At 53.8% G+C, this 114986-nt stretch carries 108 protein-coding genes and 1 tRNA gene (2 of these 109 only partly in view); 53 read left to right on the forward strand and 56 right to left on the reverse strand.

Annotation, left to right across the window (positions count from 1 at the left end; all coding sequences use genetic code 11):
- From ACFIOZ_RS10890 to ACFIOZ_RS10940, 11 genes are all read right to left on the reverse strand, one after another.
- Nucleotides 1-988: the 5' portion of an ABC transporter substrate-binding protein gene (locus ACFIOZ_RS10890; protein WP_386083912.1), read on the reverse strand. Its footprint begins 794 nt before the window's first position; the window shows 988 of its 1782 coding nt (coding positions 1-988); its start codon is at nt 986-988; its stop codon lies beyond the left edge, outside the window.
- Nucleotides 989-1026: 38 nt separating this feature from the next.
- Nucleotides 1027-1764 carry a sulfite exporter TauE/SafE family protein gene (locus tag ACFIOZ_RS10895; protein ID WP_386083914.1) on the reverse strand — a complete coding sequence of 246 codons (738 nt, stop codon included), beginning with the start codon at nt 1762-1764 and terminating at the stop codon, nt 1027-1029.
- A gap of 118 nt (nt 1765-1882) precedes the next feature.
- Nucleotides 1883-2473, reverse strand: coding sequence for a malonic semialdehyde reductase (locus ACFIOZ_RS10900; RefSeq protein ID WP_035579375.1), 591 nt, complete (start codon nt 2471-2473; stop codon nt 1883-1885).
- Nucleotides 2474-2532: 59 nt separating this feature from the next.
- Nucleotides 2533-3396: an intradiol ring-cleavage dioxygenase gene (locus ACFIOZ_RS10905; protein ID WP_386083917.1), complete on the reverse strand. Its 864-nt coding sequence runs from the start codon at nt 3394-3396 to the stop codon at nt 2533-2535.
- Nucleotide 3397: 1 nt separating this feature from the next.
- Entirely contained in the window at nt 3398-4336 is a 939-nt protein-coding gene (locus tag ACFIOZ_RS10910) for an NAD(P)-dependent oxidoreductase (protein ID WP_386083919.1), read from the reverse strand.
- Nucleotides 4333-5718: an amidohydrolase family protein gene (locus ACFIOZ_RS10915; RefSeq protein WP_386083922.1), complete on the reverse strand. Its 1386-nt coding sequence runs from the start codon at nt 5716-5718 to the stop codon at nt 4333-4335. The genes ACFIOZ_RS10910 and ACFIOZ_RS10915 overlap by 4 nt, the downstream gene beginning before the upstream one ends.
- Nucleotides 5715-6794 carry a maleylacetate reductase gene (locus tag ACFIOZ_RS10920; RefSeq protein ID WP_386083923.1) on the reverse strand — a complete coding sequence of 360 codons (1080 nt, stop codon included), beginning with the start codon at nt 6792-6794 and terminating at the stop codon, nt 5715-5717. Before ACFIOZ_RS10920 ends, ACFIOZ_RS10915 begins: the two co-directional genes overlap by 4 nt.
- 71 nt (nt 6795-6865) lie before the next feature.
- Nucleotides 6866-8446: a sugar ABC transporter ATP-binding protein gene (locus ACFIOZ_RS10925; protein ID WP_386083924.1), complete on the reverse strand. Its 1581-nt coding sequence runs from the start codon at nt 8444-8446 to the stop codon at nt 6866-6868.
- Nucleotides 8443-9402: an ABC transporter permease gene (locus ACFIOZ_RS10930; RefSeq protein ID WP_386083925.1), complete on the reverse strand. Its 960-nt coding sequence runs from the start codon at nt 9400-9402 to the stop codon at nt 8443-8445. Before ACFIOZ_RS10930 ends, ACFIOZ_RS10925 begins: the two co-directional genes overlap by 4 nt.
- A gap of 16 nt (nt 9403-9418) precedes the next feature.
- Nucleotides 9419-10366, reverse strand: a complete 948-nt coding sequence (locus tag ACFIOZ_RS10935) for an ABC transporter permease (RefSeq protein WP_386083927.1) — start codon at nt 10364-10366, stop codon at nt 9419-9421.
- A gap of 234 nt (nt 10367-10600) precedes the next feature.
- On the reverse strand, nt 10601-11539 hold the full coding sequence (locus ACFIOZ_RS10940) for a sugar ABC transporter substrate-binding protein (RefSeq protein ID WP_386083930.1): 939 nt from the start codon (nt 11537-11539) through the stop codon (nt 10601-10603).
- A gap of 284 nt (nt 11540-11823) precedes the next feature.
- Here ACFIOZ_RS10940 and ACFIOZ_RS10945 point away from each other — a divergent pair, with 284 nt between their 5' ends.
- Complete coding sequence (locus ACFIOZ_RS10945) at nt 11824-11931, forward strand: JAB domain-containing protein (RefSeq protein WP_386083933.1); 108 nt, start codon at nt 11824-11826, stop codon at nt 11929-11931.
- Between the two features lie 233 nt (nt 11932-12164).
- Here ACFIOZ_RS10945 and ACFIOZ_RS10950 read toward each other — a convergent pair whose 3' ends face one another.
- Together ACFIOZ_RS10950 and ACFIOZ_RS10955 are read right to left on the reverse strand one after the other, a co-directional pair.
- Nucleotides 12165-14147, reverse strand: coding sequence for a UvrD-helicase domain-containing protein (locus ACFIOZ_RS10950; RefSeq protein ID WP_386083935.1), 1983 nt, complete (start codon nt 14145-14147; stop codon nt 12165-12167).
- On the reverse strand, nt 14144-16207 hold the full coding sequence (locus tag ACFIOZ_RS10955) for an ATP-dependent nuclease (protein ID WP_386083937.1): 2064 nt from the start codon (nt 16205-16207) through the stop codon (nt 14144-14146). Before ACFIOZ_RS10955 ends, ACFIOZ_RS10950 begins: the two co-directional genes overlap by 4 nt.
- A gap of 267 nt (nt 16208-16474) precedes the next feature.
- Between ACFIOZ_RS10955 and ACFIOZ_RS10960 the strand changes: the two genes are divergently transcribed.
- Nucleotides 16475-16672 (forward strand): helix-turn-helix domain-containing protein, encoded by a 198-nt coding sequence (locus tag ACFIOZ_RS10960; protein WP_386083940.1) that lies wholly within the window; start codon nt 16475-16477, stop codon nt 16670-16672.
- Nucleotides 16673-17019: 347 nt separating this feature from the next.
- On the forward strand, nt 17020-18204 hold the full coding sequence (locus tag ACFIOZ_RS10965) for a tyrosine-type recombinase/integrase (RefSeq protein ID WP_386083943.1): 1185 nt from the start codon (nt 17020-17022) through the stop codon (nt 18202-18204).
- Nucleotides 18205-18328: 124 nt separating this feature from the next.
- Here the strand turns inward: ACFIOZ_RS10965 and ACFIOZ_RS10970 are convergent, their stop codons facing one another.
- Together ACFIOZ_RS10970 and ACFIOZ_RS10975 are read right to left on the reverse strand one after the other, a co-directional pair.
- Nucleotides 18329-18898: a TetR/AcrR family transcriptional regulator gene (locus tag ACFIOZ_RS10970; protein ID WP_386083946.1), complete on the reverse strand. Its 570-nt coding sequence runs from the start codon at nt 18896-18898 to the stop codon at nt 18329-18331.
- Between the two features lie 152 nt (nt 18899-19050).
- Nucleotides 19051-20007, reverse strand: coding sequence for a sulfurtransferase (locus ACFIOZ_RS10975; protein WP_386083948.1), 957 nt, complete (start codon nt 20005-20007; stop codon nt 19051-19053).
- Nucleotides 20008-20198: 191 nt separating this feature from the next.
- Between ACFIOZ_RS10975 and ACFIOZ_RS10980 the strand changes: the two genes are divergently transcribed.
- From ACFIOZ_RS10980 to ACFIOZ_RS11005, 6 genes are all read left to right on the forward strand, one after another.
- A complete protein-coding gene (locus ACFIOZ_RS10980; protein WP_386083950.1) occupies nt 20199-22502 on the forward strand; it encodes a PqqD family peptide modification chaperone in 2304 nt (767 codons plus the stop codon).
- Between the two features lie 57 nt (nt 22503-22559).
- Nucleotides 22560-22802, forward strand: a complete 243-nt coding sequence (locus ACFIOZ_RS10985; protein ID WP_386083952.1) for a hypothetical protein — start codon at nt 22560-22562, stop codon at nt 22800-22802.
- Nucleotides 22803-22884: 82 nt separating this feature from the next.
- Nucleotides 22885-23442, forward strand: coding sequence for a hypothetical protein (locus tag ACFIOZ_RS10990; protein ID WP_386083954.1), 558 nt, complete (start codon nt 22885-22887; stop codon nt 23440-23442).
- 28 nt (nt 23443-23470) lie between these two features.
- Nucleotides 23471-23983 (forward strand): DUF302 domain-containing protein, encoded by a 513-nt coding sequence (locus ACFIOZ_RS10995; protein WP_386083956.1) that lies wholly within the window; start codon nt 23471-23473, stop codon nt 23981-23983.
- Nucleotides 23984-24152: 169 nt separating this feature from the next.
- Complete coding sequence (locus ACFIOZ_RS11000; RefSeq protein ID WP_386083958.1) at nt 24153-25595, forward strand: dihydrolipoyl dehydrogenase; 1443 nt, start codon at nt 24153-24155, stop codon at nt 25593-25595.
- Nucleotides 25596-25728: 133 nt separating this feature from the next.
- Nucleotides 25729-26247 (forward strand): peroxiredoxin-like family protein, encoded by a 519-nt coding sequence (locus ACFIOZ_RS11005; RefSeq protein ID WP_386083960.1) that lies wholly within the window; start codon nt 25729-25731, stop codon nt 26245-26247.
- A gap of 336 nt (nt 26248-26583) precedes the next feature.
- On the opposite strand, the gene ACFIOZ_RS11010 is transcribed toward ACFIOZ_RS11005, so the two are convergent.
- The gene (locus ACFIOZ_RS11010) at nt 26584-27279 is read right to left on the reverse strand and encodes a haloacid dehalogenase type II (protein WP_386083962.1); all 696 of its coding nucleotides are present in this window, start codon (nt 27277-27279) and stop codon (nt 26584-26586) included.
- Nucleotides 27280-27701: 422 nt separating this feature from the next.
- Nucleotides 27702-28412, reverse strand: a complete 711-nt coding sequence (locus ACFIOZ_RS11015; protein ID WP_386083964.1) for a cysteine hydrolase family protein — start codon at nt 28410-28412, stop codon at nt 27702-27704.
- A gap of 236 nt (nt 28413-28648) precedes the next feature.
- Here ACFIOZ_RS11015 and ACFIOZ_RS11020 point away from each other — a divergent pair, with 236 nt between their 5' ends.
- Nucleotides 28649-29569, forward strand: a complete 921-nt coding sequence (locus ACFIOZ_RS11020; protein WP_342583532.1) for an AraC family transcriptional regulator — start codon at nt 28649-28651, stop codon at nt 29567-29569.
- Between the two features lie 152 nt (nt 29570-29721).
- On the opposite strand, the gene merR is transcribed toward ACFIOZ_RS11020, so the two are convergent.
- Nucleotides 29722-30153, reverse strand: coding sequence for an Hg(II)-responsive transcriptional regulator (merR, locus tag ACFIOZ_RS11025; RefSeq protein ID WP_386077442.1), 432 nt, complete (start codon nt 30151-30153; stop codon nt 29722-29724).
- Nucleotides 30154-30226: 73 nt separating this feature from the next.
- On the opposite strand from merR, the gene merT reads away from it, so the two are divergent.
- From merT to merA, 4 genes are read left to right on the forward strand one after another with little or no spacing between them, the layout of a single operon-like run.
- Nucleotides 30227-30601 (forward strand): mercuric ion transporter MerT, encoded by a 375-nt coding sequence (gene merT, locus ACFIOZ_RS11030; RefSeq protein ID WP_386077445.1) that lies wholly within the window; start codon nt 30227-30229, stop codon nt 30599-30601.
- A 14-nt stretch (nt 30602-30615) separates the two neighbouring features.
- Entirely contained in the window at nt 30616-30912 is a 297-nt protein-coding gene (merP, locus tag ACFIOZ_RS11035; protein WP_386077448.1) for a mercury resistance system periplasmic binding protein MerP, read from the forward strand.
- A 2-nt stretch (nt 30913-30914) separates the two neighbouring features.
- Nucleotides 30915-31172, forward strand: coding sequence for a mercury resistance system transport protein MerF (gene merF, locus ACFIOZ_RS11040; RefSeq protein WP_342583536.1), 258 nt, complete (start codon nt 30915-30917; stop codon nt 31170-31172).
- Entirely contained in the window at nt 31165-32571 is a 1407-nt protein-coding gene (gene merA, locus ACFIOZ_RS11045) for a mercury(II) reductase (protein WP_386077452.1), read from the forward strand. Before merF ends, merA begins: the two co-directional genes overlap by 8 nt.
- A gap of 126 nt (nt 32572-32697) precedes the next feature.
- Here merA and ACFIOZ_RS11050 read toward each other — a convergent pair whose 3' ends face one another.
- Entirely contained in the window at nt 32698-33819 is a 1122-nt protein-coding gene (locus ACFIOZ_RS11050) for a methyl-accepting chemotaxis protein (RefSeq protein ID WP_386077454.1), read from the reverse strand.
- Between the two features lie 410 nt (nt 33820-34229).
- Here ACFIOZ_RS11050 and ACFIOZ_RS11055 point away from each other — a divergent pair, with 410 nt between their 5' ends.
- Nucleotides 34230-34694: a DoxX family membrane protein gene (locus ACFIOZ_RS11055; RefSeq protein ID WP_386077457.1), complete on the forward strand. Its 465-nt coding sequence runs from the start codon at nt 34230-34232 to the stop codon at nt 34692-34694.
- A gap of 95 nt (nt 34695-34789) precedes the next feature.
- Here the strand turns inward: ACFIOZ_RS11055 and ACFIOZ_RS11060 are convergent, their stop codons facing one another.
- From ACFIOZ_RS11060 to ACFIOZ_RS11075, 4 genes are all read right to left on the reverse strand, one after another.
- On the reverse strand, nt 34790-35860 hold the full coding sequence (locus tag ACFIOZ_RS11060; RefSeq protein ID WP_386084058.1) for a L,D-transpeptidase family protein: 1071 nt from the start codon (nt 35858-35860) through the stop codon (nt 34790-34792).
- Nucleotides 35860-36651 (reverse strand): prolipoprotein diacylglyceryl transferase, encoded by a 792-nt coding sequence (gene lgt / locus ACFIOZ_RS11065; protein ID WP_386077460.1) that lies wholly within the window; start codon nt 36649-36651, stop codon nt 35860-35862. The genes ACFIOZ_RS11060 and lgt overlap by 1 nt, the downstream gene beginning before the upstream one ends.
- Before the next feature lie 570 nt (nt 36652-37221).
- Nucleotides 37222-37947: a c-type cytochrome gene (locus ACFIOZ_RS11070; RefSeq protein WP_386077463.1), complete on the reverse strand. Its 726-nt coding sequence runs from the start codon at nt 37945-37947 to the stop codon at nt 37222-37224.
- A 132-nt stretch (nt 37948-38079) separates the two neighbouring features.
- Nucleotides 38080-38856 (reverse strand): YiiX/YebB-like N1pC/P60 family cysteine hydrolase, encoded by a 777-nt coding sequence (locus ACFIOZ_RS11075; RefSeq protein WP_386077466.1) that lies wholly within the window; start codon nt 38854-38856, stop codon nt 38080-38082.
- A 244-nt stretch (nt 38857-39100) separates the two neighbouring features.
- Here ACFIOZ_RS11075 and ACFIOZ_RS11080 point away from each other — a divergent pair, with 244 nt between their 5' ends.
- The 6 genes from ACFIOZ_RS11080 (at nt 39101) to ACFIOZ_RS11105 (ending at nt 42136) form a co-directional block, all read left to right on the forward strand.
- Nucleotides 39101-39658 carry a carboxymuconolactone decarboxylase family protein gene (locus ACFIOZ_RS11080; RefSeq protein WP_342583544.1) on the forward strand — a complete coding sequence of 186 codons (558 nt, stop codon included), beginning with the start codon at nt 39101-39103 and terminating at the stop codon, nt 39656-39658.
- A gap of 61 nt (nt 39659-39719) precedes the next feature.
- Nucleotides 39720-40028: an EthD family reductase gene (locus ACFIOZ_RS11085; protein WP_386077469.1), complete on the forward strand. Its 309-nt coding sequence runs from the start codon at nt 39720-39722 to the stop codon at nt 40026-40028.
- A gap of 61 nt (nt 40029-40089) precedes the next feature.
- Complete coding sequence (locus tag ACFIOZ_RS11090; RefSeq protein ID WP_342583546.1) at nt 40090-40656, forward strand: sigma-70 family RNA polymerase sigma factor; 567 nt, start codon at nt 40090-40092, stop codon at nt 40654-40656.
- Nucleotides 40656-41126: a thioredoxin domain-containing protein gene (locus ACFIOZ_RS11095; protein WP_386077471.1), complete on the forward strand. Its 471-nt coding sequence runs from the start codon at nt 40656-40658 to the stop codon at nt 41124-41126. Before ACFIOZ_RS11090 ends, ACFIOZ_RS11095 begins: the two co-directional genes overlap by 1 nt.
- Before the next feature lie 130 nt (nt 41127-41256).
- On the forward strand, nt 41257-41466 hold the full coding sequence (locus ACFIOZ_RS11100) for a zf-HC2 domain-containing protein (RefSeq protein WP_386084060.1): 210 nt from the start codon (nt 41257-41259) through the stop codon (nt 41464-41466).
- A complete protein-coding gene (locus ACFIOZ_RS11105; protein ID WP_386077474.1) occupies nt 41453-42136 on the forward strand; it encodes a DUF3047 domain-containing protein in 684 nt (227 codons plus the stop codon). Before ACFIOZ_RS11100 ends, ACFIOZ_RS11105 begins: the two co-directional genes overlap by 14 nt.
- A gap of 146 nt (nt 42137-42282) precedes the next feature.
- Here ACFIOZ_RS11105 and ACFIOZ_RS11110 read toward each other — a convergent pair whose 3' ends face one another.
- The gene (locus ACFIOZ_RS11110; protein ID WP_342583549.1) at nt 42283-42600 is read right to left on the reverse strand and encodes a hypothetical protein; all 318 of its coding nucleotides are present in this window, start codon (nt 42598-42600) and stop codon (nt 42283-42285) included.
- A 348-nt stretch (nt 42601-42948) separates the two neighbouring features.
- On the opposite strand from ACFIOZ_RS11110, the gene ACFIOZ_RS11115 reads away from it, so the two are divergent.
- From ACFIOZ_RS11115 to ACFIOZ_RS11135, 5 genes are all read left to right on the forward strand, one after another.
- On the forward strand, nt 42949-43260 hold the full coding sequence (locus ACFIOZ_RS11115) for a hypothetical protein (RefSeq protein WP_386077476.1): 312 nt from the start codon (nt 42949-42951) through the stop codon (nt 43258-43260).
- A gap of 122 nt (nt 43261-43382) precedes the next feature.
- Nucleotides 43383-44351: a DUF932 domain-containing protein gene (locus ACFIOZ_RS11120; RefSeq protein ID WP_386077478.1), complete on the forward strand. Its 969-nt coding sequence runs from the start codon at nt 43383-43385 to the stop codon at nt 44349-44351.
- A 120-nt stretch (nt 44352-44471) separates the two neighbouring features.
- A complete protein-coding gene (locus tag ACFIOZ_RS11125; protein ID WP_386077480.1) occupies nt 44472-44642 on the forward strand; it encodes a hypothetical protein in 171 nt (56 codons plus the stop codon).
- A gap of 23 nt (nt 44643-44665) precedes the next feature.
- Nucleotides 44666-45421 carry an ERF family protein gene (locus ACFIOZ_RS11130; protein WP_386077482.1) on the forward strand — a complete coding sequence of 252 codons (756 nt, stop codon included), beginning with the start codon at nt 44666-44668 and terminating at the stop codon, nt 45419-45421.
- 33 nt (nt 45422-45454) lie between these two features.
- Nucleotides 45455-46066: a lambda exonuclease family protein gene (locus ACFIOZ_RS11135; protein WP_386077485.1), complete on the forward strand. Its 612-nt coding sequence runs from the start codon at nt 45455-45457 to the stop codon at nt 46064-46066.
- A gap of 139 nt (nt 46067-46205) precedes the next feature.
- On the opposite strand, the gene ACFIOZ_RS11140 is transcribed toward ACFIOZ_RS11135, so the two are convergent.
- The 12 genes from ACFIOZ_RS11140 to ACFIOZ_RS11195 form a co-directional block, all read right to left on the reverse strand.
- The gene (locus ACFIOZ_RS11140) at nt 46206-47870 is read right to left on the reverse strand and encodes a UvrD-helicase domain-containing protein (RefSeq protein ID WP_386077488.1); all 1665 of its coding nucleotides are present in this window, start codon (nt 47868-47870) and stop codon (nt 46206-46208) included.
- A complete protein-coding gene (locus tag ACFIOZ_RS11145; RefSeq protein WP_386077491.1) occupies nt 47867-49792 on the reverse strand; it encodes an ATP-dependent nuclease in 1926 nt (641 codons plus the stop codon). Before ACFIOZ_RS11145 ends, ACFIOZ_RS11140 begins: the two co-directional genes overlap by 4 nt.
- Nucleotides 49793-50015: 223 nt before the next feature.
- A complete protein-coding gene (locus ACFIOZ_RS11150; RefSeq protein ID WP_386077493.1) occupies nt 50016-50660 on the reverse strand; it encodes a hypothetical protein in 645 nt (214 codons plus the stop codon).
- Nucleotides 50661-50855: 195 nt separating this feature from the next.
- Nucleotides 50856-51575 carry a M48 family metallopeptidase gene (locus tag ACFIOZ_RS11155; protein WP_386077496.1) on the reverse strand — a complete coding sequence of 240 codons (720 nt, stop codon included), beginning with the start codon at nt 51573-51575 and terminating at the stop codon, nt 50856-50858.
- Entirely contained in the window at nt 51572-54721 is a 3150-nt protein-coding gene (locus ACFIOZ_RS11160) for a type I restriction endonuclease subunit R (RefSeq protein WP_386077499.1), read from the reverse strand. The genes ACFIOZ_RS11155 and ACFIOZ_RS11160 overlap by 4 nt, the downstream gene beginning before the upstream one ends.
- Nucleotides 54722-54762: 41 nt before the next feature.
- Nucleotides 54763-55251, reverse strand: coding sequence for a hypothetical protein (locus ACFIOZ_RS11165; protein ID WP_386077502.1), 489 nt, complete (start codon nt 55249-55251; stop codon nt 54763-54765).
- Nucleotides 55226-56317 (reverse strand): helix-turn-helix domain-containing protein, encoded by a 1092-nt coding sequence (locus ACFIOZ_RS11170; protein ID WP_386077505.1) that lies wholly within the window; start codon nt 56315-56317, stop codon nt 55226-55228. Before ACFIOZ_RS11170 ends, ACFIOZ_RS11165 begins: the two co-directional genes overlap by 26 nt.
- Before the next feature lie 92 nt (nt 56318-56409).
- Nucleotides 56410-57699, reverse strand: a complete 1290-nt coding sequence (locus ACFIOZ_RS11175; protein WP_386077508.1) for a restriction endonuclease subunit S — start codon at nt 57697-57699, stop codon at nt 56410-56412.
- Nucleotides 57692-59434 carry a type I restriction-modification system subunit M gene (locus ACFIOZ_RS11180; RefSeq protein WP_386077511.1) on the reverse strand — a complete coding sequence of 581 codons (1743 nt, stop codon included), beginning with the start codon at nt 59432-59434 and terminating at the stop codon, nt 57692-57694. Before ACFIOZ_RS11180 ends, ACFIOZ_RS11175 begins: the two co-directional genes overlap by 8 nt.
- Before the next feature lie 168 nt (nt 59435-59602).
- Entirely contained in the window at nt 59603-60262 is a 660-nt protein-coding gene (locus tag ACFIOZ_RS11185) for an inovirus Gp2 family protein (protein WP_386077514.1), read from the reverse strand.
- A gap of 306 nt (nt 60263-60568) precedes the next feature.
- The gene (locus ACFIOZ_RS11190; RefSeq protein ID WP_386077517.1) at nt 60569-60766 is read right to left on the reverse strand and encodes a helix-turn-helix transcriptional regulator; all 198 of its coding nucleotides are present in this window, start codon (nt 60764-60766) and stop codon (nt 60569-60571) included.
- Between the two features lie 81 nt (nt 60767-60847).
- Complete coding sequence (locus ACFIOZ_RS11195) at nt 60848-62506, reverse strand: MarR family transcriptional regulator (protein WP_386077520.1); 1659 nt, start codon at nt 62504-62506, stop codon at nt 60848-60850.
- Between the two features lie 204 nt (nt 62507-62710).
- Between ACFIOZ_RS11195 and ACFIOZ_RS11200 the strand changes: the two genes are divergently transcribed.
- Nucleotides 62711-63451, forward strand: coding sequence for a hypothetical protein (locus tag ACFIOZ_RS11200; protein WP_386077523.1), 741 nt, complete (start codon nt 62711-62713; stop codon nt 63449-63451).
- Between the two features lie 365 nt (nt 63452-63816).
- On the opposite strand, the gene ACFIOZ_RS11205 is transcribed toward ACFIOZ_RS11200, so the two are convergent.
- Together ACFIOZ_RS11205 and ACFIOZ_RS11210 are read right to left on the reverse strand one after the other, a co-directional pair.
- A tRNA-Ser gene (locus ACFIOZ_RS11205) sits at nt 63817-63907 on the reverse strand.
- A 49-nt stretch (nt 63908-63956) separates the two neighbouring features.
- Nucleotides 63957-65663: a potassium/proton antiporter gene (locus ACFIOZ_RS11210; protein WP_386077525.1), complete on the reverse strand. Its 1707-nt coding sequence runs from the start codon at nt 65661-65663 to the stop codon at nt 63957-63959.
- Between the two features lie 152 nt (nt 65664-65815).
- On the opposite strand from ACFIOZ_RS11210, the gene ACFIOZ_RS11215 reads away from it, so the two are divergent.
- Nucleotides 65816-67003, forward strand: coding sequence for an ABC transporter substrate-binding protein (locus ACFIOZ_RS11215; protein WP_386077528.1), 1188 nt, complete (start codon nt 65816-65818; stop codon nt 67001-67003).
- Nucleotides 67004-67043: 40 nt separating this feature from the next.
- Nucleotides 67044-68441 carry a 3'-5' exonuclease family protein gene (locus ACFIOZ_RS11220; RefSeq protein WP_386077531.1) on the forward strand — a complete coding sequence of 466 codons (1398 nt, stop codon included), beginning with the start codon at nt 67044-67046 and terminating at the stop codon, nt 68439-68441.
- Between the two features lie 40 nt (nt 68442-68481).
- On the opposite strand, the gene ACFIOZ_RS11225 is transcribed toward ACFIOZ_RS11220, so the two are convergent.
- The 3 genes from ACFIOZ_RS11225 to ACFIOZ_RS11235 all read right to left on the reverse strand — a co-directional run bounded on the left by ACFIOZ_RS11225 (nt 68482) and on the right by ACFIOZ_RS11235 (nt 72111).
- Nucleotides 68482-69285, reverse strand: coding sequence for an alpha/beta fold hydrolase (locus tag ACFIOZ_RS11225; RefSeq protein ID WP_386077534.1), 804 nt, complete (start codon nt 69283-69285; stop codon nt 68482-68484).
- 41 nt (nt 69286-69326) lie between these two features.
- A complete protein-coding gene (locus tag ACFIOZ_RS11230; protein WP_386077536.1) occupies nt 69327-69995 on the reverse strand; it encodes a 7-cyano-7-deazaguanine/7-aminomethyl-7-deazaguanine transporter in 669 nt (222 codons plus the stop codon).
- Between the two features lie 142 nt (nt 69996-70137).
- Entirely contained in the window at nt 70138-72111 is a 1974-nt protein-coding gene (locus tag ACFIOZ_RS11235) for a propionyl-CoA synthetase (RefSeq protein WP_386077539.1), read from the reverse strand.
- Between the two features lie 307 nt (nt 72112-72418).
- Here ACFIOZ_RS11235 and ACFIOZ_RS11240 point away from each other — a divergent pair, with 307 nt between their 5' ends.
- Nucleotides 72419-72739 carry an ArsR/SmtB family transcription factor gene (locus ACFIOZ_RS11240; protein ID WP_386077541.1) on the forward strand — a complete coding sequence of 107 codons (321 nt, stop codon included), beginning with the start codon at nt 72419-72421 and terminating at the stop codon, nt 72737-72739.
- A 17-nt stretch (nt 72740-72756) separates the two neighbouring features.
- On the opposite strand, the gene sohB is transcribed toward ACFIOZ_RS11240, so the two are convergent.
- Nucleotides 72757-73800: a protease SohB gene (sohB, locus tag ACFIOZ_RS11245; protein ID WP_386077544.1), complete on the reverse strand. Its 1044-nt coding sequence runs from the start codon at nt 73798-73800 to the stop codon at nt 72757-72759.
- 198 nt (nt 73801-73998) lie between these two features.
- Between sohB and ACFIOZ_RS11250 the strand changes: the two genes are divergently transcribed.
- Entirely contained in the window at nt 73999-74310 is a 312-nt protein-coding gene (locus ACFIOZ_RS11250) for an SCP2 sterol-binding domain-containing protein (RefSeq protein WP_064232695.1), read from the forward strand.
- Nucleotides 74311-74335: 25 nt separating this feature from the next.
- Here ACFIOZ_RS11250 and nudC read toward each other — a convergent pair whose 3' ends face one another.
- Genes nudC through ACFIOZ_RS11270 form a run of 4 tightly spaced genes read right to left on the reverse strand, consistent with a single transcriptional unit; the run spans nt 74336 to nt 77195 of the window.
- Nucleotides 74336-75121: an NAD(+) diphosphatase gene (nudC, locus tag ACFIOZ_RS11255; RefSeq protein ID WP_386077548.1), complete on the reverse strand. Its 786-nt coding sequence runs from the start codon at nt 75119-75121 to the stop codon at nt 74336-74338.
- Nucleotides 75114-75851 (reverse strand): DNA polymerase III subunit epsilon, encoded by a 738-nt coding sequence (gene dnaQ / locus ACFIOZ_RS11260; RefSeq protein ID WP_386077551.1) that lies wholly within the window; start codon nt 75849-75851, stop codon nt 75114-75116. Before dnaQ ends, nudC begins: the two co-directional genes overlap by 8 nt.
- On the reverse strand, nt 75851-76321 hold the full coding sequence (rnhA, locus tag ACFIOZ_RS11265) for a ribonuclease HI (RefSeq protein ID WP_088701389.1): 471 nt from the start codon (nt 76319-76321) through the stop codon (nt 75851-75853). Before rnhA ends, dnaQ begins: the two co-directional genes overlap by 1 nt.
- Nucleotides 76314-77195 carry a class I SAM-dependent methyltransferase gene (locus ACFIOZ_RS11270; RefSeq protein ID WP_386077555.1) on the reverse strand — a complete coding sequence of 294 codons (882 nt, stop codon included), beginning with the start codon at nt 77193-77195 and terminating at the stop codon, nt 76314-76316. The genes rnhA and ACFIOZ_RS11270 overlap by 8 nt, the downstream gene beginning before the upstream one ends.
- A 111-nt stretch (nt 77196-77306) precedes the next feature.
- Between ACFIOZ_RS11270 and gloB the strand changes: the two genes are divergently transcribed.
- From gloB to ACFIOZ_RS11300, 6 genes are all read left to right on the forward strand, one after another.
- Entirely contained in the window at nt 77307-78074 is a 768-nt protein-coding gene (gloB, locus tag ACFIOZ_RS11275) for a hydroxyacylglutathione hydrolase (protein ID WP_386077557.1), read from the forward strand.
- Nucleotides 78075-78104: 30 nt separating this feature from the next.
- A complete protein-coding gene (locus ACFIOZ_RS11280; RefSeq protein ID WP_386077560.1) occupies nt 78105-79328 on the forward strand; it encodes a transglycosylase SLT domain-containing protein in 1224 nt (407 codons plus the stop codon).
- Nucleotides 79329-79370: 42 nt separating this feature from the next.
- Entirely contained in the window at nt 79371-81323 is a 1953-nt protein-coding gene (locus ACFIOZ_RS11285) for an extracellular solute-binding protein (protein WP_386077562.1), read from the forward strand.
- Nucleotides 81324-81400: 77 nt separating this feature from the next.
- Nucleotides 81401-82474, forward strand: a complete 1074-nt coding sequence (locus tag ACFIOZ_RS11290) for a microcin C ABC transporter permease YejB (protein ID WP_386077564.1) — start codon at nt 81401-81403, stop codon at nt 82472-82474.
- A 2-nt stretch (nt 82475-82476) separates the two neighbouring features.
- Nucleotides 82477-83553 (forward strand): ABC transporter permease, encoded by a 1077-nt coding sequence (locus tag ACFIOZ_RS11295; RefSeq protein ID WP_190373171.1) that lies wholly within the window; start codon nt 82477-82479, stop codon nt 83551-83553.
- Nucleotides 83546-85129: an ABC transporter ATP-binding protein gene (locus tag ACFIOZ_RS11300; protein WP_386077566.1), complete on the forward strand. Its 1584-nt coding sequence runs from the start codon at nt 83546-83548 to the stop codon at nt 85127-85129. Before ACFIOZ_RS11295 ends, ACFIOZ_RS11300 begins: the two co-directional genes overlap by 8 nt.
- A gap of 182 nt (nt 85130-85311) precedes the next feature.
- Here the strand turns inward: ACFIOZ_RS11300 and ACFIOZ_RS11305 are convergent, their stop codons facing one another.
- Together ACFIOZ_RS11305 and ACFIOZ_RS11310 are read right to left on the reverse strand one after the other, a co-directional pair.
- Entirely contained in the window at nt 85312-86016 is a 705-nt protein-coding gene (locus ACFIOZ_RS11305; RefSeq protein WP_386084062.1) for a pseudouridine synthase, read from the reverse strand.
- Nucleotides 86017-86018: 2 nt separating this feature from the next.
- Complete coding sequence (locus tag ACFIOZ_RS11310; protein ID WP_386077568.1) at nt 86019-86831, reverse strand: amidohydrolase; 813 nt, start codon at nt 86829-86831, stop codon at nt 86019-86021.
- 72 nt (nt 86832-86903) lie between these two features.
- On the opposite strand from ACFIOZ_RS11310, the gene rarD reads away from it, so the two are divergent.
- Nucleotides 86904-87812, forward strand: a complete 909-nt coding sequence (rarD, locus tag ACFIOZ_RS11315; RefSeq protein WP_386077571.1) for an EamA family transporter RarD — start codon at nt 86904-86906, stop codon at nt 87810-87812.
- On the opposite strand, the gene ACFIOZ_RS11320 is transcribed toward rarD, so the two are convergent.
- Nucleotides 87783-89450, reverse strand: coding sequence for a methyl-accepting chemotaxis protein (locus ACFIOZ_RS11320; RefSeq protein WP_386077573.1), 1668 nt, complete (start codon nt 89448-89450; stop codon nt 87783-87785). The genes rarD and ACFIOZ_RS11320 overlap by 30 nt on opposite strands.
- Nucleotides 89451-89717: 267 nt before the next feature.
- On the opposite strand from ACFIOZ_RS11320, the gene ACFIOZ_RS11325 reads away from it, so the two are divergent.
- The 7 genes from ACFIOZ_RS11325 (at nt 89718) to ACFIOZ_RS11355 (ending at nt 99474) form a co-directional block, all read left to right on the forward strand.
- Entirely contained in the window at nt 89718-91418 is a 1701-nt protein-coding gene (locus ACFIOZ_RS11325) for a SulP family inorganic anion transporter (protein WP_386077576.1), read from the forward strand.
- Nucleotides 91419-91642: 224 nt separating this feature from the next.
- Nucleotides 91643-92803: a TAXI family TRAP transporter solute-binding subunit gene (locus ACFIOZ_RS11330; protein WP_386077579.1), complete on the forward strand. Its 1161-nt coding sequence runs from the start codon at nt 91643-91645 to the stop codon at nt 92801-92803.
- A gap of 50 nt (nt 92804-92853) precedes the next feature.
- Nucleotides 92854-94863, forward strand: coding sequence for a TRAP transporter permease (locus ACFIOZ_RS11335; RefSeq protein ID WP_386077582.1), 2010 nt, complete (start codon nt 92854-92856; stop codon nt 94861-94863).
- A 60-nt stretch (nt 94864-94923) separates the two neighbouring features.
- Nucleotides 94924-96330, forward strand: coding sequence for an enoyl-CoA hydratase/isomerase family protein (locus ACFIOZ_RS11340; protein ID WP_386077585.1), 1407 nt, complete (start codon nt 94924-94926; stop codon nt 96328-96330).
- The gene (locus ACFIOZ_RS11345; protein WP_386077587.1) at nt 96327-97520 is read left to right on the forward strand and encodes an acyl-CoA dehydrogenase family protein; all 1194 of its coding nucleotides are present in this window, start codon (nt 96327-96329) and stop codon (nt 97518-97520) included. The genes ACFIOZ_RS11340 and ACFIOZ_RS11345 overlap by 4 nt, the downstream gene beginning before the upstream one ends.
- Before the next feature lie 7 nt (nt 97521-97527).
- Nucleotides 97528-98646 (forward strand): acyl-CoA dehydrogenase family protein, encoded by a 1119-nt coding sequence (locus tag ACFIOZ_RS11350; RefSeq protein WP_386077590.1) that lies wholly within the window; start codon nt 97528-97530, stop codon nt 98644-98646.
- A 48-nt stretch (nt 98647-98694) separates the two neighbouring features.
- Nucleotides 98695-99474, forward strand: a complete 780-nt coding sequence (locus tag ACFIOZ_RS11355; RefSeq protein WP_386077593.1) for an enoyl-CoA hydratase/isomerase family protein — start codon at nt 98695-98697, stop codon at nt 99472-99474.
- On the opposite strand, the gene ACFIOZ_RS11360 is transcribed toward ACFIOZ_RS11355, so the two are convergent.
- The 7 genes from ACFIOZ_RS11360 to ACFIOZ_RS11390 form a co-directional block, all read right to left on the reverse strand.
- On the reverse strand, nt 99456-100415 hold the full coding sequence (locus ACFIOZ_RS11360) for an NAD(P)H-dependent flavin oxidoreductase (RefSeq protein ID WP_386077596.1): 960 nt from the start codon (nt 100413-100415) through the stop codon (nt 99456-99458). The genes ACFIOZ_RS11355 and ACFIOZ_RS11360 overlap by 19 nt on opposite strands.
- Nucleotides 100416-100670: 255 nt before the next feature.
- On the reverse strand, nt 100671-101597 hold the full coding sequence (locus ACFIOZ_RS11365; protein ID WP_386077599.1) for an electron transfer flavoprotein subunit alpha/FixB family protein: 927 nt from the start codon (nt 101595-101597) through the stop codon (nt 100671-100673).
- Nucleotides 101598-101639: 42 nt separating this feature from the next.
- Nucleotides 101640-102389 carry an electron transfer flavoprotein subunit beta/FixA family protein gene (locus tag ACFIOZ_RS11370; RefSeq protein WP_386077601.1) on the reverse strand — a complete coding sequence of 250 codons (750 nt, stop codon included), beginning with the start codon at nt 102387-102389 and terminating at the stop codon, nt 101640-101642.
- A 162-nt stretch (nt 102390-102551) separates the two neighbouring features.
- Nucleotides 102552-103940: a hypothetical protein gene (locus tag ACFIOZ_RS11375; RefSeq protein ID WP_386077603.1), complete on the reverse strand. Its 1389-nt coding sequence runs from the start codon at nt 103938-103940 to the stop codon at nt 102552-102554.
- Complete coding sequence (locus ACFIOZ_RS11380; RefSeq protein ID WP_386077606.1) at nt 103937-104392, reverse strand: PaaI family thioesterase; 456 nt, start codon at nt 104390-104392, stop codon at nt 103937-103939. Before ACFIOZ_RS11380 ends, ACFIOZ_RS11375 begins: the two co-directional genes overlap by 4 nt.
- A complete protein-coding gene (locus ACFIOZ_RS11385; RefSeq protein WP_386077608.1) occupies nt 104389-105990 on the reverse strand; it encodes a class I adenylate-forming enzyme family protein in 1602 nt (533 codons plus the stop codon). The genes ACFIOZ_RS11380 and ACFIOZ_RS11385 overlap by 4 nt, the downstream gene beginning before the upstream one ends.
- The gene (locus ACFIOZ_RS11390; protein WP_386077610.1) at nt 105990-107141 is read right to left on the reverse strand and encodes an acyl-CoA dehydrogenase family protein; all 1152 of its coding nucleotides are present in this window, start codon (nt 107139-107141) and stop codon (nt 105990-105992) included. Before ACFIOZ_RS11390 ends, ACFIOZ_RS11385 begins: the two co-directional genes overlap by 1 nt.
- A gap of 216 nt (nt 107142-107357) precedes the next feature.
- Between ACFIOZ_RS11390 and ACFIOZ_RS11395 the strand changes: the two genes are divergently transcribed.
- The 8 genes from ACFIOZ_RS11395 to ACFIOZ_RS11430 all read left to right on the forward strand — a co-directional run.
- Nucleotides 107358-108881 carry a 3-hydroxyacyl-CoA dehydrogenase gene (locus ACFIOZ_RS11395; protein WP_386077613.1) on the forward strand — a complete coding sequence of 508 codons (1524 nt, stop codon included), beginning with the start codon at nt 107358-107360 and terminating at the stop codon, nt 108879-108881.
- Nucleotides 108882-108922: 41 nt separating this feature from the next.
- Complete coding sequence (locus ACFIOZ_RS11400) at nt 108923-110131, forward strand: 3-oxoadipyl-CoA thiolase (protein WP_386077615.1); 1209 nt, start codon at nt 108923-108925, stop codon at nt 110129-110131.
- Nucleotides 110132-110236: 105 nt separating this feature from the next.
- Nucleotides 110237-111058, forward strand: a complete 822-nt coding sequence (locus ACFIOZ_RS11405) for an IclR family transcriptional regulator (RefSeq protein ID WP_386077618.1) — start codon at nt 110237-110239, stop codon at nt 111056-111058.
- A gap of 104 nt (nt 111059-111162) precedes the next feature.
- Complete coding sequence (locus tag ACFIOZ_RS11410; protein ID WP_386077621.1) at nt 111163-112296, forward strand: MlaE family ABC transporter permease; 1134 nt, start codon at nt 111163-111165, stop codon at nt 112294-112296.
- Entirely contained in the window at nt 112296-113123 is an 828-nt protein-coding gene (locus tag ACFIOZ_RS11415) for an ABC transporter ATP-binding protein (protein ID WP_386077624.1), read from the forward strand. The genes ACFIOZ_RS11410 and ACFIOZ_RS11415 overlap by 1 nt, the downstream gene beginning before the upstream one ends.
- Nucleotides 113124-113129: 6 nt before the next feature.
- Complete coding sequence (locus tag ACFIOZ_RS11420; RefSeq protein WP_386077626.1) at nt 113130-114071, forward strand: MlaD family protein; 942 nt, start codon at nt 113130-113132, stop codon at nt 114069-114071.
- Nucleotides 114068-114697, forward strand: a complete 630-nt coding sequence (locus ACFIOZ_RS11425; protein WP_386077629.1) for an ABC-type transport auxiliary lipoprotein family protein — start codon at nt 114068-114070, stop codon at nt 114695-114697. The genes ACFIOZ_RS11420 and ACFIOZ_RS11425 overlap by 4 nt, the downstream gene beginning before the upstream one ends.
- 196 nt (nt 114698-114893) lie before the next feature.
- Nucleotides 114894-114986 carry the start of a glycosyltransferase family 2 protein gene (locus ACFIOZ_RS11430; protein WP_386077632.1) on the forward strand. The gene runs 912 nt beyond the window's last position, so the window shows 93 of its 1005 coding nt (coding positions 1-93); its start codon is at nt 114894-114896; its stop codon lies beyond the right edge, outside the window.

Consider the following 114986-nt stretch of genomic DNA (forward strand, 5'->3'; position numbering starts at 1 on the left):
CGGGGTTATGTAACTGCCTAGCCACTTTAACCAGCGCTTCTGTTGTGGTGGGAGGCGTTAACTGTGCCGCCTCGAAAATATCCTGGCGATAGCAAAGCAATTCAGGCGTTGTTTGAACCGGTATTCCGTACTGACTGCCTGCGTACCTGGAGCTCTGAATAGCCATTGGATGGAAATCAGAGAGATCATAATCATCGCGTTTGATTAACGCCTCGAGTGGCATAAGCACCCCACTCGCCGCTAGCTCACCAAACCAGGGTAGGTCACAGGCCACGATGTCATAGCGCGACTTAGCCAAACGAGCGTTGTCTAGAATCTCATCTAGCAAATTATCGATGGATTTTGCCTTGTTACGAATTTCCAGTCCAAAAATCGATTCCAACTGACGCTTCAGGTTGTGCATAGCCATAAAGGTTGGGTCAGCGTGCGCTAGCACACGTAACCCGCCCTTCAGCTCCAGCCTTGCAGATAGCACGGCAGGGGTTGATATCACTCGTTCTGTTGATGAGGTACCAAGAAATATCTTATTGGCGGTGTCGGATGACGGGTCTATCCCGAACAACGGCCCAAGAAACCCTTTGATTCGCTCAGCGTAGCTTTCCCACTCCTGGATCATTTGGGCGGAAGGGTGCAACGAAACCGTTTTACCTGACTTAGTGCGTGGGCGTGAGATCAGCAAACCGCGCTGCATGATGCTTTCGATACCGCGCTTTGCCGTCCCATAGGTAAGGCCAGAGGCATCTGCCAATGATGTTGGGGTGGTTAATCTTCCCGCAAGATGATTGCGCATGACGTGCAGCAACATACGCATCTCGCGATAGCCCAGCGACATGGAAAGCGTGCTTTCAGTTTCGTCTTCGAATTTTTCAATGAAATCGATGAAGCGTGCAAACTCTGTATTAGAAATTTTTGAGGCGGGCATTTGCGACAGCTTATCGTAAGGCCCTTCTGGTTTAGCCTCATTGATCTCAACGTGACCGTCTCTCATGACGACTCCAAAACATCACATAGCCATAAGGCTGACCATCAGTCTATGCCGTCCATGATTAGCCGGATACCCAGCAAAATCAGTAAACACAGAATCACTCGGAAAAAAAGCTCACCATTGATGCGCTTCTGAATAACCAGCCCCAACCGAACCCCCAACCACGCAACAGGCATCAACAGCAGCGCTATCGTCAGGTTATCGATATTCACCAAGCCCAACAGGGTATAGGGAACCAGCTTCACCAAGTTAGTAATCGCTAGAAAGACAACGGCTGTAGCCAAAAATTGCTGCTTGGTTAATGGGCACTGTAGTAAGTAAAAGTTAAGCGGAGGACCGCCAGCATGGGCGATAAAACTGGTAAACCCTGCCACCCCACCACACAAGCGCCCAACCCAGCCAGGCAGCCGCCTTCCGCGCAGCGGTTTGAACAATCCCCACAGGCCAAACAGCACTGAAAAAACACCCAGCACTAGTTTCAGTAGCGCCTCGTCAAACCAGCCATAGGTGAAATAGCCTATCGCCACCCCCAGCACCGCAGGTGGAAACATAAGCCACAATAAACGATCAACCCGCTGCCGCCACCACGCCTTTAGACTAAACACATCCATCACTATCAACAGCGGCAGCATCACCGCCACTGCAAAGGTCGGGCTCGCTTTTAGTGAGATTAGCGGCACAGCCACCACGCCAACCCCACCGGCAAAACCCGACTTGGAAATCCCCGTGAGCAGCACCGCAATAATCATTAGCGCCACGAACACCCAGTCAATAATCATTTGAAAGCCTTTTTAATGTTAAGCCGCGGCTCCACTCGTTAGGAGCGAAAAAGGGGCCATGACAGTCACGGCCCCCCTTCTCGCTTAGGCAAACAATTAAGCGTAGCGATGCGAATGTTTACAGCACTGTACACACTTCATCAAAGGAGAAGCGGTCGCCACGCGGGAACAGCGCGCTGGCATCACCATAGCCTAAGTTACAAAGGAAATTGCTCTTCACTTTGCCATCGGGGAAGAACTCTTCATCCACCGCGGCATTGTTGAAGCCGGACATGGGGCCCGCATCCAACCCTAGCGCACGCGCCGCCAAGATCAGGTAGCCCCCCTGGATAGCGCTATTGCGGAAGGCCGTGGAGTGGATAAAGTCAGGCTTACCCTCGAACAGCGACTTGGCATCCTTATTGTGGGCAAACATACGCGGCAGATGCTCATAAAATTCAGTGTCAAAGCCAATGACAGCCACCACAGGCGCCTTCATGGTTTTTTCTTGATTCCCCGGTAACAGAGCAGGCTTTAGGCGCTCCTTTGCTTCATCGGTGGTCAGAAAAATAATGCGCGAGGGTTGGCAGTTCATAGAGGTTGGCCCAAAGTGCATCAGGTTATACAGTTCGCGCAGGGTCTCCTCGCTGACCTCACGATCCTGCCAAACGTTGTGGGTGCGTGCTTCCGTAAACAGGGTTGCGATAGCGGTTTGATCAATCGTTGTCATGTTATTTCCTCTTTCGATTTAGCCAGCTCAGTACGAGCTGGACGTTCAGGGTGAAAGGTTCAGGCCGTCTTCAAGCCGAAGTCGTAGTGAAAGTAGCGGTAAGACGTTTCCATCTGTCGGCCATCTGGCGCCTGCCCCGCCGGCTGTTGAGCAAACGCCTTAACCAGTGAATCTTTGACGCCAAACACCGCATCAGAATCAAGGTAAGGATCATCCTCAGCAAAAATTTGAGTCACCAAGGTTTCATACCCCGGCGCCATCAACATGAAATGCACATGGGCAGGTCGATATGGGTGACGCCCGGTGATGTCGAGCATTTTGCCGACCGGCCCGTCAGTGGGAATTGGATAAGGTGAGGGAGTCACCGTCCAGAAGGCATAATGACCCTGGCTGTCGGTATGAAAGCGCGCGCGTAATGAGGCGTTTTCCAGCTCAGGCTTTTGGACGTCATAAAAACCTTCACTGTCGGACTGCCACACATCAATGGTGACATTCGCCAACGGTTTACCCTGGGCATCGTGCACGTTGCCCTCGACGAATAGCGGCTCGCCTTCAACGCCCCAATTTATGGCATCACCTTGGTTCGCCTGGGGAGGGTCAGCGACGTAAAAAGGGCCCAACACAGTACTTTCGGTAATATTAGGATCACTGCTCGAATGGTTAATCGCATCGACCAGCATCGTCACGCCAAGGGTGTCAGACAGCAGGATGAACTCCTGGCGTTCGTCGTCACACATCTGCCCGGCACGGGTGAGAAACTCAATTGCCTGAGTCCACTCTTTCTCACTAGGCTGCACCTCGCGCAGGTAGGCATGCAGGTGCTTAACCAAGCCATTAAGCAGCGTTTTAAGCCGTTCATCATCACAGCTAGAAAACTCATCAATCACCGCTGCGGTAATATTGTCGGCTGTTAAGTTACGCATCTTATTGCCCTCCATGCGTTGCTGGCATCGGCTCACCCAGCCCTGAAAGGCGCTCGGTGTGGTGTACGGTGGCGATATAGTCATCACCGCCATGCCCCGTGGCGATAAGAGCGGTATAGGCTTCGCGCATTTGCGCTGCCAGCGGCGTCGACACCCCAGAGCCGTGGGCACAATCGAGTATCAGATCAAGATCTTTGGCCATTTGGGCGGCAGAAAACGTCGAGGTAAAATCGCGTTCTAAAAGTGGTGGTACCTTGTACTTCACCATGGGCGAACCCACCGCGCTGTCAGAGATAAGCTCTAGCATGGCGTCCCATTCAATGTTGCCTTTGCGCGCCAGGGTCAGGGCTTCACTCATCATCCCGGCGCTCACCGCAATCATTAGGTTGATCGCCAGTTTGGCCACCCGGGCCTGCTCTTCATCGCCCAGCCAGTATTGCGCCTTGGTAAAAGCGTCAAACACAGGCTTAGCCGTTGCCAACGCATCCCGTGGGCCAGAGACCATCGCTGACAGCGTGCCCGCCTCTGCCGCTACCGGGTTCCCTGACACAGGGCTGCGCAAATAGGCAATGCCATGGGCCTTCGCCGCCTCGGCCACTCGTGCAGAGGCTTCAACACTTACCGTGCTGGTCTCAATCAAAACAGTGCCGGGCATCATGTGACGAACAAGCTCACCCGACTCAATGCAAAGACCGATCAGCGCGCGGTCATCGGGGATCGAGACAAACACCAGGGTACAATCGGCAACGGCACTAGCCAGGCTCTGGTGTGGGGTAATACCGATATCCTTTGCTAAAGCCAGCCGCTCAGCGGAAAGATCAAATCCTTCTACCGCGGTGCCGGATTGAATAATTCTGGCGGCCATCGGTAAGCCCAGCTTACCCAAGCCTATCCAAGCCACTTTAGCGGGCGAAGGGGACGTTGTGGAAACCGTTGTCATGGGGTTGCCTCCTGTGTCGATTGCGCTTCACGCGCCAGCAGTTCGGCGTGAATACGGTGGCCAGATTTGGCAAGCTCAGCGATACCCTGCTTAGTCTCGATTAACAGACGGCCGCCACGTTTTTTGAACTGCCCAGCCACCATCACACTGTCGACATTGGCAAGGCTTGTTTGCATTACCACCGTAGAAATAGGGTCGTTGACCGGCTGCATATTGAGTTGGTTACTATCCAGCAGTACCAGGTCGGCCTGCTTGCCTGGGGTCAGGCTACCAATGCGGTTATCAAGACCGAGGGCTTTCGCCCCATCCAGCGTGATCCAGCCCAGCGCTTCCCGGGTGGTAATCGTTGAAGTATCAGGAATCTTGCCTTGCTCACGACGCGATGCATCGTTATCAAGGGCGCGCTGCATCCCCAGTGCCATGCGGGCGACGCTGAACATGTCACCCGACAACACAGACTCAAGATCAACCCCCAGCGACACCACGCCTTGGTGCCGACGCACCAGCCCCGTTACCGGAAAGCCATGGCCTTGGGTCATCTCGTTTTCCGGTGCAATCGAGAACGTTACACCGCTGGCGCAGAACCGCGACATCTGGCCATCATCCAGGCTTTGACCATGCACAATGTTGATGTCGGAGCCAAGCAAACCACGCGCTTCTACTTCGTCCCAGGCGCCGGGCGCCACTGCCTCGCCACCGCCCTGATGCATTGAAGCGACGAGACCAAACTCTTTGGCCAGGGCAAAGTCCTGCAGGGTCACCTCTAAGGTGGAGTAGTGAGGGCCAAGAATAGCCATGCCTAAGGTGACAAGCCCTTCCGGGTTTGCCAGTTCGCCACTGAGCAGTCGTTCGATTTCATGGCGCGGGTGGGGAATCTCACTAAAGTGCGGCTGACCAGGTTTTGGGTCGGGTTTGGGCGAGCCGTGCATAAACAGCGCACGAATGCCGGACTCCTTTAACCCTTTTACCGCCGCGTCAGTATGCGCTGGGGTCGGGTTGTTGTGGCACCAGTCACCCAGCGTTGTGGTACCGCAGTTAAGCTGATTAATCGCCCCCATGCGGGTGGCAATGTAGATATCTTCTGGTGTGAATAGCGCGGCAAGCCCCCGGTGTACGTGGCGAAAATACTCAAGCAGCGTCCAGTTGGCGGCAACGCCACGCAGGCCGGTCTGCCAGGTATGCATATGGGCATTGACCAACCCGGGAATGAGGATACCGCCGCCACAGTCAATCACCTCGGCGTCTTGTGCCTTGGGGTCGGCGGTCAGGTCATGACCCACGGCGGCAATACGATCATCCTCAACCAGAAGCTGGCCATCGCTCAGCTCACCCAGCTGCGGATCCATAGTGACAAGGGTGGCGTTAATAAACAGCGTGTTCATTGAGCCCCCCCACTACCTGCCTGGGGTCGAAGCCCCGACTGGGCATCGCTTAACAAACGGTGAATACCACTGGCTTCGACCTCACGTGGATTCCAGTAAGGGTTGCGGGTAGCAATCTCGGTGGCCCGCTCAACGTCTTCCACGCTAAAGCCTAATTCCGAGAGCGCGCTGGGCGCACCGACCGCACGCCCCAGGTCGTAAAGGCCAGCGGCCGCATCGTCACAGCCTAGCGCACGACTGATACGCACCATTGCATCAGGCACCGCAGGCGCGTTATAAGCCAGCGCATAAGGCAGCACTATGGTGTGCGTTTCCGCATGGGGCAGATTGAAAGAACCGCCCAGGGTATGACAAAGCTTGTGGTGCAACGACATACCCACCGAGCCAAGGCAAATGCCACACAGCCATGCGCCGTAAAGCGCATCCGAGCGCGCCTCAGCATGGGTAGGGTCGTTGGCAATCACGGGTAGGCTTCTTGCCAGCGCCGCGATGCCCTCCTCTGCCATCAGCGCAATTACCGGATTGCAGTCGCGGGCATAAAGCGCCTCTACCGCATGGGCAATGGCGTTAATACCGCTAGTCCCCGACATCACAGCGGGTAACGTTAAGGTAAGGTCAACGTCATAAATCACCGTTTCCGGCAGTACTTCCAAGGTGCGCTGAGTGGTCTTGAGACCATCGCGGGTTTCACCCAGGATCGGCGTCATCTCTGAACCGGCATAGGTAGTGGGAATCGCGATCTGAGGTAAGCCCGTACGCAGCGCAATCGCTTTGCCCAAGCCAATGGTCGAGCCACCACCGATAGCAATGGTGCAATCTGCGTTCAGTACTTTCACCACCTGCAAGGCACTCTCAGTCACCTCTACCGGCGTATGCATGGCGGCTTCTGCGTAAACGCCAACGCCCTTCTCACCCAACTGCGCTAGCACGCCACTTGCCTGTTCATGCTGTTGGGGCGTTGCCAGCACCAGCGCGCGTGTGCAGCCGAGATGCTCAAGCTCTTCACTTAGCCGTGACAGGGTTCCTTGGCCAAACACCACGCGGGATGGCAGGCCATCATAAACAAAGGGTTGCATGAAACATTCCTTATACGTTTGATGTGGTATGTGTGCGCGATTGACAGAGCGCACCCGTCGCAACAGGCGAGCTAGCTCGCCTGTGCCTGCTTGCCCATCCCGGTAATCGCCTGTACCAGCTCATCCTCACTGACGTTGTCGCCATCAAACTCAGCGGTCACGCGGCCGTCATACATGGCGATAATGCGATTGCTCAAACCAAGGACTTCCGGCATCTCTGAGGAGATCACCAACACCGCATAGCCGGATTTGGCCAGGTCTTTCACCAGGGTGTGGATTTCCGACTTGGAACCCACATCAATACCGCGGGTAGGCTCATCGAGAATGAGTAATTTAGGGTGGGTATGTAGCCACTTGCCGATAACAATCTTCTGCTGATTACCACCGCTTAGATTGCCCACCTTCTGGCGCCAACTGGGCGTTTTGATTTTCATCGCCTGCTGATACTTGTCGTAGACTTGGCGCTCTTTTGCACTCGTCATAAAGCCCAACGACGACACACTGGAGAGGCTTGCCAGGGTCATGTTATCGCGACAGTTCATACCCAGAATCAGCCCCTGATCCTTACGGTCTTCCGGCACTAACGCGACACCGCTGACCACCGCATCGTGGGAGTTACGAAACGCCACCACTTTGCCGTCCAACACCACTTCACCGGCTGAGGGCGTGCGCAGTCCGAAGATCGTCTCTGCAACTTCAGAGCGCCCCGCCCCCACCAGCCCGTACATGCCCACAATCTCGCCCTTGCGAACATTAAAACTGACGTTCTCGAATACTCTCTTCACCGAGAGATTTCGCACTTCCAGCATGTTGTCGCCGAAATCGCTCGGTTTGCTGGCATGATCGAGCTCCAAGCTGCGACCGATCATCATTCGGGTGATTTCATCCTCGTTGGTATCCGCCGTATTGACGGTGCCGGTGTACTCACCGTCCCGCAGTACCGAGATGCGGTGCGAGAGGTGAAAAATCTCATCCATGCGGTGGGAGATATAAACAATCCCTACACCTTGCTCACATAGCGAATTAATCACGTCATAAAGTACGGGCTTTTCGTAGTCGGTGAGCGATGCCGTCGGCTCATCAAACACCACTACACGCGGGGTAAACGCCAGCGCACGGCCAATTTCAACCATCTGCTTCTTGGCAATCGAGAGCGACCCTACTAGGTCGTCATGTTGAAAACTGCATTTGAGAGTCGCCAGAATAGCGTTGGTATCTTCACGCAGTTTGCGCCAATCAACGCGATTGAATGGCTTTCTTGGCAAGCTACCGAGAAAGATGTTCTCGGCGACCGTCATCTCGGAAACCAGCGACTGCTCCTGGTGGATCAACACTACCCCTGCGCGCTTAGCATGCTTGGGATTTTCGAAAGCCATCTCCTGGCCACCAAGAATGATCTTGCCTTCGTTGGCTTGGTGCTTACCCGCCAGAACCTTCATTAACGTCGACTTGCCTGCACCGTTCTCACCCAGCAGCGCATGCACTTCTCCGGGCCGCACATCAAAATCCACGTTATTTAAAGCAACCACACCAGGAAAACGCTTGGTAATCCCTTCTAGTCGAAGTATCGGATCCGCGTTGATCGGCTGACGCTTTAAAGCACTGACTTGCTCATGCGCATTTTGAGACAGGTTTTCTTGTGAAGGGCTCATATCCGCACCTCCTTAGCCGAGGGTACATTGAGCTTCTTGTCGATAATCAGTACGGAAATAAGGATGGCGCCGAGGATGACCAGCACATAAAAAGCGGGCACCTGCATCAAGTTCATGCCGTTACGCAGAATGCCAATGGCGAGTACCCCACCCAAGGTGCCGACGATGCTTCCGTAGCCACCGGTCAACTTGGTACCGCCTAGCACCACGGCCGTAATCACCCAGAGCTCATAGTCACGGCCCAAATTGGGCGTTGCCGCGCCCATTTGGCTGGCGAGTAGCACGCCAGCTAATGCAGCGAAGAAGCCAACAATAATGAAATTGATCATCATGTGGCGCCCCAAGCGAATCCCCGCATCAATCGAGGCTTCTGGGTTGCCACCCACCGCAAAGGTATTACGGCCATGGCCCGTTCGCGTAAGCACCAAGTGCATGATCAGTGTGCAAATCAGGAAGATAATCGCCAGTACTGGAAAAGGCCCAATGGTGCTGGCACCGAAGTCAGAGAAGGCAAAATTCAGTGCATAAAACGACTGCTCACCGGTGTACAAGAAGATCAGGCCCCGCACCCCGAGCATGGCCCCCAGCGTGACGATGAAAGCGTTAACGCCCGTTTTCCATACGATGAAGCCATTAATGGCGCCCAGCAGAATGCCTGAGCCGAGTGCTGCGAGGATTGCCAGTATCATGCTGGTTTCCTGCAAACCCACCGCCAGTGAAGCAGCCAGCCCTAAGGTTGCCCCAACCGACAAATCGATGTTGCCGTTGATCATCACTAAGGTCATGCCTAGTGCGATTAGGCCGATAGTGGACGTCTGCACCAAAATATTAGAAATGTTGCCAAACGACAGAAAGTACTCTGACGTGAAGCTGAAAAAAATGAAGATGGCGAGGACGAAGATCCATATCGGTTGGATAGCCGTTTTGCCACGGAAGAACCCTTTTAAAAAAGTCATCTGTCACTCCTCCGCGTTATGAGTGGGTCGTCAACAAGCGCTTACGCTTGTTAGCGAGGTCCAGCCATACGGCCAGGATGATAATTACCCAGGTCACGATCCACTGGATGTAATAGGGGTAGCCCATCAGTAGCAGTCCGTTCTGGATAAAGCCCAGGATCAGTACACCAATCACTGTTTTCCAAATGCTGCCTGAACCACCCAGCAAGCTGGTGCCACCGAGGATGATGCCCGCCAACACCAGCAGCTCGTATCCCTGGCCAACGTTGTTTTGGGAACCCATAACACGAGAGCCAAGCACCAGTGCCGCACATGCCACGCAAAAGGCTGAAATCAGATAGGTACTGAAGACGCACCAGTTCTTGCGAATCCCCGAGTAAACGGCAGCCATCGGGTTACCACCGACAGCAAAAATACGTCGCCCGTAGCCGGTGTAGGACATCACTACTTGAACCAGAATGGCCAACAACCCAAATAGCAGGATGGGGACAGCAATTCCCGCGATATAGCCACGCCCAAAGAAGGCGAACCAAGTGCCATCTTGGTTAGCAATGTCAACGTTCTGGCCACCGCTATAGATCAGCACAAAGCCCTGGATCGCCGACAGCATGGCAAGCGTCACAATGAGCGAGTTAAGGCGCAGAAAACCGATTAAAAAGCCATTGACGGCCCCGATCATGAGCGTCAGCGCAAACATCATGAGGATGGCATTAGTTGGGCCAATCTTGTCGTGTAAATCCACAACGAGCACCGTCGAGAATGACAGCATCGATCCCACCGAAAGATCCAGGTTTCCACCGATGATCACCACGGTGACGCCTACCGCGATAATGCCAATAATCGAGGCTTGGCGAATCACCGTCATAATGTTCGACTGGGAGAGAAACTGCTCAGAAAAGAAAGAGAAAACGAACATACCGAGCAGGAAAAAAATGAGAATTCCCTGGGCTGATAGAAAGCTCATTACGCTAGCCTTACTAAGCTTTCCTGTCGGCAGCCTGGATTTAGATTGTTCAGCGGAAGCCATGCTTATCACCTGTTATGAAATCACTTGGAAAGACCGGTTAGCGCAATGGGCACACATATTTCCATTGCTGCTTTCCGCGCACTCCATGCGCAGGAACCCCTGCTTTCAGGCACATGCTGTATCCCGGAAACTGCACACTACACGCAGTCACTCCGGGCAGCATGCCTTACCTTAAAAAACGGGACGGTCGAACTCGCTGAGATTTTCAGCGGTGATTTTGGGGGTATCGAAGAAATTCATCTTCGGCAGGTCTTCTTCCGCCAGAACATCCAGTGCTGTTTGCAGAGCCGCCTCAGCATCATCCACGGGAGACTGATAAATAGAGCCGTAATACTCACCACGCTCAATCGCGTCGTAGCCAACGGCGAAGTTAGTGGCGCCAATGAAAATAATCTCATCAGCTCGGTCAGCGCCTTTAGCCGCATTCAGAGCGCCAACACCCATGTTGTCATCGCCCGAATAAACGCCGTCGATACGGTCGTATTTGGTCAAAAAATCTTCCATAACACGCTGAGCACGTTCACGGTTCCAGTTGCCTGGTTGCGTTTCCATCAGTTCAACACCCGGGCACGCTTCAGCTAGACGATCCTCAAATCCCTTTGCACGCTCCATTGCAGTGGTATAGCCGGGCTGGCCAGCAATTTGTACGATCTGCCCTTCTCCACCTAAGGCGTCACACATCATCTCGGCTGAGGAAATGCCTTGCTGGACGTTATCCGGCCCAGAGAAGGCAGCGATGTACTCTAGCCCCGCTTCAGCAATTTTAGAATTGGTCACGATCACAGGTATGCCTGCATTATGCGCCTGACGAATCGCCGGAATAACGGCCTGACCATTGGTCGGCCAGATAATGATGGCATCAACTCGCTGCTGAATGAGATCCTGCATCTGCCCAATCTGACGAGCGACATCACCACCGGCATCTAACACCACGATATCGACATTGCCTTCACGCTCGGCGGCCTCTTCAAAAGCACTTTCATAGGTGGTTTGGTAGCTATCAACACCTACATTATTTTGGGTTATACCGATGCGGTAAGGGCCTTCAGCCTGAGCAGCCGTGCCCGATATCATGATGACTGATGCGGCAAGAACGGTTTTCTTGAACATTGCGTTTCTCCTAGCGTTATTAATTGTTTTTATCTTGCAGACTATGTAAGCCTGGGTAAGGAGCTTACTGCTGGGCTCTGTTTCGACACAACGCGACCGGAGTAGAGAAATGACCAAATTGGTTTTTTTAATAAATTTCCTTGCGTAGCAAGGTAATGCTAGGAGGCGACACCAGTAGAATGTGTTAGCACAAAGTTGTTCAGCGTGCTCTTTTTGACAGCCAGTATTCGCGTTGAGGAGCTATTCCGAGGCAGCATTGATGCGGCTAGAGCTTACTAAAGGACGTGCTCAATGCCTCACTCCCCTACAGCGCTGCCGCCATTATCCTAGATCACAATCACGGGAGTGCTGATCCTGAACCCAGCAATGTAGTCCAGCGTATTGTCGTGTGACTGAAGGTAGCGCTGGGGTCGATGGGTATACGGATGATTGATCGTGTGGTGGGAAGTGATTGTTTAGGTCGTTTGAGGGATGGGAGTATTTTGGGGTAAATATTAGAAAAAATGGAGTTGCCCAGCGAGGCAGATCCTATAACGAGGCAAGCTTTCATTTTTCGCTAAGACGGTAAACGGCCAAAAGCGGTCGTTGGGTGTTTAGGAAACTAGGGGCGAACCACGTGGCCGTATCAAATGTCGATAATTGCCCAACCTGCCTGCTGCAGTGCTGTCCTCCTCTTGGTCTCGGCCTTACCCTCACCCATCGAGCTTTTGCGCATGGCCAGACAAAGCATATGAGTTGGCCTGGTCATCGCCACGTACATGAGCATCATGCTCTTCTTCGCCGTCTCGTTCGGACGCTGCGCAGCTGAGGCTTTGCCTTCAAGCCACGGCAAGAGCTTTTTGACGAAGTGAGTGCGGTTGTACGTTTCCAGAATCAGGGTGGCAGCATGCGTTTTACCCTTCTCGGCGTGAATCGAAGACAAGCGGATGTTCACGTGCTCAGAACCGGTCTCAAACCTGTATGTGTTGAGCAGCGCACCAACGTTGTCGCCTGGGTCTTCTACTTGAGGAGCAGGTGACCAGGCAAGGTAGGCTTCAGCATCCGTTGCTGCCATCCGTTGATCAGAAAACACCAACTCCGCCGCAAGATCCATTAAGCCTGAGGCAACCGTTGCATCCCATTCCGCCTGAGGAAAACCAGTGGGGCTAAACAACAGCCGTTCGAGCCATCCACGATATGCAGCGGCCACTCCAGGACGCCCGGCAAGATGCTGTTCGACGCATTGATGACTGCGAGACCTCGCCACAATCGCGTCACGGGGAAACGCCAGGCGCACAAGGGTCAACAAGCAGGACGCAATCAGTTCCACGCCTGAAGCCGCAGTTGCATCCTTAGCAACATATCGACGAGCGATGTGTACACCCTCTGCAAATGTACGTGGCTTAAAGGAAGGCTTATTAACCTCTGACTGATATGGTGCCCAGTAATGCTCAACCGCTTTGGGGTAATGCTCTGGCTTGTCATTGTCCAGCCGATGTACCGCTCCAACCGCATAGACACCTGACCTCCGCACACCTGCAGGTAGGTGCTGGATCAATAGCTGCCCATAGGTATCTAGCACGTTGCTCACATCGCCATCAGGGAAGACGATGATGGTATTAGGAGCAGGCAGGCAGGCACCACTCTGCCTTAACCCTACCAAACCACCAGTGATCGGCAGGTAAGCAAAGGGATTGGCGATTGACGCGATCGACTGATTGAAACGGAAGCTACTGGCGATCTCCATGGTGCTCGACTGATCGGGAAACGGCTCCGGCAGCTCCATCTTCTCTTCAAAAATTTCCTGGTTGGGATCCCCAACCCTGATGACACAAACATCTGGATCCTGGCGCGGAAAGACCTTGCTCAGAATGTCGGCCTGCTCGTACCGCGTATCTTGGATCTCATCGACCATAACGCAAGGAAAACGTGCTCGCAAAGCGCTAGCTACCGCAGGCTCTTGAGCCAGCAGCGCATCAGCCAACACGAACACTTCATCAAAGCAAAAATGCCCCGTCTTCGCTGCATGAGACATCGCTTTGCAGACCCTTTTGTAGGTGTCTGTGTGGGCCCCGAACTTGAAACTGGAACCTGTGAGCGGGTTGTCGAAATCGACAGTGCGCAAGCGCAACTTTTCGAGTTTGAGGTGTGCCGATTCAAAAGCGGTCTTGATGCCCGCGTATTCCCAGGGCTTCAGTGCTTTCCTACGAGCAGCATGTGTGAGTTCATCGTCGATGGCCGTGAGGGTAATGCCTTCCGATCGAAGCCATGGTGAAGCAAGGAATCGCCCAGTGAAGCCATGGATAGTGTCGATGTAATGCGGGTAGCGAAGCAGACGTTGCCCAATCTCCGAGCCTCCCAAGCGATGTTCAATTTCCTCCCGCGCTGCGTTGGTATGTGAAAGGACACAGATACCCTGAGTTCGACTCTTCCAATGGCGAGCGAGGATCGCCAGTTTGGCCACCACTAATGTGGTCTTGCCGCTGCCAGGGCAAGCGGAGACGTCCAGTGAGCTCATGGACTGCAGGAAGCTGCGCCTAGGCTCGTCTAATGCCTCCAATTTCATGAGATTGGTGACCCACTCCACATCGTCGTCGGTTATCGGATCAATGAGCTGGGTCAGGTTCATTCCTCGTTCTCCTCAACAGCTGCTGAAGTGCCGGCTACAGTGCCCGTGGCAACCGGCGTGACCGTAGACCCCGTCGGCGGCACTGCTGAGCCACTGGTGGCGTATTCGATCGCGTGAATCACAGACTTTGATAGCGAGTCACGCAGAGTTGTCGCATCCAGCGTCTTAGCCTCGAAACGGTCTTCTATCAGGTCGATCAGGTGCTGGGCAGTAATGGTTTTGGAGGCCTTCTTGACCAGCTTGTAGACAGCCGAACACCTGGCCTCCTTGGTGGAGTGGGCTGCCTCAATCGCCTTGAATGCGGTTTCAGCCTCAACCAAAAGAGCTGCTCTAGTCACCTTCCCCTGATCAACCTTTTCCTCGTTGATCGCTAGGTAAGCTGCCGCGTGCACTTCAAGCGCAAGACCGGAAAAGGCTAGGTCATATTCGAGTGTCCAGTGGTCTGCTACGAAGGTTCGAACGCACTGTCCGTCGCTCACCATCCGCTTCTGACGATGCTCAGCCATACCGGCTTCTTGCTCTGCAATATTCGCGCCGAAATCACGCACAGCCTTCCAGCGGCGGCTAGTACTGCTCCACTTGGGATCAGTCGGCCCCGTTACCAATTCGTGAATCTCAGGCGCGCAGTCAGGCATGACATCCATATCGGTAATACACGCCGTAGGAATGGAGATCTCACCCTTGCTCGTATCTCGACGCTGCATGATCTTGGAGTAGCGCCGCAACCCTACGCCGCCCACATTGATCACCGACACACCATGCTTGGTCAGGTCTTTTCCAAGCATACGCGCAAGGGCTGGCAGAAGGATCGCTTCAGCATCGCCCTCCACCACCAACAGCCCTTTGGCGAAGAACAATCCTGCTTTCGTGACATCTAGGAATCGACTCAGGAACCGATAGTCATCGGCGCCCAAGCAGGTCTGATCTTCAGCCAGGGAGAACGCGTGCCCTCGATGCATGAGCACAAGATTCTGGATCGGAATCTTTGAGCTTAAATTCGGGCTGTGTGTGGTCAGAACCACCTGTACCGGTCTCAAACCATCCTCAGGTTTCGCGGCCTTCTCAAGAAAATCCATAAGCTGCAGTTGCCGCTGCGGGTGCAGGTGAGCCTCAGGCTCTTCAATCAATAGCAGCGGCAGGCCGTCCGGCTCTTTTCCAAGCAGGAGGAGCTCGCAGGCCATAAATAGTACGTTGTTCGAGCCCAGGCCATACACGCCCCGAGACTCCCTCGAAGCGTGATTAAGCAGTCCGAGCTCTAGGCGCTCAAGGATCTGTTTCAGCCTCGCATCCTCGGTACCCCCCTCGCCGAAACTGATACGGCTTGTCAGGGGCCGTCCCGCAAGAGAAAGCGGGGCCAGGTAGTTTTGGTTGATAGCATGTTCAGCGCTGACGATAGCGCTGTGCTTGTTCACCAGATACCGCATGTAGTCGCCCATACCAGCAATGCTCAACGCTTCTGCATCAACGGGGCTAGCAGGCGGGGTGGCGGTATCGAAAGCGTTTCCGACATCGATGTTTGGGAAGCTGCTCAAGACCTGAGAGAGCCGAGAATTGCGGCCTGGCGACATCTCGCGCTCCGCATCACGTAATGGTTTCAAGTACGCAGTGGCGAGCAGAAGACGGGCCCCTGCATCCAGGGACGGCCCTTCCCCGTTCTCTCCGGAACGCACTGAAATATCCACCCATCTGCGGGTGAGCGTTGAGCCTTGGACGCGCGTGGCTGACCAATGGATGTGCAGCCGACCTACGCTGTTCTTGTAAGTAACATACTCAGCGAACGCACCCAGTTCGGCCTTACTCAAACCATCTAATGTGCACCTCAGCGTAATGGTGCTGGCCTGAGCTCCGCTGTTATCGATATGGAAATCTTCTAGTTGCAGCTTCAGGTATTCGGCATCACGGGTTTGCAGTACGTACCGGATCGCATCGATGACTGCCGTTTTACCTGCATCATTTTCTCCAACCAGCGCGGTGACACCTGGGTTGAAGGCGACCTCCAAGCCATGGTTGGCCTGGCCAAACTGGCGGAAATTTTCTAGTTTCAAAACAGATAGGTACACAGCGACGCTCCCTGTTACTCATGACGAGGCAGGGACGCCTATCTTGGCCATTTCTGCCAACCCAGTGCTGATCCCTGATGACTGGTAGATTTATGACATGATCTATCGGGCGAAACCAATCTCTTGGGATGACTGTCTGCTCCTGGCCGTTAGCCGCCCTCCACCAACTTCCGCTTTGGGCCGTTTCCAGCCAAATCCAAGCACTCATAATTCTTAAGATAACAGTATCTGAAGGAATAGCGGCTGTCACCACTCATGTGCATAGGCTTGAAAAATCCATTGAAAAAGGCGGCTGAAAATCTTCATCGCGTGGGCCTCTCTCAAGGTGAGTTTGCCAAGCTGCTGAGCGTAAGTTTTTGCACGCTTCACGGTTGGGAACACGGCCGTCGCGTGCCCACCGGCACTGCACGGACACTGCTGCGAGTCGCTGAAAAACACCCTGAAGCACTGACTGATCTCTCTTAATGAGATAAGGAAATCGAGGTATGTACCACGCCCAGGCAGAGGTAATTCAGAATTCCCAGACACATTCTGAACACAGTGAAAGACCGGAGCATTCTATGGAAGGGCTATTAGGCAGCAATCGTATGGCCTAAAAACTAAAAAAGCCCCTGACGAATCAGGGGCTGTTCAAGATAAGGTGGCGGAGGGACAGTCCGTTACTTTAACCTCCCCCAGCATCTCTCAAAGTCCATGACTATCAATAAAATCATAAGGTTGAATTGCCATTATGTCCACCGGAGTCTATGGTAATCCATAACATATGGGGGACTAACTGGGGGACTGCTCCCATTTTTTTGGAGAGGTAAACCATGGCAATACACAAACTTAGCCCACGTAAAGTAGCTTCTGCAGGGCCTGGAAAGCATGAAGATGGTGGTGGTTTACGTTTAGTGGTTTCCGAAGGTGGAGCTAAGAAATGGGTACTAAGGTTTACCTTCAATAGAAAACGTAGAGAAATGGGGCTTGGTAGTTTTCCAGATACTGGACTGGCCGAGGCCCGTCGCAAAGCAGAGAACTTCAGAAAGCTGGCCAAAGACGGTGTTGACCCTATCAACGCCCGAGACCTTGAAAAGCAGCAGCATTCTACACCTACGTTTACAAGTTGTGCTGCGCGTTACATCAAGTCTCATCGGCACAGTTGGCGTAATGCAAAACATGCTAGGCAATGGGTTAGTACATTAAAGACATATGCAAGACCCGTTATTGGTGAAATGCCAGTTGATGAAATCGATACTCATCACCTACTAAGAATACTTGAGCCAATCTGGAAGACCAAAACTGAGACCGCTAAGCGCGTGCAAGGTCGAATTGAGAATGTGCTAGATTTTGCGTCAGCACACAAGTATCGAGATGAAGCCAATCCTGCAAGATGGCGTGGCCACTTGGATAAGTTGCTCCCCAAACCTTCGCGGGTTAAAGAGGTTTCTCATCTTCCAGCTATGCCCTACGAAGAAGTAGGCTTATTTATTGCCGAGCTGCATGGGCACACCAGTATTTCATCTAAAGCTTTGCAATTTCTCATCCTGACCGCAACGAGAACATCCGAAGTTCTTAATGCAGAATGGCAAGAGATTGATCTAGGTAAGAAGACATGGACGGTTCCTGCTGAAAGGATGAAAGCACGAAGGGAGCACAGGGTGCCTTTATCCACCCAAGCAGTAGAGCTACTCTCTAGTCTTCCCCGAATCCAGGGTAATCTATTTATCTTTCCAGGCGCTCGACATGGACGCCCTCTGTCAAATATGGCAATGCTTCAGCTTATGCGAGGTATGGAATATGGTGTTGGTGGCACACGGGGTAACTTCGTCCCCCATGGTTTTCGCTCTAGCTTCAGAGACTGGTCGGGTGAAGTCTCCAGTTACCCTAGGGACGTAGCAGAAATGGCGCTTGCTCACACTATCGAAAACAAAGTCGAAGCCGCCTATCGGCGTGGTGATCTCTTTGAAAAACGTCGGGAAATGATGCAGGACTGGGCAAATTATGTAAAACCATAAAGAATCATCTGAAAATGACATTATCAGATGATTTATGTAATGGCACATAAAAGCATTTAACTGTCACTGCACAACAACATTTTTGGTATAAAACGCAATAAAACAAATACTTACTTAATAAAAGTCAAACTAAACCGCGCAAAATATGAGACACCTGAAGCGTTGCCTGCTGCTGTGTAGCGCCACTTTTTAGTAACATCCGTAGCCCTGATATTGAAAGCGTTAAGAAATATGCTGAGCTTTGAGGGTCGCGCTGAGCGGGAATGGAGCCTTCGACTTGCGCTTGCTCAATAACCGTTACAAAAAATGAAGTTATAGCCTGAACGCTTTGTGCAGCGGCCTCGGCTTCAGATGAGCCTTGGCTGCCAAGCTCAGTGGCAGAGTTAAAAATCAAGCAGCCCAAGGCGGCTTGCTCGCTTTCTGCCTGCTCGGCAGTGCGCATCAGAAGGCGCTCTATAAAACACCAAGCACTCTCTTCTTGTGCCAGTGAGGAAGTCAATTGAGCTAGCAGCTGTTCACGATAGCGTGCAAGCGCCTTCGTAAAAAGCGTCTCTTTATTACCATAGAGATGGTAAAGACTACTGCGCGAAATGTTCATGGCCTCTAAGAGATCACGCAGTGATGTATGGTGATATCCAGAACGCCAAAACGAATGCATGGCAGCGCTTAACGCCGCCTCCGGTTGATGCTGCATCGGCCTTCCAACGCTCATGTGTCTACCTCACTGCCTGTCTAACTGATTAGCTGCCTAATGTACCATATTGACGGTGCTACTGACTGTACGCGCTTTTTTATTCACCCATAAAAAAAGCCCGCATTGATCCTGCGGGCATAGGAAAAAAAGGCTTAATTAAGCAGTTCACGCACCTGTTTAATGCCTTCACGGGCGAGCTGCACCGGGCGGGAGTCGCTGATGGTCCAGGCTGCCATGGAGCCATCGTACATGGCGATATTCTCAAACCCAGCGACTTCGCTGAGCACAAACCAGTCGGTCGCTGCCCAATGGCCGGTATTGCAAAAAGCAATGGTGCGCTCACGGCTGTCCAGGTCAGCGTCATTAATGCGTGACTGCAGACCATCGACATCCAGGTAGTAAGCACCGTTTTGAACATTTAAGTGGCTTTGGTGCGGTAGGCTTCGTGCGCCTGGTATCGTTCCTGCCACTCGCGCAGCGGGTGATTTATTCTCACCAGAAAAATAGTCAGAGGGTCGTGCGTCTACCAACTGCGCCTGCTCTTCTCGCGCCGCCTCTACCTCTTCCGTACTTGCCACTAACTGCTCACGTAAAGACGCTTCGAAGTTTGTCGAATCAAAGGCATAAGGATCGCCCGTGGCAACGTCATAGCCCTGCTGCTGCCAGCCTGCAAAGCCACCGTTCAAAATCGAAACGTCATCGTGACCTAATACTTTCAAGGTCCAATAGATCCTTGCCGCGCTGCCAAAGTCCGTCGGCCCTGTCCCTGCTGGCACGATCACCACGTCGCTGTCGTTGCTGATCCCCAGGCTACCGATCAGTGCTTCCAAATCGTCGACCTCGGGCATCAACCCCGCCACGCTGTCACGGTTTTCGCGCCAACCATCATCGGTATAACTGGTATAGCGGCTACCAGGAATGCGCGCTTCTCGAAAGCTATCTTCATCTCCGCCGTTATCGATGGAGGAGCGAACGTCCAAAATCACCAGTGACGACTGCTCTTTGTGGGTATCCAACCACTGTGCATCCACCAGGGGCGGCATTTCCAACGCTTGAGCTTGGGTAATCACACTGAAGACACCAACGACACTGATAACGATGCGTTTCATGGAAACAACTCCTCTAACGGGAAGGAACGATTGGTACAATACCCTTATCATGCGCTATAAAAAGAGAAGTTGACAATAGCGTTTGACTATATGGCACTCTCCAAGAGCACAGGAAAATAATCTACGTGACGATGTAAGTATTTTGAAAATGGCCTCACTGAACATGAGAACAATGCATCAGGAGCACTGTTATGCCCCCTTTCACACCACGCTCATCTGCGTCACCGCCCACCTTCTGGCTAAGCGGTAAGCGCCATGCCGAGCAGGATCTTTTTTTTCGCCAGACGCTGCAAGCCAAGGGGTGGAAAGAGGGAAATGAACAGGACTGGCAGGCGGCCTGGGTCACCGGAATGCCGCCCAGGGCAGCGTTCAAGACGACGTCTGCCAGCCGTGTGATGAACCATATTCCCGGCAACGCCGCGCTCACGGTCAAAAGCCGCCTGCATGCGGGGTTGAGCGCGCTGCGCGAATGTACCCGGCGCCACTACGGTGAGGCGCATCCCAACACTAAGCGGCTGAATTTCTTCCCGCGCGCCTATGAAATGCCCCACGACTACCCGGCGCTTGTCGAAGACGCCGCCGCGCATCCAGAAAAGCGCTGGATTTTAAAGCCGACCAATGCGTCCAAGGGCCAAGGGGTTCAGGTGTTGCGCGACCCGACCACCGCGCCGTTGGCGCCCAACTGGCTGGTGCAGGAGTACGTTGCCAACCCACACACCATCCGCGGCCACAAATACGTGCTACGCCTTTATATGCTGATTGTCAGCATTGACCCGCTACGCGTGTATCTCTACGACCAGGGCTTTGCCAAGCTGGCCTCGGCGCCGTGGAGCCCGGACGACATCGACAACCCCTTTAGCCAGTTGACCAACCCCGACATCAACGCGCTCAACCTTGACGCCGAGATTCCGGTGGAGTTTATCGATCTTGACCGCTATCGCCACTGGCTTCGCGAGCAGGGCCACGACGACCAGGCGCTATTTAGCCAGCTTCACGATCTAGCCACGCTGACTGCGCTTTCCGGCGTCGAGGCGATGCGCGCCCGCTCCCAGGAAGACGGCGCCGATCCACGCGGCTGCTACGAGTTAATCGGCCTGGACTGCCTGGTCGACGACCAGCTCAAGCCCTGGATTCTGGAGTGCAACCTGAGCCCCTCGCTGGGCACCTGCGCCAAGCCCGAGCACGGCGGCGTGGTCGAAGAGGCCGTCAAAACCGGCCTTGTGCAGGACATGATTGCCCTGACCGGGCTTGCTCAACTGCCCCGCGACGAGGCGACCTTCGATGCCGCTGCACTGGCGGCCGAGCGTGAACGGGCCGGTGGGTTTGTACCGCTCTACCCGACCCTGGATGCCAATCGCTACCTGCCCTTTGTCGGGCTACCCAGCCTTGCCGATTACCGTTTGGCGGCTGAGCTCGCCCCGCTGAGCCTGTCTTTCCACGGCCAGGACGTCAGCGAGCTGATCGACGGTGAGCAATTGGCGCTTTACCACCACACAAGCGGGCGCTATTTCCAGCTTAACGACACCGCGGCGCTGATCTGGCTACTGGTCAGCGAAGGCGAGTCGATCGAGACCGTTATTGATCACCTGCAGGCGGCAAGCGGCGGGCAGGTCGACGCCGACACTCTTGCCAGCGATATGTGGGCCACACTTTCGCTATGGTGGCAGCATGGGCTGCTGGCGCCTGAGGATCGCGACACCTCAGCGCCCAACACGGCGTGCGCCGCTCGCGAGCACCCTGCTACCTCGCGCATTACGCTGTTCTTTGATCAGCGTCATTATTCGATCAGTGCTCCCCAGGGCCCAGTGGCAGAGCGCATTGCCAACGCCCTCGCGCCTCTGCTGGAGGCCGATAAAAAAGCCCCCGATGCGTCGCTGCACATACTGGAAAGCGCCAACGGCTATTGCCTGACCAACGACAGCCGGGTTATTCGCTCGCGTCTGCACCTCGACGACATCGTCCCCGCCATTATCCAGCACTGCTTGTCCCACACCGCTATTGATGGGCATCTGATACTCGATGTCGTGCTGCTGAGTCGACAGGAGGGGCATATCGTCTGCGTTACGCCCAACCAAGATTCTACCCAAGCGATGGAGACACTGAAGGCAGTGGCGGCTCATAACGGCCTTGCCCTGACATGCGGGGCACGCCTCTCTCTGGCCGCACCGGACACTTTGGAACCGCTTAATGTCCCGATTGAGGATGTCGGGTTCTTGTTTCAGGAACGCGGCCCTTGCGTTGGGCTTTTATGGCTTGATGCAGCCCCGTGCGTAAGCTCGGAGGCACCGTCGTCGCTTGAATGGCTCGGCGCCCTGCTGCCCATTGCCTTGGAAACAGCAGAACACCTACAAGGATTAAGCCCTGACGCCTTAACTGCGCTTCAGCAAATGATCCAGGGGGCGCGCTGCGCCCGGCTGGACACTAAGCAGGTCGAAACCGTTACCCAGTGGCTTAAACAGACACCGGTTTTATCCTCTTCCCGCGCCGCGGTATAGCGGCAGGAAGGCGCGCCATTTGGCGCATTTGCTTGTGACACTATAAGGAGAAACACCATGTCTCAACACGAAGCTAAACGTCGTTTACTGAGCCGTCTAAGCCGCCAGTTCGGCTATACCGCACCTGCCCTCGCCCTGGTGGCAAGCGGTCTTGCTTTCCAAGCCCAAGCAGACGAGCCCACCACAGGATTCACCCCGATGCAGGAAGCGCCCATGATGCTGGCCGAAGGCGGTGCCGAAGGTGAGGAAGAAGAAATGGAAGGCGAAGGTGAAGGTGAAGGCGGTGCCGAAGCCGGTTAACGATTTACAGCACGCTTAATCCGCTGTGTTGTGTTGTGCTGAGCTGGTGATGTCGCCAGCTCAGCGTATCAGGAGCTTCGTTATGCCAGTTACCTCATTGCAAGCCGCCGAGTCATGCGCCACGAGTAAGGAGCTGGTGGATGAAAACATCTATCCACTTAATCAGCTCAACGCTTTACTCTTACTACTGCCTTGTACGTTGTATCAACAGCTGTTTGATACCCAGTCAGTGGGTAAACATGTACGCCATGTACTAGAGCATTATCAAACGCTACTGGCAGGCCTCAAAGATGGCGTCCAAATATGTAATATCAATTATGAACAGCGTGCTCGCCAGGCAGCGCTGGAAGAAGATCCCGGCGTTGCGACACAAGCCGTTGACAAGCTTCGGGCTGAACTACAAGCGCTGGCCCACCAGCCCGCCGATATAACCATAATGGTTAACTACTCAGTCGACCCATCGGGCAATAACCTCACATTGCCTTCCAGCCTAGGTCGTGAGCTGGCGTTTCTAATGAGCCATACCGTACATCATATGGCGCTTATCCGGCTGTTGTGCGAATCAATGAACATGTCCGTATCAAGCGATTTTGGTGTACATCCCTCCACGCTGCGCTTTTGGCAACAAAACATGCGTTAAGTCGTTTTTTTATCGAGGAGAGCTAGCAATGAACCCATTTATCAAACAATCCCGCTATTTCCTTACAGTGTTGATGGTGGCAGGAGGCAGTGGATCGTTTATCACCCAAGCATCCGCGAATGAGCCGATTGATTGGCCAGAAGAGGGTTGGACAATCATTGCTTCAGAGAAAAACTACGCGACGCTGCTCGATGATCTACACCAGGCTGTTTCAGACGCTGGGATGGTTGTTGTCACAGAAGCAGGTCCAACCGAGGCCGCTGCACAGCGCGGCGAAATCATTCCAGGCAATCGAGTCGTCGGGGTATTTCGTAACGATTTTGCGGTAGATATCATCCGTGAAAGCGTACCGGCAATGATTGAAGCGCCACTGCGGTTCTACGTTACTGAAGATTCATCCGACAGCGCGACACTGTCATGGAAAATACCTAGCTACGTTTTTGCTCCTTATATCAACCAGAGCACGCCTAAATTAGACGATACCGCTCAGGCTTTAGATGCCTTATTTCAACAAATAGGCGATAGCGCTGTGTCACCTTGATGTAGCAGCGCGTATACCCCTTAACAGTCGGTGTGGCTCGCTTGGTTGGTGTGGTCTCCCTCGATTTTAGTCAGCATGAAATAATTTGACGTTTGCGTTTCAACTTGTCCAGACGTCCTAACGTTAAGTCAATAACACCAATCGAATGGTTATATTTGGAGACGATGAGATGGCTACAAGAGAAGTAGACGTTGCGATTATAGGTGCCGGTACAGCGGGTCTCGCCGCCTATAACGCCGCGCGCAAGCACACCGACAATCTGGTTCTAATCGAAGGCAGCCACTACGGGACAACGTGCGCCCGGGTAGGCTGCATGCCCAGCAAGTTGCTGATCGCAGCGGCGGAAAGTGCCCATGATGCAGCTAACACAGGACTGTTTGGGATTCAGGTCGAGAATATCGTGGTTAATGGCGAGAAAGTCCTTGAACGCGTGCGCAAGGAAAGGAATAAATTTGTCGAATCGGTACTGGCATCCGTTGACGCTATCCACTCCGCCCACAAGCTGGTAGGTCGTGCCCGCTTCATCTCGCCGGGCAGGTTGATGGTCGGTGAAGGAATTGAAATCAAGGCGGATCGCATCGTGATTGCCACCGGGTCTAGTCCTACTATTCCTGATATGTTTCAGGGGTTGGGCAAACGGCTGCTGGTCAATGACAGCCTGTTCGAATTGCCTAACCTGCCCGAATCGGTGGCAGTGTTTGGAACCGGCGTAGTCGGCTTGGAATTGGGACAGGCGCTGAGTCGCCTGGGTGTTCGCGTGCGCATGTTTGGTCGAAGTGGTTCTCTGGGCGGCATAACTGACAAGGAAATACGCAATTATGCCGAACAATGTTTTAACGAGGAGTTCTATCTGGACACTCGCTCAAAGGTAACCGATGTTTCCTCGGTTGAAGATGGTGTTTCCATTAGCTTTGTTCATCGCGACAAGGGCGCGCTGACGGAGCTATTTGACTATGTTCTGGTGGCGACAGGTCGTTCGCCTAATCTTAAGGAACTAGCGCTTCACAACAGCGGGCTAATTCTGGATGACAACGGGATCCCGCTATACGAGCCATCGACACTCCAGTGCGACAACAGCCCGGTTTTCCTGGTAGGTGACGCCAATCAACAGTCACCCGTTCTTCACGAAGCGGCTCATGAAGGCCGAATCGCCGGGGACAATGCGGGCCGTTACCCAGACGTGATCTCCGCTGAAAGGAAGGCGCCCATTTCCGTGGTGTTCTGCAACCCACAGATAACCAACGTGGGCCTCGACGTTGGTCGCATGTCGGCAGCCGAACGCGAAAACTATGTTGCGGGCAAAAGCTCGTTTGAAGACCAGGGACGTAGCAAAGTATTAGGAAAAAACCGGGGAATCTTAAAAGTCTATGCAGAGCGCAATAGCGGTGTGTTCGTGGGCGCCGAGATGTATGGCCCCGCCGCTGAACATATTGGCCACCTCTTGGCCTGGGCCGCTCAGCAACGCATGACAGTCTCCACTATGCTGGCGATGCCGTTCTACCACCCGGTGATTGAGGAAGGGGTGCGTACTGCGCTAAGAGACTTGTACGGAAAAATGATAAAGGCCGACACCGACGTCGATCCCTGCTTGGAATGCGGGCCTGGTACTTAATCTTTCGACGAGTAGCAACGTATCGACTATAGCTACTGTACGTGAACCGGAATCTTCCACGTATTGAGGTGTCCACTCAATGCCCCTTTTACAAACAATCTGTTAGGGGCCACACGTTAAAAGGAGTTACATGATGTCAGCACACGCTAAAATCGACGCAACCTTTCCGGCTATTGCTTTAAAGACCGTTACTGGTGAGACGGTGACGCTAGGACAGCCACCGCAAGGCCAATGGCAGATGCTGGTTATGTACCGGGGTCTTCACTGCCCCATCTGCAAAAAATACCTCGGCCAGATCAATGATATGAAAGCCGACTTCGATAATAGGAATGTGCAAATCGTTGCGGTCTCAACCGACCCTGAGGAAAAAGCCAAAAAATTCGCCGATGAATTGGGCTTAAATTTCGAAGTCGCTTATGGCCTTGGTATCGATCAGGCGCGGGATTTAGGACTGTATATCTCTACCCCCTTGGATAGTGCGGAGACCGATCAACCTTTTGCTGAACCGGGACTATTTTTCATTCGCCCTGATGGCGGACTGCATTTCGGGGAAATCTCTAGCGCTCCTTTCTGTCGTCCCAATCTGGAAATGATCAAAACGGGGATAGCTACTATCCAGGACAAGAATTACCCACCTCGTGGTATCGGCTGATTAGCGATAAGCCTGTTGTGGTAGTTAAAACGATGCTGCAAGAAAGTTGGTTTCTTCTCCTGTGGACATAAATCTGGTTCCGACCAATTGGCCGGAACCCAAAATCTCATGTTACGCCCACAGATCGGCGAGATACATACCTGCCTGTCGGACTTTGAACAGTAAATGAAAAGCGACTACTACTAATAGGTCGGCGCGCTCGCTGATAAGATCGCTTGTTCTGATCCGGCATTGCTGAGCTCAACCGCGTTCTGTTTCCTCTCCCTTAAGATCACGCGCAACGTTGTGAGTGGCATTTCAGCCGTTACTATGGGCCGAGTTTCACCGGCTGCATGCTCACCCCAACCGATGAATTGCTAGATCCACCGCATCGACCAAGCTAGTAACCTGCCCATCAGGGTTACCCATTAAGGGATGATAGAACGACTCTTGACGTTGAATCCAAATGCCATGAAACCCGGCTTGAATCGCGCCGTGGACATCCCAAGCATGGGCAGCTACCAGCAGAGCATTCTCCGGGGCGCACGAGTGTTTAAATGCAGCCAGTCGGTAAAGTTCTGTTTGCGGTTTCCAGATGCTGAAATCCTCCACCGATACAATATCGTCAACCAGATGTTCTATGCCGTTGTCATGTACCAACTTCTCTGTATTGGCGCGGGAGCCATTAGTCAGCAGGACGACCTGGCACTCTGAGTTCTTCACCCTTTCTAGCGCGGGTTTGACATCTTTGTGGGCAGGGAGCTGGGAGAAAGTTCCCAAGATTTCCTTCAACGTGATTTCATCGGCCTCGCGACCAAGGCTATGCAGCAGAACCGTTAGTGTCCCTTTGGCTATGTCTGGAAAGGGGTGGAAGACCCCGCTGGCCGAGAGAGCAAAAGCATCTCTCAATAACTGTGCGAAAAATAGTCGATCCGTACCTGCGGGCAGGTTTAACTCTGTCAGTTTATCCTCTAGCGGAGCTAGAGAAAAAACAGTTTCAACGACATCAAAGAAAATGATACGTGGCTGTGCTTTTAGCGTTTGTTGGGGCATTTGGGCGCACCTATATCCTTCGTGACAGTGAAGCCCATGTTACGCCAACGTGTCGGCGAGACTAGGGAAATCGATATAATCGCGCTCTTCACATCCGTAGAAGCTACCGTCGTTCCATTCTTGAAGTAGAACGACGAGGTGAAAGCATCCAGTAAATCAGGGTTGGCAATGAGATAGAAGCTGAAGGTCAGCCAGTCAATCTTGCCGTAACCCCGTCGATTCTTACCCTCTCGCAATGCCTTAAGAGCTGACAGCATATCGAAAGCTGGTTGGTTTCTGTGCCATTTACATAAATTATTGAAATGACAAAAGGGATTTGAAGATAGCAATCACGTGTAATGCGCATGCTCCAGAGAGTGGATAAACCAGCACTCTGGAGCAGCTATTGGGCCGGGCAATGACGTTAGCCGCCCAGGGTTTTCTCACCCCTGTAGTTTGGCGACCGTTTCATCTGTACTCCAAAGCGCGTTAGCAATAAACCTAAAATTAGTTAAGGCCGCTAAATAGCCATCGCCCTCTGGTAGTTTTGCTGCGGCAGTAGCGTCGCGTACCACAACCACTTCAAACCCCTGCTCTAATAGTTCTCGCAAGTGAGATTCGACGCATAAATTTGCGGACATGCCAGCCAAGATAACTTGATCAATGCGACGTTTACGCAGTTGAAGTGCCAAATCGTTGTGTTCAGGGCCGTAAATTTTATGCGGAGACGTAATAATTGTCTCACCATCTTCAATATATGCTTTATATTGCGGCATAAAATCAGCACCGGTATTACGTGGTAAAGCGGCGAGCGGATTTTCACGATCAAACATGCCGATGCCATGCATCATTTTTTCTAACGGGCCGCCAAACGTCCACTGGTGGTCGTGCGGGTAATAATAGTGCGGTGACACCGCTACCGTTATCCCTCGCTGTTTAGCGGCTTCAAATAAGCGGCGAATGTTTTCTACCGTATTGTGTTCCTGTACGCTTTCCCCAACTACCTGCCAAGTAACGCCATCTGGGCTTAGAAAATCGACTTGGGGATCGGTAACGACTAGCGCTGCACGACTAAGATCCAGTTGGAAGCCTGTGTCGGGTAAGGCACCTTCTGTTGGCGGAGCATAAGGGTCTGTAGTTGCGCCTTGCGCCATAGCAGAGCTGGAAAAGCCACCAATTGTTGCCGCTGTAATACCAGCAAGGCCGCCCGCTAATACACGTCGGCGCCCCTCATCTACGTTATGTAGAGTGGCTGGCGACTTATTGTCACTATGATGGTTGCACATAAGGTAAATCCTCTTGGAGTGTCTGACCCTGATTAGCCTAGACGCAACCACAACGATAAAAGTCCTAGAAAGGTGCCATATCGTTCGGATAATGGGTGACAGGTATGCTTGAAAATACGCTTAAAGATATGTTGATCAATGTCACCTCGTTTGCCGTATGCGACATTCGACGTGGCTGGCCGCTACAGACTCCCCCACTAGGAACGGTATCGCTTCATTATATATTGCGTGGAAACGGCAGTATGGTGGGCCAAAATCATCAACGAACGATTTTAAACGCCGGTAGCTTAGTCATATGCCCGCCCCACTATGCCCTCACCATCGACGAGGTTACGGGGGAGCCGTTTGGCGTTAATCAATGTATACCCGTTGGGCAGTCACCCCCTTGGATGCGTACCCATACCGATACCACATTGCCAGGCGTCCTCATTTTGTGTGGCTTGCTGGAAGTCGATTCACTGACCGGCGGTTCTCCGTTTGATCGTTTGCACGCTCCGGTACGCCTTGAAAACTCTAATGCTCATATCCAGCATCTTTTTCACCAATTATTTCATGAATTAGAATCTCCAAAGCTTGGCACCACCGCCATGCTGGAAGCATTGATGAAACAATGTTTTATTTGGCTGCTGCGTGAAATTCAAGCAAATGCACCTCAACATCCATGGCTATTAACCTTGGAAGCGCCGGAACTACATAATGCTATTGAGGCAATGACACAATATAGGGGTCAACGATTGAATATTGATCAACTCGCTGAGCGTTGCCATATGAGTCGCACTGTCTTTATTGAGCGTTTTAAACGTGCTTTTGGGATGCCGCCACAGCGATTTTCAATCGAACTACGTCTTCGTTACGCTGCACGTCTTTTAAACACCACCTCATTACCAACACAACGCATTGCCGAGCGCTGCGGCTATCTGAGCCGTAGTCAATTCAGCGCTGCTTTTAAAACAAAATTTGGCGATGATCCAGAAACCTATCGCAAAAAGCTTCGTCCTCCTGAGCGTCACAATCAATCGATCTAAAGCTGCTCGTTTGAGTGGACATGCACTTAAGCGCCTTCCTCATATGAATATGAGAATTAGGGTTTATTGTGGATCTAAGAGAAAATTAAGCCTCTTTCCACTTGAACTCACGACACGCAAAGGCACGCATCGCAGATGTTTTTTGATGGAAACTAGCGTGCATCTTCTGCCGTGCTAACTCCTTCGTGTAAGGACTCAATGAGCGGGCAGCTGATATTGCCTTGTTGGGCGTGGCATCGGTCGACCATTTTCCCAAGCGCATTCTCGATTTTCTCCAGCCTTTCAATTTTTTCACGCACGTCCCGCAATTTGTGCTCAGCCAGAGTACTGGCTTCCTGGCAGTGGGTGCCGTCCTCAAGCCGAAGCAGGTCGCTGATCTCGTCGAGACTGAAACCCAGCTGCTGCGCAGTTTTCACGAACGTCAATCGGTCGATGTCGGCATCACCATAGCGTCGAATACCACCCGGAGGACGTTGGGGTTCCGGTAATAATCCTCGCCGCTGGTAATAGCGGATCGTCTCGACATGAACCTTGGCCGCCTTCGCCAGGCCACCGATGGTGATTGCATTCGCTTTATCCGACATACGCCTTGACTCCGTAGCTGACTACGGACGTAACCTTATCTCAACGATCAAAGTCACGAAAGGTGTAAGCGTTATGTCGAATTCCAAATCGGGGCGTGGCCCCCTGGCGGCCGGAGGGATCGCGGCGCTTCTCGCCTCCGCCTGCTGTCTTGGACCCCTGGTACTGATCACGCTGGGGGTTTCCGGTGCCTGGATCGGTAACCTGAAGGATCTCGAACCCTATCGCCCGATTTTCATCGGTGTGGCATTGGTGGCCATGTTCTTCGCCTGGCGTCGAATCTTTCGGCCAGTGGATCAGTGCCAGCCGGGAGAAATGTGTGCCGTACCCCAGGTGCGAACGACCTACAAGGTAATCTTCTGGGGGGTATCGGTACTGGTACTGGTACTGGTACTGGTACTGGTACTGGTCGCTCTAGTGTTCCCTTATGTTTTGCCACTGTTCTACTGAAAGGAGATTTTCCAATGAAAATGCGCTTTGTCCTGACGTTGCTCATCACCCTGCTCAGCCTGCCCGTCCTGGCCGCTATTCAAACCGTGACACTCGCGGTACCGAGCATGAATTGCGCTGCTTGCCCGATCACCGTCAAGTTGGCTTTAAATAAGGTAGACGGTGTTTCACAAGTCGACGTGAGCTATCCGGATCGAGAAGCCGTGGTCACCTTCGACGATAACCTAACTTCCGTCGAAACCTTAAACCAGGCCACGGGCGATGCCGGCTATCCATCCACACTGAAGCCCTCGGAAGCTGAACGGGAATAACCATGAAGAACCCAAAGACCCTGCTGCGTGCGAGCGTGATTGGCACCGTCCTGGTGGCGTTGTGCTGCTTCACCCCAATCCTGGTGATCCTGCTGGGCACTGTAGGCCTGGCAGCTCTGACGGGGTATCTCGATTACGTGTTGCTCCCCGCGCTGGCCTTATTCATCGGTCTGACCGTCTATGCGGTATGGCGCAAAAAGCAATACGACGCCTACTGTGAAAAAGCCTCGACAGATTCAAGGAGTTCCCCAAATGAGTAACGACAACAACCTACATATCGCAGTGATCGGCAGCGGCGGCGCGGCCATGGCGGCTGCCCTGAAGGCGGTCGAGCGCGGCGCCCGTATCACCCTGATCGAGCGCGGCACCATCGGCGGCACCTGCGTCAATATCGGCTGTGTGCCCTCAAAGATCATGATTCGCGCTGCCCATATCGCACACCTGCGCAAGGAAAGCCCCTCTGACGAGGGGGTAAGCGCGCAGGCACCGAAGGTAGACCGGGCGAAGCTACTTCAGCAACAGCAGGCGCGTGTCGAGGAACTACGTGATTCCAAATACGAAAGCATACTGCGCGACCAATCAGCCATCACGGTGCTGAACGGTGAGGCCCACTTTGTCGATGCCAATAATCTGGTGGTCAAGTTGAACGAGGGCGGCGAACAGACGGTTAGCTTCGATCGCGCCTTTATCGGCACCGGCGCTCGCCCCGCCAAGCCACCGGTGCCAGGGCTCGCTGAGACGCCCTATCTCACCTCCACCAGTGCGCTGGCACTAGATACCATTCCCGAGCGGCTGATTGTGATCGGTGCTGGTTTCGTTGCACTAGAGTTAGCCCAGGCCTTCGCTAGGCTGGGCAGCGAGGTCACTGTATTGGCCCGCAGCCGATTGTTGTCCAGTGAAGACCCCGCCATTGGTGACGCCATAGAGGCAGCGTTCAGGCGCGAGGGCATCGAGGTACTCCGGCAGACCCAGGCCAGCCGCGTGGACTATGCCGACAATGAATTTATCATGGACACCAATGCTGGCACCTTGCGAGCAGATCAACTGCTGGTAGCAACCGGCCGGACGCCCAATACCGAAGCCCTGAACCTGGAGGGCATCGGCGTGGAAACCTCCAATGGCGCGATTCAGGTGGATGAGCAGCTGCAAACCACGGTCCCCGGTGTCTATGCCGCCGGTGACTGCACCGATCAGCCGCAGTTTGTCTATGTCGCCGCTGCCGGGGGCAGTCGGGCCGCCGTTAATATGACGGGAGGCAAAGCCACCCTGGACCTCAGCGCCATGCCGGGGGTGATGTTTACTGATCCTCAGGTTGCCACGGTGGGTCTGACGGAAGCCGAGGCTCTAAAGCAAGGCTTCAACGTGGATACCCGTGTGCTGGAACTTGAGAACGTGCCCCGTGCGTTGGTCAACTTCGACACCCATGGATTTATCAAGATGGTCGCCGAGCGCGATTCCGGGCGCCTGCTGGGTGTGCAGGCTGTCACGGCAGAAGCCGGCGAGCTGATCCAGACGGCGGTGATGGCGCTAAGGGCTCGTATGACAGTAGAGGACATCGGTAATGAACTGTTCCCCTACCTGACCATGGTGGAAGGCCTCAAGCTGTGTGCCCAAACCTTCACCAAGGATGTGAAGCAGTTGTCTTGCTGTGCGGGATGAACAAAGCATCGGCTGTACATATCGCAAGAGCGAAGGTAACTTATTTATTCAATAGATGCCGCTGATGATAACGCTTTAAACCGATTGGGAGCAGCTGACCATTTTCCGAAAGAGGTTGTGAGCCAGTTACACCACGCCATTTTGGACTCCCGATGCTCGAAGCGCAGGGGCTGATTCGGGCAGGGATGGCATGACTGGGCTAGCGACGCGCTTGAGCTCCAGGGCAAGGTGGTGGTTGTTGGCTGAGCGCTTGATCGCTTTTTGTGTGTCCTCCAGCACCTGTTCAAGGTCACGTATCACGCCTCGGGTCGCCTCCACTTGACGAACCGCATGTCCGGCTGCTTCATCGGCGGCGCCGGTGGCATGGTCAATCGCCGTCGCCACCGTCGCTACGCCGCGCTGTCCGGCCTGGCTTTCGGCTTCGAGCGCTTCGATTTGCGACTGCAGCGTCTGCATCTTTTGCTTAACGTCGATCGTGGTACCGGAAAGCGCATCCAGCCGATGATGAATATCATTGGCCGCTTTGGCCGCGCTGTCTGAGAGCTTATTGACCTCCATTGCCACAACGGCAAAACCACGCCCGGCTTCTCCCGCCCTGGCGGCTTCTACCCGCGCATTGACTGCCAGCAAGTTCGTTTGGGTGGCTATGTGCTGAATGCTAGCCGCCATGCCTTGAATATCGTCAAACTGCTGGCTAAATGTGGCCACCGCTTCAGCCGTTTGCTGAGTGAGCACACGGCCTGCCGACATGCCATCGGCAACATGCTGAATGCGTGCATTCACATCGGCGGCGTCATGATTAGCCTGGCGTAGTGTTTTACAGCTCTGTTCGGCTGTCACTTGCAGATGCTCGGCCTCTTTTCCCGTCTGGCGGCTGTGAGAAAGTACCTGCTCAATGAATGCATGGCGCTTTTGAGAGGCCTGATTCACCGCATAGGCGTTATGGCCAATTATGTCAGCAAGTTCGGCAATGTTATCAAAACGTTCAACGTACCTTTGGCTGGTACGGCCGAATTGCTGTTTGGCGCCAGAGGCACCCAGCCATGACACGCAGAACGGCACTAACATGGTTAACGCTAATTGCCAGAAACTGAAACCGCTAAATTCCAACAGCGCCTCAGATTGATTGATCACGGTCAGCAGTGGCCCAATGATCAGCGCCGTTTTCAAGGCCCGTGGCCATAGTGGTGGATGGCTATCGCTTTGGGTTTCGCGATGCTCAGAACGATGTGCGTCTGCTGTTGACATAATTTCCCCTTGCTTTGCCTTTAAGCGTTAAACCTAAATTGGAATGATCGTTCCAAATAGTCTACGACGGTTACCATTTTTTGTATTTATTTTTAACTTCAACGCATGTGACCGGCATCAACGGCACGGAAATGACAGCGTCACAACGGCTAGACAAGGCATCAATACAAAAAATCGTGACTGCACTGTAAGGCAATCGTTTCAGCTACCACAAAAGCTCGTCATCAACTCAGAGAGTTTCTATGCACACCCACGCTGGATGTGCGTGTTGCTCAGCAGCGACTGGGGAAGCTTTACCTCGGGAGGTGCCGCCCTCCCTGATGACGAGTGGTTAGCGCATATTGCCAGTGGACTGGACGCTCATAAACGCGCATCGCTAACAACGCAACCAACAATCAAGGATCATTCGAATGAAGGCACTAACGCTGCTGTTACTGCGCATCTCACTATCGGGTCTGATGCTATTCTGGGGCGCCAACAAGCTCCTCAACACAGAAGGTAGCGCGGCAATCAGCGAGAAATACTATCTTTCGTTTATGTCCGCAGAGGCGCTTCTGTACCTTTTCGGCGTGGTACAGATCGTGATCGGTTTATTGGTTCTGGTGGGGCTGATGCGCCGCTGGGTACTTCCCCTACAGGTGGCGATTAACGGGGCCTCTCTTGTTGCCGTTTTCCCCTCAATCATTGACCCGCTGGGCTGGTACCTGGAGGGCACCAACGTGCTGTTCTACCCTTCGCTGATTATCTTTGCGGGTAGTCTGCTATTAATCGCGTTTCAGCGGGAAGACTCTTTTTCGATTGACGCTTCTAGAGTTAAGAAACCTAAAGCATGGGAGGCTCGCAAAATGTGTTCACGCGACCCCCACCCAAATTAAGCATTGATGTGGTACACCTTCATGACAAGGCTGCGTCATGAAGGTGTTACGCTTAGTTTTAGCCACTAAGGGGCATCAAACAATTAGCAACAGCTTTAAGCTGAAGGTATCTGCGTTATCATTTGATAAATATCCATGCTCGCTGCTTCCGCTTCACCCTCCTTCGGTGCTTGAGTAAGTGCAGATAACGCGACTATTTGATCATCAGGCTGGTCGAATAGCGCCTTCAAACGGTTATCATCCAGCCCTGCGAGACTCTCCTCAGACGCCGACAACTCCAAACGCAGCCTCGCTTTCAGCTCGTCAGCGCCTACCTTATCGCTATCAACTGTTTTAAAGACCTGCACATAGGCATCGCCCTCTTCACTAACGCCCACTTTAACGGGCTGGTCGATAATGTTGACCTGAGTACCACTGGGCACGTTATCAAATATGGAGGCAATATCTTCTGGATACATACGTATGCAGCCCCGGCTAGCGCGCATGCCAATACCATCGGGCTGATTGGTGCCATGAATTAAGTAGCCAGGAATATCCAATAAAATCGCATGCTCACCTAACGGATTGTCCGGACCGGGAGGCACCACCGCCGGCGCAGGGTCTCCCCGCTCAGCGGCTTCCTGGCGCATAGAGCGTGGCGGATACCATGCTGGTTTTTCTAAACGAATCGTTGTTTTGGTAATACCCAGTGGCGTGTTGAAGCCTTCACGGCCAATCCCAATGGGGTAGGTTTCAACCCGTGGCGTTTCACCCGGCTTGACCTCCGGGTAGTAATATAGCCTCAGCTCAGCGACGTTTATCACAATCCCCTTACGCGCTTCGTTAGGCAAAATATGGCGCCGTGGAATGGTAACGGCCGTTCCCTTACCTGGCACCCACACACTGACCTCAGGGTTAGCAGAAAGAATTTCTTCATAACCCACGTTGTGCACACGAGCGATATCAATAAGCGTATCTTCTTGGCTGGCCATTACCTGGTAATCTTGACCGATCATATTGCCCTTTTCAGGAATAGGGTAATGATTGTTGTCAGGCACCTCCTGCTCATCGCCATAAACCAATAAAGGCCATACCGACGTGCTAACCGCGGCCATACTACAGACAGCGAGAACGCTCTTTTTTAAAAACATGCGGCGCGTACTGGTGGGGTTCATTAAATTCATTATTAGGCTCCTTTAACGCTAGTAACAGGCTGGGAACGTGACCACAGGATCAATGCAACGCCACCAAATAACATGGGCAGTGTCAGCAAATGCCCCATGGTGACCCAATCAAAGGCGATGAACCCAATATGGGCATCTGGCAGTCGCACAAACTCCACCACAAAGCGGAAAACGCCATAACCGAATAGGAAAGCCCCCGATAGCAGGCCTCTTTGGCGTGGACGGCGTGACAGCCAAAAAAGCACCACAAACAGCAACACCCCTTCTAGCAGCATCTCGTATAGCGCAGAGGGATGGCGTGGTTCAGGCCCTACCTGTGGGAAGATCAACGCCCAAGGCACATCGGTGATACGGCCAGGAAGCTCTTGATTAATAAAGTTACCCAACCGACCCGCGCCTAAACCAATAGGGGCTAGAGGAGCAATAAAATCCGCCATATCTATAAAAGCGATACGCTTTTTACGTGCGAAAAAGAGTGTTGCAGCGACAACGCCTAGCAAACCACCGTGGAAGCTCATGCCTCCGTCCCAGACCTGAAAGACCCACAATGGATTGCTTAACCACTGCTCCATGCCATAGAAAATGGCGTAGCCCAACCGACCGCCAACAATGACGCCTACGGCGCTATAAAAAATAAGGTCACTGATATCTTCTTTATTCAAACCCAGGGTATAAGCACGCCAACGCCCCAACAGCCAGGCGGATAAAAAACCCACCACATACATTAATCCGTACCAATGAATCACCAATGGCCCAATCACCACGGCAATAGGTTCAATCGCATGATATTCCATTGTTTTCTCCGTTCATGTCTTACCGGCATACCGTCAGCTCATGAGGTGCACTCATGATTCTGAAGCGGTATGGAAACGCGTCTAGGTGTTCAGAAATGCAATGAAATGCGGGGAGGTTTTTCTAAACGCTCAGGATGTGATTGGGGAAAAGGCACCTTCATCAACCACTGCGGAGAAGGCGTCAAAATAGTCCCTGAGATGGCGTTTGCACTTGCAGGCGCGTAGGGAGAGCAGGAAGCATCCGCATGCTCTGCAGCTTGCTCTAGCAACGAGGGCGAGTAGCAATGGCTATCCGTGTTAACAGGCGCTGAGACAGGCGCATCAACTAGACAGCTCCCTTTTACAGTGCTGCTAAAGCCAGCACCTGAAAGCGTTACCAAAACCACCAGCATCATGATGGTCAATTGCTTGGCAATCACGCTATGCATTTTTCGCCGTGTCAGCAAACATTCAGGATCCTTTTCATTTATCAGTCAGCGGAAGCGTTTTACCACAAAAAGAACAATCAGTCCAAAAAGCAGCTTTCAGCTCAATGCTAAAAGCCGCCCTGCTTTTCTAAGCCATGCTGATCTACAGATTACAGTGACCATCCGCCTCACCAGCGAAGCGCTGACGGGCATTAACCACATACGCCGCCAGGGCTGCTAAATCCTCAGACTCCCAATCCAGCGGTTCAGCCGCCATGGGTGCCACCATGCAGAGTTGCACCATTTCGTCGGCATGGACGGTTTCCATGCCAAACATATTGGTGCCCATGGCAACCGGATGAGGGTACGGCTGATTGAACGTTGCCTGATAGCCTTGTTGGCCATCACTGCCATGACAGCTGGCGCAGGAGAGGCCATTTGTACTCAGCGAGGTGTCGTTGAACAGGGCTTCACCGCGCTCAATGAGTGTTTTGGGGTTATTGCCGTTTTCATCGTAGCCGGGTACATAACCTTCGGGCCGGGACACTGCCTGTGTACGCTCATTAGGCTGCACACCTCCTCCTGCTGCACCCTCAGCTTGAGCCTCTCCTTCCGCTTCGCCCTCGCCTTCTGCCTCACCTTCGCCTTCTGCCTCTGCTTCGCCCTCAGCACCAGCCTCGGCTTCAGGTTGCGCCTCTGCCTCTGCGTGATTACTTGCCAGCATGAGTCCACTTGGAGCGGATTGGTCGTTGGCAAATACGTTCTGCTCATTGGCCGAAACGCCCAGTGCAACGCCGCCTGCCACCAGCACCAAGACAGGTGCGGTGTAACGTACCTGGCGACGAAGTTTCTTAAGCAAATCAATGCGTTTTTGTTTAGTTAGCGACATGATGTTCATCTCTCGAAGTCAGCCTTGTTGTGAAGAGACACGACTTAGCGGCCTCAGCCCAACACTTGCTTGGTTGTTGTTAGTTATGACATGAGTAAGTGAACGAGCGCACAGCTTCCTTACACGCTCTGATTAAGTTAAGGATGAATCACTCGGTTTCCGCCAGTGAAGCTGATGGGCATCGAACCCATTTATCAATCTCGGTTTCACGATTTCGAAGTAAGGCGATAAATCAAAGTCTCGCGGAGTAAATAACGAATAGTGACGCTGGGTTAGCAGAAGCTGATTTGTTCCTGCCACATCAGCATCAGCAGCTGAGGTATTATTCATAATAGGCAAAATAGGGTAATAGATTGATTGGAAGGCTTGGGCAATAAGTGTCGAGCAAATGGCTCGCGTGGGATCACCGCTTCCTAGCGTTAAAAAGTACCTACGCCAGCGCTGTGGAACGGGAGGTAAAGGTAAAAAATAGCGCGCTAAATCAATGATGTTGTGTAAGTCATACCGGTACCCAAGACGGCTACCAGCAAACTGAATTAACGCCTCCACCTCACTCCCCCGTAGACCAACAGGTCGACATATTCGTAAATGACAGCCATTAAATTCACTCAGTCCAATCAAGCGAACTCCCGCTGTCACATCGGCTTCGATAAAACATTCCTCCCCTTGCGCACCCATACATCGGGCATGTTCGCTCCCCACGTATAACGCTGCATGAGACCATGACGACTGTGTTAAATATTTAATAACAACGCTGAACCGCGACGACCCTTCTACCAACAAAACATCACCTGGCTTTAAAAGCGTGGCAATGTGGTTCTCAGTCGGCCCCGCGCTCACCTGTTTATGTCGAGGACACGACAACCAACAACTCATCATGTAGCCCATTCTCTGTAGCACGCTTTTCATGTCCACCACCGTTCTACCCAATGCTCGTGATGGTTAGTGCTTAAGAGAGCACAATCTTTACAGTGCGCTGAATTAATCAAAATGCTCGGCAACAACCCTTCGTTACATTGAGCAGACGCTAAATATCTAATTTCGGCTTTTTTGAGCATTCCCATTGCCAATTATGAACCGATTGTTCCATAATCATTTAGGCGAGTTAACAACTCAGCATAGCCGATCTTTTTTTAATCAGAGGGAGTTTGAAATGACTGATTTTCCGCTACATACCACTCAGAGTGCACCTAAAGAGGCTCAAGCGAACCTTCAGGCCGCTGAAAAAAAGATGGGCTTTCTGCCTAATATCTTTGCCAAAATGGCGGAAGCACCGACGCTACTCGAAGCTTATCTAACCCTTGACGGCATTTTTGCCAAAACCAGCCTTAGCCCTGTTGAACAGCAAGCGGCTCTGCTTGCCATTAGCGCGGATAACCGCTGCGAATTCTGCGTGGCAGCACATACCGGAGGCATAAAGAAAGCCGGTGCCGATGACGAAGTCATCAAGGATTTACGCGCTCGAAACACACCTAATGATGCCAAACTAGCTGCAGTGACTCGCTTTGCCCGCCATTTGAACGCCCAGCGCGGCTGGGCTGAGCAAACCGAGTTAAATGCATTTCTTGAGGCAGGTTTCACTCAGCAACAGGTGCTTGAGCTGGTTATCGCTTGCGCCCTTAAAACCCTTTCCAACTACACCAACCATGTGGCGGGCACACCGCTCAATGAGGAGCTCAAGCCTTTAGCTTGGGAAGCGCCTGCGTCATAAAACCTATTAACCTGTGGCCGTCGTTGCGGTCACGGGCCCATTTTTATATTAGGAGAACATGATGATCGACGTTATGGTCGCTTACCCCGATTCTGGCACCCTCAAATTTGATGATGCCTATTACCTTGAAACCCATGCTGCATTGGTCAATGACTTATTAAGCGAGCATGGATTACGCTATCTCCGCGTACACCGTCGTCTCGACCCTCAATCCCCCTACCATTTGGTCGCGCACCTAGGGTTTGACTCGGCCAAATGCTTCGAGTCTGCGTTTGCCGCTGTTGGTGACCAGTTGCTTGCCGATATTGCCAATTTCACCAATGCCGAACCCTTGTTGCAGGTGAACGAAGTCATTGATACGCCCAACTAGGCCGGTATGTAATGATGAATGGTGATTATTATGACCCCAATTTGCCCATGAGGACGCTGCCGTGACGACCGACATGGAATCTATTGAAGTCCACATTGCTGCCCTGCGGCCCAAGCTTGTCGCCTTCGCACGCTTACAGTTACGAGACAGCGCCGCTGCTGAAGATACAGTGCAGGATACTTTGATCGTCGCATTAGAAAAGCACCAATCTTTCTCGGGACGTTCGGCTTTCGAAACCTGGGTATTTGGTATTTTAAAAAATAAAATTCTTGAGCGATTTCGTTATGAACGTCGCTACCTCTCTTGGCAAGATGATGAGCTGAGCGATGAAGACTCGTTTGAAAACCTATTTAAAGAAAATGGGCGTTGGCAAGCCGCCAGCAAACCCACCCCTTGGGGTGAACCCGACCAAGTACTCGAAAACGCAGCGTTTTGGCGTTTACTCGACACCTGCTTGATGGTACTGCCTGAGAATATTGCCCAGGTATTCACTATGCGTGAGTTAATGGGGCTGACCACCCAGGAGATTTGTGAAGCATTAACGCTTAGCGATGCAAATTGTTGGGTCATATTGCACCGTGCACGCTTACGGCTGCGTGATTGTATTGAAAAAGGCTGGTTAACCTAATGAACAAACAGCGAAAAACACCCTCTTCCCGTCAAAAGAAAGCATCTAGTAAACCACCTAAAAAAATAACAGCCCTGGTTAAGAAATCACTCATTGCACTGGCGTTTCTAGCCGTTCCGGTGGCCTGGTTAATCGCTAACGAACACACCGCACGGGCAGAATCGGATCTTAGCGTTATTGGCAGCGGCACGCCGGTAGCGGTTCAAGTTCATGATCATAGCTGTCCTCTTTGTCAGCGTTTAAAGGCCAATGCTGAAACAGCACTCGCTGAAATGGAAGCTCCACCGGCTTGGCGCATTGCGGATATCAATACTACAAAAGGGGCTGAATTCGCCAGTCAGCAAGGTGTCGGTCATGTCACGATATTGCTATTTGACGCTCAAGGACAACGCCAAAAAACCATACAGGGGGTCACGAGTGTTAACGCGCTACGCGACTCATTCGAACAGCTGAACGCATCAAGCCGCTAGGACTGTTTGAATATCTGTATTACAAATTGTGTCAATGCCTCAATTTGTAAGGAATTTAGTTTCAAAGGCACCGAACGTTAGGCGATGACTGCACGCCGACCAATACTCGTGAGAGGGTTACGCTATGATAATGTGCCGAGAAGCAACGCGTTTAATGTCGCTCAAACAAGATAGAGCGCTCACCTTTCGTGAAAGCACCGCACTACGATTTCATCTCTCGATGTGCGGAGCCTGCCGTACCTGTGCCCGCCAATTTGACCTGTTACATAAAATCGGCCGCCATCATCCCGACATACCTCGCGCATCAAACGATAAAGGTGACCGTCATGGCTCGCCTTAACCGTATAAATGCGGTCTTGATGATAGGAGCTGGTTTATGCAGTTCACCGTTTCTTGTGGGTGCGGCAATCGCCCAGGAAGTACATTTCACCCCTAACCAAATCATGACATGGCCCACTCGAAGCTTTGAAGGCGATACACTGTACAGTATCGTTGAGAAGTCAGGCCGTCGGGTGCTGGAAGCCAAATCCCAGGGACAAGCGTCTGCCCGCTACCTTGAACGTGATATTGATCTAAATGAAACGCCCTACCTGCACTGGTGCTGGCAAGTAAGTAACACCTACCCGGGGCTGGACGAAACCACTAAAGCTGGCGATGACTACCCCGCTCGCGTTTATGTTGCGCATAAAACGGGGCTCTTGCCTTGGCAGGTGGAGTCGGTGAACTATGTGTGGGCGTCTACCCAGCCCCAAGGTGCTACCTGGCCCAACGCCTTTACGCAGCGGGCGCAGCTAATAGCCCTACAAAGTGGGGAGCAGCGTGTTGGTGATTGGATAGCTGAGGTGCGCGATGTACGTGCCGACTTCGCAGAACTCTTTAGCAACTCCCCCAGCTATATTAATGGCATTGCCTTAATGAGCGATGGTGATAATGCGGGAGGTAACGCAACGGCTTGGTTTACCCATTTAGGTTTTTCAAGCTCAAAAGATGCTCCTACCTGCCCACAGTAAATGTATAAACTGGCATAAAAGCCTCAACCCTTTCGCACCTCAAAATTAAGACATTATTAAAGCTCTTTTATAGAGTTTTTATTTATACGATTAGATTAAAGATCTGGGCTATAAATCAATAGCCCAGACCTTATTAACATGCATTACTACCAATGAGTATTTCCGTTACCTTGCCCCACCAAATCAGCTGGGGATAAGTTAACCTTTTTGATAGTTTTATTTTTTTTGTCGACCATAAACTGCTGATCTGTTTGACGATCTCCTTTATCATATAAAAGATCATTTTTTGTAAATAAAGCTACTCCCTGCACAGCGTGAGACTGCGGCTTCATAATGACACCATGCCCCGCAGAGCGGTCTTTGTTTACCTCAATCGAGTTATTAGCGATCGCAAGCGGGCTTGCAAGGATGCTAAGACAAAGACCTAACGCGCACATTCTTTTCATCTGATTAATTTTCAACATGACACTCTCCTCTCTGTTGAGATAGCTGCTAATTTCAAAAAAACCATAATTATGTTCTTTAAGCAGCAATTTTAATTACTCTCAATAGTGCGCTTGGCGGGGAGTTCCTTACATTGTTCTTAAAATAAAAATATTTATATAAAAAGAATTAGGGATGGATGCCAGTGAATATAGTAAATCAAGTTTTCCAAACCAAAAATACACCAAAATGTACCTATCCATAGGTTTCTATGTACTTAAATCACTGTTAACAATCACTCAAAGGTCGAAGCCAAAAAAATACAGATCTATATCACTCCTATGAATCCTGCACACGGGATCACTTTGACGCCTATAGGAGTATTATTTATGTCCCCGCCTTGCCTACGCTGTGCAGCCGTTCGCACGCTTAACCTTGAAACAGCCCAACGCATCGGCACGGTGGGCAGCAGCCTTGTGGGTGGAGCCATTGGGGCGTGGCGTGCTTCTTCTCACCTAACGTCCCCGTTAACGATGGCTACCTTTCGCTTCCCGTTAGCCAAACTACCCGCTGCTGTGGTGGGCGCTGTTTCCGGCAGTCAGGCAGGCTCGCGTGCCGCAGCGTTATTTTTCACACAGAAGCTGCCACCCGGTGAAGGAACGCCCTGGCTGTGCGTATCGTGCGGTCATACCTTCCGGTAATTACCCCACTCCTACACTTCACCTCGTTAATGCGTCACCACTAATCGACTTACCCCTAACTTTCCAACCATAAAGCGCTGGCGATTAACGTCAGCGCTTTTTTATTGCTAGGAGTTTTCACCATGGCCCACCTCATTGAACAAATGGCTTACGTCGGCGCTACCCCTTGGCACGGCCTGGGACAGCAGCTATCCCGTCAACAACCGTTAGAGGTTTGGCAACAACAGGCCGGTATGAACTGGCACATTGAAGAAGCCCCGGTGCGTTTTATTGCGGAGGGTGCCAGCCACTTGGGCAGTATTCACTCGTTCCCCGAGCAAAAAGTGCTCTACCGCTCGGATACCAAAGCGCCACTATCGGTCGTATCCCAGCGTTATAAGGTGGTGCAGCCCGAAGAAATTCTGGAGTTTTACCGCGATCTGACGGAATACGCCGGGTATGAACTGGAAACCGCTGGCGTCCTGAAAGGCGGTCGTAAGTTCTGGGCCTTGGCGCGCAGCGGCTTAAGCACCTCACTGAAAGGCCAGGATGAGGTCAACGACTACCTGCTATTGGCAACGTCCTGTGATGGCACGCTAGCCACCATGGCGACACCCACCACGGTGCGAGTGGTGTGCAACAATACGCTGCAGATTGCGGTGGATGGCACGTCGCAGGCAGTGAAGGTACCCCACCGGTCAGAGTTCGATCCTCGTGCGGTAAAAAGCCAGCTGGGTATTTCCGTTTCCCAGTGGAATGACTTCATGTACCGCATGAAGGCGTTAGCGGAACGTAAGATCGACCATCGTGAGGCACAGCAGTATTTCCAGTCGGTGCTCTGCGGTATTGATAAGCCGATAGATGACCCTTCCAAGCTGCCTAACTACCGGGCACTCAACAAGGTTCAGAAGCTCTACCACGGCGAAGGTCGCGGTTCGCACCTCGACACTGCCAAGGATACTGCGTGGGGTCTGCTCAATGCCGTTACCGAGTACGTGGATCACGATAAGCGCGCGCGTAGTAACGATACCCGTCTGGATTCCGCGTGGTTTGGCCAAGGGGCGCAGCTGAAGCAAGAGGCGCTACAAACGGCCCTTGTCCTGGTGAGCTGACATGCTGTTTCTGATCATTTTAGTGCTGATTTTCTTGGTTTTTGTCTTACCCCTCATTGGATAGCGCGATAAGTCCAGCCCCTAACAGGCTGGGCTTTTTGCTTTTACGTGGAGCACACCATGGCCTCTCTCAGTCCCGATCTAGATATCGCCTTAACTCAACTGACGGAACGACTGCTCACCCAAGATCAAACCTATGCCGAAACCTACGTAATGGCAAAAGGACAGCTGTATCGCACCGAGCTGCACCTATGCCCCGTCCCTCCCAGCGAGCTTCCCGCCGATTTTTAACCCTCTATTGAAGGAGCCTTTTCATGGCAACCAAAACTAATGTGGTAAATCACGAGACGTCTGCATCCTCTTTACAGGCTGTTCCCGCAGTACCCGCTCCCCACCTTGCGGAGAGCACTGCCATTATTCAGGTGATTGAACGCGCTGCGCTCAACCCGGACGTCGATATCGACAAAATGGAGCGCTTGCTACAGATGCAGGAACGGGTCATGGATCGACAGGCCATGATGGCTTATAGCGCTGCTATGGCGGCCATGCAGACCGAACTGCCCAGCATTGAAGAACGCGGGCAAACCAATAACGGCTGCTATGCCACGCTGGAAGATATCGTCGATACCGTGCGCCCCATCATGCAGAAACACGGCTTTGCGGTGAGCTTTCGGATTCAGACACAGGAACGCGGTATTGAGGTGATCGGTGTGCTGATGCATAAGGATGGCCACCGTGAAGAAACCAGCATGCTGCTGCCTGCCGATATGAGCGGTAACAAAAACGCTGTGCAGGCGTTTGGCTCTTCCACCAGCTACGGCAAGCGTTATGTACTCTGCGCCCTACTCAACATCACCACACGGGGCCAGGACGACAACGGTAAATCCAGTACTAAATCCGCTATCAAGCTAGTAACGCCCTTTCAGGCGGGACAGATCCAGCGACTGATTAGCCAGTGCCCCGCCACGACCCAGGAATGGTTCAGTGGTAAATACGGTTCAGCCGTGCAAGTACCTCAGACTGACTTCGACAAGCTACGCGTCTCACTTTCTAAGCGGGCGGTTAAGTAATCCACACTCTACCCCTTATGACAGGAGGCTTTCATGCAAGTGCTTAGTATGGAGCAAGGCACCCCAGAGTGGCTGGCAGCGCGGCTAGGTTGCGTCACCATGTCGGAGCTCAAGGTCTTACTGGTGAAGGGTAAAGGCCCAGGCGGGTTGGGTACCGGGGCGATTACCTACATGCACCAGTTGATCGGTGAGCGAATTACCGGGGAACTGGCCGAGCCGTTTCAAGGCAATGCACATACCCGCCGTGGTCATGAGCTGGAAGGCGTGGCACGTGCACTTTATTGCGATGCTACCGGCGAACCCGAACCACAGGAAGTGGGCCTGATCCTAAATCACGGGGTGGGCTACTCACCTGACAGCTTGGTAGGCGCTAACGGTCTGCTGGAAATCAAAACCAAGCTGCCCAAGTTCCAGATTGAGGTGCTGCTCAGCGGCGAAATACCCGATGAGCACATACCCCAGTGCCAGGGAGGACTATGGGTCAGCGAGCGGGAATGGATCGACTTTGTGAGCTATTGGCCAGGCATGCCGCTGTTCATCAAGCGTGCCTACCGCGACGACATCATTATTCGCAGAATTGCGGAGCGGGTGGAGGCCTTTCATGAAGAAATGGAGCGGCGCATGAGTCAAGTAATGGCAGCGTGACACGACCATCACATAGATACACCAATCGATCATTAACGGTATAGACGCCGGGGCTACCTCCCAGGCGTTTTTTATTTTTTGGAGTCAACCATTACCCCATTACAAACTTAAACCCTGTTTAGCACTTTAGTTATCGTTGTTACCTCAAAAACGGTATGGCGTAATTAAAATATTCATTTTGAGGAGAGCGGCTAACGTCCCATCGCTTAGCACCAGCTGGCCGTTCCCTTTGATCAGCGTGGGTAAGAATCAGCCGCTTCTTAGCTCGTGAAACTCCGACAAAATATGCGCAACGGTTTTCAGCTTGATTTCCAAAGAAGATTTCGTTCTCAACGGCCATGATGATGACCGAATCGAATTCAAGGCCTTTGCTCTTGTGTATAGTCAGGATGCGTACTGCTTGATCGTCTGAAAAACGTTCAAGTGCTTTAGGTAAATCGGGTTCCAGTTTGAGCAACTCTTCGATATACATCTTAGTGTTTTGCACGACCTCTTTGAGGCGACCAGGGGATTCATAGTCCGGTGACAGCGCTACGAGGGTTTTGATACTGATTTGCTTCAAGAAGGCTCGCACAAACTCCCACCACCCAGAAAAAGGCTCTGCAATCAGGTCAGCGCTGGCTGTCTCTTTCCGTTGTTGCTTGATCAGTCGATCTAGATCCTTGCGTACATTCGATTGGATGTCCTCATCTGCGAAGGGAGCCAACTGATTCATCAGCCGAATCCAGGCTTTTGGCTCGCGCTGGCCGTAGAGGCAAGACAGGTAATCCACAACTAATCGGGCGGCGGGCTCGACCGTGATGTCCTGCATCTGCTGCTCATTGCGGTAAGGGATGCCACGTGCCTCTAGTGCTGCCATGAGATGGTCGGCGTAAAGATCAAGCTGTTTGGAAATGAGAATCGCGATTTCTGCTGGAGGCAGTAGTTCGGTCGATATCCACCCCTCAATCAAGGCCGCCAGATACTCCGCCTCTGTATGGCTATTCTCGAAGTGCCAAGCGAATACCTCGCCCTCATCGCCAGCAAGCTGATCATCGGGCATGACGGACATAGGATCGAGTTTCCGAATTATTTCGTTCTGCAGACGCAGCAAGCGTGGCTTTGAACGAAAGTTGCGGTACATATTGAGCGGTACCGCAGCGAAATCGGCAGCGAAAGTTTGGAAAATTCCATCCAAGGCTCCCGCCCAGCCCATGATCTTTTGCTTGGTATCGCCCACTGCAGTTAGGCGAATGCTGGTCTCTTGAAAAGCGAGCTTTAGAAGTTCGTACTGTAAATTGGTGCAGTCCTGAAACTCATCCAGAAATACATCACTGTAGGTCTGGCGGATAGCGTTACGTGCGACTTTTGATTTCCTTAGAATCTGAATAGCCAGAGGAACCAAGTCGGCAAACTCAATCAAGCTGCGCGAAGGCCCTTGTTTTCGATCAGCGATTTTGTATCCAACATCCAGCGTATATTCACCCGTTAGCACTGGCCTGAATCGATCGATGATACGTTTAGCGAAAGCGTGGAAGGTATAGCTGTCAAATCGCGATGCCAGCTCAGAACCACAGCGGCGTCTTACTCGCTCCTTCAGATTGCTGCTGGCGTCGACCTTGAACGAGATAGCCAAAATTCGTTTGGGATAGCGGCAAGTGCCCGTACGCAGCAGGAAGTCTGCCCGCTGCGCAAGCATTTCGGTCTTACCTGCACCAGGACCTGCCGTTAGCGCCAGGCAGTGCACTTGTTCCTTTGCCGCACGGAGAGCATTCGGTTCAAGTGTAAGCCCATCTGCGGGCTGCCATGTATTGACGGTTATCACTCAGGCAGCCCTGCAAGCTTGGCGATCACAGCATCAGCCAAGCGCCCAAAAGATTCAGGCATGTTTGCGAGCAGATCTTCATCACTGAGCTTGGCGAGTGCATCAATATGCGCTGCCGGTTTGCTGCCAAGCTTGAAGCTGCGGTGGTAAGTGCTAAACAACTTCAGTTCGTCCTCGCTATATTGGCTTGCGTTATGGTGGCTTTTTCCGAGGACAGCCCTGACCGTTGACTCATCAGGTGTTTCTCTTACTACGCCATAGGCGGTCGGGTAGGCGAGGAGCATCGCAAAATCGAGATCTAACGGAGAGGAAAAAAAGACCTCTTTTGCTTGAAGTGCTTTGAAAAGGTCTATCTTTTCTCCACCAAAAAAATGATGAGTGCGGAGAAGTATCTCGTCATCATCCCACTTTGAAATCTGCCATTCAGTGGGAAGTACTTTGTTGGGATCAATTTTTCTCAGTTGGTCATTCACGTATTTGATTCTCCCCCATCCAGCTTGGTGGCGTGCGACATCTAGATCAAGAAGGGTCAGATAGGGAATCTGTAAAGTAGAAAGTAATCGCCAAAAGTGATTGACGTGCCGGCCGCCTAAGGGGGCTATCGATACAGCAGACTCGTCGACTGGAGCACCTTTGGCCTGAAGTAGTCGTGGAAGCACAATTTCTTCGCTGTCGCCTTCTCCCAATACCACAAGGCGAGAGAAATATATTTCCGGAAAGGCCTGCACGGCCTCACGTACAAACTTGTGAGCTTCGTCCATGGTGTCGGGCAACTGAATATGGGTAACACGCGAAGTTCTTCCCTCAGTCAGGCGCAGATATCGAATCCGTTCGGGAGCAACGCGTCGCAGCATCGACGGGGCATGAGTGGCAATTAGGGCCTGAGCGTCGCCGTTACCAGTCATCATGTTTAGGGCATTAACGATTCGTCCTAGGTAATGGGGTGAAAGGCTGTTCTCCGGCTCTTCGATTGCGATCAGCGTAAAGACAGGCGGGCGCAACTTGTCGGCATTGAATGATGTGTCTTTTTCAGCCAGCACGGCACGACCAATGGCCTGTGACGAAAGTACGAGGGACAGATATAGCATCGATTTCTGGCCGTCGCTCAGGCGTGAGAAGTCCACTAACTGTTCATCATGCCCCGGCGAAAAAGAAACCGACATATGTCTCAACAGGGCTTCAACCTCAGAGGCCACAAAAGTGATCTTTGGATCAGTAAAAAAACTGCCTTTGTGCAAAGCGCCCCATGCTTCTCTCAAGCTTATGCTGAATGCATTAATCGATGGGTTTGACGCGAGACTGTCGCTGATTTGGTCGGTGAGATCTTTTATAGCGTCGCGCTCCGCATCCCAGTTCACTGCACGCAACATGCGCCCGAGCAGCGCATTGGCACCGTAGGCAATGTGGTCGGCTGGATCACGGCGGGCTGGAAGGTAGTGGACATGAATATGGTTGCGCTCAGATCGGGGCACTTGTGCTGTGTTGAGCGGTGAACCATCTGCATCAATCTCCAAAACATAAACCAAGGTTTCTTCAATATCGCCATCCTGCCCCATGTTTGCACTGAGACGAAAACGCACACGCGGTATGCCGTCTTCTTCGTCGAGGCGCATGTGGCCAAAGTGAGGAGCAACGGTGCTGTTGTCTTCATCTTTCGCCAGCTCTGGAAATAGGAAATCGGCTTCTATCCAGAGCTGACGTTCTTCCGGCACATCCTCCTCATCTAAGGAAACGTGAAAATCAGACCTTAGGATTCGGCGTAAGGATGGATCAAATGCAAACAGGCGGCAAAGCGCCTGGAGCGCAGCTGTCTTGCCTGAGCCGTTGGGGCCAATCAGGTAGGTCATTTCTTCCAGCCCGAGCTCAATAGGATGTGCTCCAAAGGACTGGAAGTTCGACAAGCGAATTGACTGAAGATTCATATAAATTTTTGATTCTATTAGTTTTGTTCAGATTTTGATCTAACGCTGAACTTTCATTCAGCGGCCTTTTAAGTTCAGATAGTCGTATTTACCCTTCTTGTTAGTCTGACACTCTAGGGGTGAGGTTGAACCTTGTAAAACTTATTTAAAGCCCAAGTTGAACCGCCGTTTGGAAGCTGTAAGGTTGTTTCCAAACGGTCAATCTCCAAATCACTTTGAAACGTCAAATTTCGCTCACTACGAAGACGGGCGGGTGTACACGCTCCATAAATAACTCAAACTCTCGCCCAGCCTTATGAAAACGCCACCTGCGTATGCTCCCCTGCTCATCAGAGACGTGTTCCTCGTGGAGTGCTGAGTCGGGCAACTGAAGAGCGAAAACGGCCTTAATGTTACCCTCGGAGCCATAATACTGATTCATTTCGATGAATATCCCAAATCGCTCATCATGCCAATTACCTCTTGGGCTTAATTCTCGCCGAACCGGTTCGAGGGGAGACGGAATCCCATAGAGTTTGTCTTTAAGGCTACTGTTTTCTCGGGTCAACAACTCATACTGTTGTTTTGGTACGTACTCGGTGAGAACGCTCTCACTAGGGATATATCCCTCTAAGATCATTTCCATCTCTTCTCTCGGCACATATTGCTGATATACCTTCGATTTCTCGACGTAATCGGCCTCGACTACCGAACGGTGAAGATAATTGGCTTGAAGCTCGGTAATCGACACAACGGAATCCACCGGAAAAAGCTTTAAGTCGAAGAAAGCTACTGCCCCAACGACCCCACCTCCCAAAAGCACCAAAGCGGAACCACAAGCTGATATAAAGCCCCAAAATCCCATTTTTTTAGTATTTTCATTGGTCAAATCACATTTCCTCAGGTTATTTGAATAATAGTGAGTTGAAGTTCTCTGCCTATCAATGAGCGAGCGTATCTGCACGCCTGCTGTCTTTTCCGTCATGATCGCTTTAGGCTGAAAATCGCTGTTACTGTTACATAAGCAAGCACGAGAACTAGCTTGGTTATGTACAAGAGCGGCTGTAAATCTTCAAAGAACCCATCAAAACCGCACCCTCTCCGCATTTTCCCTTAACCAATCCCGACATTGCTGATAATCCGGCATCACCCGTCCAAGCTCATTCCAAAACTCAAGGGAGTGGTCGTGGCGGATCAGGTGGCAAAGCTCGTGCATCACCACGTAATCCACCATGCGATTGGGGGCCATCATGATCTGCCAGTTGAACTCAAGCTTGCCCTTGGTGGTGCAGCTGCCCCAACGTGATTTAAACGTGCGAATGCCTACACCCATAGGCGATACCCCCACAACGGGGGCGAAGCGCGTCACTTTCTCATTTATTTTTTGTTCAGCCTGGCGTTTGTACCAGCGCACCAGGGCGTTGCGTACCATGTGCGGTCGTTCCGGGCCGCTGGGTAGCGTTATTAACAATCTGCCGTGTAGCAGCTTTACTGGAGCAAAGGCGCCGGTTTCTATCTTGAGGCGGTAGTTACGCCCCAGGTAAGGGAATGCTTCACCGGACACAAACTCGCGGCTGCTGGCAGGCGCGGCCAGCTGGTGTAGTGCCACTTTTTCTTTGATCCAGCGACGCTTGCTGGCCAACAGCTGGTCGATCTTTTCTAGCGGGGTGCCACTGGGCACTACGATAGAGACCGCGCCTTCTTCCACGCGGATATCCGCCGATTTACGGCGATTAGTGCGGATGATTTCGGCAATAAAACCCGAGGCCTCTCGGTATTCGGTTGGGTTAGCCATGGCGGTCATGGATTCGCTTTTCCAAAACGGTTTTTGGCCAGCTCCATAAAGCGGTCTTGCACTGCGGTTACCAGGGCTTTATCCGCAAAGGAGCCATCCAGAACGGCGCGCTTGATCTCTTTTTTCATGCGTTTGACCTGATCCTGCTTATCGAAGAAGTCGACGATCTGGGTGGCTTCATCAAACATGTCGACAAGGTGCTGGCTGATGGCTTTGATCTCATCATGCACCGCTTCGCTGATGGCATCTTCCCCGGCATGGTGCGTCACTTCTGCCATCAGAATGTTGTAGAACGCGAACTCGGTTTCACTCAGCCCCAGGGCATCTGCTTCGTGTTTATGCTCAGTATTGATGGTGCTGACCATCTGTGAAAGCAGTTCCAGCTGCTGATCCCACTTGCCTGCCGTTTTCTCGATGATATCCCGCAGGCGCAGGCTGAGCGATTTGTAATACTCGGGGTCTACTTCCAGTTTCACGGTGATGTGGTGCTTAATCGCGCTTTCAATCTCGGACGCTTTAGATTCTGGGGACTTAATTTGTTCCACGGTTTGCTTGAAGTTGGCATCCATTAAATCCACTGGCGGGATCTTGGGGTCTACCCCCGTGCTGATAATGTGGTCTTCCACTAGCTTGCGAACTTTTTCACCTACATCGGCCAGGTTAAGGCCTGGGTCGCGGTAGCGGTTTCTCGCAGCGTTTTGCACCTTGCCCCAGAATTTTAGGTCAGGCACAAACGGTTTGGCCGCGGTATCAGGCAGAATGATATCCATTTGTTTAGCAAAGGCTTTATACGCCAGCTCAAACTGCTGGCGTTTGTCTTCATCCTTGAGGAAAAGGACGTAGGCATCAATATCCTTCTCTTTCACCCCTGCAAATAGCTTGGCCACCCTTGTGTGGGCGGCCTTCAGCTTAGGGATCTCGTCTTTCAGGCTGTGGTAAGTGCCTTCAGCGTCCTCATTACTGAACATCTCCAGCGCTTCGGTCAGCTGATCAGATAGCCCGTAGTAATCGACAATGAAGCCTGCCTGCTTTGCCCCCTTGCCGTTAGGTGAGGAGCAGGTGCGGTTAACCCGCGCAATCGCCTGCATCAACGTGTGGTCTTTCAGGTTGCGGTCGATATACATGGCCTGAGCAATGGGCGCATCGAAGCCGGTTAACAGCATATCTTTCACGATCAAAAAAGCCGTTGGATCTTCACTTAACGGCTTGGTGAAGTTGCTGATGACCTGTTTCTGGCGTGCTTTATCGGTGTACTGCGCCAAGTAAGCCGGGTCATTGTGGCTGCCGGAAACAATGACTTCAGACGGCGGAGCGTCGAGCTCATCCAGGGTTTTCTTGAACAGCGTGGCAGCATAGCGGCTACCGACCACAATCATCGCTTTGAAGCCGTTGGGATGAATGTGCTCGCGGTAGTGTTTCAGCAGGTCTATGCATACCCAGCGGATGCGTGCCGGTGCCTCACGTATCGCACGTTCCACCCCGTACTTTTTCCTGATCTCTTTTTTTTCGTCATCGCTGTAATCGCGAAAATACTCGTCGAAAAGCGCATCCAGCGAATCGCCCACCACATCGGTGAGCACCTGACGGCCTTCGTAGAGAATACGCACCGTGGCCCCATCGGCCACGGCCTCGTTAATTTTGTATTGATCAATGTACCCGCCAAACGCCTGGCTCATTTTCTGCGTTTTCAGCAACGGCGTGCCGGTAAAGCCAATCTTGGGGGCATTAGGTAGCGCCGCGTTAATGGTGGCCGCGAGGTTACCGAACTGGGTGCGGTGGGCTTCATCGGCCAGCACGATCACTTTATCGCTGGGGTTCAGGTCGCTGAAATCGCCCTCGGCTTCGGCATCTTGAAACTTCTGCACCATAGCAGTGACGATATCGGATGAATCGCGCTGCAACAGCGTTTTTAGCTGAGCAACAGAGCCAGCATTGTGAATGGTTTCATTCTGAGCATCGCGGAACGTCGCAGAGAGCTGACTATCCAGCTGTGTGCGGTCAGTGATGAACACCAGCTTGTACTGCTGTAGTTCTGGGTCGCGTCGCATCTTCACAGCCAGCATGACCATGGTGAGGGATTTACCAGAGCCTTGGGTATGCCACACCACCCCCGATTTTTCCTTACGATCCTGGCCTGCTTTCAGCCGCTCAATCACCTTGTTAACCGCACGGTACTGCTGATAGCGGGCAATTTTCTTAATCAGCTTCCCATCCACGGCTTCAAACAGCGTGAAGTTCTGCAGTACATCGAGAAAGTTAGCCGGTGAGAAAAGCCCTGCCAGCAGGCGCTCTTGGGCATTGATATCTGCGTGAGCCGGTTGGCCCGCTGCAATGCGCTGCGCTTCTAGCAGGTAAGCCGGAGAAGGCACATCCGTCACTTGGTAAGCAGTGGGGGCAGGTAAGGTCTGGACTAACTGAGTGGAAGCAAGTAACTGGCGGATATCCCCGTCGGTAAAGGGGTAGGCATCTTTCCAATCGCCGTAATGTTGGGCGCTGGAGCTAATAGTACCTACTCTGGCTTGGTCGCGGCAGGTGGAGACCATCAGTTGGTTATACCAGAACAGCTTTTGGGCACCTTCGTCATCTTCGGGGTAACGCAGGTTGGCGTAGCGCCGTAACTGGTCAATACCTTGCGCTAGGGCGTCGACAATATAGGGCGACTTGCACTCAATTACCGCCAACGGCAGGCCGTTCACGAAGCAAACGATATCCGGGATGATGTTCTGATTGAGGCCTTCAATCTTGAATTGGTTGGTGCAGTGAAAGTCGTTGTTCTCAGGCTGGTCGAAGTCGATGATTTTGACCGTCTGCCCCTTGCGCCCCTTACCCACGTCTTGCTCTACCGAAAGATAATTCACCAGCTGTTGGTAAATCGCGTGGTTGTACTCCATCAGGCCCGCATGGTGGGGATGAGTAATCTCCCGCAGTACCTTGCGCAGGTTTTCTTCACTGATCCAGGGGTTCAGGCGCCGCAATGCGGCTTCTAACTGTTTGACGAGTACTACGTCACGATAGTAGCCGCGCTCACCGGTAGAAGGGGCACCGTCAATAGGCAGCACAGGGGATAAACTTGCCCCAGGAACATAACGCCACCCCAGTTGCTGAAGCTGGGCAATGGCGGGCAGTTCGACCTTTTCGATCTCATCCTGGTACAAGGTAATTATCCTTTGTAGTACTTTTCGCTCAGCCTAGCATGCTACCGCCATCGGTTCAGCCGTTTACGGCATTCAGTCTCCGGTAATCGGGCACCTCCCTTCAGCATGCTGTCTAACGCATCGGCGAGCTGTTGCGTCGAGAGCAAGGCGTGGCGTTCTAGTTCGTCCAAAATCCAGAGCACACCCCGCACCTCAAGCTGGCCTTGTTGACCGGATTTGCGCAGCGCGCCGTCACCGGTTAATAGCGGCCAGCGTCGCTCCCTGGCCAGAAAATAGCAGGACACATCGGCCAGAGAAGAGTTGCCCAGGGTTTGGCGAAGATCAAAGAGCGACACCACCTCATCGCCACTTAAGCCTTCTATCATCAGCCCCAGATCCGTCAGCTGCTGGCCGGGTGGTTGCCTTAGCTCTCGCCATACAAAATCTGTGGTGACGAATTGATGGGGCAGTTCAAAAACGGTTTCCAGCAGGCTACTACGATGAAGATCAATCCAAATATTGGTATCAGAGACAAGTATTTTCGCTGACATGCGCGCCGCCACCTGTCTGTCCGTTGGCCATTACCTCCTGGATATCCCCCAGGCCGATATTAAGTAATTCCGCTGCTCGTGAGGGAGTGACTAACCCTTCCGCAAGTGCCCGGTAAACCAGCTGCCGCAGGCGGTAGGAAGTTTCTGAGGGCAAGGGGTTAGGCTCACTGGAGCGGTAGCCCTGCATTGACCAGTATTTGACGGTGCTTTGGTAGAGGTTTGGGTTGATGATACCCAGGTCATGCAGCCGCCGTAGAATCGCCTGAATGGAAATGCCCCACTCTTGTTTTGCCAGCAAGAACTCGTCAAACAGCACACGCTTGCGGTGCTCGCCGAAAATGGCGCGTACTTGGCTAGCAGGAAACAGAAAGGCACCGGCAAAGCGGTGGCAGTTGTTCTCTTCTTCCCGAGTACCGTGAATAGCTTCAGGCATAGCCATCACGAGGTGGCCCAGCTCATGGGCGAGGTTAAAGCGTTGGCGTTCACCGGGGCGGTCAGTGTTGCTCACAATCACCGCATCCGCGCCCTCGTTGACCAGCGCACACAGGCCATCAAACTTTTGGTGGGCGTTTAGGCCCACGACCTTGATGTCGTTTTCTTCCAGGGTTTCGGTCAGGTTGGCAATGGGATTTAGCCCCAGGCTCCAGGCGTGGCGCAGCGCTTCCGCCGCCTGTTCGATTTCCTCAGCGTTAGCTACCGCGAAACGGCGATGCCATTGGGTAAAGCCACGGCGGCGTGGTTCAGTCTCAAACACGCTTTCCGCCGCTAAATAGCGCTCAAGATGCTCGCAAACCTGTTCTTTCACGGCTTCCTGCTGGCGTTTGCCAAAGGCGGAATGCTTGCGAAAATCGACTGCGCCTAATGCCACGGAGTCAGGGCGGAAAAAATATTCAGGGCTCACCCCCAGCACATCGGCGAGCTGGATTAAGCGAGTGGAGTTGGGCGCGTCCTTGCCCTGCTCATATTTGGACAGAGCTTGCTTGGTAATGTCCCCTAGCTGGTCGGCCACCTGCTGCAGGGTCATGTTCTTGAGGACACGCGCACGATGCAATCGATCATGCAGCATGGGGGCACCTTAGTGAAGAGGAATTGAGTTGACAAGTATGATTTAAAATAAAGACCTGTCAACTAATGAAGGGGGGCAGTTAGAGGAGAAAGTCAGGCTTCAGCTAGCTCGCGGGTATCAACCTTGACGCGGACTTTACCGGTGAGGAGGTCTTGCATGAGGGCTTTTTTCAAGTCTTGTATTTCCAACAGTTTGACACGCTTCATCGAAATCGCTTGATCGATACTATCTAAAGAGTCAACTATTAATACACGCTCATCAGTGGGGGGCAAAGCAACGAGGGTTTTTCGAATAGCAGTTAGATTTAACCCAGCTTTTGCGCCTGCATCATTGTTTGCAATGAATTGCTTTTGGGTATTTTCAAAAGCAAGAAAGTGGCCAACCCAGCGTGCAAGCTCAGGCTCAATCAGGCGTACCAATGAAATATGCTGGTTTACGTAAGCCTCGCCCATAGACTTATTCACAACACCTATGACACCGAGATCAGCTGTAATTGAAATCAAAACATCGCCACTTTGGACTTTCGTTCTCTTGCCCTCGGCAGAATCGGGTGGATTTACATACACAGTGTCTACAAACCTCAGGTTTATATGTCCTCTAGTGAGGTTTCCAATCCGAATGAATATAGCCCCACTTGCCGAGTAGTATTGCGCCCACCCACGGGAGCCACTGGTAATAAAAGATGAAAGCTCTTCAAGTGATGATAAATTCCACTCTGACGGTATATGCCCCACCGGCGAATCCTTAAACTCCGTATGCGGAACGCCGCCCGGTCCAATCCCCTTGGTCAGCAGCTCCTGCATCATGCCGGTTTTCAGATTTTTCAGCTTGTCGATCTGTGCGCGTGTTTTTTCAATCACCTCATCGACGGATGACAGGATGGCGGCGATTTTTTTCTGTTCGGGGAGTGGGGGGAAAGCTATCTCTAGCGTTTTCAGGTATTCCGTGGGAACTCGCCGTTGACCAGCTGAGCCGGTCATGTTTACTGCACCTTTGAGACGAAAATCTTCGGAATTGGTTAATTGATAGAGAAATTTTGGGCTAGAGTTTTTTCTTGCTCGCAATACATGGAACTCAGTGCTGCCGAAGCCCACCCCATTCCTCAAACCTTGGACAAAGCCGCCTTTCCCGTTTTCAAAGCAAGGAGTTATCTTGGCGACTAAGACGTCTCCATTTTGGAAACTGGTAAATCCTTTTGACACCTGCCCGTACGATGCAGTCCGAATATTCCTCACGACAGCATTATTTGATACGTCTTCCATTTTAATGAATGAGACGGGAGTATCTGCATTCATCGCTGATCGTTGTACCAATCGGGGGTTAACGTCGCTGAAATCAGTGAGATTGCCAATAGACCACCCATAAGGAACTGTATTACTCATACCCCAGCTCCTTCAAATACCCCTTCATCACGCTCTCGGCTTCGGCTACTTCAGCATCCAGTTCATGTAACGAGACCTTGTACTTATCCCACCAGCGTTCTAGCTGGCTGATAATAGCGGCGCTGTTCTCAGCATCGGGCGCTTCATGCTGGACGATATCGCGTAGCTGCTCTTTGCTATTGATGGCTGGTTTGAAATCAAAGTAGGCTTCATCGCGGCGATCAAACACGCAGCTAACATCAAAATCCATCAGGATTTCTTCGCGGATATATTCGCTTTCTACTTCCCGTACGGGAATGCCACCGTGCAGGATGGCACGCACATCGAAGATTTCCGGTGGTGGATTGGTATCGGCGTAGCGGCGGATGTTCAGGTTGTAGTCGTTCTCGGCAATGTCCGCCAGGATGACGACTTTTGAATAGCGCTTGATCTCGGCGTAGTTATCGAACGTGCTGACGATCTTTTCAATATCCTGCTGGCGCAGCTTGTTTTGGTTCTTGCCTTCTTCATATTCCAGCTCGCTGTTAATAAACAGCACCTTGCCTTTGCGTTCGGCTGGTTTGTGCTTATTGATAATCAGCAGGCTAGCGGGAATGCCGGTGCCGTAGAACAGCGCCGGTGGCAGGCCAATCACGGCTTCCAGCAGGTCGTCATTCAAAATGCCCTGACGGATAGCTTTTTCACTGGCCCCTCGGAACAGCACACCATGGGGCATCACCACGCCCATCATGCCTTCGGCATTCAGGCTAGCGATCATGTGCTGCACAAAGGCCAAGTCACCGGAATCTTTCGGTGGCGTGCCGTAGGGGTAGCGGCCATAGGCGTCGTTATCGGCTTCTTCCTTGCCCCACTTCTTCAAGCTGAACGGCGGGTTGGCCAGTACCCGGTCGAAGGTCATCAACTCACCGCCCTGGGTGTGCTGTGGGTCGCCTAGCGTGTCGCCCTTGCGAATATCGGCGCTGTAAACACCGTGCAAGAACATGTTCATCTTGCAGATGGCCCAGGTGTTAAGGTTCATCTCTTGGCCAAACAGCGATAGGTTAGCCGGGTTCTCGCCATTGGTAGCTAGATGATTGCGGGTTTGCACCAGCATACCGCCTGACCCCGCCGTAGGGTCATAAATGCGCATACCTGCGTGGGGCTTGAGCAGTGATACCAGTAGCTGCACCACTTCAGAAGGCGTATAGAACTCGCCGCCTTTTTTACCGGCGCTGTCGGCAAACATCTTGATCAGGTATTCATAGGCCGTGCCCAGTAGGTCGGGCCGCTCGAAATCCTGGTTGCGTAACCGGTAGCGGCTGAAATGGCTGAGCAAATCCCGCAGCTTCTTATCAGAAAGCTTGTTCTTGATGTTGAAGTCGATCGACACCAGCACGCCTTCCAGCGTGGCGTTGTGCTCTTCAATGGCTTCGGTGGCCTTGTTCAACTCCGCGCCAATATCGTGCTTTAGGTCTTTGATGGCACCCCAGCGGGCGACAGGCGGGATATAGAAGGTTTTGTCGTATTCGTCTTCATCATCGGCCAGCTCACGCGCCTGGGCTTCGCTTTTGCCTTTGCTGAGGTAATACGCAACCACCGATTCCTGTGCTTCCTCAAAGGCATCCGACAGGCGCTTCAAGAACATCATGCCGAAGATGTAATCCTTGTATTCGGACGCATCCATATTGCCGCGCAGAATATCGGCGGCTTCCCATAAGAAGGATTCCAGCTGTTGCAGCGTAACGGTGTGGCTCATTGATGATTCCATGTATGGCAGTAACCGTGGGCATGGCTGAAACATCGCCCCCACAAAATAGTGAGCCGAGTTTAGCGGTGTGGGGGCATGTGGGCAAAGCGATACTCAGTTAGCCATGTCCATTGGTCTTGATGGGCCTAGCGAGCTAGGGATGATGTACAGCGTCACTTAGTTGCGACTAGTGCCAAACGCTCTGACCCCAAGCCCATAATGCTTTGTCTCAGCTTTGCAAAGGTATGAGGCGCGATAGAACGCCTCCTGAAAGCTGTTTGGATCATCCCGGTCGATCCAATAAAACGGATGGGCTGGTACATGAACCCATGGCTCTTGAGGATTCCAAGCAATACCTAGCGCGCTGTACCAAGCGCGTGACACGCGGCTGATAAGGTTTTCATTGGGGGAGCATGCTCTGCCGGGCATGTGATAAGCATCGCGGTTAAGTAGCAAAAAGAAGTGATAGTGAGGTTTACCATTATTGCCTACCTCGCAGCACCACACATAGCGCACTTTGGTATCTGGCACCCAGCCGCTCTGACGCTTTTGCTGCCGGTCGTGTTTGATAATAGCCTTCAGAGAAGAAATGAACCTTGACATCAGGCCTTTATAATCCTCTAGCGTCATCCTATCGCTTATCTCGGTTGGTATTACTGGATCAACACGCAAAGCCAATACTCGAGGATATTCACATATCGCCTTTTGCATTGTGTCGTTTAGCGCTTGAAGGTATTCACTCACCATCGGCAAAGATTCTACCTGTACGCTCATGGCGTTAAACAAAGGGGCATAGCTTAAGTGCAGATTAGTGTTAGTGGGGGGAAGTAGTGTCATTTCGAATCTCCTGGACATGAGAAATCGCCCATGACCAACAAGGCATGGGCTCTGGTTACAAGCACAATGAATCCTCCAGCTATCGCTGGATTCAAAGGATGTATCATGTTGCTTGGTTAGGTAGCGGGCTGTAGAACCCTTTCTTTACCCTTCGCTTAAGTTAATGCTTAAGTTAATAATAATTAAACAAGGGTCGAAAAGACTGATTCAGTGATCATCAACCTAGATGGACTGTGGTGTGAGCTGGTGAAAGGTACTGGACTATCAACTCTTTAATTAAATTAGAGTTGCCTAAATAAATAAGCATTAAGCAACCCCTTCATCCCTACGCTTAATGATGTCATTAATCCAAGCCTCGATTTCACTTTCAACCCAGGCCACGGCACGGGTGCCTAGTTTAGTAGGTTGAGGGAACTGCCCAAGGCTTATGTACTTGTAGATCGTTGATTTGGCCAAGCCAGTACGATCCATGACGTCTTTGATGCGGATCAGTTTCATGCTCATGACGAACTCCTGTTATTCGTTCATGACATGAGGAAGCTGAGTATTTTTAATTGGTTAGTGGCACTATCGTCTGCATAGTTACTAACTGGAAGACGTTATAGAGCCCTCAAGGGCATCGTTATGCTCGCCAATTTTTGCTGCAAGGTAGTTGTTATAGTGGCCTTGCCAATAAGCTTTGAGATCTTCGGATACATTTGAGGTGTATGCGGTTTCTTCCTGTATAAGATTTAGACCACCAGCCCCATAACCACGCAGTTGAAACATGGAAATGTGTTGCTGATCAGGCTTGTTAGAGCAAACGGGAATCAACATAAAATCCATTGCCTCATAATCGATTTCCCCGTGTTTATAGGTATGGCCCCTCAATGCAAATTGAAGCTGTTTGGCCAAATGGTGGGATAAGGCATAACAAAAATTAACAAGATGAGAGTAAGAGGCTGGATTATTCGTTGTAGATACTTCGATCTCGCTAGGCGTTTGTTCATCCTTATCCTGGAGGCCGTGCGCATTTTCTTCAGCCTCGGTATCCAATTCACTATCAACATCGTCATGTTTGACGTCATTAAGTAAGGAACCTAAGCGGCGTGCAATACTCGCGATGATTTCTGGGTGTGGGTCTCTCGGGCCTACCCCGCCTTCAATCATTTCAGTCCAGGCTGATGAGAGCAGCCACATTGCATCTACATGTACACTAGTCAACAGCCAAGCAGCGTCATCGGCATCGTAAGCCGTAAGCAAAGCTTCTATGCCATCTTCTAGGGGGTAAGAGCTAGGCAGTAACTCCATAGCAAAGTGGTATACGTTCTGAGCTTTTTTAACTTTAGCTTTATAAACTTTGGCCACCCTATCTAAAGCCTCTTTAGATAGGGTGGCCTCTTCCATCTCGGTTGATGCATGTCTGTTAGCAGCCTCAATAGCTTTATATTCCTCTAGCAATGCCGCGATTTTTAGACTACTTACTCCTGCGGCTAAAGCTGCATCAACTATGCCATCTACCAACTCCGTTCTCTTATGCTCAGAGCTTGAGGTCGGTAATAGAATATTTACTGACTCTCTGCCACCGTTACCCAGTAACGGATGGGCTAGGTCAAGCAAGTAGATGGAGGTCTTTCGAACACTGGAATGGGGGGCGTAGCGACCTGGCTCGTGATGCGTAATGAGGCCCAAGTCGCTTAGCTTCTTCAACTGACTCGTAATGCGATAGCGCGACATCCCTGTTAGGCGGCGCATCGCTGATACGCTTAAACAGGTAACGACGCCTGGGGAGTCTGCATGCGCTAATAGCACCATCAGCAGCCAACGATTAGGCAGCGTCAAACTATGGGCTCGGAGACGGCTACCCTCAATCAAACCGACTTTTTCTTCAGTGGTAGATAAACGTGTCGTTTTTGCCAGTGTGTTGATTTCTTCAACATGTTGCTCACAAGCATGTGCAGGGGTAGTTGCAATTGCCTTCACCAGCTTAGCTGATAAGCGATATCGCGAGCCTGGTCTCCCAGGCCCCTGACGTGGCAGTCGTTCTATATCAACAAATCGCTCTTGATTATCTCCCTGCTTACCAGTGAGTACCCCCCAAGCACGACGACCCTGCGCATAGGTTAAGCCCAGGCGGGCAAAAAGTGTCTGCAGTGAGCTTTCGACACTATTTTCAGGGCCGATAAGCAAAGCCCACTGCATCACCAACCATCGTGCTTCAGGAGATAATTGAGGGTTTTGGTAAGTCAGCAATGTTGTATTCATTGCTAGTATTTTAGGCGTTTCACAAGATAATTAAAATCCTATTTGCTTACTTAGTAAAAATAAATTCAATACATTGTTTGATTACATTGTGCTTAAACAGTGCCAGCACATTGTGATATTACAATGTGACAGCTGGTTTTTACATGTGAGTGCAGCTATGATGCTCACTCAATTTATAAGCAACATCATTATTGGTTAGCGCTAATGACACAGCCGTTTGATTGGATAAATAAGAGTAATAATGACCAGTTGGCTTGGATCGCTTCTTACATGGGCCGTAAGGCGATTGCCGGTTCTTCTCTGTTCAAATTAGTGAAGAATCACAATCAATTTGGCTATCAAGAAATGGCTAAGAGCTTAAATTTGCTTCCAGATAATGCAGAGTATCGAGAGGCCAGCAGACAGATGAAAAGTGCTTGGCAAACTCGCCAACACCGGAAAAAACATGGCAATCCAGTATCCCTTCAGATGCCAAAAGAGTCTTTGAAGAAGCTTAATGCTTTGGCCAAAAACCATGGGCAATCCCAGGGCAATACCCTTAGTCAAATCATCAACGACGCGATTAATGATCAAAAGCGCGACACAGCGCAAGCTAGAGGAGATCGAGAAAAACTGAGAGCCCAACTGAATAAACAGCATGAAAAAGCTCAGCAAATAGAGCATGACTACATGACAATGGTAAACAGCTTAATGAATACCCTGGCAGAGGAATTAAGCTATCGCTGTCGTCTAGAAGCGTTTGTGGGAGGGTGGGATGACTCACCTCTTGAAAGCAATGATAAGCAGACATATCACGACCTGGTAGAAAAACGTCTCTCCAATGCAGAGTTGAATACTAGCAAGCTTAAATCGTTAAACTGTTATGCTTTCCCTACTCTTCGCATGCGGATGCGAGAACAGGCAATAATAAATGGTATTGAAGAATCAGATACCGGCTTACTGTGAAGCCTAATCGCCTACAGTTAGTGCCTTCCAGCGCTCATGGTGCGTTCTGCTAGGTCATAGTCTACGCCAAGAGAAATGCTCTCATTGATTAAAACTAGCCTGGAATTTCTTTCCCCCTTAACTGCAATGAATGATTACGCTAGCTAAAAACGCTTTCCTTCCCTTGTCATTACCTATTTGCAAAGCTGTGAGTTGTGGCAAAAGCTCTACATGCACCTCTTGCACTGACGTAGCACCAAATATAAAAATATTTCTAGCAAGAAATTTATCGCAATGTTAAACATTTAATTGGGGGACTGATTGGGGGGCCGACTAAATCTAAGACACAAAAAAGCCGCTGAAATCAGCGGCTTATTCGTAATACTTGGCGGAGGGACAGGGATTCGAACCCTGGATAGGCTATTAACCTATGCCGGTTTTCAAGACCGGTGCATTCAACCGCTCTGCCATCCCTCCGGCTTATGGGTGCGTATACTAACAGCTTTTCCTTGGAAGTCAACGCCTTTTAGTACAAACGTAACCCGACGCGGGTAATCTTCCCGCCTTCCATGTCGCTGACTACCCAATGGATGCCGTGCCAATCCACGTCGTCCCCAATGACTGGGTGGCCACCCACGCGCAGGGCAATAAACTCCGCCAGTGTCATGTTCTGCTCGCCAGGGCTGAGCGTTAAGCCATAGGCTTGGGCGATATCCTGCATTTGCGCGCTGCCATCCAGGGTAAAGGTACCGAAGAAGGCGCGCTCCTGTTTGAGCTTGGCATCGCCATTGAAGAGTCTGTTAAGGGCGTACAAGTCCTCTGAGCGGCCGATCACACAAATCACATCGCCCAGCTTTAAGCGTGTGCTGCCCTTGGGGTGCAGCATGGTGTGGTCGCGGAACAGCGCCGAAATAAGCGCCCCTGACGGAAAACGCAGCAGCCGGATGGGCACGTCCTCTAAATCCTGGTTTTCGACACCGTACACAAACAGCTCAAAGTCGTTTTCCGGCAATATGCCCAGCGGGCCGCGTCGGTTAGGTACGGTACCCACAGGCACTTCCACCTTCAGCCACTTGGCCATCAGTGTCAGCGAGCCGCCCTGGATCAGCAACGACATCAAGACCACAGCGAAGGCAACGTTAAAGTAGAGCGACGCGTTTTCGACCCCACCGATAACCGGGAAAATAGCCAGTACGATAGGTACCGCCCCTCTTAAGCCTACCCAGGCGATAAAGAAGGTTTCCCGCCAGCGAAACTTAAAGAACGGCTTGATAGTGATCAGCACGGCCAGCGGGCGGGCGATAAAGATAAGCGCCAGCGCTACTAAACCCGCGGGCAGTGCTACGTCCCACAGCTCACTGGGCGTAACCAGCAGGCCAAGCACCAGGAACAGGCCGATTTGACTTAGCCACGCCAAGCCATCGTGAACAGGCAAAATAAAGTTGAGGTGGCGCCCTGGCTGGTTACCAATCATCAACCCAGCAAGGTAAATCGCTAAGAAGCCGCTGCCGCCCAGTACGCTGGTTAAACCGAACACGCTGAACCCTAGCGCCAACGCCAGCATGGCGTAAAGGCCCGGGGCTAAATCAAGCCAGCGCAGCAGCTTGGCACTCAGCCAACCGCCTCCCAGACCGACAATCAAACCAATGCCAAACTGGGACATAAAGAACAGGAAGGTTTCAACAGGCCCGCCAATATCACCGACAAGCAGTTCAACCAGCATCAAGGTCAGGAAAATCGCCATCGGGTCGTTGGTGCCCGACTCAATCTCCAGCGTCGCCCCTACCCGCTCGTTGAGATTAACGCCGCGACCGCTAAGCATGGAGAAAACCGCGGCAGCATCCGTTGAACCTACGATCGCGCCGACCAGCAGGCCCTGCACTATCGTTAGTTCAAAAATCCACATGGCGATAATGCCAACAATGGCACTGGTGATAAAAACACCGAAGGTCGCAAGCGAGAGCGCAGGCTTAAACCCCACCCGGAAGGTCTTGAGGCGGGTGCGTAAGCCACCATCCAACAAAATCATGGCCAGCGCGAGGTGGCCAATGGCAAAGGCCATGGAGTAGTCGTCAAATACAACGCCCAGCACGCCCTCCTCACCTGCCAGCATGCCTAGCCCAAGGAAGATCAGCAGTAGCGGCACACCCATCATCGACGATAAACGGCTGGCCAGAATACTGAGGGCCATTAGCGAACCGCCTACCAAAAAGAACATATAAATTGCGTCCATGACTCTCCATCTCTACATCAATACAGCGCTATTATTGCATGTAAACGTTGAATTTACTGTCTCTTCTCAGCGCCCTCTTATGCTCAAGGGGCTGGTCAGAAGCTTTCCTGGGCGGCTACACTTCGCCGTTACGACCTCTGGAGTTACTGACTATGTTGCGTTGCCTCTCACGCTGTTGGCACCCTATTCTGTTGAGTATCATCATTACCTTACTGTTTTCTAATTCAGTTATTTACGCAAATGAAGAGAGCGAAGAAAGCGCAAAAGAAGAAAGCCCTCTAGAAGAAGAATCCCTGCAAGATGGAGAAAGCTCTCCAGAAAGCACGCCGCTGACGCTGGACAGTGACGTCGAGGTGCCAGAAGCATTTTTGCGACCCATTGACAGCGAAAGTGTCGAAGAAGTGCCCACCATGGCGCAGACCCCTGCCCCACCTCTAGAGCCGCCGCCGGTTAAGCACATAACGCTTATGCTGGATTGGTACTTGAGTCCACAACATGCCGCTTTGGTGATTGCCAAGGAGCGGGGGCTGTATGCAGCTCAAGGGCTTGAGGTAGATATTCAATCACCGGCCGACCCCTCCATTGCCATCAAACTATTAACCGCAGGCGAAGTCGATTTGGCGTTAACCCGACAGCCACTGCTTCACTTGTATGTCCATAACGGTGCGCCCATCACCCGAATCGCAACACTGATTGAGACATCGTTATCAGCGGTTATCGTGGCGGGACAAGCGCAGACGGAAACAGAGAGTACCCTGGCTGGGTTACATTACGGTTATACCACCGGTGAAGGCCGCGACCTGAGCATTCCGCGTTTAATACCCCGCTCTGTGCAGCAAACCGATGATTTCGACCCGCCAGTCAACCTGCATTTTGATCCAATACGTGCAATGCGTGAAGGCCAGATTGACGCCGTTGCCGATGGTTTTTACCACTACCTCCCCCAGCAGTTGGCGACGGAAGGCATTAACACCCACGTCATTCGCTTCAATGAGTTAGACATTCCCCGTAGCGATGGCCTAGTAGTGCTGGCCAATAGCGATACGCTCGCGCGCCGCGCCGATACCTGGTCCCGGTTCGTGCTCGCCCTTGAGCAGGCGAGCCACTGGATTATCGACAACCCTACCGCTGCCTGGGAGCAACTGATTAGCGCGCACCCTGTACTCGACAATGACATTAACGCCAATGCCTGGGAGGATATCCTCCGCCGTATGGCGCTGAGCCCCGCCGCATTAGATAGCCGCCGCTACGCTGGTTTTGAAACCTTTTTAAATCAAATGGGCCTTACCGACGCGACACTTCCCGTCACGCGCTTAGCGGTAGATCCCCACTCTTTATAACCACGTATTGATAGCTCTTTATCCACGAACATGGCGGCCCATGAGCGAAACAGCTTTAATCTTTATAGACGTTGAGACCACCGGCACCCGGACGACTCGGGATAGGATTACTGAAATAGCCGCCCTTAAAGTCGTCAACGGCGAGCTAGTGGATCGCTGGACAAGCTTAATAAATCCAGAGTGCAAAGTGCCCGCGCAGATTACCCAACTGACGGGGATTCGTGATGACATGCTGGTGGATGCGCCCCGCTTCACACAGATAGCCGAATCATTTCGGGAGTGGTTAGGTGACGGTCAGCTAGTGGCCCACAATGCGCGCTTTGACTATGGCTTTCTGCGCAACGAATTTAAGCGCGCCGGGCAGGAATACCGCGCGTCATTGCTATGCACGCTACGCTTATCACGCCGGATAGCGCCTCAAGAGCGCCAGCACAACCTGAAAGCACTGCTGAGTCGCTACGCCATCACCTCCATCCGCCAACACCGTGCTGGAGACGACGTAGAGGCGCTGTGGTCACTCTGGCAAGCGTGGCAAGTTGAGCACAGCGATGAAGCGTGGCAGCGCCTACTGGGGGATGAGCGCCGCCACCGCACACTGCCCGCCCATCTGGATAGCGCCCAGTTGGAGGGTTTGCCTGCCTGCCCCGGCGTTTATCTGTTTTACGGCCATAACCGGCTGCCACTCTACGTGGGCAAAAGCATCAATCTGCGCAGCCGTGTGCTGGGGCATTTTCAGCGCGACCACCATGACGATAAAGAGATGCGCCTCGCCCAACAGGTGCAGCACATCGAGTGGGAAGAGACTGCTGGAGATTTAGGCGCCCAGTTGCGTGAAGCGCAGCTGGTGAAAACGTTAATGCCGATTATGAACCGCCAACTACGCAAGCAGCGTAAGTTAACGACCTGGCACTGGGCCGAGGAAGCCGACCATCCTGAGTTACTCAGTGGGAGCGCCCTGAGCCAGCCGCTGAACCGGCCACAAGGTGGCACGCTGTATGGGTTGTTTCGTAATGCCCGAGAGGCCAAGAGCGCGCTGCGTGGGATTGCCGAGGAGCAACAGCTCTGCCCTCGGGTACTAGGGCTTGAAAAAGGTAAGGGGCGCTGTTTTGCCAACCAGGTGGGCAAGTGCCTTGGAGCGTGCAATGGTCAGGAGTCAATAGCTGCACATACCCAGCGGGCAAAGGCAGCGCTCAAACAGCTTCAGGTCAATGTGTGGCCCTGGCCAGGCAGTATTGCAATTGAAGAACAGCCAGCGGGCAGTGCAGCCCCCGCCTGGCATGTTGTCCGCCAATGGTGTTACCTGGGCAGTGCATCAAGCCTTAACAAAGCACAAACTCTGGCGGAAACGTCGGCAAGTTTCGATGTGGATAGCTACCGAATTTTGAACCGCTTCTTACGCTACCCGGAGCAGCACGGCTTGACGATTACGCCACTCTGAAAACACCGCACGGCTTGCTCTTCGCCTACTCCAAACGCATCTACTGGGCGTCCAAGAATGCCATAACCGCCTGCTGAAAGGCGTCTGGCTGGTCGGCGTGTAGCCAGTGGCCGGCATTTTTAAGCGTTACCACCCGGGCGCGGGGCAATACTTCGCGCAGCGCGGGAATCATATCGTCAGCCACGTAGTGGGAATCGCCGCCGCGCAGCACTAGCGTCGCACCGTCGTAGGGCTGCTCACCATCCGGCACGTCAATAATGTCGCTATAGCCACGCTTAATCTGATCTAAGCCTACCCGTAGTGCCATCACGTTATCATCGTTACGGACGAGGTTCGTGGCCAAAAACAGCCGCGTGGGCCGGAAGTCCACATGCTCGGCCAGCAGGTCGTCCGCTTCACGGCGGTTTTTGGGCTGCCCCTCCCGCACACTCTCTAGCGCGGCGAAGACATCGTCATGGCCGTGGTCATAAGCCACCGGGGCAATATCCGCCACAATCAGCGACGCCACCCGCTCAGGCGCCAAGCGCGCCAGACTGATCGCCACTTTGCCGCCCATGGAGTGGCCCAGCACGTGAGCACGCTCAATCGAAAGCTTATCCAACAGCGCTATCACATCATCCGCCATGGTGGTGTAACGCATTCCCTCTGCATGGGGCGAGCGGCCATGGTTACGCAGATCCAGCGCAATCACCCGGCGGCTGCGCTGCCACACTTTCAAGTGCGATCGCCAATTATCGGCACTGCCCAGCAGGCCATGAATCACTACCAGCGGGACAGCATCTGCGGCGGCTTCTTCGGCGGGCATATCGATAAAATGGAGATCAACGGTGGCAGCGTCAGTCATGCTAGCTCCTAAGCCTTGCGGTGTCTGTGGTGTTTACACGGTTACGCCGTGCGGGGTGCAGCATCTACTTGATCTGTCCAAACCACCAAGCGGCGAGTCAACCAGGCAAGTAGCAAGCCATACAGCGGTAGGAAAAACAGCAGGCTGATGGCGAGCTTAATCGCATAGTCAACGGCGGCGATCTCTATCCAATGAGCGGCCATAAACGGATCTGGGCTGTTATAGAACGCTACCGAGAAGAATGCAAAGGTATCGGCCAGATTGCCCAGCACCGTTGAGCAAACGGGGGCGACCCACCATGCCCACTGACGCAAGCGGTCAAACACCTGGACATCTAACAACTGGCCGATCACATAGGCCAGGAAGCTAGCCAGGGCGATACGGGCGACAAACAGATTCCACTCCGAAAGTGCCTCAATCCCGGCAAAGCTGCCGCGGGGAAACACCACCGATACCACATAGGAGACCAGCAACGCGGGGAGCATCACGCGCAGAATAATTGATCGCGCCGGCCCTTTACCAAACAGACGTACCGTCAGGTCGGTGGCCAGAAAGATAAACGGGAAGCTAAATGCGCCCCAGGTGGTATGAAAGCCAAACAGCGTAAACGGTAGCTGAACGAGATAATTACTGGCGGCAATAATGCCGATATGAAAAGCCACCATCACCATTAGGCAACGGCGGTGCTGAGTCTCACTCAATGCAAACATGCGGGTAGACCTTTTTTTAATAGCGAAGAGGGGTTAGGGAACCCTCGGGGTAGTAAGCGCGCATTATACGGCTTCTGCGAGCTATTAAAAGTCGGGTAATAAAAGCCGCCCGCAATCCCGGGCGGCTGTAGCCTGCGAAACTTCAATCCAGCGGTGTGGCCCTGTCCGCTGCGCCTACCGAGCGCTCGCGCATGGCGGCGTGAACATCCGCCAGGCTGGTGGGATCGTCGATGGTTGAGGGAATAGCAAACTCTTTGCCGTCAGCAATCGTACGCAGCAGCTTGCGGAGAATCTTACCCGAGCGGGTTTTGGGTAATCTGTCGACCACTAACACCTGCTTGAAGCAGGCAATCGGGCCAATATGCTCGCGAACCCGGGCAATCAGCTCGGCCTCAAGCGTTGTTTCATCGCCATCAAAGCCATCTTTGGGAATCACCAGGCCAATCGGCAGTTGCCCTTTAAGATCGTCATGAATCCCAATCACCGCGCATTCGGCCACCGCGGGGTGTGCACCCACCACCTCTTCCATTTCACCGGTCGAGAGCCTGTGCCCTGCCACGTTAATGACGTCATCGGTGCGGCCCATAATGAACAGATAGCCCTGCTCATCAAAATAACCGCCATCGCCAGTTAAATAATAACCGGGGAACGCCGCCATATAGGCGCTGTGAAAGCGCTTCTCGTCGCGCCAAACGCCGGTCAAGCAGCCCGGCGGCATGGGCTGCTTGATCACCACACTGCCCTGCTCCATGGGTTTTGCCTGCTCGCCATCGCGGTTGAGCACTTGTACATTAAAACCGGGAACGGGAAAGGTCGCAGACCCTGCCTTGGTCGGCATAGGTTCAATACCAGGCAAGTTGGCGGCGATGGGCCAACCGGTTTCAGTTTGCCACCAGTGGTCAATGACCGGCACGTCCAACAGGTCATCCAGCCAGTGAAACGTAGGTGGGTCGAGGCGTTCGCCAGCTACGTAGAGGTGCTTTAGGCTGCTAATATCGTATTGCTGTAGCAGTTTGGCCTCGGGATCCTCTTTTTTAATCGCACGAAACGCCGTGGGCGCAGTGAAGAAGCTCTTCACCCGGTACTCTTCGATCAACCGCCAAAAACTGCCCGCATCGGGGGTTTTAACCGGTTTACCTTCATAGACCACCGTGGTGCAACCTATTAACAAAGGGGCGTAAACAATGTAGGAGTGCCCGACGACCCAGCCCACATCCGAGGCGGTAAAGAACACTTCGCCGGGCTCCATGGCATAAATCGCCTGCATCGAATAGGCCAGCGCCACCGCGTAGCCGCCGGTATCGCGCATCACACCTTTGGGCTTTCCGGTGGTGCCTGAGGTATAGAGGATATACAGCGGATGGGTGCCCTTCACCGGCACGCACTCAGCAAATGGCGCCTTCGCTACTAGCGCTTCCCAGTCGTGGTCGCCTGCCCCCAATTCAGCCCGGTGCGCTTCACGCTGATAAACCACACAGGCATCCGGCTTATGAGCGCTTAATTCAACGGCTTGGTCTACCATTGGTTTATAAGGCAACACCTTGCCTAGCTCGATGCCGCAGGAAGCGGCAACCACTACTTTAGGCTCGGCGTCTTCAATCCGCGCCGCCAGCTCATGGGGGGCGAAGCCACCAAAGACCACCGAGTGAATGGCGCCAAGTCGGGCGCAGGCGTACATGGCTACCAGGGCTTCGGGGATCATCGGCATATAGATCACCACGCGATCACCCTTGGTGACACCCAGTTGCGTTAAGGCGCCAGCAAAATACGCCACCTTATCGCGCATCTCGCGGTAGCTAATGGTTTTTTTGGCCTGCGCTGCGGGCGAGTCCCAGAAAATTGCTGCCTGGTCTCCACGTCCATTTTCGACATGATAATCCAGTGCAGCGTAGCTAAGGTTCATTTCACCGTCGCTAAACCAACGAGCATGCCCTTGTCCAGAGCCCTGCTCATCGTAGCTGAGTATGGTTTTCGGCGGCGTGTACCAGGGAATTCGCTTGGCCTGCTCGGCCCAGAACGATTCAGGGTGTTCTATGGAGCGTTGGAAGGTGTGTTGGTAGCGGCTCATGGTGTCCCTATCTTTTTTGTAGTAACGATGAAGAAGGATTGTTGACACTGTATAAATAAAACCGCTACTTCACCCTCATACTATGGGCTAAATAGCGACCAAAGCGGTAGACACGACAAAACATTGTCGACAAGATGAAGAAAAACTACCATTGATTAATCGTTAAACAACGGCTTGGACAAAACTCGCTAAATTACTGATCATTAAACAACTCTGATCCTCGCGACGCGACGATGCCTCGACAACGTACAACAATGCCTTTAAAACGACGCCTTTAAAACGACGCCTTTAAAACGACGCCTCTAAAACAATGCTTATAACACGCTGATGTAACAGTGTAGGCAAGGAGATCATTATGTCTGCTTCTACAAGCGCCGCTAAACGCCTGCTTGAACATAACTGTCGCGCGATTGAAGCGGGAACCAACCTGCTAAAAGCGTTAGCCAACGAGAAACGGCTGCAAATACTCTGCCTGCTTGCGGAGAAAGAGCTGTCAGTCACGCAAATTAATCAACAGCTTGCGTTAAGCCAGTCAGCGCTTTCGCAACATTTGGCTATTTTGCGACGTGATGAACTCGTCGATACCCGGCGGGAGTCACAAACTATCTATTACTCGTTAAGCAGTGAGAGCGCCAAGGCAGTGATCGATACCTTGGCGCACCATTACGCCGCATAACGTTTAAGGGTTTATTTTCAGCGCCGCTGCCACCCAGCGGCGTCGATTAGACCAAGCGCTTTCAGCGCAGCTTTTTCGACACCTTCCGATATAGCCAATCCCAGCTTACGACCAACGGTTTTAGGTGCTTCCAGCTTGACGGTTAGTACTTCCGCTTCGGCCATGCGCTCAACCAAATAGGCTTCGCTGGTACCCACGCTGTCGACAAGCTGAAGGGGCAGCGCTTCGCTACCGTACCAAATCTCCCCCGTGGCCAGGGTGTCGATATCCATGGAGGGGCGCCGTTCTGCCACATAGCGTTTAAACAAGCGGTGGGTATTCTCCAAGTCCTCTAAGAACTTTGCTTTGCCCTCTTCGGTATTTTCACCCAGCACGGTCAACGTGCGCTTGTATTTACCGGCGGTCAGCAGTTCGACATCAACATCGTGGCGCTTAAGCAGGCGGTGAATATTGGGCACTTGCGCCACCACGCCGATGGAGCCAATCACCGCGAAGGGCGCAGCCTTAATATGTTGCGCGGTGCAGGCCATCAGGTAACCACCGCTCGCCGCTACTTTGTCGATACACACGGTGGTGGTGAGCCCTGCGGTACGCAGCCGGTCTAACTGGGCTGCTGCCAACCCATAGGCATGCACCAAGCCCCCCGCAGATTCAAGGCGCACCACGACTTCATCATCTTTAGCGGCGACGTCGATAATAGCGGATACTTCTTGGGCAAAATGCTCGGCTTGTGAGGCTTTCAGATCGCCGTGGAAATCGAGCACCCAAACACGTGAGGCTGGGGCAGCGTCTTGCTCAGATTTATGCCCCTTCTGGCGCTTTTTATCTTCGTTGCGAAATAGTTTAAGCAGTTTTTTGCGCGCCCCAGGAAGCGTCGCGGCTAGCCGCAAACGCCGTCCACGGCGGCGGCGCTGATCGTTAAGTGGCTCGACGGTAAGCTTCAGTTCGCTCTCTTTATCTTGCCTGGTTCGCGCAATCATCAGCAGGCCAATGCCTATCAGCGCCATCACAATGGTGGTCTGCACAACAAAGGTGCCTAATTCTGCTACCCATTCACTCATTGACGTTCTCCATTAGGGGGGTGATTCCTTTATGACGAGTACTTTGGACATATACCTGTGCGGGGTTTGGCTACAGTGCTTGATTGGAACGCACGTATGAAATAACCTCGCTTGCCTTTACGATTGTTTATTTGAGTAGTGGTCGCTAACCTTGGCCTCAACTACTTAAGCTCCATCTACTTCACTGAGAGATATGTTATGTCTAACAATACCCTTGAGAAGCTAAAAGCGCGTTTCAATCCGCAAGCAGCAAAGGGCATGAATGAAGTTTTCCAGTTTCACTTTACCGATGCTGGCAGCTACTACTTAAACATCCAAGATGGCACGCTGGACGTACAAGAGGGTGAGCACGACGATCCTTCTGTCAGCTTAAGCCTAACCACCGACACGCTGAAAGGCATTATGAGCGGCGAGATCAATGGCATGACGGCCTTTATGACCGGCAAGCTGAAAGCAACCGGTAACGTCATGCTGGCGACTAAGCTGACGAGCTTATTCCCTAGCGAATAATCGTTATCTCGGCACGCGGCGCCGCTCACTCTTCGCGCCAGCGTGCCAAATGCGTTTCGATCAGCTCGCGGGATATCGAGTACGGCGGCGGCAGAGAGGGCAACTGACGGGGTGAAAACCACGCTGCATCGCTAATCTCTACTCCATCGATGCGAATGCGTCGAGTGGTGGCTTCAGCGAAATAACCAAACATTAGCGAATGCGGAAATGGCCACGCCTGACTCTGGTGATAGCGCAGTTGATCGATATGCACGCCCACTTCTTCAAACACCTCACGGTGCACCGCCTCTTCCGCTGACTCCCCCGGCTCGATAAAACCGGCCAAGGTGGAGTAGCGCCCCGGTGGAAAGCGTGGACTGCGGGCGAGCAGCATTGCCTCCCCACTGGTCACCAGCGTGATAATGCACGGTGAAATTCGCGGATAGTTGCGATGCCCGCAGGCGTGGCAATGCATAGCGAATTCCGCCGTAAGCTTGGTGGCCGGTGCGCCACAGCGGCCACAGAAGCGATGGTTCTCTAACCATGCCCCCACCTGCAACGCCGTAGAGAGCAGGCTGAACCAGGCGGTGGAAAGTTCACTCATCCATTGGCGACCATCAATCCAACCGCTTTCGGCCTGGGGCTCAACAAGCAGCGCCACCGGCTCATCATTCCAGTAACAGAGCGGCTGCATCTGCTCTGTCCAGGGTTGATGGGGCTGAAGCGGGGTGAGCTCTTCACTACCGTTTAAGGGTGCGGGCGCCAATAGGCTACGCGACAGTCGAATAACTCTACCGGCCTGTTCGTGATGGGGTATTTCTCGCCTAAGCATCGCTGGCCGCACCTTCAAACCAGTTCAGTTGATGCGCTGCGCACTTGGCCTGGTGAGCAGCTCGCTCTTCGTCGGTGGGCCGCACCACGCGTAGTTGGCCGGGCGTTAAAGAGAGACGCTGAATCGACATCCCTTCATTGGAGGTGTCCGCCTGCTCCTGCTCCGCTGCGGTGGCCGCGTCCAAGGTCAGCGCGGTTTGCCCACCGGTCATCGCCAGGTAGACCTCGGCCAGGATCTCCGAGTCTAACAGTGCGCCGTGCAATACCCGGTGGCCGTTGTCGATATCATAGCGCTTGCATAAGGCATCCAGGCTATTGCGTTGGCCGGGGTGCATCTTCCGCGCCATGGTCAGCGTATCCAATACACCGCAATGATCTCTAACCGGCCCCAATACAGGGGATTTTCGCTGCTGGTTCAACATGCCCAGCTCGTGGTCAATAAAGCCCACATCGAAGGGGGCGTTATGAATCACCAGCTCGGCACCTTCGATAAATGCCCAAAACTCATCGGCAATGGCCGCGAACACCGGCTCGTTAGCGACTTTGGCGTCATCAATCCCGTGAACGGCGACTACTTCGGCGTCGATATGCCGCTCAGGATTGATGTATTGGTGATAAGTGCGACCAGTGAAGCGTCGATTAACCATCTCAATAGCACCGATTTCGACCAGCCGATGCCCCTCTTTTGGGTCGATGCCCGTGGTTTCAGTATCCAAGATCACCTGACGCATCATGCTCTCCTCTTCTGGTGCTCATCAATCGCTTCGTTGGCTAACGCATCGGCACGCTCATTGCCTGGATGACCGCTATGCCCTTTCACCCAGTGCCACTCGACCTGGTGGCGCTGGGTCTCTTCGTGGAGGGTCTTCCACAGCTCGGCATTTTTGACCGGTTGCTTGGCAGCGGTTTTCCAGCCGCGCTTGATCCAGTTGTGAATCCACTGGGTGATGCCCTGACGAACATACTGAGAGTCCGTCCAGAGAGCCACTTCACACGGGGTATTAAGCGTGCGTAGCGCCATAATCGCAGCCATTAACTCCATGCGATTATTAGTGGTTTCGGCCTCATAGCCTTTCAAGGTTTTCTCATGCTCGCCACTCGCCAGCACTACGCCCCACCCGCCGGGGCCTGGATTGCCCCTACAAGCCCCATCGGTATACACCGTTACCCGAGGTAGATGTCCGGCCGCCTCTTTAGTCAATCTCTTGATCCCTTGGTTTTTGTAGAACAGGTTTCTGTAAAACAGACTTCCGTAAAATTGATTTCTGTAAATCAGTTTGCCGTGCTTGAGTTTGATGCGTTGGAGGTGCTTGATGGGATTGATAGTGGGCGGATGAGCCAGAGCGGGTAACCCCCAGCGATGCCGGTGACACTGGCGCCTTCAAACCAAATTTCAAACGCTGCACCGGCGCTTGGCGCTGCTGACGACGCGCCTGAATCATATAACTTTCGCCCAGCGGCAAATTATGCCGCCGTCCTAACGACTCCCAATACTCACCGCACTTGGCGTTCATCCGCCCGCGAAAGCAGCAATAGTCTACCCGCTCCACCTCAAAGTCGACAAACGCCAGCCAGTCGCGCAGACGACTTGCCGAGCGCCAGGTTCCGCTCCAGGGAAACGTCTGCTGATGCTTGCGCAACTGCCGGGCAAGACCGCTCACACCTATTGGGTTAAAGCCAAACAGCACTAATATGCCGTTGTCAGCGGTCACCCGCGCGGCCTCTTGCAGAGTGAAGTGGGCATCGGTTAAGTGCTCAAGCCAGTGGTGAATGACCATCACATCCAGGCAGCGATCGGGCAGTGCGAACTGATCCGGTGGGCAAACTAAAGTGCTATCGCTTTCGGCTAGCTGACGCGTGGGCGACCAGCGTATAGAGTGCGCGATAGCCGACATGGTCATCAGTGCCGGCCCCATACTCATTTCCAGGCTATGGCCGCCCACACGTGATTCCACCACGGGCCCTAAGCAGGCTCGCTGGGTTTCCCACAGCGAACGCCCCGCTTCTGATTGCCAATAAGGCTGGCTACTTTGTAAGCGCTTAGCCAGTGTCGTGGCCGTCGTCGAATTTGACATGAACAGCGCTTCCCTCCACAGTAACGGCTTTTTAACGCCTTTTACGCACCGATTTAGCGCTAATAAGCGCAATGTTTGATGTGTTTTTTCGTAACTTAAAGGATCTCGCCGATGATGAGCGTGACACCGATCCCCGCCCTAAGCGACAACTATATTTGGCTATTAAGACAAGATACCAGTCAAAGTGTTTGTGTGGTGGATCCCGGTGAAGCTGCCCCGGTGATCGAGTTTCTTGAGCGTGAATCGCTAACCCTCAGCTGTATTCTGATTACCCACCATCATCATGATCATACCGGTGGTTTAGCGGAGTTAATTAAACGCTACGCCCCCCACGTGATTGGCCCGGCCAATCCTGAAATTGAAGGCATTGATGAACACGTGGGTGACGGTGACGAAGTCCGCATCATGGGGCGCCTTTTTGACGTCATGGCGACCCCCGGCCATACGCTGGATCATATCAGCTACTTCACCGCAGGTATCCCTGCACTACTGTTCTGTGGCGACACGCTGTTTTGCGCGGGCTGTGGTCGTTTATTTGAGGGTACACCAGAGCAGATGTATACCGCGCTGAAAAAATTTGCGGAACTCCCTGAAGATACGCTGGTCTTTGCAGCCCATGAGTACACTCAGGCAAACCTGACGTTTGCCCGTGCTGCGGATCCTGAAAACGAAGACGTCAAACACGCCTTGCAGGAGTGTGAAAAGGCGCGGGCATTGGATCGCCCCACCTTACCCAGCACGATAGGACGCGAGCTGAAAATTAATCCCTACCTTCGCGTGGGCACTGATAGCGTGCGCCAGGCGGCAGGTACCCAGGGTGTTAATAATGATGATCTCGCTACGTTCACCACTCTGCGTGAGTGGAAGAACCGTTTTTAAGAACGCTATCGAAACCAAACGAATGCAACTATGACCTATCGAACGATTCGCCAGCGCTTGATGCTGAGCGCTGGCAGTACCGTAATTATGGGCCTAATGTTAGCCGCTGCGGCAAGCTCTCAAGCCTCTGCTACAGCTTATGAAGGATCTACTGCTTCAACAAGTACATCAGTAGACGCTACAAAACCTCGCCCCACACCGTTTCAAATCCATTTTTGGGAGGCGCTGGAGCTAAAACCCCAAGACGCCTGGACGACGCTGCGTAATAGTTTTCAGTGGCAAGAGAAGTCGCTGCCAGCCGAGGCCCAAGCGCGGGTAGATGAATGGATTGAGTACTACCGTTCAAGCCCCGAAAACATTGCCACTATTACCGAGCGCGCCTCCCCTTGGCTCGCCTGGATTACCCAGCAGGTTAGCGAACGCGGCCTACCGGGTGAAGTAGCACTCATTCCTTTCGTAGAGAGTTCCTTTGACCCCGGTGCGCGAAGTCATCGCGGTGCCGCGGGGCTTTGGCAGTTTATGCCTGGCACCGGTGATGCATTGGGCCTGGTTCGCAACGGAAACTACGATGGCCGGTTAGACGTTTTAACCTCCACCGAGGCAGCGCTGGACTACTTGGAAATGCAGGCTGACCAGTGGTACGAAGGCGACCTGATGCTCTCATTAGCCGCTTATAACGCCGGAGCTGGAACGGTTAATCGCGCGTTACGGCAAGCCCAAAGCCAAGGCTTGAAGGGTGACTACTGGGATCTCTCGCTACCCCATGAAACCATGCAGTACGTACCCAAGCTGAAAGCCATCGCGACGATCATTGATGCGCCTGAAGAGTACGGCGTCAGCTTGCCGGAGATACACGTTGACCCGGCCTTCGCGAAAGTTAAGCTGGCCCATGCAGTGACACTCTCGGAAGCCTCACAACTGCTGGATGTCAGCCAAACCGCGTTAGCCGAATTAAACCCTGGCCTGCTGAATGGCAGTATTGATCCTCGTAGTGCCCAGACGCTGCTGGTTCCTGAAGAAGTGGATACGCAGATGCTTGCGCAACTTGCACAGGGTGGTAACCAGGCATCAGAAAGTAATCAGGCGGTAGCGCAAAACAGCCGTGCCACTACTCATCGCGTTGAAAGAGGCGATAGTCTCTCCGCGATCGCTGCCCGGTATAATGTAGATCAACAGGATCTTATCCGCTGGAATGCGATTGACCGCCCCAGCGCTTTACAACCAGGCCAGTTGTTGACACTTTCAGGGCGTTAAACCGGGTTAACTAATTGGCTTTGTTCACATGGGATGTCTCCAATGCCGCGTGGTTTGTTTTTTGCGAAATCGCTTCTACTCATCAGTGGCTTGCTGTTCAACGCATCGATACTGGCTTCAGAAACGATAGCGCCAGAGTCGACCTCTAACAGTGATTCGTCTATCACCTCCCCTCGCGCTAATAGCGTGGTAGGTGATCTAAACACAGACGAACACAATGGAGTGCCGGTTGAAACCGTTCACGGGCTATCGCTTTACGATAGCCCTGCCCTAGAGGCTGGCTTTCCCTACTTCCCTCATGTAAATCCCCAGGCTCCCAAAGGCGGCACGATAACCCATACTGCCGTGGGGAGCAGTTTTGACTCGACCAATCCGTTTATCATTCGTGGTACGCCGGTAACCGGCATCTCACAAATTTACGACACTCTGATGGCCAGCAACCCCAATGAGCCCTTTAGCCTCTACGGCCTGTTGGCTGAGGGTGTGCGCCTTGACCCAGAAAGAGATTGGATTGAGTTCGACCTGCGGCCAGAAGCGCGTTTCCAAGATGGCGAACCGGTCACCGCCTACGATGTGGTGTTCTCCCTTAATTTGCTTCGCGAGAAGGGCAATCCGTTTTACGCCAGCTACTACGCGGGGGTAGAAGAAGCCATCGCCCTGAATGAGCATCAGGTACGTTTTACCTTTAACGATACCGAGTCACGGGAACTGCCGTTAATCGTTGCCCAACTGCCCATACTTCCCCGCCATTACTGGGAGCCCCGAGATTTCACCTCGCCGACGCTGGCCGCACACCCAGGTTCCGGGCCCTACCGTATTAGCGAGGTAGACCCTGGCCGGCGAATTGTTTATCAGCGCGATGAGAATTACTGGGGTAAGGATTTGCCGGTCAACGTTGGTCGTTACAATATTGATCGCATCATTTACGACTACTACCGTGACCGCGATATTGCCTGGGAAGCCTTTAAAGCGGGGCTGACGGACTTCCGTACCGATGCCCGCGCCGCCACCTGGGCAATTGGCTATAACTTTCCAGCCTATGAAGAGGGCTTGGTTAAGCGGCTAACAGTGCCTGACGTTAATCCATCGATGATGCAGGCGTTTGTTTTCAACCTGCGTAAAGAGAAGTTCCAAGATCCGAGGGTGCGGGAAGCGTTGAGCCTGACCTTCGATTTTCCGTGGCTCAACACCAATATTTTTTACGGCACTTACCAGCGCACCGAGAGCTTTTTCCAAAACTCTGAAATGGAAGCCACCGGCTTACCCTCTGAAGAAGAGTTGGCACTATTAGAGCCTTTCCGCGAAGAGTTAATAGCCTCTCATGGCTCCGACCGCCTCTTTACCGAGCCGCTGCCCATTGAACAGCCCACTGATTTGCGCGAGAGGCTACGCAAAGCGCTCGACCTGCTGCGCGAGGCAGGTTATCGCGTTGAGGACGGCGTGCTAGTCAATCAGGAGACTGGACGGGCGTTAAGCCTGGAAGTATTGCTCTACGACTCAGGCCTTGAGCGGGTCGTTCAACCCATGCTGCGTAACATGGCCCGCTTGGGAGTGCAGACATCGCTGCGTATCGTTGATATTAATCAATATTTAAACCGGCAGCGCAATTACGACTATGACATAGTGATCAGCCATTTCCCGCAGTCGAACAATCCGGGCAATGAGCAGCGTGACTTCTGGACCAGTGCCGCCGCCGAGGCGCCGCAAAGCCGTAACCGGATGTCACTGGCGCACCCTGCAGTCGATGCACTGGTGGAGGAGATCATTAGCGCTGATGGCCGCGAAGAGCTGGATACCGCCACCCGTGCGCTGGATCGGGTGCTGCGCTGGGGATTTTATGTCATTCCCCACTACCACTCTGGGGAGACCCGAATCGCCATTTGGGATAAGTTCGGCTACCCCGAACCGTTCCCAGCGTATGCCATGGATCTGGATGCGTGGTGGGTAGACACTGACCGTGAAGCAGAACTGCAGCGCCGTCAACGTGGACGCTAACGCTGGCTGGATGACAACGACTTAATCGCAACGGCTTATCCTCAACGGTTTCATCGTCATAAACCTCGGAGTGCTCTGTGGCCCGTTATACCTTACGCCGACTGCTGCTCATGATTCCGACCCTGTTCGGGATCATGCTTCTCAATTTTATGATTGTTCAGGCGGCGCCGGGCGGGCCAATTGATCAAATGTTGGCGCGTTTTGAAGGCGCCAACGCTATGGCCAGCACACGCCTGGATATGGGCGGCGCCGACGTCCAGGTCAGCGATGACTCTCGGGGCGCCCGTGGCATTGACCCGCGCTTTATCGAGCAGCTAGAACAGCAGTTTGGTTTTGACAAACCCGCCCACGAGCGCTTTATCGGCATGATGGCGGACTACCTCACCCTCGATTTTGGTACCAGCTTCTTCCGTGATCGACCGGTCATCGAGCTGATGATCGAACGACTGCCAGTCTCTATTTCTCTGGGGCTCTGGACGACACTGCTGGTCTACTTAATCTCCATCCCGTTAGGAATCAAAAAAGCACTGCGCCACGGCTCCCGGTTTGACGTCTGGTCGTCGGGCTTAGTGATCGTTGGCTATGCCATTCCAGGTTTTCTGTTTGCCATCCTGCTTATTGTGCTGTTTGCCGGAGGCACTTATTGGGACTTTTTCCCCCTACGTGGCCTGACCTCGCCTGACTTTGACCAGCTTTCCGCCTGGGGCAAGGTCAAAGACTACTTCTGGCACATCACACTGCCAGTGATCGCCGCCTCGATCGGCAGCTTTGCCACGCTGACGATGCTGACCAAAAACAGCTTTCTCGATGAGATTCACAAACAGTATGTTATAACCGCCCGCGCCAAAGGCGCCGACGAACGGCGCGTTCTCTATGGCCATGTATTCCGCAACGCCATGTTGATCATTATTGCGGGTCTACCCTCTGCCATGATCGGTATTTTCTTCACCGGCGCGCTGCTCATCGAAGTAATCTTCTCCCTGGATGGGCTGGGCCTGCTCGGTTTTGAGGCGGTCATGCAGCGGGATTACCCGGTGATATTTGGCACCCTCTTCCTGTATACCGTGATCGGCTTAATCCTCAAGCTGATTTCCGATTTGACTTACGTGTGGGTCGACCCGCGTATCGATTTTTCGACCCGGGAGTCGTGATAATGGCCTCGTTATCGTCACGTTTATCACCCATTACTCGCCGGCGACTGGCGGCTTTTAAAGCCAATCGTCGTGCCCGGGTGTCCCTCTGGCTATTTGCCGCGCTGTTTATCCTTAGCCTGTTTGCCGAGCTGATTGCCAACGACAAACCAATCATTATGCAGTACGACGACCAGTGGTACTTCCCCATGCTGGTGGACTATCCGGAAACCGAATTTGGTGGCTTCCTCCCCACCCGCACGGACTATCTGGATCCTTTTGTGCAGCAACAGATTAAAGACCACGGCTGGGCGCTGTGGCCCATTATTCCTTTTTCCTACCAGACCCTGGATATGAATATGACCCGCCCCTCTCCGGCCCCACCGGATAGCCGCCACTGGCTGGGCACCGATGACCAGGGACGGGATGTAACCGCACGAGTGATTTATGGTTTCCGGCTTTCGGTTGCCTTTGCCCTGGTACTCACTGCAGGGTCATTAGTGATGGGTGTGGCGATAGGCGGTGTACAAGGCTACTTTGGCGGCAAAATTGATTTGATCGGTCAGCGGTTCACCGAAATTTGGTCCGGCTTGCCGGTGCTGTTCCTGCTGATTATTTTGGCCAGCTTTGTGCAACCAGGTTTTTGGTGGTTACTGGGGATTATGCTGCTTTTCTCATGGTTGGGCTTGGTCGACATCGTACGTGCCGAGTTCCTGCGCGCGCGCAATCTGGAGTATGTGCGCGCGGCCAAAGCCATGGGCCTGCCGTCACGCCTGATTATGTGGCGTCACGTGCTGCCCAATGCCATGGTGGCCACCCTCACGTTTATTCCGTTTCTGTTTACCGGCGCCATTGGCACGCTCACCGCACTGGATTTCCTCGGTTTCGGCCTGCCCCCCGGCGCCCCCTCGCTAGGCGAGCTGGCGGCCCAGGGCAAAAATAATCTTCATGCTCCGTGGCTGGGTATTACGGCGTTTATGACTCTGGCCATCATGCTCTCACTGCTGGTCTTTATCGGCGAAGGCTTGCGCGATGCCTTTGATCCCCGTCACGTGCAGCAGCGCCAAGCGGGTACTGCCCAGGAGACTCAGCATGCCTAATCCCCTGCTGCGCATTGAACATCTTGATGTCGCTTTTGATGGCAACCCGGTGGTGCAGTCACTCTCACTTACCCTCAATGCGGGCGAAACCCTGGCCATTGTCGGTGAGTCCGGCTCCGGCAAATCCGTATCGGCGTTGGGTATGGTAAATCTGCTGCCCAGTAACGCTAGCGTTGAGGGTGAACGCTGGCTGGGTGATACCAACCTAGCCAACTTAACCGAAGCCCAGTGGAACGCTATACGCGGTAATCGCGTCGGCTTTATCTTTCAAGAACCGATGACCTCGCTTAACCCACTCCATCGCGTGGGTAAGCAGATCGGTGAAGCGCTCCGCCTTCATCAGGGGCTGCGTGGCGAGGCCGCCCGCCAACGCAGCAAAGCGCTACTGGAACAGGTGAAACTGCCGCGACCTGATGAGCTGCTGGATGCCTGGCCCCACCAGCTCTCGGGGGGGCAGCGCCAACGGGTAATGATTGCCATGGCGATTGCCAACAACCCATCGCTGCTGATTGCCGATGAGCCGACAACAGCGCTGGACGTTACCGTGCAACAGGACATTCTCGCCCTGCTGCGTGAACTACGCGATCACCATGGCATGGGTATGCTGTTTATCAGCCACGACTTGAATCTGGTACGCCGCTATGCGGATCGTATCTGCGTTATGTATCAGGGCCGTATTCAGGAGATCGGCCCGGTGGAGCAGGTCTTTCAGCACCCGCAAAGCGATTACACGAAGGCGCTGCTAGCCGCAGAACCGGAAGGGAGGCCCCAGCATATTGAGCAGACCGCCCCGCTACTAACAGCGCGTCAGTTGAGCGTCAGTTTCAAGCGGCCTAAAACCAGCCTGTTCAAGCGTCAGCCGCCCGCTTTCGTGGCACTTCAACCCACTGATTTCCATATTGCGCCGGGAGAAACCCTGGGCATTGTGGGTGAGTCCGGCTCGGGTAAAACCACGCTAGCCTCGGCTGTCATGCGGCTGGTCACCAGTCAAGGCGATGTGACGCTGGGCAGTGATAAACTAAGCGCCCTAACCGGCGATGCGTTACGTCGTCACCGGCATCGCCTACAGATGGTGTTTCAAGACCCCTATGGCGCCCTTTCACCGCGTATGCCGGTGTTTGATATCGTCAGCGAGGGCCTGCGCTTCCACTACCCTGACCTCTCCATTGAGGAAGTCGCCCAGCGGGTCAAGCAAACGCTGCACGAGGTAGGCTTGCCCGAAAGCTGTGCCGCCCGCTACCCTCATGAGTTTTCCGGCGGTCAGCGCCAGCGCATCGCCGTCGCCAGAGCGATTATCCTAGAGCCGGAGCTGCTGGTACTCGATGAGCCGACCTCGGCGTTAGACCGTACCGTCCAGAAGCAGCTGGTCGCCCTGTTGCGCGATCTACAGGTGCGTCGCCAGTTGAGTTATCTGTTTATTAGCCATGACCTAGCTGTCGTCCGCGCCATGGCCCACCGGATTATAGTGCTCAAAGATGGCGAAGTGGTTGAACAAGGCCCGTGCCTAGAGGTGCTTTCAGCTCCCCAGCACGCTTATACCCAAGCGCTGATTGCCGCAGCCCACCTAGCCCCTTAAGACGAAGCAACGGCTGACGGAACTGCTGGAAGGCAGTTTCGCTTACGACTTTTCCACCTGATTCGCACAATCTCTCGGTAATAACTTAGGGCAAACAAATAAGATAACGGTATAAATATTAAAATAAAAATAAAACCGCTCACCCATTGGGGAAGCGGCTAAAGCAGACCTTAAACTGGCACTCAAAAAAGCGCGATTTCGTCGCTGGTTAATTCCCGCCACTCGCCGGGCGCCAGGTTCTCATCCAGGGCTAAATCACCGATGGAGCTGCGGTGCAGCGAATTTACATGGTTACCCAAGGCAGCAAACATCCGCTTCACCTGATGGTAGCGCCCTTCAGTAATGGTCAACTCCGCTTGGTTGGGCGATAAAAACCGCAACGTTGCGGGCTGCGTCGGCGTCTCTTCCCCATCCAGCATAATGCCCTCGGCCACTTGGCCAATCGCCCACTCGGCGGCGGCACCTTCTATAGGTTCCGCTAGCTCAGCGATATACACCTTGGCGCAACGATGCCGCGGCGAGGTGACACGGTGCGACCACTGGCCATCATCGGTTAACAGCAGCAATCCCGTGGTATCCACATCCAACCGCCCTACCGGCTGTAACCGATCGGCCTTAGGCAGATCGATCAGGTCTATCGCGCGCTGATAGAGTCCGCGGCGGGCATTGCACTCAACGTCGACCGGTTTGTGCAGCATAATGTAGCGCAAGCCAACCAGCGCCAACCGCTCGCCGTTGAGCACCACCACATCGTTATCGGTATCGATCTGGGTCGCCGACTGCTTGATCGGCTCGCCGTTGAGGGTTACCTCACCATTTTTGAGTGCCCGCTTAGCCAGGCTACGGGTTAACGGCGTGGTTTCACTCAAAAAGCGATCAAGGCGCATCATTAACCCACTCCTGGCAGCAGTTGAAAGTGGTCGGCATCTTGCCAGGCAGGAAATTTTTCACGAAAAGCATCAAGGGCAGTTTTATCCAGCGTGCCCGTCTCTATGAACGGGGTATGGGCAGGTTGATCAATTAGCGGTTCGCCTTTGAAGTCCACCAATAGGGAATCGCCACTATAGGCAAGCCCTTTGGCATCTTCTCCAACGCGGTTTACGCCAATGACATAGCTTAGGTTCTCTACCGCGCGGGCCTGCAGCAGCGTGCGCCAAGGGTGACGACGGGGTGCTGGCCAGTTGGCGATACACAGCAGCGCATCATACTCGAAATGTTCCCCTTTTGCTGGCTGCTGGCGCATCCACACCGGAAAACGCAGGTCGTAGCAAACGCTCAGCAGCAGCTTGAAGCCGTTGAGCTCTACCACCTTGCGCTCACTGCCCATGCCGTAGCGCTCATGCTCACCGGCCATGCGGAACAGGTGGCGCTTATCGTAGTGGGTCAACGCCCCCTCTGGCGTCGCCCAAATTAGTCGGTTATAAAACTCGCCGCCCTCTTCGATCGCCACGCTGCCGGTCATCACGCAGTTGCGCGCCTTCGCTTGGGCCTGTAGCCAGGCAACGCTTTGGCTCTCTGCCATTGGCTGGGCCATTTCGCGGGAGTTCATGGTAAAGCCCGTGGCAAACATCTCCGGCAATACAATAAGATCCGTATCGCGGCTATCCAGATCGCCCAGCAACTGCTCAAGATGGGCGTGGTTGGCCTGGGGGTCTTCCCAGCGCAGATCACACTGCACTAGCGTGTTCCTAAGTTGACTCACTTAACACCTCCAATTCGTCAGTCTCAAGGCAACGTTTATGCTAGATTAGCATCTTTAAATAATGAGGCTGCTATGCTTCCTACTCCAACACGCGATCCTGCTGCCGTCAAAGGCGTTATGTTTGGGCTGACCGCCTACATCATGTGGGGCTGCTTTCCGATATTTTTTGCCCTATTCGACGGCGTCCCCGCCTTTGAAATCTTGATTCACCGTATTATTTGGGCGTGTCTATTTCTGGTCGGTTTGATTACCCTTCTGCGCCGCTGGCCTCCTGTGGTCACTGCATTGGGCGAACCCAAACGGCTTGGTCGGGTGTTGGCCTGCGCGCTACTGATTGGCTTTAACTGGGGCATCTATATTTATGCGGTGGAGTCGAAGCAGGTATTGCAGGCGAGCCTGGGCTACTTCTTAACGCCTTTAGTGAACGTCGCGCTAGGCATGCTGGTACTTCGGGAAGTGATGGCCAAGCTACAGCTGGTCGCCTTGGGCTTGGCCAGCGTTGCCATTGCAGCGCAGTTTATAATGCTTGGCGAGCTGCCCTGGATTAGTCTGCTGCTGGCGCTAAGTTTCGGCAGTTATGGCCTGTTTCGTAAGCAGGTGCCGCTGGACGGTTTATCCGGACTGTTTGTAGAAACCCTGTTGCTATTCCCCCTCGCCCTGATCGCCTTGGCATGGTTAAGCTGGAACGGCAGCTCGCATTTTCTACAAGATTCGACATCGACTGGCCTGCTGATCGCCAGTGGCGTTTTGACCGCGCTGCCTTTAATGGCCTTCGCCGGCGCGGCACGCCGGTTGCGTTTGGCGACCCTGGGCTTTTTGATGTACATCAACCCCAGCATTCAGTTTCTGATTGCCTTAACCGTGTTCGGCGAGCCCCTGGGCGTTATCCAGTTGGCAACGTTTGTGCTTATTTGGATAGGGCTCGCCCTCTACTCCTGGTCGGCATGGCAATCACGCCCGCGCTACGCTGCGGCCAGTTAGTGCCAGCGGTGGTGATGCATTAGCATCGGCAGTAGCTTTAAGCATTGGGTTCGAAGCGTTGTCCCGTTCAGGCTGATAGCCGACCCGGAAGCCGCCCCAGTGCTTACCCTGCACATACACCGGTACCGAGAGGTCGTGCATGATCTCCCCGGTATCACGTTTGTAGGTTTGTAACAGCAGCGGCTTTTCATGAGCGCCACAGCGGCTGCCGGTGGGGTCATCGAAAATTCGTTTGTTGCGGCAGAATTTTAGATCGTGGGTGTAATCACCGGTTGGCGCGAGGCTCACCGCCTTGTTATGGGTCGGCACATAGCCCTTACGGTCACAGGCAATGGCATAACTCAAGCCTAGCTGAGTAAGCAAAGGTTCCTGCAGATCCGGCAAATATCGATCGGTAAAGCTATCAAAACCGGTTTTATATTGCGGCGGCTGGGTACCGGGAATCTGCTCATAGTGGGGTTGGAACAGGTGGTTGCCTGAAAGCTCTCCGCTGGCAATCGCCTTCTCCAGCAGCTTACCCAACTTATCGGCGGTTGATCGTGCAGCATGGAACACCTGCTGGTGGCGGCCCTCTAAATGCTGCTGCGCCAGTTCACCGTCGACGCCTTCCGCCGCCTCCATCAATGCTCTGGCCTGCTCAGCCAAATCGTGCATATTGCGGTTGCCTTCATCGACATCATCTTCCAGCTGGCTCAGGCTGTCCGCCACGGTTTGGCTATGCTGGCGGGTGTTTTCCATTGCATCGGCAACCCGAGTAATTTCGCTCTGCACCTGATCGAACTCTTGGGTCATTGTCCCCAGGCTGTTGCCGACCACTTGTAGCCCCTTGGAGCGCTCGCTGATACGGGACATTAAGTCACCAATGGTGTCGACTACCGACTGGCCGCTCTGATGCATATCCTTAACCAGCTCATCGACACTTTGCGTCGCGGTAGAGGTCTTGAGTGCTAGATTACGCACTTCGCCAGCAACCACGGCAAAGCCACGTCCATGCTCACCCGCTCGGGCCGCTTCAATTGAGGCATTGAGTGACAACAGATGGGTTTGTTCGGCGATATCCTCAATCATGGAGGTAACGTTGCGAACACGCTCAATCTTATCGTTCAGCGCTGTGAGCATTTCCAGCGCTTGGTTTGAGCGTTCGGCAACATCGCTCATGTCCTGGATAATATCGTCCAGCTCGGCATGGTTGTGATGGCTGGCCTCCCGGGCGCTCTCTGCCAGTGCCGCCACCTGGCTGGCACTGGCACTGACCTGCATAATGGCCGCATTAATCGCCGTCATGCTTGATGAAGCCTCACGGGCCATGGCCTCTTGCTTGGAAAGGCGCTGATCCATCAGGTCGGCATAGTGCGACACTTCTGCCGAGGCAATTGCGGTGCTACTGGCACGGTTCATTAACCGGTACGCCATACCACGTAACGAACGGTAATCACGAAGGGGCTTAAAGCCACGCTGACGCTGCTCAAGGCGACGTTGGTCGGCCCGATACACGCCTTCAAACCCACTGAGCATTACAGCGCCGCCCCCCAGTGCGGCGAAGAGGAGCGCAAGATAAATCCAGACACCGCCCTGTAAGACAAGCCCTATGGACAGCGCCAATAAAATCCCCGGAACTAACAATCGCAGCAAGCGCATGAGCAGTACTCTTTTTATTGACGTTATTGAGTATCGACAACCCTATTTGGGGGAGCTTAACTCCCCTTTGCGGCTAAGCTTAGCGTGTTACGCTTATGAAAGAAGTAGCACTTTGGGGGAAGGAAGCAACACTTTTGAAGGAGACAGAAAGCCTATAAGCGCTTGGTCATCATTGGGTTAGCACAGTGCAAATGAATATAAGCACTGCAATAAATGGGAATATCCCTTACTCTCTCTGTTCTACCATTTCTACAACACATGGAATCCATGCTAAAGCGCTATTTGCCGATCCTGACTTGGCTGCCCCACTATCATAAACGCCTTTTGGGAGCTGACCTTTTGGCGGGCTTGATCGTCACCGTGATGGTCATTCCCCAATCGCTGGCCTATGCACTGCTGGCCGGGCTACCCGCGGTGGTAGGGCTCTATGCCAGCATCCTGCCGCAGCTTGTCTACACACTGTTTGGTACCAGTAAAACCCTCGCGGTGGGGCCGGTGGCAATTATCGCGCTGATGACCGGTGCCGCACTCTCCGCGGTGGCCGCCACGGGCACAGAGACTTACTTGCAAGCAGCGCTGATTCTGTCGCTGCTCTCTGGGGGCATGCTGGTGATAATGGGATTGCTGAAAATGGGTTTTTTCAGCAATTTTCTGAGCCACCCGGTTATCTCCGGTTTCTTAACGGCATCGGGCATTCTGATCGCCGCTAGCCAACTGGGCAGTTTACTAGGGGTTGAGAGCAGTGGTTTTACCCTGGTAGAGCGTTTTATCACGCTGGTGCCCAATTTAGACACCTTTAACGTAGCCACTTTACTGATCGGCGGTGGAACTCTACTGTTTTTAATCGTTATGCGCCGCTATGGTAAAGCCACCCTGAACAGAATGGGCCTGCCTAACGCCCTAGCGGACTTGATCGCTAAAGCGGGGCCGGTGTTTGCCGTCGTAATTACCACCCTGGTGACCTGGCACTGGCAGCTGGCTGGTAGAGGCGTCGACGTGGTGGGGCAAATTCCTGGAGGGTTACCCGCGTTTAGCTTTCCCTGGGCAGACTACTCGCTATGGCGAGCTCTGCTAATCCCAGCGCTGCTGATTAGCCTGGTCGGCTTTGTTGAGTCGGTCTCCATGGGCCAGATGTTGGCCGCGAAGCGGCGCCAGCGTATCTCTCCCAATCAGGAGCTAGTGGGTCTTGGTGCCAGCAATTTAGCTGCCGGTTTTTCCAGCGGCATGCCGGTAACCGGTGGGTTGTCCCGCACCGTTATCAACTACGACGCAGGTGCGCAAACACCTGCCGCCGGTGCCTTTGCAGCACTAGGTATTGCGCTGGTTACCATGTCGTTCACCGGCTGGCTCTACTACCTGCCTATTGCGACCCTGGCCGCGACGATTACCGTTTCGATTTTGACGCTTGTGGACATTCCCATGCTGCGGCAAACCTGGCGCTACTCCCGCAGCGACTTTGCGGCCATGGCGGTGACGATTTTACTGACACTGTGCGAAGGCGTTGAAGCGGGCATCATCAGCGGGGTAACGCTCTCTATTGCGCTATTTCTGTACCGCACCAGCCGCCCTCATAGCGCCTTGGTTGGCCGCGTGCCCGGCACCGAGCACTTTAGAAATACCACCCGCCACGATGTCGAAACAGTCAACACCGTTGCCCTGCTGCGCATTGATGAGAGTCTCTATTTTGCCAATGCCCGCTATTTGGAAGACACCGTTTATAACTTGGTGGCGAGCCACCCCGAGCTTGAGCACGTTGTATTGATCTGTTCGGCGGTTAATCTGATTGATGCCTCGGCACTAGAGAGCCTGGATGCCATCAACGCCCGCTTAAAAGACTCCGATGTCAAACTGCATTTATCAGAAGTAAAAGGCCCGGTAATGGATCAACTCAAGAAGAGCGACTTCCTGGATGCACTTACCGGACGGGTATTTCTAAGCACTTACGCCGCTTGGCGTGAATTTTCTTAACCGCATACCGCTCGCTACTACTCTGAAAAACCAGACAATTGTCTGGTTTTTTTATGCCTGTCGATTGGCACTAAGCACCGCTACCGATAACGGCATTGACAGCCACCTAGCAGCTTCTCTACTATCAGTCGACCACTTAGCAAAACCAAGTACCGCACAGCAAAACTGTATGTAGCAAAACGTAACTAAATCCTTACGCACAACCACAATAAAGGAGCACCCCAATGCATCCATTTGCTCACCGCCTGCTCATCGCCGCCTTACCTTTATCGCTACTCGGCGCCGCAGTCAGCCACGCCAGTGACATTGAACTCCCCGGCACCATGGCCTGGACGGCTTATGGCACCAACTCAAGTGGCTATGCCCAAGCCGTGGCCATCGGCAATATGTTGCAGAACAAGTACGACTCGTCTGTACGTATTCTGCCGGGTGATAACGATGTATCACGCATGACGCCGCTTAAGCAGGGCCGCGTTGACCTTTGCGCCTGCGGGATCGCCAGCTACTACGGCGCGGAAGGTGTAATGATGTTTGCCGACCGTGACTGGGGCCCTCAGCCGCTACGCGTCATTACCACTTCTACTGCCTCTTTTGGTCTTTCCCTTGCGGTTGCGGGCGACTTGGACGTTGAAACGCCCGCCGACCTGGCCGGTAAGCGCATCGCCTATATCCGTGGTGACGATGCGCTCAATAAAGGCACAGAGGCGTATCTCGCCTTCGGTGGTTTAACCTGGGATGACGTCGAGCGGGTTGATTATCCCGGCTACGGTCGCTCGTTTGACGGCATCATAGCTGGCGATGTAGATGCCTCCTTTACCACAACGGTAACCCCGCCAGCCCAGCAGTTGGCCAGTAGCCCCCGCGGCATTAGCTGGCCAGTGCTGGATCCCAATGACGAAGCTGGCTGGGAGCGCATGGCCGCAGTTGCCCCCTACTTCCGCCCTCACGAAGTCACTTCTGGGGCAGGCGGCATTAGCGCTGAAAATCCGGTGCCCAGCGCTAGTTACCCTTACCCCATCGTGGTGGCCAACCAAGACCTGGACGACAACGTGGCTTACGGACTGATCAAGGCCATGCAGGAGAATTTTGACGACTATAAAGATAACGCCCCAGGGGCGCTTGGCTATGCCTTAGAAGAGCAGGATCTTCAGTGGGTAGTGCCATTCCATGATGCGGTCGTGGAGTACTACAAAGAGATCGATGTATGGACGGAGGAAATGCAGGCCCATCAGGACAACCTTGTTGAACGCCAGAACGTGCTATTAACCGCCTGGGAAGACTTTATGCAAGATGCCCCCAGTGACGATGAAGCCTTCACCACCCAATGGATGGAAGCTCGCGCCACCGCGCTGAGCGATGCCGGTTACGAGCCGATCTTTGAGTAATACGCCATGGGGCGGCGCTCGCCGCCCCCTGCTGATTGATGGATGTCCCCATGACTACAGATACCTCGCCTGCCAATAATCAGCAGGTTAAAGAAAAGATCAGCCAAATTCGTGAGTTACCTCCCGCGCTAAGCTGGATTCCAGCCACTGTCACTATCATTTTGATGGCGATGACGCTGGATTATCTGTTTAACGTTGGCTTACTGACGTTCGTTACGGGTCTCGAGACGCAGTTCTACTACGCCGTTGTGGCACTGCTGCTACCGCTGGTTTTCTTGCTTTGGCCCATGCGCAGTCGCCAGCAAGAACAGCCCATCCCTTGGTACGACTACCTATTGAGCGCAATAACGCTAATCGTTGGCGGCTATTTTGTTTATAACGCAGTCCCCATTTTAGAGCGCGGCTGGGCGTTTTCTGCGCCTGAGATCGCCATTTATGCCAGCTATGCCTACTGGCTACTCATTATCGAAGCGGCCCGCCGGGCAGGCGGTTTACCGATTGCCATCATTGCAGGCGTTTTCTCACTCTACCCGCTGGTGGCGGATATCGTCCCTGGCCCTATCCAGGCGTTTCCTTCGACTCTAGAACAGACTGCCATGTACCACACCATGAGCACAGAAAGCATCATGGGGGTGCCGCTGCAGGCGTTCGCAGGCTTGGTGATCGGCTTTTTGGTCTTTGGTGTCGTGCTACAAAAAAGCGGCGGCGGTAAGTTTTTTATCAACCTGGCGTTTGCACTGCTGGGTCACGTGCGCGGCGGTCCGGCCAAGGTATCGATTTTCTCCAGCGGCCTGATGGGTTCCATGAGCGGTAGCGTGATCAGTAACGTGCTGACTACCGGTGTGCTCTCAATTCCGGCGATGCGCCGTATTGGCATGAGCCGCTCTTTTGCCGGAGGTGTGGAAGCTTGCGCCTCAACCGGCGGTGTGTTAATGCCCCCTGTTATGGGCGCAACCGCTTTTGTTATGGCCATGTTTCTCGACATTCCCTATTCCGCGGTAGCCCTGGCTGCTGTCATTCCTTCAATTCTGTATTTTCTGGGTCTGTTTATTCAGATCGATGCCTATGCAGCTCGCCACGACATTAAAGGCCTACCCGCCGTTGAGCTGCCTTCGCTTTGGCAAACCCTCAAAGAGGGTTGGTACTTTATTTTTGTCTTCGCGTTATTAGTCTGGATGCTGCTGATTATGCAGCGCGAAGCCGTAGCGCCTTTCTACGCTACCGCGCTGCTGTTAGTGCTCAATCAGCTTTCCAAGCATAACCGCTGGGGCTGGAAGGACGTGGCCGATACGCTCTCGTCTGCTGCCAAGCTGTTTGCCGAGTTGATCGCTATTCTGGCCGGCGTGGGGATGCTGGTGGGTGCGCTTTCGATGACCGGCCTTTCCGGCACCATCGCCAACGACTTTATCAATATTGCCGGTGGCAGCGTGCCGCTGCTGTTGATTATGGGGGCGGTAACCAGTTTCGTGCTGGGTATTGGCATGACCGTTACCGCCGCCTATATCTTCCTGGCAGTGGCGCTGGCACCTGCGCTGATTCAGGGCGGTGGACTGGATCCCATGGCGGTTCATATGTTCATTCTCTATTGGGGCATGCTGAGCTTTATTACCCCGCCAGTGGCGCTGGGTGCCTTTGCCGCCGCGACCGTGGCCGGTGCACGCCCCATGGAAACCGGCCTGCAGGCAATGCGCCTTGGCAGCGTCATCTACTTCATACCCTTCCTGTTCGTGCTTAACCCCGCGCTGATCATGCAGGGCGCGCCGCTAATGATAGTGGCCGTATTTATCCAGGCGGTCATCGGCATCATCCTGTTTGCTTCAGCAATGCAGGGCTATTTGATGGGGGTCGGTCGACTGGGCTATGGCGCAATGCAGGAGATCGTGATTCGTGCCTTGATACTGATCGCTGGCCTGCTGCTGGCGCTACCCGGTGGTGGCATGGTGCCGCTTAGCCAGTGGGAACTGATCGGCCTCGCGCTTGCCGCGCTAGTGCCCGGCGTTTTGATGGCACGCTTAAGCCAGCGACATCACCGTCGTTCACAAAGCACCTCGGTTGCTTAGCAGACGGCCCGCCAAGCGAACTCTTTTCAATTTATATATGCGCAATACGAGAGCCTAACTATGTCAGTTCATTATCAGCGCCACGGCGATATAGGCGTTATTCAGATCGCCAATCCGCCGGTTAATGCGCTAAGCCAAGCAGTACGCAGTGGCTTGATCAACGCTCTGGAAGAAGGCATCGCCGATCAGGAAGCGAGAGCGCTGTTAGTGCTAGCCGATGGCCGCACTTTTATTGCGGGTGCCGATATTCGCGAGTTTGGTAAGCCACCCCAAGCCCCTCTGCTGCCTGATGTGATTAGCCAATTGGAAGCCTGCCCAAAGCCGTTGATTGCCGCCCTGCACGGTACGGCCCTGGGCGGTGGATTGGAAGTGGCTCTGGGCTGCCACTATCGAGTGGCACTGGCGGGAACCCGTGTGGGTCTTCCGGAGGTTAAGCTTGGCCTACTGCCCGGCGCTGGTGGCACCCAGCGTTTACCGCGCTTAGTGGGCGTTGAGCGCGCCTTGGAGATGATCACCAGCGGGCGTTTTGTTGCGGCAGAAGAAGCACTTGAGGCAGGCATTATCGACGCCATTAGCAGTGCTGAAACGCCTCTTGAAGCAGGTTTAACTGCGGCCCAAGCAGTGCTTGCAGACAACCAAATGGCACGCGTTACGGGCCAACTGCCAGCGCCAGCGGCTAACCCCCAGGCAATCTCCGCTATGTTGGAGCGGCTGAACCAAGACGCTGCTGAGCTCTTCTCACCGTTTCGCATTGTGGAAGCTGTTGAGGCCTCTGTGACGGCCGAATCACTTCAAGATGGTCTGCGCCGTGAGCGGGAGCTGTTTTTGGCCTGTATGGACTCCCCTCAACGCGCCGGGCTGATTCACCTCTTTTTCGCTGCGCGTAGCCCCCACATGGTGCCTGAGGTTGAGAGCACCGACGTTTTTAAACACGTTGCGCTAATCGGCGAAGACCCACTGTTTGAGCGCCTGCAAAAAGCTGCACAAAAGGCGGGCATTACCCTAACCAGTACAGCAGACAATGCCACCGAACTTTGCCTGCTAGCGCCAACTGCAGACAGGGATTCAGGCCCAGCACTCCCTACCATCGTACTAGAAAATATTGGCAGCGGCAGCGATAGCGCGCTAAAGCTTATCGTTGCTGAAAACGGCAGCATGGTCGAGCTGGTCAACTTAAGCGCAGAGCCACTTACCCAACAGCGAGCGGCACTCACTCTTAAGGCATTGCGGTTAAATGTCGTAGCCAGCCAAAAGCAAAGCCTTCTGAATACGCTCCAACTTGCTAGCCAGCAGGCGACAGCGAGCGACAGACAAACAGCCCTTGAACAGGCGAGCGTCAGCATCGCAAAGAACGGCTTCTGCTACCGCGAGAGCGATATCGATTTGTTGGCGGTGGAGGCACTGGGATACCCGCGTCACTTAGGTGGGCCTCACCGTCAATCAACTCTTAAGGACACCCCGCTATGAACCTCACCTTTAGCCCCGAAGAGCAGGCCTTTCGCGCAGAGGTTCGCCAATTTCTAGCCGAGGCACTGCCCAGCGATATTAGCGAACGCGTGCGCCTGGGGCGCCACCTGCGTGCCGAAGATCACCTGCGCTGGCAGAATATTCTCAGTGAAAAAGGCTGGCTAGCCTCTAACTGGCCTAAAGAGCATGGCGGCCCAGGCTGGGGGCCCGTGCAGCGGCACATTTTCGATGAAGAGTGCGCCGCGGCCCACGCGCCGACGGTCGTGCCCTTTGGCGTCAATATGGTGGCGCCGGTGATTATGAAATTCGGTAGCGCGGAGCAACAGCACTATTACCTGCCGCGTATTTTGAGCAACCAGGACTGGTGGTGCCAAGGTTACTCAGAGCCCGGCGCCGGGTCTGATTTGGCAGGCCTAAATACCCGCGCTGTACGCGATGGCGACGACTATATCGTGAATGGTCAGAAGACCTGGACCACCCTGGGCCAGCACGCCAATATGCTGTTTTGCTTAGTACGTACTGACCCAGACGCGAAAAAGCAGGCAGGCATTAGTTTTCTGCTGATCGATATGCAAACCCCTGGCATCACCGTGCGGCCCATTATCACCCTGGATGGCGCCCATGAGGTCAATGAAGTCTTTTTAGATAACGTTCGCGTTCCCGTAGCAAACCGCGTCGGTGAAGAGGGCCAGGGCTGGACCTGCGCCAAATTCCTGCTCACCCACGAACGCACCGGCATTGCAGGACTTGGCCACGCCAAGCAGGCGCTGCGTCACTTGAAGTCACTGGCCAGCCGAATAGAGCATCGCGGCAAGCCGCTGCTGGCGCTGCCCAGCTTTCGCCAACGTGTTGTCAAAGCCGAGCTTGAATTGATGGCGCTGGAAGTCACCAATCTGCGCGTGATTGCCGCGGCCCGGGATGGCGGTGTGCCCGGCGCAGAAAGTTCGCTACTCAAAGTACGTGGCTCAGAGCTTCGCCAGGAGCTAAGCGAACTCACCCGCCGTGCCCTTGGCCCCGCCGCCCTACCGTTTTTCCCCGACTTCCTGCATGGCGAAGGCAGCCTGAATGACGAGCGCGCCCAAAGCGCGGCCGCCAGCGCCCAGTACTTCAACCGTCGCAAGCTGTCGATTTATGGCGGTGCCAACGAGATACAGAAAAGTATTGTCGCCAAAACCATTTTAAACATGTGAGGTCACCATGGATTTTGCTTTAACCGACGAGCAGCGCATGCTCGAAGAGACGCTCACCCGCTTGGTGGCCGATCAGGTTTCCCCCGAACAGCGCCGCGCAATGCTTGCCGCTGCTCCCAATGGTGCATCTCCCCTATGGCGCACCTTTGCCGAGCTCGGCCTGCTGCATATGCCCTTCAACGAAGATGTTGGCGGGCTGGGTGGCGACGGCACCGACCTGATGATTATCATGCAGGCACTGGGACGCGGCTTAGTACCCGAAGCCTACCTGGCAGGCCTGGTGCTGCCCGGCCAGTTGCTGGCGTTGACCGCCAACAGTGATCAGCAAACCCAGTGGTTAACCCCGCTGCTTGAAGGCGAGCTCCAGCTAGCCTTTGCATGGCAGGAGCATAACGCCCGTTACGACGCCTTGGCGATCGCCACCCAAGCGACCCAGCAAGATGGGCAATGGCAGTTAAGCGGCAGAAAAGATGTCGTCCTAAACCTTGAAGCAGCAGCGGCTAGTCTGGTTACCGCTCGATTGGATAACGGCAAGCTAGGGCTATTTATCGTCCCTGCGAATGCACCGGGCGCATCGTCGCACTTTTATCGCACTATCGACGATCAGCCCGCCGGTGATTTGACCCTGGACAGCGTCACGCTGCCGCCAGCCAACTGCCTGAGTGACGATGTCAGCGATGCGCTGGCAGAGGTACTGGCCCTTGGCCGTGCTGCGCTATGTGCCCAAGCCATTGGCGCAATGGAAGAGGCCTGCGATCAGACCCTGGCCTACCTCAAAGAGCGCAAGCAGTTTGGCCTGCCGCTGGCCACTTTCCAGGCGCTGCAGCACCGTATGGTGGATATGCACCTGCATCTGGAGCAATCCCGCTCAATGGCGATTTTGGCCGCCACTAGCCTAACCCTGCCTGTCAGCGAGCGTGATTATAAAATTGCCGCGGCCAAGGCATACTGCGGCGAATCGGCGCGTTTTATTGCCGAACAGGCGATCCAGCTCCACGGTGGCATGGGTATGTCCGAAGAGTGCTATGTCGCCAGTTACGCCAAGCACCTGGTAATGTTCGATCACTATTTGGGCGACAGCGACTACCATCTTGAAACAGTCAGCGAGCTATTAAATGTTGCCTAACGATTTTGCCTAACAATGTTGCCTTGAAAAGTTAAAGTGGAGCGCTATATGCCAGCCCCTCTCAGCGAGTTAGTCACTGTCAGCGATCTTTATGATGGCATCGTCGAAGTAGCGATTGCGCGCCCAGAGGTACGTAATGCCCTCAATGAAGCCACCGCCTTGGCACTCAATGAGGCGCTGGCGGCGGTGGCGATTGATGAACAGGTTCGCTGCGTGATTCTGCGTGGGGAAGGCAGTGCGTTTTGCGCTGGCGCTGATCTGGCAGAGTTTGAGAAGGCGACGGTTCAACCCGCCAGCGAGCGGTTGGAAACACTCTTTCTACCCGCCCTGCGCCGTTTAATGACGATGGATAAGCCGGTGATAGCGGCCGTTAGTGGCGCCGCTGCAGGTATTGGCGTTTCCTATGTGCTCGCCAGCGATATGGTGGTGATGGGCAGCTCCGCTTATCTCAAGCTTGCCTTTATCAATATTGGCCTGATCCCCGACGGCGGCGCCTGCTGGCATCTGGTACGCAAGCTTGGTCACGCTCAGGCGTTTGAAATGGCTGCCTTGGCAACCCCCATTGCAGGTGAGCGCTGCGTCGCGCTCGGCTTGGCTAACCGCGTCGTTGAAGATAACCAAGTGCTAGCGGAGGCGCGTTCATTGGCCCAAGCGCTGGTCGCGCAGTCGCCCCAAGCATTAAGCGCTACCAAACGTGCCCTGCGTGAAGCCGCACAGCGCACGCTGAATGACACGATGACGTTGGAGGGCGAGTTACAGGATCATTGCAAGGCCTCTGAGGATTTTCAGATGCGTGTGGCGGCGTTTCGTCAAAGCCGCCGTAAGTGATCCAGCGCTTGCTGGTAGTCCTGGCGCAGCGTGGCTATCTCGTCGGCCACGCTATTAAGCGTGTTAATACTGCCTACACCCTGCCCCGCACCCCAGATATCCCGCCATGCTTTGGCTTTGCTGCTGCCCCCCGAGCCGTAACGCATAGCGCTTTTATCGCCTGCCGGTAGCGCATCCGGATCCAATCCTGCCTGTTCAATGCTCTGGCGTAGATAGTTACCGTGCACCCCGGTGAACAGGTTGGTATAGACAATGTCCCCCGCAGCGGCGTCTAACACCATCTGCTTATAGGCGGCTTGAGCGTTTGCCTCTTGGGTGGCAATAAAGCGCGTGCCCATATACACCAAGTCAGCGCCTAGCGCTTGGGCGGCAACGATCTGCTCGCCTTGGGTAATCGCCCCTGCCAGCACCAGCGGGCCATCATAAAAGCGCCGCACCTCGGCCACAAACGCAAAAGGGTTTAAGCGTCCGGCATGGCCGCCCGCGCCGTGGCAGACCAGTATCAAACCATCGACGCCTGCATCGACTGCCTTTCTGGCATGGCGCAGCGTGGTAACGTCATGAAAGACCAAGCCGCCGTAGGCGTGTACCTGCTCCACTACGCGATTAGGCGCATGCAGACTAGTGATCACTAGCGGCACCTTAAACTCGGCGCACAGGGCGACATCGTGCGCTAAACGGTCATTGGTAGGATGAACGATTTGATTAACCGCAAAGGGCGCCGAAGGCTGTTCTGGGTGATGCTGATCATACTCCGCCAGGGTTTGCGTGACCTGCTGCAGCCACTCGCGCAATGCTTCCGCTGGGCGGGCATTGAGCGCAGGAAAAGCGCCAATAATGCCTGCCTGGCACTGAGCAATCACCAGCTCAGGCCCGGAGACGATAAACATCGGAGAGCCGATCACCGGCAGAGTTAACGAAGCGGTTAGGCGCGTTAGCATAGGCAGCTCGCTGGTTATTATTATGAGAAAATAGTGCAAAGGGCCCCTTTGGGCCTTGCATAAGGATGTCACACTGCAATGGCATGGTCGGAACAACCCTACGCGGGGGCGCTGTGAACCCATCCATGGGCGCTACTTTCGCCATCTGACCGCCATGGATGGCGGAAATGCCGGAAACGTCGGGAACTTTTTCCGGCCATGGCGAAAGACCCCCGCTACGGGTTGTTCCGACCAGCAAGTGGACACCATAAGCACTTACAGTTTGCTCTCAAGCTCCGGCAGTAGCTCAAACAGATCCCCTACCAGACCGTAATCCGCGACCTGAAAAATCGGTGCTTCGTCATCTTTGTTAATCGCGACGATCACCTTGGAGTCTTTCATGCCCGCCAGGTGCTGAATGGCCCCGGAGATACCCACGGCAATATACAGATCCGGGGCAACGATTTTACCGGTCTGACCGACCTGCATATCGTTGGGCACAAAACCTGCGTCGACCGCGGCCCGGGAAGCGCCAATGGCGGCGCCTAGTTTGTCGGCAATGCCGTCGAGCAGCTTGAAGTTTTCGCCGTTGCCCATGCCGCGGCCACCGGAGATGACGACCTTGGCGCCGCCCAGCTCCGGGCGGTCCGACTCGGCCAGTTCCTGTTTGACGAAACTGGACTGGGTGTTATCGACCACGGTATCAACGACTTCGATGGAGGCGCTGCCGCCGTCGCCCACGGCATCAAAGCCGGTGGTACGCACGGTGATGACTTTCAGCGCGTCGTCACTTTTGACCGTCGCAATGGCGTTGCCGGCGTAAATCGGGCGCTTGAAGGTATCAGCGCTATCCACGGCAAGCACATCGGAAAGCTGGCTGACATCCTTCAAGGCCGCCAGACGCGGCAGTACGTTCTTGCCAGTGGTAGAGGCGCTGGCCAGCACGTGGGTGTAGCCATCGGCCAGTTCGACCAGCAGCGCGCCCATGGGCTCGGCGAGCTGGTGGGCGTAAACGGCGTTATCCGCCACGCGTACTTTACTCACGCCATCAAGCTTGGCCGCCGCCTCAGCCGCGGCCTGAACGCCTTCACCGGCCACCAGAACGTCAATATCGCCACCAATGGCTTTAGCCGCCGCCACGACGTGGGCCGTGGCGCCCGCCAGTTGTCCTTCATGCAGGTCGGCAAGTACCAAAATGCTCATAAAATCAGCTCCTTTCAAAGCGCTTGTCTTAAAGCACCTGGTTCAAAGTACTTTGGCTTCGTTTTTGAGTTTGTCGATCAGTTCGTCTACCGAGGCGACTTTAACGCCACCTTTACGCTCGGCGGGCGATTCGACTTTTAGCAGACTGACCTTGGACGCCACCTCGACGCCGTAGTCGGCAGGGCTTTTCACATCCAGCGGCTTTTTCTTGGCCTTCATGATGTCGGGCAGTTTGGCGTAGCGCGGCTCGTTGAGGCGCAGGTCGGTGGTGACAATCGCCGGCAGCGTCAGGGCGATGGTCTGCAGACCGCCATCGATTTCACGAGTCACATTCACTTTGTCGCCGTCGACCGCAACCTCTGAAGCAAAGGTGCCCTGGGGCAGGCCAGTGAGTGCCGCCAGCATTTGGCCGGTCTGGTTGTTGTCGGTATCGATGGCCTGCTTACCCAGCACCACCAACCCCGGCTGCTCCTCTTCGACCACTTTGGCCAACAGCTTGGCCACGGCCAGGGATTCGGCGCGCTCGTCGGTTTCGATGTGAATGGCGCGATCGGCACCCAGCGCCAGCGCGGTGCGCAGCTGCTCTTGGGCAGCCTTAGGGCCCACCGTTACCGCCACGACTTCCGTGGCAACGCCCTTCTCTTTCAGACGCACCGCCTCTTCCACGGCAATTTCGCAGAAGGGGTTCATGGCCATTTTGACGTTGGTGAGATCAACATCAGAGTGATCCGCTTTAACGCGGATTTTGACGTTGTAGTCGATGACGCGTTTCACCGCGACGAGAATTTTCATAAGGCGTGCTCCAGGCGATTAATAAATACTTCATGCGATTAACAAACACTTCATGCAATTAACAAACATGCAGTTTCGCATAGCAGAATATTATTTCACTTTATAACAAGAACAATAAAAAAACGCCGAACAAAGGTCAAGCGCTTCTTTATTGTGGCGCCACTAAAAAGGTGACCAGACAAACCAAGCTGCTAACAGTGGAATTGAGGTTACCAGAAATCGGCCGTTCCAACGGTAACCAATGCGCGTGGCGGACACACCAGTAAACCGCGATAGGATCAACATCGATGCCGTCATGGGTGATGACATTAGCGCCAGCGCCCACCCTACCATCAGCGAAGCGCCGATTAGTGCAGGCGTAAGTCCTTCAATGCCCAATTGCGGCAACAGCCCCACTAACAGCGTCACCGTTACAATCGGGTTAACGCCTACTTGGGCAAGACCCACCACCATTAGCATCGCCAGCACGGCGTTAAAGGCGCCCCACTGGTTTAACACGGTTAATAGCGGTGCCAACTGCTGGGTATCCACTAAACCAACGCATAAATGGCCCAGATAGCCCGCCGCCCCCAGCACCACAATCTCATTGACACTAGGGGAAAGCAGCCAGGGCAACTGACGATGCACCGCGCTTGCGGCTGCAGGCAGCCCGCCGAAGCCCAGCCTTCGCCGCTGCCAGGCAAGCCAGATCAACGCCCCCGTGGGCGCGCCTAAAAGCGCAGCGATGGGTAAGCGCAGTTCTAACAGCCAAGCAATGCTAAACACCAACGCCACGATGCCCATCAGCAACACACTAAACTGGCCCAAAGGGCGTAACGAAGGAGTCGCTAACGGTGCTTTACTGGCCGGGGGATGCGGGCCGGTCATAAAATCGACTGCCCAACCGGCTAGAAAAATCAGCGCGGCAGCGCCCAAAATATACGGCGCAAGTTCAAGCCAAGTGACTTGAGGAAGACTGGATAGCACCACCGCCACCCCAATACCCATGGGCGAAATAAGTGGTGCCAGGGAGAACCCACGCAGCAGCGCCAGCATCATGCGCCGCTGACGAGCCTCGCGAACCCAGGCGCGCCCTTGGGCGGCACCTAGCGTGTTGCTTTTTTCGATCATGGCGGCGAACAGATTAAGCACGCCAATATTAAGGATAATCCCAAACAGCGCCGAACCTAACGACAGAATGGGGTAACGGCGGCTGGGCGGTTGAAGCAGCATGCTCTGCCCACAGCGGCGCACCAAACGGGATCGATAGGCAGGTAAGCGCAGCATACTCAGAGCCACTACAAAGGTGGCAAAAAAAGCAAAACGTCCGCTGGCCTCAAACAGCAGTTGAGCCGGATTTGGCGAGCGCCACAACGCGACTAGCGTCAACACGCCCGCCACCAGCAGCAACCCTTTGGCCATTCGGGTCAGTTGACCCGCCAGCGTCGCTAAGTAGAGCAGCATTGCCGCAATACCGACCGCCTGCCAGGTCAGGCTGCCGACTACCAGATGGAACAGCGTTGCCAGGGTGACCAGCAGCAGCAGCGAGACCCGCAGGCGGGCTGGGTTCACTCAGTTGGCTCCCCTGGATTGTTCTCCGCAAAGCCCTCAGGCGATTCACTGCCACTGCGACGCCGAAATGAGCCTTCCCCAAGGGCCACTAAAGCGCCCTGTTCATCGACGATCTCGCCGCTGCTCATATACGTTTTCTGACCGCCACCGCGCACACTGCCTGTTGCTCGCAGCACACCCTGCCGAGCGGGCCCTACAAAGGTAGTGGTTAGTGACAGTGTCATGCCACGGCGAATATTGCCTGGGATATCGCAGTGCAGGCCTGCCAGGCTCAGCGCGCTATCCAACATCGAAGCCAATACACCACCGTGCACATTACCACTACGGTTCAGGTGTTTAGGCTCGATAGTAAGCTCTACCACGGCACGCTCTGGCTGCCACTCAACCACCTGCATGCCCAACAGCTCGTGATAACCCATGAGTGCTTGTTGAGGCGTATCCGACTGGTTCATGACCCGCTCTCCTGCTGAGCGATATCGCGTAGTCGCCCTTTAAGAATTTTGCCGCTGGCGGTAGACGGTAGCGTATCCATTAACACAATTTGGGTGGGTCGCTTGTAGGGCGCGAGCCGCTCGGCGATAAACGCCTTGAGCTCTGCTACATCCACCTCGACGCCCGGCTCACACTGCACAAAGGCCACGACTTCTTCGTTACCGGCGATCTGGCGCCCTACCACGGCGGTTAGCGTGACTGCCGGATGCTCGTTGATCACCGCTTCTACGTCCGGTGGGTAGATATTGAAGCCTGAGCGGATAATCAGCTCTTTGCTACGCCCCACAATATACAGCTGATCATCATGATCGAGCTTGGCAATGTCGCCAGTATTGAGCCAGCCGTCTTCGGTCAGGGTGATACGAGTGGCTTCCGGCTGGCGGAAGTAGCCCTTCATAATATTGGGGCCGCGCACCCATAGCTCACCCACTTCATCGCCCGGATGCTCGGAAGTGCCGCTATCGCTTAGCGGCTCCAGGCGGTACTCCAGCAAGGGCAGTACACGACCAACGGTGCTATTGGTATGGCGCTCATCAATACGGGTTTGACTGATGGTGGGGCTCGCTTCGGTTAATCCGTAGCCATTATGTAGCGTCAGACCAAAGGCTGCCTCCACCCGCACTTTGGTGTCGCTATCCAGCGGCGAACCACCCGCAGACATGTAAATCAGCTCAGGCGCTTCAAGAGTGCGCTGCTCACGTTTTAAAAACTCTAACGCCCGGGCATACATGGCGGGCACACCCTGGAGCACGGTGATTCGCTCCCGTTTTAGGGTTTCCAGCATTAGCGCAGCCTCAAAACGCGGCACGGTATAGAGGCAGGCGCCGTTATACAGCGACCCCATACAGACCGATGAGAGACCGAACACGTGAGACATCGGCAGCACGCCATACACCCGTTGGCCTTCGCTTAAGTGGCGCATGCCGCCTGAGATCGAGGCGATATAGAGAATGCCACGATGGGTCAGCATGACGCCTTTGGGCGTTCCGGTCGTGCCCGAGGTGTAGATCATGGCGGCCACTTGCTCGGCACCGCTAGCCCATATCGGCTCGGGCTCACTGTCATACAGTGGCGAAATAGCCAGCCCGCCTAACTGAGGGTGCTGGTAGCGGTCGGCGGCGTGGCGCTCGGCGTGCTGGCACGCCTCTGGTGACGCATCGCTGGTATAGAACACGCGCCGAGGCAGGCAGTTGCCCTGAATTAGATCTACTTCCTGTGCCGAGAGGCGCGAATTCACAATCGCTACCCACACATCCATCTCGCTAGCGGCTAGCAATAGCACAACCAGGGCGCGACAGTTTTCGCTCACCGTCATAATCCGGTCGCCTGGGCGAATATCCAGCGCGCTTAACCAGTCGCAGGCGGCGTGTATTTCTTCACCCAGCTCTGCATAACTCCAGCGCACACTGCCATCCACAATGGCGGGCTGATCACCGATACGTCGGGCATTTTCAAGCACGCGGGTGCTGAGTCGTTCGGGAAGCTCAGCCACCAGCTCGCTGGCGAGGCGCCCAAAAATATTCTCGTCCGGTGCTTGGTAAGGTATCGACAAAGCCATTAGGACGCCTCCCGCACCATATTCCGGGCAATCACGATTTGCTGAATTTGGGTCGTGCCTTCGTAAATGCGGAATAGCCGCACATCACGGTAGAAGCGCTCAACGGCGTACTCAGACATATAGCCCGCGCCGCCGTGAACCTGCACCGCGCGATCGGCCACTCGCCCTACCATCTCAGCGCAGAACAGTTTGCAGCAGGAGGCCAGCGTCGAAACGTTTTCGTTATCATCTTTACGGCGCGCGGCATCCATCACCATGGTCTTGCCTGCATAGGCTTCGGTTTTACTATCTGCCAGCATGGCTTGAATCAATTGGTGTTCGGCAAGGGCAGCACCAAACTGTTTGCGTTCCATGGTGTAGCGCAATGACTCTTCGACCAAGCGCTCAGCCACGCCTACGCAGACTGCAGAAATGTGCAACCGCCCGCGATCCAGCACCTTCATGGCGGTTTTAAAACCTTGGCCCTCTTTACCGCCGATAATGTTTTCGGCGGGTACCCGGCAGTTATCAAAAATAATATCGCAGGTGTGAGCGCCCTTCTGGCCCATCTTGTTATCCGCCGCGCCGCGCACTAAACCAGGGGTGTCGCCTTCAACAATAAACGCAGAAATACCGCCTGCGCCTTTATTATTGGGATCAGTGCGCGCCATTACGGTAAACAGATCCGCCTCAGGCCCGTTGGTGATATAGCGCTTGGTGCCGTTCAAGATGAAGTGGTCGCCGTCGCGCACCGCCGTCGTTCGCAAGCTGGCAGCGTCGGAGCCTGAGTCCGGCTCGGTCAAACAGAATGAGCTAAGAATCTCCCCCGTTGCCAAACGCGGCACATACTTGGCTTTCTGCTCGTCGGTGCCATCAATCAAGATCCCCTGGGCACCAATACCGTTATTGGTGCCAAATACCGAGCGAAAGGCGGGCGACGTTTTGCCTATCTCCATCGCCACCAACGCCTCCTCTTCCATGGTCAGCCCCAGGCCGCCGTACTCCTCGGGAATCGATAGCCCAAACAGCCCCATCTCTTTCATTTCGGCAAGGATTTCCGGCGGTACCGCGTCCTCCTCTGCCAGTCTCGCCTCATTGGGAATTAGGCGCTCACGGACAAAACGGGCGATGGTATCGATAAGCTGGTTAATCAGTTCGGGATCGCGAATCATGACGGCTCCTGGTGGCAACGGGTTTTATAGTTAGCGTTATCATTAGAAGTAGCGCTGAGCATGGACAGTGCGCATATTTTGCATAGCAAAACTATTGTTCACTATTCTTGTCAGGCACTTTTGCATAGCCTAGGATAGCAGTCAATAATTGAAACACAGTTCTGCAATGCAGAATCAAAATCTATAAAGCACGCACTTGCAGCGAGGATTTGGCGTATGGCTAGCGAATCAACACCTTCCCCCTTCACCACGCTTGGCATTGTCGGCACTGGCGCCATGGGGCGTGGCATCGCACAACTGGCGGCCCAAGCAGGCCTAAAAGTCATGCTGTTCGATGTTAAGGAGGGTGCTGTCGAAGAGGCCAAAACGTTTATTAATGGCCTATGGGAGAGAAGTGCTGATAAGCAGCGAATCACTAAAGAGCAGGCGCAGCATTATAGTGAGCAGTTGACAGAGGCAAGCCAACTCACCGCGCTGGCCCCATGCGATATCGTCGTAGAAGCCATTGTCGAGAAGCTCGAAGCCAAGCAGGGTCTGTTCAGCGATTTAGAAGCGATCGTCAGCCAGCAGGCGGTGTTAGCGACCAATACTTCATCGCTTTCGGTGACCGCCATTGCCGCTACCTGCCAACACCCTGAGCGAGTGATTGGTTTCCACTTTTTTAACCCCGTGCCGTTGATGAAGATTGCCGAGGTTATTCCTGGTTTACGTACCGCCGATGAAGTTACCCAACGTGTGAATGCTCTGGGCGAATCCATGGGTCACTTCACCGCCCAGGCCACGGATACGCCGGGCTTCCTGGTTAATCACGCTGGCCGCGCCTTTGGCACCGAAGCGCTGCGTATACTAGGTGAAAGCGTTACCGACCCAGCCACCATTGATCGCATTATGGTTGATCAGGGCGGTTTCCGTATGGGGCCCTTTACCCTGCTTGATCTTACCGGGCTGGATGTTTCCCATGCGGTGATGGAGTCGGTGTATCACCAGTATTATGAAGAGGCGCGCTTTCGGCCTTCTCCACTAACGCGACAACGCTTGGCTGCGGGCTTACTGGGGCGTAAAACCGGCGAAGGCTTTTACCGCTATGTGGAAGGCAAGCCGCAAATGGCGGATGAACCCGCTATCGCTGGAGTGTCTCCTTGCCCGGTGTGGATCAGCCAAGATGACGCCGAATCCGCCGCAGCGCTCGCTGAATTAGTCAACACGGCGGGCTGGCCATTAGAGACCGCCCCCCAGCCCAGTGAGCAAGCGCTCTGCCTGCTGACGCCTTTTGGTGAAGACGCTACTAGCTGCGCGCTGCGCCAAGGGCTAGATGCCAAACAGTGCGTGGCGGTGGATATGCTTGCTGGGCTTGAGAAGCGCCGCAGCCTGATGACCACGCCGATAACTCAGCACGCCTTTATTCAAGCCGCGCAAAGCCTGCTAAATCATGACGGCACCCCGGTGAGCACGCTTCAAGACAGTAACGGCTTTGTTCTCCAGCGGGTGATTGCCTGCATCGTCAACGTAGGGGCCGATATTGCCCAGCAAAGCGTCGCGAAACCCGCCACTATCGATCGCGCAGTTGAGTTGGGTTTGGGCTACCCCTTCGGCCCGCTGCGCATGGGTGACCACTACGGCGCCACGCGCATTATGACGATACTCAATAACCTGCTTGAGGCCACCGGTGACCCACGTTACCGCCCTAGCCCATGGCTACGCCGCCGTGCCGCCCTGCAAATATCGCTAACGACTGCTTAACAACAACTTAACAACAACTTAACAACAACAGGAAAACCATCATGCAAGACGCCTATATTTACGACGGTTTACGCACCCCCTTTGGTCGCCACGGGGGTAGCTTGGCAGCCATTCGTCCCGATGAACTGCTGGGTTTAACCCTTAAAGCACTGGTCGCCCGCAACCCCTTCGCCCCAGAAAGCTATGAAGAGGTGCTAGCAGGCTGCACCAACCAGGCAGGCGAAGACTCCCGTAACGTGGCCCGTCACGGTGCGCTGCTCGCTGGCCTACCTATAGAAGTGGCGGGACAAACCGTCAACCGTCTTTGTGGCAGCGGCTTAGCGGCAATGATGGACGCTGCCCGAGCAGCACGACTGGGCGAAGGCGAGCTGTTTTTAGCCGGTGGCGTAGAGTCCATGTCCCGCGCGCCCTATGTACTTGGTAAAGCGGACTCCCCCTACGCCCGTAATCAACCGATGTACGATACGGTGATCGGTTCACGCTTCCCCAACCCCTGGATTGCCAAAGAGTACGGCAGCCACAGCATGCCGGAAACCGCCGATAACATTGCCCACGATCTGAATATCGGCCGTGATACCAGCGATGCTTTTGCCGCCCGCTCCCAGGCGCGCTACGCACAGTCACTGGCAGCCGGTTTCTACGACGGTGAGATGTTTGGTGTAGAAGTGCCTCAAGGTCGCAAACAGCCACCCCTGCTGATAGATAAAGACGAGCATCCACGCCCGCAAAGCACCGAAGATAAGCTGGCCAAGTTAGGCGCACTGTTTGAGGGCGGCGTGGTGACCGCAGGCAACGCCTCAGGCCTTAACGACGGTGCCGCCGCCTTGATAGTGGGCACCCAAGCTGCCGGTGAGCGTGTGGGGCTAACGCCGCGTGCACGCATTGTCGCAAGCGCCGTTGCCGGTGTTGCGCCCCGGGTGATGGGCTTGGGCCCGGTTCCCGCTTCGCAAAAGGCCCTTGCCCGTGCAGGGCTGACCCTTGAGCAGATGGACGTGATAGAAATAAATGAAGCCTTTGCCGTTCAAGTACTGGGCTGTGTGCAGCAGTTGGGGCTCTCCTCTGACGACTCCCGCTTAAATGCCAACGGTGGCGCCATTGCCATCGGTCACCCGCTGGGAGCCTCTGGCGCACGCCTGGCATTGACGGCCTTACGTCAGTTAGAAGCCACCGGCGGACGCTATGCGCTGGTCACCATGTGTATCGGTGTCGGCCAGGGCATCGCCACGATTATTGAGCGCCTGGATAGATGAGATGGGTTTGCTACCAACGCCTGTTCGTTGATGGGCATAACAGCTGCGCCTAAGTAGATATGCGATACTGGGCGCCATAAGCCACCTATTTTGTTGGGATACTCAATGCACCCCACCGACACTGATGCTGACGACCCACAGTTGCCAGGAAAAGATCGTAACTTTGTGACCGCGCTGGCGCGCGGCTTGGAGTTGATGCGCGCCTTTGGCGCGGGTGAAGAGTATTTAGGCAATGCCGAACTCTCTAACCGCACCAATATCCCCCGCCCGACGGTCTCCCGGTTGACCTATACCCTTACCCAGCTTGGCTATTTGCAGCACAACACTCATTTAGAGAAGTATCGCCTCGGCCCCGGCGTTTTGGCGCTGGGGTATCGCTTTCTCGCCAATATGGGCATTCGTGAAATTGCCCGCCCGCATCTGCAAAAATTCGCTGATGCCACGGACTGCAACGTTAGCCTGGGCGGCGCCGACCGCAGCGATATGGTCTATCTGGAAACTTGTCACGGCCATGGCCCCCTCATCATTCGCCTGGATACCGGTTCACGACTGCCGATCGTCACTTCCGCCATTGGTCGCGCGTGGCTCTGCGGCTTATCCGACGAACGCCGTCAACAGATCCTTCACGAGCTGGCAAGCGAATACGGGGACGACTGGCCACAGCATGAAGCGGGCATTCAACAGAGCCTGAAAGACTATGCGCAGTATGGTTTTTGTCTTTCAGAACAGGATTGGCAGCGAGATATTAGCGCGGTCGCTATGCCGCTGATCCTCGAAGATGGCGCAGAGGTAATGGCCATTAACTGCGGTGGCTCGAGCCTACGCCTGGATCATGACCGCTTGGTCAACAACCTAGGCCCAAGACTCAAAGAAGTCGCTAACCAGATAAAGCAGGAATTGGCCCCCAGATACCGTTCTGGTAGATAGCTTCGCGCTAGGAAGACTTTAACTAACGCCCGTTTGAATGCATCATAGCCCTCTAAACAAGCGCATTAATAACTCATCATCACTATTAGCGCCAAGGAGAGGGGATGCCAAGCGAGTGGATTGCGCGTCATGATCAAACGATAGCGCTACAGGGCGAGTGGACGCTTGCCAATTATCGCGATATCAAATCAGCGCTTTCTCATCACACAGTCACCCCCCCAGCACGGCACGATGCTGGGGATGAGCCGTTCTCCTTAAAAGCTATTACCCGCCTCGATACGGCCGGTGCCGTACTGGTAATTGAGCTGATTGGCGTTGAGAGAGCCCAAAAAGTATCTGACTGGGCGGGTGAGCTGCCAACAGAGCAGCAGGCACTGCTTGTGCGTATTGCCGAGGCCATGGAAGCGCCGCTTGACGTCGAGCCTCCCTCTTATTCGCGCCTCAGCCAAGCGCTTGCCACGGTAGGCGTAAACATGGTGGCGCTGTGGTCTCAGCAGCGCCAGTTGCTGGCCTTTATAGGCCTGGTGATGGCTACTCTATTCCAGCTGATATTCCGGCCACGGCGTTGGCGCGTTACCGCCACGGTAGCGCACGTTCAGCAGAGTGGGCTTAATGCGGTACCCATCGTCGCCCTGCTGACGTTTATGGTGGGCGCCGTCGTCGCGTTCCTGGGCGCGACCGTTTTGCAGGATTTCGGCGCCACGGTGTATACCATCGACCTGGTGGCGTTCTCTTTCTTACGGGAATTTGGTGTTCTGCTTGCCGCAATTCTATTAGCGGGGCGAACCGCCAGCGCCTTTACGGCGCAAATTGGCGCCATGAAATCCAATGAAGAAATCGACGCCCTACAAGCGCAAGGGCTAGACCCTATTGAGCTTTTGGTGCTACCCCGGGTCATGTCGATGCTAATTAGCCTGCCCATGCTGGCGTTTGTGGGGATGCTCAGTGGTTTGGCAGGTGGCGCTATGGTGGCTGCCCTCTCCCTGGATATTTCCCTCACTCAGTTTATTAACACGCTGCAAAAAGACGTGTCGGTGACACACTTTTTGGTAGGACTTAGCAAAGCGCCGGTGTTTGCGTTTGTGATCGCCGTTATTGGCTGCCTGGAAGGCTTTAAGGTCAGCGGCAGCGCTCAATCCGTCGGGGCACATACCACCTCCAGCGTGGTGCAGTCGATTTTTATGGTGATTCTGATTGATGCCCTTGCCGCGCTGTTCTTTATGGAGATGGGCTGGTAATGGATGCAGAGTCAAACAAGCCAGAGTCAAATAAGCGACCAGTGATCAAGGTTCGGGGATTAGTGAACCAGTTCGGCCCCCATGTGGTTCACGAAAATTTAGATCTTACCCTTGAGCGCGGTGAAATTCTTGGCATTGTGGGAGGTTCCGGCACCGGAAAATCCGTGCTTTTACGCAGTATTGTCGGTTTAAAACGCCCCAATGGCGGCACGGTTGAAGTCCTGGGCACCACCCTTAACGAGCTAAACGAGGAGGAGCGTAGCCAAATAGAGCGCCGCTTTGGGGTGCTGTTTCAGCGCGGCGCACTATTTAGCTCGCTGAACCTGCAAGAGAATATCGCTCTGCCGTTGATCGAGCATGCCAAACTGCCGCGTGAAGACGCCGAGCATCTTGCCAGGGTCAAGCTTGCGCTGGTCGGGCTTCCACCGCAGGCCGCGCTACAATTTCCCGAATCCCTATCCGGCGGCATGATTAAGCGCGCCGCCCTGGCCCGTGCATTAGCGCTAGATCCCGACATTCTGTTTCTCGATGAGCCTACTGCAGGGCTTGACCCTATCGGTGCAGCGGCCTTCGATCAGTTGCTGGTGACCCTACGCGATGCGCTAGGGTTCAGCGTTTTTCTGGTCACCCATGATCTGGATACGCTCTACGCCGCCTGCGACCGGGTCGCCGTGCTCTCGCAGAAACACGTGCTGGTGGTCGATACCATCGACAAGGTATCAGAGACTGACGATGAATGGATTCAGGAATACTTTCACGGGCCCCGCGGCAGAGCTGCACAAGAAGCTCATACCACCTCTTCAACTAATGCTAACGTCCAGGAGTGACTGCACATGGAAACACGGGCGCATCATGTTTTAATCGGCCTTTTCACGCTGGCCACTGCCGCTGGCGCGTTACTGTTTGCACTATGGATGAGTTATGCAGCCGGTGAGCGGAGCTATCAGCCCTACCGTATCCTCTTTGAACGCAGCGTAAGCGGCCTATCTGTAGGTAGCAAAGTACAGTACAACGGCATTGAGGTAGGCGATGTCACCGAGCTGATTCTGAACCCGGATGATCCACGCCAAGTCATTGCCAATATCCGCGTATATGAAGACGCGCCGATTAAAACCGATACGCGTGCCAGACTCGCCTTTGCCAGTATTACTGGCAGCATGTCGGTTCAGCTTCACGGCGGTACCCCAGAGAGCCCACGCCTGGTTGATCAAACCAACGATGAAGCGCCATTTATTCAGGCCGATCCCTCCCCCATCGCTACGCTATTCGATGAGGGTGAAGAGATGATCGAGAACATCAATTCGATCCTGCGAAACGTTAACGAACTGTTTGACGATAATAACCGCGAGCAGGCAGGCAATATCCTGACCAACATTGCCCAGATTACTGAGATGATTGCCACTCAGCAGGAAGCGCTTGATAAGAATATGGCCCTGTTTGGCGATGCTGCGCGTCAGGCGACCACTACCCTTACCAGCATTGATGAACTCAGCCATGAAGCCACTCAGCTGTTACGCGAGGATGGCCGAATAGTCATGCAGAGCGCTGCCGATGCGAGCCGCGATGTGGCCCGCGCCGCCCAGCGTATTGAGCAGCTCGTGGAGAGTAACGCAGGCGCCGTTGAAGACAGCTTGCAGGGTGCCCAGGATATTGCCCCGGCGCTCTCTTCACTACGCTCCACGCTGAGCACGCTGGATCGTATTACCCGCCAGCTGGAAGAGAGCCCGACAGACTTTTTTCTGGGCCGTGATCAGGTAGAGGAGTTCCGCCCATGAGTTTACGTATTCCCGCTATTATCCTAACCGGTGCTGTGCTGCTACTCAGTGCCGGTTGTTCGATACTGCCCGAAAGCGAGCCAGCCACCCTTTACCGTTTGCCTGCGAGCGACTTACCGTCTTCGACCCCCTCATCTAATAGCGCTACCCAACGCCTGGGCATTGCCAACCCTGAAGCGGGGCACTTGCTCAGTAGCAACCGCATTGTGGTCTACCCTGAGGGAAATGTTGTCAATGTATATGAGGGTGCCCGCTGGCATGAAGATGCCCCCGACCTCCTCCAAGCGCGCTTGATTGAAGGGCTACAGCAGAGCCAACTGTTTGCTGGTGTGGGGAGTGACCGCCTGCCCCACGATCTGCTGCTACTCAGTGAGATGCGCTATTTCCAGAGCGACTATGTGACTAATCCACCCACTGTGAAGGTGCAGCTCAATGTCCAACTGGTCAGCCCTCAAAACCGAACACCACTTGCAGCGATGAATTTCAGCACCAGCGCGAAAGCGAGCAGCGTCGATATTACCGATGTGGTGGATGCGTTTGGCCACGCTAGCGATGAGCTTACTGTGCAGTTGGCCGACTGGTTAGCGCAACAGACTGATGTAATTGGCACTTCGAGAGATCAGTAAATGTTAAGAAACGGCTTCTGAGAGGGAAGTCGGAGGCGTCGGACGACTCCCCTAAGCCCGCCAAGAACCCAGCGATGGTTATAGGCTATGGCAACGAAGTTCAGAAAGGGTGATACTCCACAACCTGACATGTAAAGTAATAACGTTTGAGCTGCCTTTCACGCTCTGCAAAATTTTCAGATCAAGGATCATTGGCTTGGTAGATACCGATAAGGGAACAGAAATTTTGCAAGAAATTGCCGTCGTCATCCCCACTTATAAGGCGCGCAATCACATTTTGGGTGTGATC

Origin of the sequence: Vreelandella sp. F11 (assembly GCF_042466685.1) — a bacterium.
GTDB lineage: Bacteria > Pseudomonadota > Gammaproteobacteria > Pseudomonadales > Halomonadaceae > Vreelandella.

What these genes read in the sequence shown, in the direction of transcription:
- ACFIOZ_RS10895 (WP_386083914.1), bottom strand. Translation starts at nt 1,764, where the DNA reads ATGATTATTGACTGGGTGTTCGTGGCGCTAATGATTATTGCGGTGCTG.
- ACFIOZ_RS10900 (WP_035579375.1), bottom strand. Translation starts at nt 2,473, where the DNA reads ATGACAACGATTGATCAAACCGCTATCGCAACCCTGTTTACGGAAGCA.
- ACFIOZ_RS10905 (WP_386083917.1), bottom strand. Translation starts at nt 3,396, where the DNA reads ATGCGTAACTTAACAGCCGACAATATTACCGCAGCGGTGATTGATGAG.
- ACFIOZ_RS10910 (WP_386083919.1), bottom strand. Translation starts at nt 4,336, where the DNA reads ATGACAACGGTTTCCACAACGTCCCCTTCGCCCGCTAAAGTGGCTTGG.
- ACFIOZ_RS10915 (WP_386083922.1), bottom strand. Translation starts at nt 5,718, where the DNA reads ATGAACACGCTGTTTATTAACGCCACCCTTGTCACTATGGATCCGCAG.
- ACFIOZ_RS10920 (WP_386083923.1), bottom strand. Translation starts at nt 6,794, where the DNA reads ATGCAACCCTTTGTTTATGATGGCCTGCCATCCCGCGTGGTGTTTGGC.
- ACFIOZ_RS10925 (WP_386083924.1), bottom strand. Translation starts at nt 8,446, where the DNA reads ATGAGCCCTTCACAAGAAAACCTGTCTCAAAATGCGCATGAGCAAGTC.
- ACFIOZ_RS10930 (WP_386083925.1), bottom strand. Translation starts at nt 9,402, where the DNA reads ATGACTTTTTTAAAAGGGTTCTTCCGTGGCAAAACGGCTATCCAACCG.
- ACFIOZ_RS10935 (WP_386083927.1), bottom strand. Translation starts at nt 10,366, where the DNA reads ATGAGCTTTCTATCAGCCCAGGGAATTCTCATTTTTTTCCTGCTCGGT.
- ACFIOZ_RS10940 (WP_386083930.1), bottom strand. Translation starts at nt 11,539, where the DNA reads ATGTTCAAGAAAACCGTTCTTGCCGCATCAGTCATCATGATATCGGGC.
- ACFIOZ_RS10950 (WP_386083935.1), bottom strand. Translation starts at nt 14,147, where the DNA reads ATGAACCTGACCCAGCTCATTGATCCGATAACCGACGACGATGTGGAG.
- ACFIOZ_RS10965 (WP_386083943.1), top strand. Translation starts at nt 17,020, where the DNA reads ATGGCAATACACAAACTTAGCCCACGTAAAGTAGCTTCTGCAGGGCCT.
- ACFIOZ_RS10970 (WP_386083946.1), bottom strand. Translation starts at nt 18,898, where the DNA reads ATGCAGCATCAACCGGAGGCGGCGTTAAGCGCTGCCATGCATTCGTTT.
- ACFIOZ_RS10975 (WP_386083948.1), bottom strand. Translation starts at nt 20,007, where the DNA reads ATGAAACGCATCGTTATCAGTGTCGTTGGTGTCTTCAGTGTGATTACC.
- ACFIOZ_RS10980 (WP_386083950.1), top strand. Translation starts at nt 20,199, where the DNA reads ATGCCCCCTTTCACACCACGCTCATCTGCGTCACCGCCCACCTTCTGG.
- ACFIOZ_RS10985 (WP_386083952.1), top strand. Translation starts at nt 22,560, where the DNA reads ATGTCTCAACACGAAGCTAAACGTCGTTTACTGAGCCGTCTAAGCCGC.
- ACFIOZ_RS10990 (WP_386083954.1), top strand. Translation starts at nt 22,885, where the DNA reads ATGCCAGTTACCTCATTGCAAGCCGCCGAGTCATGCGCCACGAGTAAG.
- ACFIOZ_RS10995 (WP_386083956.1), top strand. Translation starts at nt 23,471, where the DNA reads ATGAACCCATTTATCAAACAATCCCGCTATTTCCTTACAGTGTTGATG.
- ACFIOZ_RS11000 (WP_386083958.1), top strand. Translation starts at nt 24,153, where the DNA reads ATGGCTACAAGAGAAGTAGACGTTGCGATTATAGGTGCCGGTACAGCG.
- ACFIOZ_RS11005 (WP_386083960.1), top strand. Translation starts at nt 25,729, where the DNA reads ATGTCAGCACACGCTAAAATCGACGCAACCTTTCCGGCTATTGCTTTA.
- ACFIOZ_RS11010 (WP_386083962.1), bottom strand. Translation starts at nt 27,279, where the DNA reads ATGCCCCAACAAACGCTAAAAGCACAGCCACGTATCATTTTCTTTGAT.
- ACFIOZ_RS11015 (WP_386083964.1), bottom strand. Translation starts at nt 28,412, where the DNA reads ATGGCGCAAGGCGCAACTACAGACCCTTATGCTCCGCCAACAGAAGGT.
- ACFIOZ_RS11020 (WP_342583532.1), top strand. Translation starts at nt 28,649, where the DNA reads ATGCTTGAAAATACGCTTAAAGATATGTTGATCAATGTCACCTCGTTT.
- merR (WP_386077442.1), bottom strand. Translation starts at nt 30,153, where the DNA reads ATGTCGGATAAAGCGAATGCAATCACCATCGGTGGCCTGGCGAAGGCG.
- merT (WP_386077445.1), top strand. Translation starts at nt 30,227, where the DNA reads ATGTCGAATTCCAAATCGGGGCGTGGCCCCCTGGCGGCCGGAGGGATC.
- merP (WP_386077448.1), top strand. Translation starts at nt 30,616, where the DNA reads ATGAAAATGCGCTTTGTCCTGACGTTGCTCATCACCCTGCTCAGCCTG.
- merF (WP_342583536.1), top strand. Translation starts at nt 30,915, where the DNA reads ATGAAGAACCCAAAGACCCTGCTGCGTGCGAGCGTGATTGGCACCGTC.
- merA (WP_386077452.1), top strand. Translation starts at nt 31,165, where the DNA reads ATGAGTAACGACAACAACCTACATATCGCAGTGATCGGCAGCGGCGGC.
- ACFIOZ_RS11050 (WP_386077454.1), bottom strand. Translation starts at nt 33,819, where the DNA reads ATGTCAACAGCAGACGCACATCGTTCTGAGCATCGCGAAACCCAAAGC.
- ACFIOZ_RS11055 (WP_386077457.1), top strand. Translation starts at nt 34,230, where the DNA reads ATGAAGGCACTAACGCTGCTGTTACTGCGCATCTCACTATCGGGTCTG.
- lgt (WP_386077460.1), bottom strand. Translation starts at nt 36,651, where the DNA reads ATGGAATATCATGCGATTGAACCTATTGCCGTGGTGATTGGGCCATTG.
- ACFIOZ_RS11070 (WP_386077463.1), bottom strand. Translation starts at nt 37,947, where the DNA reads ATGTCGCTAACTAAACAAAAACGCATTGATTTGCTTAAGAAACTTCGT.
- ACFIOZ_RS11075 (WP_386077466.1), bottom strand. Translation starts at nt 38,856, where the DNA reads ATGAAAAGCGTGCTACAGAGAATGGGCTACATGATGAGTTGTTGGTTG.
- ACFIOZ_RS11080 (WP_342583544.1), top strand. Translation starts at nt 39,101, where the DNA reads ATGACTGATTTTCCGCTACATACCACTCAGAGTGCACCTAAAGAGGCT.
- ACFIOZ_RS11085 (WP_386077469.1), top strand. Translation starts at nt 39,720, where the DNA reads ATGATCGACGTTATGGTCGCTTACCCCGATTCTGGCACCCTCAAATTT.
- ACFIOZ_RS11095 (WP_386077471.1), top strand. Translation starts at nt 40,656, where the DNA reads ATGAACAAACAGCGAAAAACACCCTCTTCCCGTCAAAAGAAAGCATCT.
- ACFIOZ_RS11100 (WP_386084060.1), top strand. Translation starts at nt 41,257, where the DNA reads ATGTGCCGAGAAGCAACGCGTTTAATGTCGCTCAAACAAGATAGAGCG.
- ACFIOZ_RS11105 (WP_386077474.1), top strand. Translation starts at nt 41,453, where the DNA reads ATGGCTCGCCTTAACCGTATAAATGCGGTCTTGATGATAGGAGCTGGT.
- ACFIOZ_RS11110 (WP_342583549.1), bottom strand. Translation starts at nt 42,600, where the DNA reads ATGTTGAAAATTAATCAGATGAAAAGAATGTGCGCGTTAGGTCTTTGT.
- ACFIOZ_RS11115 (WP_386077476.1), top strand. Translation starts at nt 42,949, where the DNA reads ATGTCCCCGCCTTGCCTACGCTGTGCAGCCGTTCGCACGCTTAACCTT.
- ACFIOZ_RS11120 (WP_386077478.1), top strand. Translation starts at nt 43,383, where the DNA reads ATGGCCCACCTCATTGAACAAATGGCTTACGTCGGCGCTACCCCTTGG.
- ACFIOZ_RS11125 (WP_386077480.1), top strand. Translation starts at nt 44,472, where the DNA reads ATGGCCTCTCTCAGTCCCGATCTAGATATCGCCTTAACTCAACTGACG.
- ACFIOZ_RS11130 (WP_386077482.1), top strand. Translation starts at nt 44,666, where the DNA reads ATGGCAACCAAAACTAATGTGGTAAATCACGAGACGTCTGCATCCTCT.
- ACFIOZ_RS11135 (WP_386077485.1), top strand. Translation starts at nt 45,455, where the DNA reads ATGCAAGTGCTTAGTATGGAGCAAGGCACCCCAGAGTGGCTGGCAGCG.
- ACFIOZ_RS11145 (WP_386077491.1), bottom strand. Translation starts at nt 49,792, where the DNA reads ATGAATCTTCAGTCAATTCGCTTGTCGAACTTCCAGTCCTTTGGAGCA.
- ACFIOZ_RS11155 (WP_386077496.1), bottom strand. Translation starts at nt 51,575, where the DNA reads ATGACCGCCATGGCTAACCCAACCGAATACCGAGAGGCCTCGGGTTTT.
- ACFIOZ_RS11165 (WP_386077502.1), bottom strand. Translation starts at nt 55,251, where the DNA reads ATGTCAGCGAAAATACTTGTCTCTGATACCAATATTTGGATTGATCTT.
- ACFIOZ_RS11170 (WP_386077505.1), bottom strand. Translation starts at nt 56,317, where the DNA reads ATGCTGCATGATCGATTGCATCGTGCGCGTGTCCTCAAGAACATGACC.
- ACFIOZ_RS11175 (WP_386077508.1), bottom strand. Translation starts at nt 57,699, where the DNA reads ATGAGTAATACAGTTCCTTATGGGTGGTCTATTGGCAATCTCACTGAT.
- ACFIOZ_RS11180 (WP_386077511.1), bottom strand. Translation starts at nt 59,434, where the DNA reads ATGAGCCACACCGTTACGCTGCAACAGCTGGAATCCTTCTTATGGGAA.
- ACFIOZ_RS11185 (WP_386077514.1), bottom strand. Translation starts at nt 60,262, where the DNA reads ATGACACTACTTCCCCCCACTAACACTAATCTGCACTTAAGCTATGCC.
- ACFIOZ_RS11190 (WP_386077517.1), bottom strand. Translation starts at nt 60,766, where the DNA reads ATGAGCATGAAACTGATCCGCATCAAAGACGTCATGGATCGTACTGGC.
- ACFIOZ_RS11195 (WP_386077520.1), bottom strand. Translation starts at nt 62,506, where the DNA reads ATGAATACAACATTGCTGACTTACCAAAACCCTCAATTATCTCCTGAA.
- ACFIOZ_RS11200 (WP_386077523.1), top strand. Translation starts at nt 62,711, where the DNA reads ATGACACAGCCGTTTGATTGGATAAATAAGAGTAATAATGACCAGTTG.
- ACFIOZ_RS11210 (WP_386077525.1), bottom strand. Translation starts at nt 65,663, where the DNA reads ATGGACGCAATTTATATGTTCTTTTTGGTAGGCGGTTCGCTAATGGCC.
- ACFIOZ_RS11215 (WP_386077528.1), top strand. Translation starts at nt 65,816, where the DNA reads ATGTTGCGTTGCCTCTCACGCTGTTGGCACCCTATTCTGTTGAGTATC.
- ACFIOZ_RS11220 (WP_386077531.1), top strand. Translation starts at nt 67,044, where the DNA reads ATGAGCGAAACAGCTTTAATCTTTATAGACGTTGAGACCACCGGCACC.
- ACFIOZ_RS11225 (WP_386077534.1), bottom strand. Translation starts at nt 69,285, where the DNA reads ATGACTGACGCTGCCACCGTTGATCTCCATTTTATCGATATGCCCGCC.
- ACFIOZ_RS11230 (WP_386077536.1), bottom strand. Translation starts at nt 69,995, where the DNA reads ATGTTTGCATTGAGTGAGACTCAGCACCGCCGTTGCCTAATGGTGATG.
- ACFIOZ_RS11240 (WP_386077541.1), top strand. Translation starts at nt 72,419, where the DNA reads ATGTCTGCTTCTACAAGCGCCGCTAAACGCCTGCTTGAACATAACTGT.
- sohB (WP_386077544.1), bottom strand. Translation starts at nt 73,800, where the DNA reads ATGAGTGAATGGGTAGCAGAATTAGGCACCTTTGTTGTGCAGACCACC.
- ACFIOZ_RS11250 (WP_064232695.1), top strand. Translation starts at nt 73,999, where the DNA reads ATGTCTAACAATACCCTTGAGAAGCTAAAAGCGCGTTTCAATCCGCAA.
- nudC (WP_386077548.1), bottom strand. Translation starts at nt 75,121, where the DNA reads ATGCTTAGGCGAGAAATACCCCATCACGAACAGGCCGGTAGAGTTATT.
- dnaQ (WP_386077551.1), bottom strand. Translation starts at nt 75,851, where the DNA reads ATGCGTCAGGTGATCTTGGATACTGAAACCACGGGCATCGACCCAAAA.
- ACFIOZ_RS11270 (WP_386077555.1), bottom strand. Translation starts at nt 77,195, where the DNA reads ATGTCAAATTCGACGACGGCCACGACACTGGCTAAGCGCTTACAAAGT.
- gloB (WP_386077557.1), top strand. Translation starts at nt 77,307, where the DNA reads ATGATGAGCGTGACACCGATCCCCGCCCTAAGCGACAACTATATTTGG.
- ACFIOZ_RS11280 (WP_386077560.1), top strand. Translation starts at nt 78,105, where the DNA reads ATGACCTATCGAACGATTCGCCAGCGCTTGATGCTGAGCGCTGGCAGT.
- ACFIOZ_RS11285 (WP_386077562.1), top strand. Translation starts at nt 79,371, where the DNA reads ATGCCGCGTGGTTTGTTTTTTGCGAAATCGCTTCTACTCATCAGTGGC.
- ACFIOZ_RS11295 (WP_190373171.1), top strand. Translation starts at nt 82,477, where the DNA reads ATGGCCTCGTTATCGTCACGTTTATCACCCATTACTCGCCGGCGACTG.
- ACFIOZ_RS11300 (WP_386077566.1), top strand. Translation starts at nt 83,546, where the DNA reads ATGCCTAATCCCCTGCTGCGCATTGAACATCTTGATGTCGCTTTTGAT.
- ACFIOZ_RS11305 (WP_386084062.1), bottom strand. Translation starts at nt 86,016, where the DNA reads ATGCGCCTTGATCGCTTTTTGAGTGAAACCACGCCGTTAACCCGTAGC.
- rarD (WP_386077571.1), top strand. Translation starts at nt 86,904, where the DNA reads ATGCTTCCTACTCCAACACGCGATCCTGCTGCCGTCAAAGGCGTTATG.
- ACFIOZ_RS11320 (WP_386077573.1), bottom strand. Translation starts at nt 89,450, where the DNA reads ATGCGCTTGCTGCGATTGTTAGTTCCGGGGATTTTATTGGCGCTGTCC.
- ACFIOZ_RS11325 (WP_386077576.1), top strand. Translation starts at nt 89,718, where the DNA reads ATGCTAAAGCGCTATTTGCCGATCCTGACTTGGCTGCCCCACTATCAT.
- ACFIOZ_RS11330 (WP_386077579.1), top strand. Translation starts at nt 91,643, where the DNA reads ATGCATCCATTTGCTCACCGCCTGCTCATCGCCGCCTTACCTTTATCG.
- ACFIOZ_RS11335 (WP_386077582.1), top strand. Translation starts at nt 92,854, where the DNA reads ATGACTACAGATACCTCGCCTGCCAATAATCAGCAGGTTAAAGAAAAG.
- ACFIOZ_RS11340 (WP_386077585.1), top strand. Translation starts at nt 94,924, where the DNA reads ATGTCAGTTCATTATCAGCGCCACGGCGATATAGGCGTTATTCAGATC.
- ACFIOZ_RS11345 (WP_386077587.1), top strand. Translation starts at nt 96,327, where the DNA reads ATGAACCTCACCTTTAGCCCCGAAGAGCAGGCCTTTCGCGCAGAGGTT.
- ACFIOZ_RS11350 (WP_386077590.1), top strand. Translation starts at nt 97,528, where the DNA reads ATGGATTTTGCTTTAACCGACGAGCAGCGCATGCTCGAAGAGACGCTC.
- ACFIOZ_RS11355 (WP_386077593.1), top strand. Translation starts at nt 98,695, where the DNA reads ATGCCAGCCCCTCTCAGCGAGTTAGTCACTGTCAGCGATCTTTATGAT.
- ACFIOZ_RS11360 (WP_386077596.1), bottom strand. Translation starts at nt 100,415, where the DNA reads ATGCTAACGCGCCTAACCGCTTCGTTAACTCTGCCGGTGATCGGCTCT.
- ACFIOZ_RS11365 (WP_386077599.1), bottom strand. Translation starts at nt 101,597, where the DNA reads ATGAGCATTTTGGTACTTGCCGACCTGCATGAAGGACAACTGGCGGGC.
- ACFIOZ_RS11370 (WP_386077601.1), bottom strand. Translation starts at nt 102,389, where the DNA reads ATGAAAATTCTCGTCGCGGTGAAACGCGTCATCGACTACAACGTCAAA.
- ACFIOZ_RS11380 (WP_386077606.1), bottom strand. Translation starts at nt 104,392, where the DNA reads ATGAACCAGTCGGATACGCCTCAACAAGCACTCATGGGTTATCACGAG.
- ACFIOZ_RS11385 (WP_386077608.1), bottom strand. Translation starts at nt 105,990, where the DNA reads ATGGCTTTGTCGATACCTTACCAAGCACCGGACGAGAATATTTTTGGG.
- ACFIOZ_RS11390 (WP_386077610.1), bottom strand. Translation starts at nt 107,141, where the DNA reads ATGATTCGCGATCCCGAACTGATTAACCAGCTTATCGATACCATCGCC.
- ACFIOZ_RS11395 (WP_386077613.1), top strand. Translation starts at nt 107,358, where the DNA reads ATGGCTAGCGAATCAACACCTTCCCCCTTCACCACGCTTGGCATTGTC.
- ACFIOZ_RS11400 (WP_386077615.1), top strand. Translation starts at nt 108,923, where the DNA reads ATGCAAGACGCCTATATTTACGACGGTTTACGCACCCCCTTTGGTCGC.
- ACFIOZ_RS11405 (WP_386077618.1), top strand. Translation starts at nt 110,237, where the DNA reads ATGCACCCCACCGACACTGATGCTGACGACCCACAGTTGCCAGGAAAA.
- ACFIOZ_RS11410 (WP_386077621.1), top strand. Translation starts at nt 111,163, where the DNA reads ATGCCAAGCGAGTGGATTGCGCGTCATGATCAAACGATAGCGCTACAG.
- ACFIOZ_RS11415 (WP_386077624.1), top strand. Translation starts at nt 112,296, where the DNA reads ATGGATGCAGAGTCAAACAAGCCAGAGTCAAATAAGCGACCAGTGATC.
- ACFIOZ_RS11420 (WP_386077626.1), top strand. Translation starts at nt 113,130, where the DNA reads ATGGAAACACGGGCGCATCATGTTTTAATCGGCCTTTTCACGCTGGCC.
- ACFIOZ_RS11425 (WP_386077629.1), top strand. Translation starts at nt 114,068, where the DNA reads ATGAGTTTACGTATTCCCGCTATTATCCTAACCGGTGCTGTGCTGCTA.